88 protein-coding genes, 2 tRNA genes, 1 other RNA gene and 7 pseudogenes (1 of these 98 running past the window's edge) are annotated in these 115343 nt (G+C 65.4%); 59 read left to right on the top strand and 39 right to left on the bottom strand.

Features of this window, described 5'->3' with window-relative positions; genetic code table 11:
• Positions 1 to 1411 carry the 5' portion of an FHIPEP family type III secretion protein gene (locus LL972_RS05620; RefSeq protein WP_212580669.1) on the bottom strand. 512 nt of this gene lie to the left of the window's left edge, so 1411 of the gene's 1923 nt are visible here — the first part of the coding sequence; its start codon is at positions 1409 to 1411; the stop codon falls past the left edge of the window.
• Positions 1412 to 1419: 8 nt separating this feature from the next.
• Positions 1420 to 2493 (bottom strand): type III secretion system export apparatus subunit SctU, encoded by a 1074-nt coding sequence (gene sctU / locus LL972_RS05615; RefSeq protein WP_228326736.1) that lies wholly within the window; start codon positions 2491 to 2493, stop codon positions 1420 to 1422.
• 212 nt (positions 2494 to 2705) lie between these two features.
• Between sctU and LL972_RS05610 the strand changes: the two genes are divergently transcribed.
• The 9 genes from LL972_RS05610 (at position 2706) to sctC (ending at position 10322) form a co-directional block, all read left to right on the top strand.
• Positions 2706 to 3161, top strand: coding sequence for an HrpB1 family type III secretion system apparatus protein (locus tag LL972_RS05610; protein WP_228326735.1), 456 nt, complete (start codon positions 2706 to 2708; stop codon positions 3159 to 3161).
• 31 nt (positions 3162 to 3192) lie between these two features.
• On the top strand, positions 3193 to 3585 hold the full coding sequence (locus LL972_RS05605; RefSeq protein WP_228326734.1) for a type III secretion protein HrpB2: 393 nt from the start codon (positions 3193 to 3195) through the stop codon (positions 3583 to 3585).
• A 1-nt stretch (position 3586) separates the two neighbouring features.
• On the top strand, positions 3587 to 4351 hold the full coding sequence (gene sctJ, locus LL972_RS05600; RefSeq protein ID WP_228326733.1) for a type III secretion system inner membrane ring lipoprotein SctJ: 765 nt from the start codon (positions 3587 to 3589) through the stop codon (positions 4349 to 4351).
• Positions 4352 to 4360: 9 nt separating this feature from the next.
• The gene (locus tag LL972_RS05595) at positions 4361 to 4990 is read left to right on the top strand and encodes a type III secretion protein HrpB4 (protein ID WP_228326732.1); all 630 of its coding nucleotides are present in this window, start codon (positions 4361 to 4363) and stop codon (positions 4988 to 4990) included.
• Complete coding sequence (gene sctL, locus LL972_RS05590) at positions 4975 to 5676, top strand: type III secretion system stator protein SctL (RefSeq protein WP_228326731.1); 702 nt, start codon at positions 4975 to 4977, stop codon at positions 5674 to 5676. Before LL972_RS05595 ends, sctL begins: the two co-directional genes overlap by 16 nt.
• Positions 5666 to 6994 carry a type III secretion system ATPase SctN gene (gene sctN, locus LL972_RS05585; RefSeq protein ID WP_228326730.1) on the top strand — a complete coding sequence of 443 codons (1329 nt, stop codon included), beginning with the start codon at positions 5666 to 5668 and terminating at the stop codon, positions 6992 to 6994. Before sctL ends, sctN begins: the two co-directional genes overlap by 11 nt.
• Positions 6987 to 7496, top strand: coding sequence for a type III secretion protein HrpB7 (locus tag LL972_RS05580; RefSeq protein ID WP_228326729.1), 510 nt, complete (start codon positions 6987 to 6989; stop codon positions 7494 to 7496). The genes sctN and LL972_RS05580 overlap by 8 nt, the downstream gene beginning before the upstream one ends.
• Positions 7493 to 8323 (top strand): type III secretion system export apparatus subunit SctT, encoded by an 831-nt coding sequence (gene sctT, locus LL972_RS05575; RefSeq protein WP_228326728.1) that lies wholly within the window; start codon positions 7493 to 7495, stop codon positions 8321 to 8323. The genes LL972_RS05580 and sctT overlap by 4 nt, the downstream gene beginning before the upstream one ends.
• Positions 8324 to 8498: 175 nt before the next feature.
• On the top strand, positions 8499 to 10322 hold the full coding sequence (sctC, locus tag LL972_RS05570) for a type III secretion system outer membrane ring subunit SctC (RefSeq protein WP_228326727.1): 1824 nt from the start codon (positions 8499 to 8501) through the stop codon (positions 10320 to 10322).
• Between the two features lie 78 nt (positions 10323 to 10400).
• Here the strand turns inward: sctC and xopA are convergent, their stop codons facing one another.
• Positions 10401 to 10793 (bottom strand): XopA/Hpa1 family type III secretion system protein, encoded by a 393-nt coding sequence (gene xopA / locus LL972_RS05565; RefSeq protein ID WP_323134206.1) that lies wholly within the window; start codon positions 10791 to 10793, stop codon positions 10401 to 10403.
• 467 nt (positions 10794 to 11260) lie between these two features.
• Between xopA and LL972_RS05560 the strand changes: the two genes are divergently transcribed.
• Entirely contained in the window at positions 11261 to 11743 is a 483-nt protein-coding gene (locus LL972_RS05560; RefSeq protein ID WP_228326725.1) for a lytic transglycosylase domain-containing protein, read from the top strand.
• 130 nt (positions 11744 to 11873) lie between these two features.
• On the opposite strand, the gene LL972_RS05555 is transcribed toward LL972_RS05560, so the two are convergent.
• Positions 11874 to 13097: a hypothetical protein gene (locus LL972_RS05555; RefSeq protein ID WP_228326724.1), complete on the bottom strand. Its 1224-nt coding sequence runs from the start codon at positions 13095 to 13097 to the stop codon at positions 11874 to 11876.
• Between the two features lie 1173 nt (positions 13098 to 14270).
• Between LL972_RS05555 and LL972_RS05550 the strand changes: the two are divergent.
• Positions 14271 to 16555 (top strand): annotated as a pseudogene (locus LL972_RS05550) (glycoside hydrolase family 3 N-terminal domain-containing protein).
• Between the two features lie 224 nt (positions 16556 to 16779).
• On the opposite strand, the gene LL972_RS05545 reads toward LL972_RS05550, so the two are convergent.
• Together LL972_RS05545 and LL972_RS05540 are read right to left on the bottom strand one after the other, a co-directional pair.
• The gene (locus tag LL972_RS05545; protein WP_228326723.1) at positions 16780 to 18363 is read right to left on the bottom strand and encodes a thioredoxin family protein; all 1584 of its coding nucleotides are present in this window, start codon (positions 18361 to 18363) and stop codon (positions 16780 to 16782) included.
• Positions 18364 to 18877: 514 nt separating this feature from the next.
• Entirely contained in the window at positions 18878 to 21124 is a 2247-nt protein-coding gene (locus LL972_RS05540; protein WP_228326722.1) for a methyl-accepting chemotaxis protein, read from the bottom strand.
• A gap of 188 nt (positions 21125 to 21312) precedes the next feature.
• Here LL972_RS05540 and LL972_RS05535 point away from each other — a divergent pair, with 188 nt between their 5' ends.
• The gene (locus LL972_RS05535) at positions 21313 to 21522 is read left to right on the top strand and encodes a hypothetical protein (protein ID WP_323134205.1); all 210 of its coding nucleotides are present in this window, start codon (positions 21313 to 21315) and stop codon (positions 21520 to 21522) included.
• Between the two features lie 52 nt (positions 21523 to 21574).
• On the opposite strand, the gene LL972_RS05530 is transcribed toward LL972_RS05535, so the two are convergent.
• A complete protein-coding gene (locus LL972_RS05530; RefSeq protein ID WP_228326721.1) occupies positions 21575 to 22492 on the bottom strand; it encodes a LysR family transcriptional regulator in 918 nt (305 codons plus the stop codon).
• Between the two features lie 152 nt (positions 22493 to 22644).
• On the opposite strand from LL972_RS05530, the pseudogene dctA reads away from it, so the two are divergent.
• Together dctA and LL972_RS05520 are read left to right on the top strand one after the other, a co-directional pair.
• A pseudogene (gene dctA / locus LL972_RS05525) lies at positions 22645 to 23962 on the top strand (C4-dicarboxylate transporter DctA).
• Between the two features lie 28 nt (positions 23963 to 23990).
• Positions 23991 to 25154 carry a mandelate racemase/muconate lactonizing enzyme family protein gene (locus tag LL972_RS05520; RefSeq protein ID WP_104583517.1) on the top strand — a complete coding sequence of 388 codons (1164 nt, stop codon included), beginning with the start codon at positions 23991 to 23993 and terminating at the stop codon, positions 25152 to 25154.
• Between the two features lie 96 nt (positions 25155 to 25250).
• Here the strand turns inward: LL972_RS05520 and LL972_RS05515 are convergent, their stop codons facing one another.
• Positions 25251 to 26831 carry a thioredoxin family protein gene (locus LL972_RS05515; RefSeq protein WP_228326719.1) on the bottom strand — a complete coding sequence of 527 codons (1581 nt, stop codon included), beginning with the start codon at positions 26829 to 26831 and terminating at the stop codon, positions 25251 to 25253.
• A 453-nt stretch (positions 26832 to 27284) separates the two neighbouring features.
• Here LL972_RS05515 and LL972_RS05510 point away from each other — a divergent pair, with 453 nt between their 5' ends.
• The 5 genes from LL972_RS05510 to LL972_RS05490 all read left to right on the top strand — a co-directional run bounded on the left by LL972_RS05510 (position 27285) and on the right by LL972_RS05490 (position 31460).
• Complete coding sequence (locus LL972_RS05510; RefSeq protein WP_228326718.1) at positions 27285 to 27863, top strand: anthranilate synthase component II; 579 nt, start codon at positions 27285 to 27287, stop codon at positions 27861 to 27863.
• 175 nt (positions 27864 to 28038) lie between these two features.
• Positions 28039 to 28671: a flavin reductase family protein gene (locus LL972_RS05505; RefSeq protein ID WP_228326717.1), complete on the top strand. Its 633-nt coding sequence runs from the start codon at positions 28039 to 28041 to the stop codon at positions 28669 to 28671.
• 116 nt (positions 28672 to 28787) lie between these two features.
• Complete coding sequence (trpD, locus tag LL972_RS05500; protein ID WP_228326716.1) at positions 28788 to 29825, top strand: anthranilate phosphoribosyltransferase; 1038 nt, start codon at positions 28788 to 28790, stop codon at positions 29823 to 29825.
• Positions 29826 to 29878: 53 nt separating this feature from the next.
• Positions 29879 to 30751 (top strand): indole-3-glycerol phosphate synthase TrpC, encoded by an 873-nt coding sequence (gene trpC / locus LL972_RS05495; protein WP_429002117.1) that lies wholly within the window; start codon positions 29879 to 29881, stop codon positions 30749 to 30751.
• Positions 30744 to 31460, top strand: coding sequence for a haloacid dehalogenase-like hydrolase (locus tag LL972_RS05490; RefSeq protein WP_016902427.1), 717 nt, complete (start codon positions 30744 to 30746; stop codon positions 31458 to 31460). The genes trpC and LL972_RS05490 overlap by 8 nt, the downstream gene beginning before the upstream one ends.
• 293 nt (positions 31461 to 31753) lie before the next feature.
• Here the strand turns inward: LL972_RS05490 and crp are convergent, their stop codons facing one another.
• A complete protein-coding gene (gene crp, locus LL972_RS05485; RefSeq protein WP_024938194.1) occupies positions 31754 to 32446 on the bottom strand; it encodes a cAMP-activated global transcriptional regulator CRP in 693 nt (230 codons plus the stop codon).
• 137 nt (positions 32447 to 32583) lie between these two features.
• On the opposite strand from crp, the gene speD reads away from it, so the two are divergent.
• Entirely contained in the window at positions 32584 to 33378 is a 795-nt protein-coding gene (gene speD, locus LL972_RS05480; RefSeq protein WP_005990692.1) for an adenosylmethionine decarboxylase, read from the top strand.
• A 163-nt stretch (positions 33379 to 33541) separates the two neighbouring features.
• Positions 33542 to 33856, top strand: coding sequence for a DMT family transporter (locus LL972_RS05475; RefSeq protein WP_003483069.1), 315 nt, complete (start codon positions 33542 to 33544; stop codon positions 33854 to 33856).
• A 294-nt stretch (positions 33857 to 34150) separates the two neighbouring features.
• Here the strand turns inward: LL972_RS05475 and coq7 are convergent, their stop codons facing one another.
• Entirely contained in the window at positions 34151 to 34804 is a 654-nt protein-coding gene (gene coq7, locus LL972_RS05470; protein WP_228326714.1) for a 2-polyprenyl-3-methyl-6-methoxy-1,4-benzoquinone monooxygenase, read from the bottom strand.
• A 181-nt stretch (positions 34805 to 34985) separates the two neighbouring features.
• On the opposite strand from coq7, the gene rplM reads away from it, so the two are divergent.
• Both rplM and rpsI read left to right on the top strand, forming a co-directional pair.
• Entirely contained in the window at positions 34986 to 35414 is a 429-nt protein-coding gene (rplM, locus tag LL972_RS05465; protein WP_003483082.1) for a 50S ribosomal protein L13, read from the top strand.
• 2 nt (positions 35415 to 35416) lie between these two features.
• Entirely contained in the window at positions 35417 to 35809 is a 393-nt protein-coding gene (gene rpsI / locus LL972_RS05460) for a 30S ribosomal protein S9 (protein ID WP_016902423.1), read from the top strand.
• A gap of 386 nt (positions 35810 to 36195) precedes the next feature.
• On the opposite strand, the gene LL972_RS05455 is transcribed toward rpsI, so the two are convergent.
• Together LL972_RS05455 and LL972_RS05450 are read right to left on the bottom strand one after the other, a co-directional pair.
• A tRNA-Gln gene (locus tag LL972_RS05455) sits at positions 36196 to 36269 on the bottom strand.
• 52 nt (positions 36270 to 36321) lie between these two features.
• Positions 36322 to 36398 (bottom strand) — tRNA-Met (locus tag LL972_RS05450).
• Between the two features lie 118 nt (positions 36399 to 36516).
• On the opposite strand from LL972_RS05450, the gene LL972_RS05445 reads away from it, so the two are divergent.
• From LL972_RS05445 to LL972_RS05430, 4 genes are all read left to right on the top strand, one after another.
• The gene (locus LL972_RS05445) at positions 36517 to 37134 is read left to right on the top strand and encodes an RNA pyrophosphohydrolase (protein WP_024938192.1); all 618 of its coding nucleotides are present in this window, start codon (positions 36517 to 36519) and stop codon (positions 37132 to 37134) included.
• An 80-nt stretch (positions 37135 to 37214) separates the two neighbouring features.
• On the top strand, positions 37215 to 37424 hold the full coding sequence (locus tag LL972_RS05440; RefSeq protein ID WP_228326713.1) for a bacterioferritin-associated ferredoxin: 210 nt from the start codon (positions 37215 to 37217) through the stop codon (positions 37422 to 37424).
• A 352-nt stretch (positions 37425 to 37776) separates the two neighbouring features.
• Positions 37777 to 38247 (top strand): bacterioferritin, encoded by a 471-nt coding sequence (gene bfr, locus LL972_RS05435; RefSeq protein ID WP_005990707.1) that lies wholly within the window; start codon positions 37777 to 37779, stop codon positions 38245 to 38247.
• A gap of 239 nt (positions 38248 to 38486) precedes the next feature.
• Positions 38487 to 38564, top strand: a non-coding RNA gene (locus tag LL972_RS05430) — sX9 sRNA.
• Between the two features lie 4 nt (positions 38565 to 38568).
• On the opposite strand, the gene LL972_RS05425 is transcribed toward LL972_RS05430, so the two are convergent.
• Genes LL972_RS05425 through LL972_RS05415 form a run of 3 tightly spaced genes read right to left on the bottom strand, consistent with a single transcriptional unit; the run spans position 38569 to position 43499 of the window.
• Positions 38569 to 40836, bottom strand: a complete 2268-nt coding sequence (locus LL972_RS05425; protein WP_228326752.1) for an ATP-binding protein — start codon at positions 40834 to 40836, stop codon at positions 38569 to 38571.
• 39 nt (positions 40837 to 40875) lie between these two features.
• A complete protein-coding gene (locus LL972_RS05420; RefSeq protein WP_228326712.1) occupies positions 40876 to 42834 on the bottom strand; it encodes an EAL domain-containing protein in 1959 nt (652 codons plus the stop codon).
• A 38-nt stretch (positions 42835 to 42872) separates the two neighbouring features.
• Positions 42873 to 43499 carry a DUF4126 domain-containing protein gene (locus LL972_RS05415; protein ID WP_228326711.1) on the bottom strand — a complete coding sequence of 209 codons (627 nt, stop codon included), beginning with the start codon at positions 43497 to 43499 and terminating at the stop codon, positions 42873 to 42875.
• A gap of 142 nt (positions 43500 to 43641) precedes the next feature.
• Between LL972_RS05415 and LL972_RS05410 the strand changes: the two genes are divergently transcribed.
• The 6 genes from LL972_RS05410 to LL972_RS05385 all read left to right on the top strand — a co-directional run bounded on the left by LL972_RS05410 (position 43642) and on the right by LL972_RS05385 (position 49379).
• Positions 43642 to 44379: a DUF6776 family protein gene (locus LL972_RS05410; RefSeq protein ID WP_323134204.1), complete on the top strand. Its 738-nt coding sequence runs from the start codon at positions 43642 to 43644 to the stop codon at positions 44377 to 44379.
• Between the two features lie 3 nt (positions 44380 to 44382).
• A complete protein-coding gene (locus tag LL972_RS05405) occupies positions 44383 to 44832 on the top strand; it encodes a bactofilin family protein (RefSeq protein ID WP_228326709.1) in 450 nt (149 codons plus the stop codon).
• Between the two features lie 82 nt (positions 44833 to 44914).
• On the top strand, positions 44915 to 45301 hold the full coding sequence (erpA, locus tag LL972_RS05400) for an iron-sulfur cluster insertion protein ErpA (RefSeq protein ID WP_024938186.1): 387 nt from the start codon (positions 44915 to 44917) through the stop codon (positions 45299 to 45301).
• 638 nt (positions 45302 to 45939) lie between these two features.
• A complete protein-coding gene (locus tag LL972_RS05395; RefSeq protein ID WP_228326708.1) occupies positions 45940 to 47202 on the top strand; it encodes a lipase family protein in 1263 nt (420 codons plus the stop codon).
• A 313-nt stretch (positions 47203 to 47515) separates the two neighbouring features.
• A complete protein-coding gene (gene nudC, locus LL972_RS05390) occupies positions 47516 to 48406 on the top strand; it encodes an NAD(+) diphosphatase (protein WP_228326707.1) in 891 nt (296 codons plus the stop codon).
• 79 nt (positions 48407 to 48485) lie between these two features.
• Positions 48486 to 49379, top strand: coding sequence for a cobalamin biosynthesis protein (locus LL972_RS05385; protein WP_228326706.1), 894 nt, complete (start codon positions 48486 to 48488; stop codon positions 49377 to 49379).
• A 60-nt stretch (positions 49380 to 49439) separates the two neighbouring features.
• On the opposite strand, the gene LL972_RS05380 is transcribed toward LL972_RS05385, so the two are convergent.
• From LL972_RS05380 to LL972_RS05370, 3 genes are all read right to left on the bottom strand, one after another.
• Positions 49440 to 49850, bottom strand: a complete 411-nt coding sequence (locus LL972_RS05380) for a DUF2752 domain-containing protein (protein ID WP_228326705.1) — start codon at positions 49848 to 49850, stop codon at positions 49440 to 49442.
• On the bottom strand, positions 49850 to 50194 hold the full coding sequence (locus LL972_RS05375; RefSeq protein ID WP_006450995.1) for a CD225/dispanin family protein: 345 nt from the start codon (positions 50192 to 50194) through the stop codon (positions 49850 to 49852). The genes LL972_RS05380 and LL972_RS05375 overlap by 1 nt, the downstream gene beginning before the upstream one ends.
• Positions 50195 to 50452: 258 nt before the next feature.
• Positions 50453 to 52375, bottom strand: a complete 1923-nt coding sequence (locus tag LL972_RS05370; RefSeq protein WP_228326704.1) for an MFS transporter — start codon at positions 52373 to 52375, stop codon at positions 50453 to 50455.
• 128 nt (positions 52376 to 52503) lie between these two features.
• Here LL972_RS05370 and LL972_RS05365 point away from each other — a divergent pair.
• Positions 52504 to 52770 (top strand): annotated as a pseudogene (locus tag LL972_RS05365) (MFS transporter); the annotation flags it as partial.
• A 152-nt stretch (positions 52771 to 52922) separates the two neighbouring features.
• Here the strand turns inward: LL972_RS05365 and LL972_RS05360 are convergent.
• From LL972_RS05360 to LL972_RS05350, 3 genes and pseudogenes are all read right to left on the bottom strand, one after another.
• Complete coding sequence (locus LL972_RS05360; protein ID WP_228326703.1) at positions 52923 to 53513, bottom strand: hypothetical protein; 591 nt, start codon at positions 53511 to 53513, stop codon at positions 52923 to 52925.
• Positions 53514 to 54325: 812 nt separating this feature from the next.
• Positions 54326 to 54922 (bottom strand): annotated as a pseudogene (locus LL972_RS05355) (MFS transporter); the annotation flags it as partial.
• 67 nt (positions 54923 to 54989) lie between these two features.
• On the bottom strand, positions 54990 to 55892 hold the full coding sequence (locus tag LL972_RS05350; RefSeq protein ID WP_228326702.1) for a LysR family transcriptional regulator: 903 nt from the start codon (positions 55890 to 55892) through the stop codon (positions 54990 to 54992).
• Between the two features lie 97 nt (positions 55893 to 55989).
• Here LL972_RS05350 and LL972_RS05345 point away from each other — a divergent pair, with 97 nt between their 5' ends.
• Positions 55990 to 57180, top strand: coding sequence for an MFS transporter (locus tag LL972_RS05345; RefSeq protein WP_228326701.1), 1191 nt, complete (start codon positions 55990 to 55992; stop codon positions 57178 to 57180).
• A gap of 126 nt (positions 57181 to 57306) precedes the next feature.
• Here the strand turns inward: LL972_RS05345 and yccS are convergent, their stop codons facing one another.
• The 3 genes from yccS to purH all read right to left on the bottom strand — a co-directional run bounded on the left by yccS (position 57307) and on the right by purH (position 62650).
• Positions 57307 to 59520, bottom strand: a complete 2214-nt coding sequence (gene yccS, locus LL972_RS05340; RefSeq protein ID WP_228326700.1) for a YccS family putative transporter — start codon at positions 59518 to 59520, stop codon at positions 57307 to 57309.
• 115 nt (positions 59521 to 59635) lie between these two features.
• Complete coding sequence (purD, locus tag LL972_RS05335) at positions 59636 to 60946, bottom strand: phosphoribosylamine--glycine ligase (protein ID WP_228326699.1); 1311 nt, start codon at positions 60944 to 60946, stop codon at positions 59636 to 59638.
• Positions 60947 to 61066: 120 nt separating this feature from the next.
• Positions 61067 to 62650, bottom strand: coding sequence for a bifunctional phosphoribosylaminoimidazolecarboxamide formyltransferase/IMP cyclohydrolase (gene purH / locus LL972_RS05330; protein WP_228326698.1), 1584 nt, complete (start codon positions 62648 to 62650; stop codon positions 61067 to 61069).
• Between the two features lie 74 nt (positions 62651 to 62724).
• Between purH and LL972_RS05325 the strand changes: the two are divergent.
• Positions 62725 to 62868, top strand: a pseudogene (locus LL972_RS05325) (CDP-alcohol phosphatidyltransferase family protein); the annotation flags it as partial.
• Positions 62869 to 63922: 1054 nt separating this feature from the next.
• On the top strand, positions 63923 to 68161 hold the full coding sequence (locus LL972_RS21770) for a beta strand repeat-containing protein (protein WP_429002116.1): 4239 nt from the start codon (positions 63923 to 63925) through the stop codon (positions 68159 to 68161).
• Between the two features lie 323 nt (positions 68162 to 68484).
• Here the strand turns inward: LL972_RS21770 and fis are convergent, their stop codons facing one another.
• The 3 genes from fis to LL972_RS05305 form a co-directional block, all read right to left on the bottom strand.
• A complete protein-coding gene (gene fis / locus LL972_RS05315; RefSeq protein ID WP_104583541.1) occupies positions 68485 to 68757 on the bottom strand; it encodes a DNA-binding transcriptional regulator Fis in 273 nt (90 codons plus the stop codon).
• 116 nt (positions 68758 to 68873) lie between these two features.
• Complete coding sequence (locus tag LL972_RS05310) at positions 68874 to 70019, bottom strand: DUF3426 domain-containing protein (RefSeq protein ID WP_228326697.1); 1146 nt, start codon at positions 70017 to 70019, stop codon at positions 68874 to 68876.
• Positions 70020 to 70521: 502 nt separating this feature from the next.
• Positions 70522 to 70899, bottom strand: coding sequence for a helix-turn-helix transcriptional regulator (locus tag LL972_RS05305; RefSeq protein ID WP_228326696.1), 378 nt, complete (start codon positions 70897 to 70899; stop codon positions 70522 to 70524).
• 140 nt (positions 70900 to 71039) lie between these two features.
• Between LL972_RS05305 and LL972_RS05300 the strand changes: the two genes are divergently transcribed.
• Entirely contained in the window at positions 71040 to 71549 is a 510-nt protein-coding gene (locus tag LL972_RS05300; protein ID WP_429002115.1) for a hypothetical protein, read from the top strand.
• Between the two features lie 13 nt (positions 71550 to 71562).
• Here LL972_RS05300 and prmA read toward each other — a convergent pair whose 3' ends face one another.
• Positions 71563 to 72483, bottom strand: a complete 921-nt coding sequence (prmA, locus tag LL972_RS05295; protein WP_228326694.1) for a 50S ribosomal protein L11 methyltransferase — start codon at positions 72481 to 72483, stop codon at positions 71563 to 71565.
• 367 nt (positions 72484 to 72850) lie between these two features.
• On the opposite strand from prmA, the gene LL972_RS05290 reads away from it, so the two are divergent.
• Positions 72851 to 73777, top strand: coding sequence for a hypothetical protein (locus LL972_RS05290; protein ID WP_228326693.1), 927 nt, complete (start codon positions 72851 to 72853; stop codon positions 73775 to 73777).
• The gene (locus LL972_RS05285; RefSeq protein WP_039531218.1) at positions 73774 to 74136 is read left to right on the top strand and encodes a hypothetical protein; all 363 of its coding nucleotides are present in this window, start codon (positions 73774 to 73776) and stop codon (positions 74134 to 74136) included. Before LL972_RS05290 ends, LL972_RS05285 begins: the two co-directional genes overlap by 4 nt.
• Before the next feature lie 279 nt (positions 74137 to 74415).
• Here LL972_RS05285 and accC read toward each other — a convergent pair whose 3' ends face one another.
• The 7 genes and pseudogenes from accC to LL972_RS05250 form a co-directional block, all read right to left on the bottom strand.
• Positions 74416 to 75783, bottom strand: coding sequence for an acetyl-CoA carboxylase biotin carboxylase subunit (accC, locus tag LL972_RS05280; protein ID WP_228326692.1), 1368 nt, complete (start codon positions 75781 to 75783; stop codon positions 74416 to 74418).
• Entirely contained in the window at positions 75773 to 76150 is a 378-nt protein-coding gene (locus tag LL972_RS05275; protein ID WP_239686939.1) for a four helix bundle protein, read from the bottom strand. The genes accC and LL972_RS05275 overlap by 11 nt, the downstream gene beginning before the upstream one ends.
• Positions 76151 to 76227: 77 nt before the next feature.
• Positions 76228 to 76716: an acetyl-CoA carboxylase biotin carboxyl carrier protein gene (accB, locus tag LL972_RS05270; RefSeq protein WP_228326691.1), complete on the bottom strand. Its 489-nt coding sequence runs from the start codon at positions 76714 to 76716 to the stop codon at positions 76228 to 76230.
• A 91-nt stretch (positions 76717 to 76807) separates the two neighbouring features.
• The gene (gene aroQ, locus LL972_RS05265) at positions 76808 to 77254 is read right to left on the bottom strand and encodes a type II 3-dehydroquinate dehydratase (protein WP_228326690.1); all 447 of its coding nucleotides are present in this window, start codon (positions 77252 to 77254) and stop codon (positions 76808 to 76810) included.
• A gap of 452 nt (positions 77255 to 77706) precedes the next feature.
• Positions 77707 to 80022 carry a protein-disulfide reductase DsbD family protein gene (locus LL972_RS05260; protein ID WP_228326689.1) on the bottom strand — a complete coding sequence of 772 codons (2316 nt, stop codon included), beginning with the start codon at positions 80020 to 80022 and terminating at the stop codon, positions 77707 to 77709.
• A 5-nt stretch (positions 80023 to 80027) separates the two neighbouring features.
• Positions 80028 to 80359 (bottom strand): annotated as a pseudogene (gene cutA, locus LL972_RS05255) (divalent-cation tolerance protein CutA).
• Positions 80360 to 80619: 260 nt separating this feature from the next.
• Positions 80620 to 82431 carry an endonuclease gene (locus LL972_RS05250; protein WP_228326688.1) on the bottom strand — a complete coding sequence of 604 codons (1812 nt, stop codon included), beginning with the start codon at positions 82429 to 82431 and terminating at the stop codon, positions 80620 to 80622.
• A 575-nt stretch (positions 82432 to 83006) separates the two neighbouring features.
• On the opposite strand from LL972_RS05250, the gene LL972_RS05245 reads away from it, so the two are divergent.
• The 3 genes from LL972_RS05245 (at position 83007) to yghX (ending at position 86308) form a co-directional block, all read left to right on the top strand.
• Positions 83007 to 83294, top strand: a complete 288-nt coding sequence (locus LL972_RS05245; RefSeq protein WP_003483210.1) for a co-chaperone GroES — start codon at positions 83007 to 83009, stop codon at positions 83292 to 83294.
• Between the two features lie 136 nt (positions 83295 to 83430).
• Positions 83431 to 85071, top strand: a complete 1641-nt coding sequence (gene groL, locus LL972_RS05240; protein WP_011035771.1) for a chaperonin GroEL — start codon at positions 83431 to 83433, stop codon at positions 85069 to 85071.
• 349 nt (positions 85072 to 85420) lie between these two features.
• Positions 85421 to 86308: a YghX family hydrolase gene (gene yghX, locus LL972_RS05235; RefSeq protein WP_228326687.1), complete on the top strand. Its 888-nt coding sequence runs from the start codon at positions 85421 to 85423 to the stop codon at positions 86306 to 86308.
• Positions 86309 to 86463: 155 nt separating this feature from the next.
• Here the strand turns inward: yghX and xopX are convergent, their stop codons facing one another.
• Complete coding sequence (gene xopX, locus LL972_RS05230; RefSeq protein ID WP_228326686.1) at positions 86464 to 88578, bottom strand: XopX family type III secretion system effector; 2115 nt, start codon at positions 88576 to 88578, stop codon at positions 86464 to 86466.
• 432 nt (positions 88579 to 89010) lie between these two features.
• Between xopX and LL972_RS05225 the strand changes: the two genes are divergently transcribed.
• Positions 89011 to 91899, top strand: a complete 2889-nt coding sequence (locus LL972_RS05225) for a TonB-dependent receptor plug domain-containing protein (RefSeq protein WP_228326685.1) — start codon at positions 89011 to 89013, stop codon at positions 91897 to 91899.
• Positions 91900 to 91971: 72 nt separating this feature from the next.
• Here LL972_RS05225 and yjjJ read toward each other — a convergent pair whose 3' ends face one another.
• Positions 91972 to 93348 carry a type II toxin-antitoxin system HipA family toxin YjjJ gene (gene yjjJ, locus LL972_RS05220; RefSeq protein WP_228326684.1) on the bottom strand — a complete coding sequence of 459 codons (1377 nt, stop codon included), beginning with the start codon at positions 93346 to 93348 and terminating at the stop codon, positions 91972 to 91974.
• 131 nt (positions 93349 to 93479) lie between these two features.
• On the opposite strand from yjjJ, the gene LL972_RS05215 reads away from it, so the two are divergent.
• Together LL972_RS05215 and LL972_RS05210 are read left to right on the top strand one after the other, a co-directional pair.
• Positions 93480 to 93887: a hypothetical protein gene (locus LL972_RS05215; RefSeq protein WP_228326683.1), complete on the top strand. Its 408-nt coding sequence runs from the start codon at positions 93480 to 93482 to the stop codon at positions 93885 to 93887.
• Between the two features lie 187 nt (positions 93888 to 94074).
• Positions 94075 to 95148, top strand: a complete 1074-nt coding sequence (locus LL972_RS05210; RefSeq protein ID WP_228326682.1) for a 3-deoxy-7-phosphoheptulonate synthase — start codon at positions 94075 to 94077, stop codon at positions 95146 to 95148.
• Positions 95149 to 95271: 123 nt separating this feature from the next.
• Here LL972_RS05210 and LL972_RS05205 read toward each other — a convergent pair whose 3' ends face one another.
• Both LL972_RS05205 and LL972_RS05200 read right to left on the bottom strand, forming a co-directional pair.
• The gene (locus LL972_RS05205) at positions 95272 to 95688 is read right to left on the bottom strand and encodes a hypothetical protein (RefSeq protein WP_228326681.1); all 417 of its coding nucleotides are present in this window, start codon (positions 95686 to 95688) and stop codon (positions 95272 to 95274) included.
• A 161-nt stretch (positions 95689 to 95849) separates the two neighbouring features.
• Positions 95850 to 97364, bottom strand: coding sequence for an acetyl-CoA hydrolase/transferase family protein (locus LL972_RS05200; protein WP_228326680.1), 1515 nt, complete (start codon positions 97362 to 97364; stop codon positions 95850 to 95852).
• Between the two features lie 400 nt (positions 97365 to 97764).
• Between LL972_RS05200 and LL972_RS05195 the strand changes: the two genes are divergently transcribed.
• From LL972_RS05195 to LL972_RS05140, 13 genes and pseudogenes are all read left to right on the top strand, one after another.
• On the top strand, positions 97765 to 99942 hold the full coding sequence (locus LL972_RS05195; RefSeq protein WP_228326679.1) for a hypothetical protein: 2178 nt from the start codon (positions 97765 to 97767) through the stop codon (positions 99940 to 99942).
• Between the two features lie 205 nt (positions 99943 to 100147).
• A complete protein-coding gene (locus tag LL972_RS05190; RefSeq protein WP_228326678.1) occupies positions 100148 to 102559 on the top strand; it encodes a hypothetical protein in 2412 nt (803 codons plus the stop codon).
• Between the two features lie 631 nt (positions 102560 to 103190).
• A complete protein-coding gene (locus LL972_RS21765) occupies positions 103191 to 103343 on the top strand; it encodes a hypothetical protein (RefSeq protein ID WP_429002114.1) in 153 nt (50 codons plus the stop codon).
• 195 nt (positions 103344 to 103538) lie between these two features.
• Positions 103539 to 103949, top strand: a complete 411-nt coding sequence (locus tag LL972_RS05180; protein WP_228326677.1) for a winged helix-turn-helix transcriptional regulator — start codon at positions 103539 to 103541, stop codon at positions 103947 to 103949.
• A gap of 566 nt (positions 103950 to 104515) precedes the next feature.
• Positions 104516 to 104668 (top strand): annotated as a pseudogene (locus tag LL972_RS21760) (alkene reductase); the annotation flags it as partial.
• Between the two features lie 804 nt (positions 104669 to 105472).
• On the top strand, positions 105473 to 106900 hold the full coding sequence (locus tag LL972_RS05175) for an aldehyde dehydrogenase family protein (protein WP_228326676.1): 1428 nt from the start codon (positions 105473 to 105475) through the stop codon (positions 106898 to 106900).
• 294 nt (positions 106901 to 107194) lie between these two features.
• Positions 107195 to 107872, top strand: coding sequence for an SDR family NAD(P)-dependent oxidoreductase (locus LL972_RS05170; protein WP_228326675.1), 678 nt, complete (start codon positions 107195 to 107197; stop codon positions 107870 to 107872).
• Positions 107873 to 108466: 594 nt separating this feature from the next.
• The gene (locus LL972_RS05165) at positions 108467 to 108976 is read left to right on the top strand and encodes a sigma-70 family RNA polymerase sigma factor (protein WP_228326674.1); all 510 of its coding nucleotides are present in this window, start codon (positions 108467 to 108469) and stop codon (positions 108974 to 108976) included.
• A 9-nt stretch (positions 108977 to 108985) separates the two neighbouring features.
• Positions 108986 to 110035 carry a FecR domain-containing protein gene (locus LL972_RS05160; RefSeq protein WP_228326673.1) on the top strand — a complete coding sequence of 350 codons (1050 nt, stop codon included), beginning with the start codon at positions 108986 to 108988 and terminating at the stop codon, positions 110033 to 110035.
• 119 nt (positions 110036 to 110154) lie between these two features.
• Positions 110155 to 112686, top strand: a complete 2532-nt coding sequence (locus LL972_RS05155; protein ID WP_266104493.1) for a TonB-dependent siderophore receptor — start codon at positions 110155 to 110157, stop codon at positions 112684 to 112686.
• Positions 112687 to 112726: 40 nt separating this feature from the next.
• Complete coding sequence (locus LL972_RS05150) at positions 112727 to 114349, top strand: PepSY-associated TM helix domain-containing protein (RefSeq protein ID WP_228326671.1); 1623 nt, start codon at positions 112727 to 112729, stop codon at positions 114347 to 114349.
• Positions 114346 to 114669, top strand: coding sequence for a hypothetical protein (locus LL972_RS05145; protein WP_104646867.1), 324 nt, complete (start codon positions 114346 to 114348; stop codon positions 114667 to 114669). The genes LL972_RS05150 and LL972_RS05145 overlap by 4 nt, the downstream gene beginning before the upstream one ends.
• A complete protein-coding gene (locus LL972_RS05140; protein ID WP_228326670.1) occupies positions 114657 to 115007 on the top strand; it encodes a DUF3325 domain-containing protein in 351 nt (116 codons plus the stop codon). The genes LL972_RS05145 and LL972_RS05140 overlap by 13 nt, the downstream gene beginning before the upstream one ends.
• Positions 115008 to 115343: the final 336 nt, after the last annotated feature.

Below are 115343 nucleotides of genomic sequence, written 5' to 3'. Positions count from 1 at the left end.
CCAGCCCGGGATAGTCCGCGCTCACCTGTTCCAGCATCCACTGTGTTTCCTGGATGCCGACGAACAGATGCGCGCGTGCACGCAGCGGCGCGATCGCCTGTTGGGCCAGCGCCTTCTGCAGGTCGGCCGTATCGCTCAAGGTGCTGCGGGTTTCCGGGACGTCGTGGATCAGTACTTCGTATTGCAGGTCCTGCAGGGCGTCGCTTTGCCAGATCGCAATGCCCGGAAACGGCAGGCCCAGCAGTTCCACCAACTGCCGGCGTTCGTTCTCGATCGCCTGGTCCAGCAGTGCCGGGTCGAGCCGCGCAGCCAGTTGCGGCGACAGTCGCATCGACAGGGGCGAGGCAAAATCCGGCGCGCTCTTGCGGATATGCGGTGCATCGCCCTTTGCCCCCTTGCGGCTGGTCGATGGCAGCGTGGGCTGATCGCTGCCGCTGACATCGCGTTGCTTGCGCCAGATCGTATAGCCGCCTGCGCCCACTGCCGCCGCCAGCAGCAGGAACAGCACCGCAGGAAATCCCGGAACGAACGCAAAGCAGGCGAGTAGCACGCTCGCCGCCATCAAGGCGCGCGCATTGCCGGTGAGCTGGCGGCCGATCTCGAGCCCGAGCGAGCTGGTCTTGGCCTCGTTCTCGTTGGCGACGCGGGTGATCATGACGCCGGCCGCCACCGAGATCAGCAGCGAGGCGATCTGCGACACCATCGCATCGCCCACCGACAGGATCGCAAAGCGGTTGGCCGCCTCGCCTGCGCTCATGCCGTGGTAGGTCACGCCCACCACGATGCCGGCCAGGATGTTCACCATGGTGATCACCAGGCCGGCGATGGCATCGCCCTTGACGAATTTCATGGCGCCATCCATGCCACCGTGCAGCTGACTCTCGATCGCCAGCCGCGCGCGTTTGCTGCGTGCTTCGTCTGCGCTCAGGTTGCCGCCGCGCAGGTCGGCATCGATGCTCATCTGCTTGCCGGGCATCGCGTCCAGGGTGAAGCGCGCACCGACTTCCGCCACGCGCTCGGAGCCCTTGGCGATCACGATGAACTGCACCGTGGTGATGATCAGGAACACCACCAGGCCCACCACCAGGTTGCCGCCGACCACCAGCTCGCCAAAGCTCTCGATGATGTGGCCGGCCTCGGCATGCAGCAGGATCGATTTTGTCGACGCGATGTTCAACGACAGCCGCAGCAGCGTGGTGAACAGCAGCAACGAGGGAAACGACGACAGCGAGATCGAGTCGGGCACATACATCGTGACCATCAGCAACACCACGCTCAGGGTGATGTTGATGCCCAGCAGCGTGTCGATGAGCGGGGTGGGCAGCGGCAGGATCATCAAGCCAATGACCGCCACCACCAAGGCGGCGATCGCCACTTCACCGGTGTATGCGAAATACCGTGTCAGGCGCATGCGATCTCCTAGCAGGGCAGCGGACCGCTGCCGTCATCGTTGTCGCGGCCCAGCTCGTCGACCCAGCGCAGCACCACCGCCACCGTTTCGAACAGCGATTCGGGAACCGCCTCGCCCAGTTCGACCTGATGCAGCGCGCGCGCCAATGGCGGGTTCGCCACGATCGGAATGCCCTGCTTGTGCGCATAGGCACGCAGTTCCAGCGCACCGTCGTCCACACCCTTGGCCACCACTTGCGGCAGACCGAAGCCGTCCGGTTCGTAGGCCAGCGCGACGGCGTAATGGGTCGGGTTGACCACCATCACCTTGGCCTTGGCGACGCGCTCGCGCGGGTCGCCGAAGACCAGTTCCTTGGCGAATTCCTTGCGCTTTCCCTTCAGTTCCGGGTCGCCTTCGCTGTCCTTGTGTTCGCGTTTCTGCTCGTCCTTGCTCATGCGTTTGTCGCGAATGAACAGCCAGTGCTGCACGCTCCAGTCCGCCGCGCCGACCAGCACGAATACCAGCACCGCCAGGGCGCACAGGATGCCCAGCGCACGCCAGCCGATCTGGGCGATGTCAGCCGTTGGCTGATAGGCGAGCCCGATGATCGTCGGCATCAGTGCGCGCAGGCCGTACCACAGCACCACGCCGATCACCGCGGCCTTGATGCCCAGTTTCAGCAGGTTGATGAGACTTCGCAACGAAAAGAGTTTTTTGACGCCGTTCACGGGATTGAGCGAATCGAACTTGGGCGTGACCGGTTTGAGCGAGGCATTGAGCCCGGTCTGCAGAAAGCTGCCGATCAATCCGGCAGCCAGGCATGCGACCACGAACGGCAGCGTCAGCAATACGCCCTGGATGCCGATGCGACCGAGTGCACGGTGCAAGGCGGTGGCATCGCGCGTATTGGCGCTGAAATCGAAGCCGATCGACATCAAGGCGCGCAGGTGTTCGACGAAATAGCTGCCTGCCAGTTTCATCACCAACAACGCGGCCAGCAGCACGGCGGCGGCTGTGACGTCCGGGCTGACCGGCACTTCCCCATCCCTGCGCGCATCCTGCAGTTTTTTTTCGGTCGGCTTCTCGGTCTTCTCATCCGACATGGCGATCTCCGGCCGCGGTTGCTGCATGCCGATTCTGGTTGAGCCATCGCCAGGCGATCCGCTTCCAGGGCGAACGTGTGCATGGGTGGACGAAGCACGCTGTGTTTGTTCGCGAGGGTATTCCGATGTTCGCTTCTGAAAAGTCTTGGTTGGCGCCGACGCGTACGTTACGCACGCATGCTGTCCACAGCCATTGAATGACGAGGTGCGGTATGGAAAAGATGGAATGTCCCGGTTCGGTCGTGAGTGGGCTGATCGAACTGATTACGGTGGGGCTGACGCACGAAAAACTCGAAGAGGCCGCAGCGGTACTGGCCGCCGTGCGGGTAATGCGGCCGGAGCTGAAGGCGCTGGATACCTTCGATGCCTGGATCGCGATCAAGCGCGGCAGTTATCTGGAGGGTGCGCGCCTGTTGCGTGAGCTGGAGGCCGATGCCGGCTCCAAGCCCTTGTGCAAAGCCTTGTACGCGTGCTGCCTGTTTGCGGTGGGCGACCCCTCGTGGCATGGCATTGCAGACGGCCTGATCGAAGAGGACGCCGATGCCGACGCCGTTGGCCTGGTCAAGGCGCTGTCAGGACGCTACACGCCGGCACCCATGCAAGCGGAATCGGCGACCGAATCCACCGCGCCGATGGAAGTTCCCAACGCGCAGTATCTGCGCGCCTGACCCGGACGTTACCCAGCCTGCGGAACATGCCATGACGCTCATTCCTCCTGTTGCCCCGATCACTGCCAGTTCTGGCCTGTCCACGCCCGCGATATCGCCGACGGCCGCGCCGAACCAGGCGCTCGTCAACCGCTTCCAGGCGCTGATGCAATCCTCCAGCCCGCTGCCGCCGGCCATGCAGCGCGTGGGAGAGCCCAGCATGGTGAGCCGGATGGTCGACGTGCAGAACGATGGCGTGCGCACCATCGCCGAGCATATCGATGCCTTCAGCCTGCAGGCGCCGACCATGGGCCTGCAGGAGATGGCCTCGCAACAAATGAAGCTGATGCACGAGCTGACCATGGTCGGCTTCAACCTCAATGTCAGCGTCGGCGTGGCGCAGTCGGGCAAGAACGCCGTGCAAACTTTGTTCAAGAACCAATAGCATGCGAACGCTCAGATATCTGGTGGTGTTGCTGCTGGCACTGCTGCTGTCTGGCTGCGACCAGCAGCTGTATTCCGGGCTGACCGAGAACGACGCCAACGAGATGCTCGCCGTGCTGCTGACCGCCGATGTGGATGCGGAAAAGCTCACGCCCGACGACGGCAAGACCTGGGCGATCAACGCGCCGCATGACCAGGTGGCGTACGCGTTGCAGGTGCTGCGCGCGCATGGCATGCCGCACGCGCGGCACGCCAATCTCGGCGAGATGTTCAAGAAGGACGGCCTGATCTCCACCCCCACCGAAGAACGCGTGCGTTTCATCTACGGCGTGTCGCAGCAGCTGTCGCAGACCTTGTCGAATATCGATGGCGTGATCGCGGCCGATGTGGAGATCGTGCTTCCCAACAACGACCCGCTGTCCACCTCGGTCAAACCCTCCAGCGCCGCGGTGTTCATCAAGTTTCGCGTCGGTAGCGATCTGACCAGCCTGGTGCCCAGCATCAAGACGCTGGTGATGCACAGCGTGGAAGGACTGACCTACGAGAACGTCAGCGTCACGCTGGTGCCAGGCGGGGCGGAAAGCGATGCGCAGCTCTCTGCATCGGCGCCGCCACGTGCCTGGGCGTGGCCATGGCTGGCCGGATGCGCGCTGGCGCTGTGCGTGGCGGTCGGTGCGGCAGCGCTGTATTGGTGGCCGAACGCCGATGCACGCCGCTGGGGCGGCTGGCAGCGCCTGCGCGAGTTGTCCAGAAAACCTGCTGGGTGAGGCCGGCCGATGGACAAGGCACGCATCGACAACGCGGCACGGTGGCTTCAACGATGGACGGCGGCGGTGTCCGCCCTGGCGCAATCGCTGGAGGCAGAGCGGGTGGCGCACTGGCTGGGTCCGGTCGCTGCGTTGGGCTGGGAACGCGCGCCTGCGCAGCGCCGTGTGCGCGTGATCCAGGCCTGGTCGGGATGCTCGCGCATGCAGGTCTCTGCGCTGGATTCGCCGGCCAACCGGCTGGTCGTGCTGGCGCCCGACCTGCTCTCCAAGGTATTGATGAGCCGCGCGTTGTTTTCGCGCGCACTGGCGCTGCGCCGCTGCATCGAGCGCGAGCGCCTGAGCTGGTTCGAGCAGCGGGTGGGGCCGGCGGTCCTTGAGCATGTGCGCCATCGCGCAGTCACCGGCATGACAGCGCCACTGTTGCCGCGCGACGCCGACCAGGCGGCATGGGTCGGCGATGGCTGGCGTCGGTTGGCGGCCGATGGCGCCTGGCCCGACCCGTGCATCGCCAAAGTGATCGCGCTGTCCTTGCCGTTGGGCGCTGCCCAGGTGGCGCCCATCGCTACAGATGGCGCGAGCGATGCATTCCTGCAGGCGCTTCCCACCTTGTTGCCGGAGCTGCCATGCGTCTGTGGCTGAGGTCCACACCGGAGGCGGTCGGCCTGGACGGCGAGGTCATCCCCCGTGAGGCATTGGCCCGTGTGCTGGAACTGGACGCCGCGACTGCGCAGGTGCACGCGCGTTGCGCGCAGACGCTGGCGGACGCCCAGGCGCGTGCGCAGGCGCTCATCGACGACGCCCAACAACAGGCCGAGGCGATCCTCAACGATGCCCGGGACAAGGCCGAGCGCAGCGCACGACTGGGCTATGCCGCCGGCCTGCGCCGTCAGCTCGACACGTGGAACGAACGCGGCGTGCGGCATGCCTTCGCGGCCGAGGACGCCGCACGCCGCGCACGCGAGCGTCTGGCCGGAGTCGTCGCGCACGCCTGCGCACAGGTCCTGCACGGGCACGACCCCGCTGCGCTGTACGCGCGCGCCGCCCAGGCGCTGGACGGCGCCCTGGACGAGGCCAAGGCCTTGCGGGTGAGCGTGCATCCGGATGCGCTGGACGACGCCCGGCGCGCCTTCGATGCGGCTGCGGCCGCCGCCGGCTGGCCCATGCCGGTGGAACTGTGCGGCGACGCGGGTCTGGCCCTGGGCGCCTGCGTGTGCGAATGGGATACCGGTGTGTTCGAGGCCGATCTGCGCGATCAGCTACGCAGCATCCAGCGGGTGATCCGCCGCGTCCTGGCCGCGCCACAGGCGGTGCAAGATGACGGCTGAGCTGCCGGTGCTGGAGGCAACGCTCGAGCGCGAACTGGCTGCGCTGGCCTTCGGTCGTCGCTACGGCAAGGTGGTCGAGGTGATCGGCACCATGCTCAAGGTCGCCGGGGTGCAGGTCAGCCTGGGCGAGGTGTGCGAGCTGCGCCAGCGCGACGGCACGCTGCTGCAGCGTGCCGAGGTGGTGGGCTTCAGCCGCCATCTCGCCTTGCTGGCGCCGTTTGGCGAACTGGTGGGCTTGTCGCGCGAGACGCGTGTGATCGGGTCGGGGCACCCACTGGCGGTGCCGGTCGGCTCGGCGTTGCTGGGACGCGTGCTCGATGGCCTGGGCGAGCCGGCGGACGGCCAGGGGCCACTCGCCGGCGACGGCTGGGTCCGGATCCAGGCGCAGGCGCCGGATCCGATGCGCCGGCGCCTGATCGAACAACCGATGCCGACCGGTGTGCGCATCGTCGATGGCCTGATGACGCTGGGCGAAGGCCAGCGCATGGGCATTTTCGCCGCGGCCGGCGTCGGCAAGAGCACCTTGATGGGGATGTTCGCGCGCGGCACGCAGTGCGATGTCAACGTGATCGTGCTGATCGGCGAACGCGGACGCGAAGTGCGTGAATTCATCGAGATGATTCTTGGCCAGGACGGCCTGGCGCGCAGCGTGGTGGTGTGCGCCACCTCCGATCGCTCCTCCATCGAGCGCGCCAAGGCCGCCTATGTCGGCACCGCCATCGCCGAATATTTTCGCGATCAGGGCATGCGCGTTCTGCTGATGATGGACTCGCTGACGCGCTTTGCCCGCGCGCAACGCGAGATCGGTCTGGCCGCTGGCGAGCCGCCCACCCGTCGTGGATTTCCGCCGTCCGTGTTCGCCGAGCTGCCACGCCTGCTCGAACGTGCCGGCATGGGCGAGACGGGCTCGATCACCGCGTTTTACACCGTGCTGGCCGAGGACGACACCGGCAGCGATCCGATCGCCGAAGAAGTGCGCGGCATCCTGGATGGCCATCTGATTCTGTCGCGCGAGATCGCCGCCAGAAACCAGTACCCGGCCATTGATGTGCTGGGAAGCCTGAGCCGGGTGATGAGCCAGATCGTGTCTGCCGAGCAACGCCAGTACGCCGGCCAGCTGCGGCGTCTGCTGGCCAAGTACAACGAGGTGGAAACCTTGCTGCAGGTCGGCGAATACCGCCAGGGCAGCGACGCGGTCGCCGACGAGGCGATCGCCAGGATCGATGCCATTCGCGACTTCCTCAGCCAGCCCACCGATCAGCTCAGCGACTATGACACCACCCTGGAGCAGCTTGCCGGCGTGATCGACGATGCGTGAGCATGCCGGCACCTGGATCACGTTGCAGCAGCTGAAGACGCGCCGTCATGAACGGATGCAGGACCGTCTGAGCGACTGCAGGCGTGCGCTGGAGCAGTGCGACCGCGAATGCGCCAGTTGCAGTCAGGAGGCCAGCGCTTGCTCGGCGCGTCTGGCCGCGTTCGATGCCACGCTGGCCGACAGGGCCGGCGCGGGTGAGTCGATCGGCATCGAGGCGATCCTGCAGTACCAGCGCTTCCGCGCCGTGCTGGAAGAGCGCTGCCGCGCCGCAGAGCAGGCGCTGGTCGCAGCGACGCAGGCGTTGCAGAGCGCACGCGACGAGGCCGCAGCGGTGCAACAGGCCGTGAGCAGGCTGCAGGCACAGGCACAGATGTATGCGGAAAAAGCCGCCAGCGCGCAGCGTGCCTGGCAAGCCCAACGCGAAGCGGCCGAGGAGGAAGACGCGATCGAGGCGTTGGTCGGCCTGCGCCGGCATCGTGCCGCGCGCGGAGTGCGGCAATGAGCGACACCGCCAACGCGCTGCTGGCACTGTCATCCCAGGGGGTGTCGCTGCTGACCCTGCTGGCGTTGTGCGGAGTGCGCGTGTTCGTGATGTTCTTCGTGCTGCCGGCCACGGCGCAGGACAGTCTTCCGGGGATGGCGCGCAACGGCGTGATCTATGTGCTCAGTTCGTTCATCGCCTACGGACAGCCGGCCGATGCGCTGGCCAGGATCGAAGCAGCCGGCCTGGTCGGGCTGGTGTTCAAGGAAGCCTTCATCGGCCTGCTGATCGGGTTTGCCGCATCCATGGTGTTCTGGGTTGCCGAGAGCGTGGGCCTGCTCATCGACGATGTGTCCGGCTACAACAATGTCCAGATGACCAACCCGCTGAGCGGCGAGCAGAGTACGCCGGTGTCCACGGTGTTGATGCAGTTGGCGATCGTGTCCTTCTACGCGCTGGGCGGCATGCTGATGCTGCTCGGTGCGCTGTTCGAATCGTTCCGCTGGTGGCCGCTGAGCCAGCTCACGCCGGACATGGGAGCGGTCGCCGAGTCCTTCGTCATCCAGCAGACCGACGACATGATGACCGCAATCGTCAAGCTGTCCGCGCCGGTGATGTTGGTGCTGGTGCTGGTGGATCTGGCCATCGGCTTTGTGGCCCGCGCCGCCGACAAGCTGGAACCATCGAATCTGAGTCAGCCGATCCGTGGGGTACTGGCATTGCTGCTGCTCGCATTGCTGACCAGCGTGTTCATTACGCAATCCGGTGACGCACTCGGCTTCCTCCACTTCCAGCAGCAGTTGCACGATGCCGCCAACATCGGCGGCAAAGGGGGCGCCGCGAATTGATCATTGTTGAGACATCCACTGCCGTGCGCTGCCTACACTGACCGCACGCGCCACCGATGCACTGCCCGACGCCGTGTCTGCAGCCCGGCTGCACGCGGCACGCAATTCCCGGCCGACGCCTGCCTGCCGGGCGCCACCCCATCGATTCTTTCACTTGCCTCGCAGAGGGAACGCCATGGCATATGCCTGTCCTCCAGTTCACCGCCATCGACGTGCGCCATTGGCCGCCGCGTTGTTGCTCAGCCTGCTGCCGTTGCTGCCGCCGCATGCCAATGCCGCGCAGGTGCCGTGGCATTCGCGCAGCTTCAAATACGTCGCCGACCACAAGGATCTCAAGGAAGTGCTGCGCGACCTGTCCGCCAGCCAATCCATCACCACCTGGATTTCACCGGAAGTGACCGGCACGCTCAGTGGCAAGTTCGAGGCCAGCCCGCAGAAATTCCTCGACGATCTGTCTGCGACGTTCGGCTTCGTCTCGTATTACGACGGTGCCGTGCTCAGGATCTGGGGCGCCAACGAAACCAAGAATGCAACCTTGAATCTGGGCGCTGCGTCGACGAATGCGCTGCGCGATGCGCTTGCGCGCATGCGCCTGGACGATCCGCGCTTTCCGGTCCGTTACGACGAGGCGGCGCACGTGGCGGTGGTGTCCGGCCCGCCGGGGTATGTGGATACCGTCGCCGCGATCGCCAAACAGGTCGAGCAGGGCGCACGCCAACGCGACGCCACCGAGGTGCAGGTGTTCCAGCTGCATTATGCGCAGGCCGCCGATCACAGCACCCGCATCGGTGGGCAGGACGTCCAGGTGCCGGGCATGGCCAGCCTGTTGCGCAGCATGTACGGCGTGCGTGGCGCTCCCACCGCGGTGCTGCCCGGGCCGGGCGCCAATTTCGGGCGGGTGCAACCGATCGGCGGCGGCTCGTCCAATACCTTCGGCAACAGTGCTCAGGGCCAGACTGGCGGCGGCAGTGGTAACAACGGCATTCTCGGTTTGCCTGCGTCGTGGTTCGGCGGTGGCTCGCCGTCCGATCGGGTGCCGGTCAGCCCGCCGTTGCCGGGCACTGGCACCAATGCGCCGGCCAGCGTCTGGCCGGAGATGAGCCAGGCCCGGCGCGACACGCCGCTGGCGGTGGATGCAGGCAGCGGCGGCGAGCTGGCCTCCGACGCGCCGGTGATCGAGGCCGACCCGCGCACCAACGCCATTCTGATTCGCGACCGCCCCGAGCGGATGGCGGCCTATGGCACGTTGATCCAGCAGCTCGACAACCGCCCCAAGCTGCTGCAGATCGATGCCACCATCATCGAGATCCGCGATGGCGCCATGCAGGATCTGGGCGTGGACTGGCGTTTCCACAGCCGGCGTGTCGATGTGCAGACCGGCGACGGGCGTGGCGGTCAGCTTGGCTACGATGGCACCTTGAGCGGTGCGGCGGCAGCAGGTGCCAGCGCTCCGTTGGGTGGCACCTTGACGGCGGTCCTGGGAGATGCAGGACGTTACCTGATGACGCGTGTGTCGGCGCTGGAGCAGACCAACAAGGCCAAGATCGTCTCCACCCCGCAGGTGGCGACGCTGGACAACGTGGAAGCGGTGATGGATCACAAGCAGCAGGCATTCGTGCGTGTCAGCGGCTACGCATCCGCGGACCTCTACAACCTGTCCGCCGGTGTGTCGTTACGCGTCCTGCCGAGTGTGGTGCCGGGCTCGGCCAACGGACAGATGCGCCTGGATGTGCGTATCGAAGACGGACAGTTGGGCGCCAACACCGTCGATGGCATTCCCGTCATCACCTCCAGCGAGATCACCACGCAGGCATTCGTCAACGAGGGTCAGAGCCTGCTGATCGCCGGTTATGCTTCCGATAGCGACCAGACCTATCTGAACAAGGTGCCCGGATTGTCCAAGATTCCACTGGTCGGCAACCTGTTCAAGCATCGCCAGCAGAGCGGATCGCGGCTGCAGCGCTTGTTCCTGCTGACCCCGCATATCGTCTCGCCCTGAGCAGCGCCTCAAGGGGCTGCCGATGCTGTTGGAACGTGCAGGCTGCCGCGTGGACCGGCAGCCTGCACGCATTGCCCATCAGGCCTGGCCGGTGATGCTCGACAGGTTGGCATTGAAACCGCCACCCAGACTGTTGCCGCCCAGGCTGCTGCCAAGCGAACCGCCACCGCCCGTGCCGGCGCCGCCCTGGTTCTGCATCAGCTGCATCACGATCTGCATCAGCATTTGCGTCAACGGACTCAGGCCCTGCTGACCATCCTGCGGCTGGTCGTTTCCGCACTCCTGATTGGCATCGCTACCCTGGCTCTGTTGAAGCATCATCATGATGAACATGGCGAGCAATTGATCCAGCTGCTGCTCGGAGCCAGCCGAGGACGCGTGCTGACCGGAGTTCTGAGTTTGCTGGGGCCCGATGCCCATCGTGTGCACGTTGCTGAAATTCGAAAAGTTGGTTCCGATAGATGAGTCCATGGTGATTCCCGTCTCATGTGGTTGACTGGGGACATCGCGGTTGCCGGAAAGCTGCAACGGCAAGCTCGCAACTGGGACGCTGTGTTGCCCCGTCGGCAAGGTAGAAGAGGCAAGCGCGATGCATCTGCCAGGACGCGAAAGCGCGCTTTTGCTTGCGAACGTGAGGACGGCAAAATCTCGGGAAACCGCTGGAAAACAGCTGCGTTGCACCGCTGTACGCGGTGATTTCGCTTATGTCATAGACGCTTCGTCCAGCATGTGCCGGCGTGTGCACAGCACCGTTATGGTGGCGCGATCGAGCGGGGGACGTTGGATCAACCGGGGATGCGTGTCCACTCCGCCGCGTTGCTGGAATCAACGACGATCAGGTGACAGAGATGACAGAGACCGATACGCCGACCACGTGTGCGTCTGCGCACGGCACGGGTATGTGGCGTCCACAGCATTGGGCCACGCTCTCCAGGAACATGCCCGCAGACGAGCGATGGTGCGCGCTCCAGTCCAGCCGTGCCGCCGCGCCTCGGCGACGCGTGTGGCTTGCGGCGGCATTGCTGTGCGCCGCGCCGCTCGCACGCGCAGACTGTTTTGAAGAAGCCGCCGGTTATCAACACGTCAATCCCTGGGTGTTACGCGCCATTGCGTGGCAGGAATCCCGTGGCCGTGCCGACGCGATCCACCGCAACAACAACGGCACCATCGATTATGGAAAGATGCAGATCAATTCAATCCATCTGCGGCGTCTTTCCAGCTACGGCATCTCCAGGGATGCGTTGATGCAGCCGTGCGTCAGCGTGTATGTGGCGGCCTGGCGGCTGCGCGAGATGACCAATAAATACGGAAATACCTGGGCTGCCGTCGGCGCCTATCATTCCGAAACGCCCGCGGAGCGCGACAAGTATGCGCATGCCATTCACGCGATTCTGAGCAAGCGCGGGGTGGTTGCCGAGTAACGCTACTGCGACCGCAGCGTCTGCGTAATGGGCTGCCGGCTTGCCCGCATCGTGCGCCCGAGTGGCAGTGCCTTGCCGAGCGATAGCCGCGCCCGCCGGGTGGCGAGCGCGGTGGGTTTGATCGCCGTGCTTACCCGGCCTGCGGGCGAGCCGCCTCGGCTGCGCGAACGGCCCCATCGGCCTGCCAGGTGGCGCCGATGGTCTTGTACTGCATGCCGGCGGCCACGCCGGACACCGTATTGGAGAGCAGGGCGCTGCGTGCGGGCGACAGCCCGACCCAGGCGCCAATCATGTTGATGGCGGTACCAAGCGCGATATTGGAATTGATGGCGGCTGTGCGTGCGACCGAGTGATCCATGACCCGCTCGTAATCCTCGCGCTTGCCTTTCCATTCGGGCTCCCAGATCTGCTTTGTCCCGGCCTGGTCGGCTTCGTGCTGGGTGACATTGATCCAGTCCGCCGTTTCCAGGCCGACATTCAAGGCCGCCGTCATCGCCGATTGACGCAAGATGACGCTGGTTGCCTCGCCCTTGGTGAAAGGCGAGTTCAGGCCGGCCCAGCGCTGCCGGGCCGCTGCAAAGTCCGGCGACGCCAGCTCGTTCGACGCCAGGTTGGCCAGCACGTTGGCCATGCCGTAGAACCTGCCGGCGCTGGTGATGTGCGGATCGCTGATGCCACCATTGGAGCGGGCCGGGTGCTGCATTCCCACCATCTTGAAGGTGGCCTGGATGGTGTCGCGGGCTGCGGCGTAGGCGGCGATCTTCAGGTCGCTGGCCAGCAGCCTGGCCGCCATCTCCGGTTGGCCGGATGCCTTGCCGGCCGCACCCACGGCGATGTTGCTCAGGATGCCGCCCAGCGCGAGCCGGGTGACCAGATCCGAGTAATGTTGCTGCTCGGTTCTCTTGTCCTCCTGTTCGTCGCTGGATAATGCATCCCACTGTTCGAGACTGAGATTGTGGAAGCCTCGCGCAGCCGCGTCGGGGTTGCGCTTCTCGCGGTTGCTCCGCAGCGTATGTAGCGCCATCTGCAGCGTGCCGGCAACGGCTTGCATGGCGACCACCGCCTCGGGTGGAAGCTTGCGAAGAGCGGCAAACAATCCCTCGCCCAGCAACTCACGCGCAAATGTGGTCGGTCCCACGGAGCTGGCCTGGTGCACCAGATGCCCCAGCGCAGCACCCAGGTACTGTCCGTCGAATTTGACAGGGAGTATGCCGCGCGCTGCCGCCGCCACGGCGGTAGCTGTCGGTCCAAGGACGGTGCTTGCGCCACGCACTGCACCGGTCCCGATCGATGCAGCCAGCGCACCCAGGCGCTCGGTACGTGTCGTTGCGGCGGTGGCTGCGGGTGTGTGCACCGGCGGATCGCGTGGTGCAGTCTGTTGGTGGGGGATGGAAGACGGGTCTGGTGGTGCAAAGGGGTGGTCGGCGTCGAAGAAGTGCTCGCTGGAACTCTCTTCGCCGTGCAGTACCGATGCGCTAGCGGCATGCAGCAGCGGGCTCTTGCCGGTGTGCTGGGTTCCGTCCGCAGCGCTGCCAGATCCGGTGCTGTGTTGCGGGTTGCTGCGTCGTCCAGACGGCCTGCGAGGCAGGCCCGCCAGTGCAGGGTCTGCCGTCGTTGCTGGCGTCTGGTTGCGCTCTTGCAGCGGCGGCATGTCGATCACAACGTCTTTATGCGTCGATTGCGATGGCTGGGAAGCACTGGCTGAGGGGATATTCATCACGGCATGTCCTCGCTGTGGGGAAAGGGCGGCGCGCTGCCGCCGGGCTTGCTGGGCTGCCGACGTGCGGCGTTGACGGCCAGCACATCATTCGACGGACGCATGGCGGTGCCAGCCTCGATTGCAGCGCAGGGGGTGCCGGTGGCCGGGTGATGCGTCGATCGAGGCGTCGCCTGGCCGACGCGCGGCACGCAGACACGGTCTGGCGCACGTGCCGTCATCAACGATCCGGTCAACGACAGTGCGAACTTTCCAGCGTGCAATCGCAGTGCTTGGACGCGCCCCGGCATCCACGGCCACCTTGTGTGGCATGCGTCATCGTCGTCAGCGACTCGAAAATGCCATCAAGCCGCAGATCCGGGACGCTTCAACTGCGAAATGATCATTCCGCAACGGAATAAAGCATTCCCTGAGCCGATGAAATGTGTCTGCCGTTGGCCGTGTCTTCGCCTACCCGAGCACACCGTCGTGCTCGCAGCGACGACCACCGTCGAATTGAATTCTCCGGGAAAAGGCCGGCGCGATGTGGATCGCCGCTGCTGCAGTGTCACGCATGTTGGTAGGCCGCCAATGATGGGCCTTCGCGCCCGTACCCATCGGTGCGTATGGCTCGGTAGTGCGGCAGATATCTTGAATGCTCACTGCAGTAGTGCGGCGACTGATGGGGTTGCTCTTGCATGTTCTCCAGTTGGTCATTCAAATCAGCAGGATGGAGATATCCCGAAGGGTGCGCCGCAAATGCGAACGTGGGATCTGCGCCCGGGCTTGCCCATCCTGTAGCGTTGGCTGACGCCGCCAAGCACCATCCTTATGTCCGTATGCACCACTCGACGCCAGCTGCTGCGTGGCGCGAGCACACTTGCCTTGCTCGCGCGCATCCCCGCTGGCTGGGCATTGCCGACCGGTCCGGCACGGCCGCCTGGCTTCATCGATGCATTGATCGCACGCATGAGCGTGGAGGAAAAGCGGGCCAGCTCAGCCTGTTCAGTTCGGCGCAGCAGGATGGCAAGGCGATCGTCGCCAATCCACTGACGCGCACCGCCGACGGGAACGCTCAACTGGCTGCCGCCCGCGCCGGGCGGCTGACCGGCGTCTTCAACGGTTCCAACGTGCGCTGGCATCAGCAACTCCAGCAGGCGGCGCTGCAAAGCCGCTTGCGCATTCCGCTGTTGTTCGCGGCCGATGTGATCCACGGCTACACCACCGTGTTCCCGGTGCCGTTGGCCGAAGCAGCCAGCTTCGAGCCAACGCTGGCACAGCGCACTGCGCGTGCCGCGGCGATCGAGGCCAGTGCTGTGGGTCTCGACTGGACCTTCGCGCCCATGGTGGATATCGCCCGCGATGCACGTTGGGGCCGTGGCGTGGAAGGCGCCGGCGAAGACGTGCTGCTGGCGCGGCTGTTTGCGCAGGCAAGGGTGCGCGGCTTTCAGGGCGATGCGGGGCTGGCCCATCCCGAGGCGATGGCCGCCTGCCCCAAGCACTTCGCCGCCTATGGCGCGGCCGAGGGTGGGCTGGATTACAACCGCGTGGATGTGTCCGAACGGACCCTGCGCGAGGTGTACTTCCCGCCGTTCCAGGCGGCGTTTGCCGCCGGCGCGGTCACGACTATGGCCGCCTTCAACGAACTGTCGGGCATTCCCGCCACCGCCAACGCGTGGCTGCTGGATACGCTGTTGCGCCAGGAATGGGGCTATCCCGGCCTGGTCGTGTCCGACTTCAAGGCCGACCAGGAACTGATTGCGCACGGCGTTGCTCTCGACGACCGTGATGCGGCAAGACTGGCCTTCCTGGCTGGGGTGGATATCAGCATGGAAAGCGGCCTGTATCTGCAGCACCTGCCGTCATTGGTTGCCGCAGGCGATGTGCCGATGGCACGGCTGGATGCGTCGGTAAGACGCGTGCTGGCATTCAAGGCGGCGCTGGGGCTGTTCGACGACCCGTTTCGGCGCATCCGGCCCGCACGGGTGCAGTCATCGCAGCGCACCACCGACACGTTGGCACTGGCCCGCGAAGCGGCCTGCAAATCGGTGGTGTTGCTGAAGAACGACGGCGAGCTGCTGCCATTGCGCCGCAGCGGGCAGCGCATTGCCTTGATCGGGCCCATGGCGCGCGACTGGATCAATCACGCCGGGCCATGGAGCCTGTTCGACGAGGAGGACAGGCGCAATACGCTGGCCGCCGCACTGGCGAATGCGCTGCAGGATCCGCAGTCACTGCAGGTGGTGGACGGCTGCGACTTTGACCAGGCACTGCCAGGCGGCGTGCAGGCCGCGGAGGCGGCCGCCAGGCGTGCCGATGTCGCGCTGCTGGCGATCGGTGAACCACTGAGCTATTCGGGCGAAGCGCAGTCGCGCAGTGAGATCTGCATCCCCGAGCCGCAGCGGCAGTTGCTGGCGGCAGTTGTCGCCACCGGCACGCCTGTCGTGGTCCTGCTGAGCACCGGTCGCGCGCTTGCGCTGGAAGGCCCGCTGCTTGGCTGCGCGGCGATCCTGGTGACCTGGTTTCTGGGCTCGGCCGCCAGCGTTGCACTGGCCGACATCCTGTTCGGTGCACAGGCACCGTCCGGCCGTTTGCCGGTGAGTTTTCCGCATGCGCTCGGGCAAGTGCCGTACGCCTATGCCCACCCACCCACCGGCCGTCCCAATCCGCAGCCGGACGACCTGGAGGCTTACACCACGCATTACCGGACGGCGCCCAACGCGGCGCTGTTTCCGTTTGGCCACGGCCTCACCTATGGGCGCATCGACTATGCCGAGCTCAGCCTGAGCGATACGCGCCTGCCAGCCAACGGCAGCCTGCGCATCAGCGCACGCATCCACAACCGTGGCACGCGCGATGCGGACGAAGTGGTGCAACTATATGTACGCGACCGCAGCGCCAGCGTCGCCCGGCCGGTGCGGGAGCTGAAGGATTTCCGCAAGCTCACGGTGGCTGCAGGCGGCAGCGCGCAAGTGGAGTTCGTGCTGCGGCGTGCGGACCTGTTGTTCATCGGTCAGGCGTTGAAACCGACGGTGGAGCCGGGTGTCTTCGATGTGTGGGTGGCGCCGTCGGCCGAGGCTGCAGGTGTGACGGCGAGCTTCGAATTGGTGAATTGAACTGGCGTGCGGTGCTGCCTGCGCACCCAGGCAGACGTGGTTGAGGATCGCAGCCGGAGATAGCTACCGGAGCATGATGTCGCCGGGCCACGTTCCACGGTTGGCGCAGGAGGATCCCTACCGAATCATGGCGCCGGAATCGGGTGCAGGGTGGTGAGGGCGACAGGCATCCGAGACAGCGCCATCGCCGCCCTGCAGCTGCCTGCCTGCCGGTGCGTGCCTGCTCAGCTCAGCCAGCTGCTGCACGTGCTGGTGGCCTTGCTGTCGCAGCTGGCCTGCATCTTCTGCTGCAGCCGCGCCAGCACCGCGCTGCCTTCCTGATGATGCTGCTTGCTCCAGGTCTTGAGCGAGGCACCAAGCGCCTGGATGCCTTGACGGTTACGCCGACCGTATCGATCCGGTTGGCCCGCCACTTCAGCGATTACCTGCGCGCTGGCAGATTCGATAGCAGCGGTGTCCTGCGGAGTGAGCCGGAGCACCCCATCGGCGTAACGCAACGCCGACTCCACGCGCGTTGCAGGGCCTTGGGATCCTTCGTAGGACTTTTTCAGCCACGTCACCGCTGTCTTCGGATCGTTGCGTTCTTCGGCGAGATAGGCCAGGAACTGCATGTAGTGATAAGGCGTCTTGCTACGCGTCAGTTCGCCCAGCAGCAGTTGTTCTGCACCGGCGTTGTCGCCTGTTGCGTCCAGCAGTTCGGCGGCTCCGGCGATGACGGACTCGCGTTCTTCGTCGGTCTTTGCCGCCTGCACAGCCCATTGCACGCGCTGGCGAACGGTGTCGAGCACCGCTGCCGGCAGCGGTGGTTGCGACTTCTGTGGCGCGCTGTCCGATGTTTGACCTTGTGCCAGGCGAGCGAGATCGACCTGTGTGGAGGCCGTGATCATCCTGTCCGCGATCGGAAGGGTGGCGTCGGCGTAGACCTTGTCCAGCGCCTGATTCAGCGCCAGGGAGAGGGCAGCGCGCTCGCCAGGATCGCGGGTGGACGCCACCACCAGGCGCGGCGCAAAGCGGCTCAGCTCACTTCGATTTGCGCGCACTTCCGCCGGGTCGGCCAGCACCGTCTTCAATAATGTGAGATGCGCCGGGCTGGTCACCGGCGGCGTTGTTGCAATGGACAGCGCCAGCAGCGCGAACCTGCGCTGCAATGCAGGCTGCGGCGCGGAGGCGGCCAAATGCTCAAGCACGTCGCTTGCACTGTGCGTTCTTGTCGGCTCGCGCGCCATGCCCCACCACTCGTAGCCGGCCAGCAAGGTCCAGTCGTCTGAGCTCAGTTCCTTCGGCGTCTGCAACGCCCGCTCGAGCAATTGCTCCGAGGTCGTGGTCCGCGTGGCAGCCACCCGCAGCGCGTCGGCCAGGCGGGCATTGTCACTGTAACCGGCAAGGCGCGTGATCTGGCTGCGATCCGGGCGCAGCACGATGATGGTTGGATATGCCTTGACGTTGTAGTGATCTCCCCACTTCTGGGCATCTTCAAGGTCGGCGTTCAGATGCACCACCACGAATTTACGGGTCAATTCGATGAAGGCAGGATCCTTGAACAAGGTGGCCTGCAGCCGGTTGCACGGTGGGCACCAGATGGCGCCCCAATAAAGCATCAGTGGCTTGCCGCTCTCCTTGGCCTCGGCAAAGGCGCCCTCAACGTCACCTTCGCGCCAGGCGATGCTGGCGTTGGCGGCAGGTGGGGCAGCGGTCCGGGTCTGCGCCGGCGGCGCTGGTGTGTCCGGCTTGCCGCAGCCGGTCAGGCTTGCCAGCACCGCCAACAGCGCGATCGATAAGGGCCAAGGGCGTTGCAATGACAGCAGCATGAGAAATCACCAGGTGAAGAGCAGGGAAGGATCGAATGACTGAACGCGCGGCATTGCGCCTGCGCTGGATGACGTCATCACCTATTTAGCGCTGCCGGCAATCCGGCAGCGTCACTGGATGCGAAGTGGCGTTGGCGCCAGCGCAGCGATGCGAGTCAAGGTCTCGATGACGCACGGGGCATGGCGCCCGTGGTGCGCGAAGATCCGATCAACGGAAATGGAACGGATACGATCGCCCGGCATCGCGCGCTCCTTCGCCGGCGGTTGCCGGTGCACATCGCGGCACTCGGCATCGCCTGCGTGGAGGGCCGGCGCTACATCAATCTGCCGGGCGTTGTAGGCGTGTGTTCGTATCCGGATAGCCGGGGTCGGGTTGTCACCATCCAGTCATGGACGGCCAGCGCATCGGCGATGCGCATGGCATTGCCGGCTCGGCAGCAGCGCTTCTTGCTCCAACCCAACAACCCCAGTCGCAAGAGGGCCGGGATCACCGGGCCCTCCGGCTGCCTGAGGCCTAGAATTCCCGCCAGTTGGCTGCGTCCATGGCGGTGGGAGCGGTCGGCTTTTGTGGCGCAACCGCTCGGCGTGTCGGCGTCTTGCCAGGTGCCGGGTTTTTCCCCTGGGCGACGTTAGGGGCTGGTGTTGCCCGCGCCACGGAGCGCGCAGTGCGGACATTGGCCTCTTCTATCTTGAACACCGCAACCGCCTGCGTGAGTTGACCGGCCTGTTCTTCCATCGAACGCGCCGCGGCAGTGGCTTCTTCCACCAGTGCCGCGTTCTGCTGGGTGGTTTCGTCCATCTGGGTCACGGTGAGGTTGACCTGCTCGATGCCTGCGGACTGTTCCTGCGAGGCGGCCGAGATCTCGCCCATGATGTCGGTCACGCGCTGCACGCTGGCCACGATCTCCGCCATCGTGGTGCCTGCGGTATGCACCAGGGCCGACCCTTCGGCAACGCGATGCACCGAGTCGTCGATCAGCCCCTTGATCTCCTTGGCCGCAGCGGTGGAGCGCTGTGCCAGGGTGCGCACTTCAGAGGCGACCACCGCAAAGCCGCGTCCCTGTTCGCCGGCACGCGCCGCTTCCACGGCGGCATTCAGTGCCAGGATATTGGTCTGGAACGAGATGCCGTCGATGACCGAAATGATGTCGGCGATCTTCCTGGACGAGGCTTCGATGCCGGCCATGGTGCCGACGACCTTGTTGACGATCTCCCCGCCCTGCGATGCCACGCTTGCCGCGCCAATCGCCAGTTGATTGGCCTGACGCGCGTGCTCGGCATTCTGCCTGACCGTGGACGTCAGCTCTTCCATCGAGGCGGCGGTTTCTTCCAGGTTGGCCGCCTGCTGTTCGGTGCGCTGCGACAGGTCCTGGTTGCCGGCGGCGATCTCGCTGGCGGCCGAGTTGATGGAGATCGCCGAGTGCTGGATGCGTCCCACAATGTCTGCAAGCTGCGCGGCGGTGGTGTTGGCGTCGTCGCGCATCTGCGCGAACACGCCGTTGAATTCGCCGCGCATGCGCGCGGTCAGATCGCCGGCGGCGATGGATTGCAGCAGCGACGACAGCGACTGCAGATTGCCATCGGCAGTGGCCATCAGCTGGTTCAGGCTGTCGACCATCACGTGGAAATCGTACTGGAAACGGTCGGCGTCGCCGCGCGCGGTGAAATCGCCGTTGGCGGCGGACAGCGCGAGCTGCTTGATCTGGTCATTCATCGCGGTCAGATTGGCCTTCACCTCGTCCATGGTCCGGGTAAGCACGGCTTTTTCGCCCGGCAGGCGGTCCATCTCGTCGGAGAGATCGCCAATCGCGTAGCGTCCGATGATCTGGCTCAGGCGCATCGTCACTGCGATGTGCGAACTCACCAGCGCGTTGGCATCGCGCACCATGTGGCCATACTCTCCGGGAAATGCGCCTTCATCCATGCGGTAGCTCATTTCGCCCGCATCATGTCGACGCGCCATTTCCAGCTGCGCCGCGATGACCCCCTGCAGACGATCGCGGATGCGATAGACCGCGCTGGCAAGCTGCACGGTTTCGTCCTTGCCGCTGACCTTGACGTCGATATCCAGTACGCCGCGCGACAGTTGCTCAACGGCGGCCACCGCCCGCTGAATCGAGGCGGAGATGGCGTTGCCCAGGATCAGTGCGAGGCTGACGCCGGCCAGCGCAATCAAGCCCAGGGCGATCGCCGACAGGGTCATGGCGCGCGTGTTGGTGGCTTGCTGCTGCTGGTAACGCAGCTTGGCGGAGCTGCCCAGCTCATCGCGCAAGGTGGCGAGCCCGGCGAACGTGGCGTTCGCGTTGTCCTTGACCTGGGTGCGGTTGACTTCCGCGCCGCCCGCGATATCTCCTGCCTCGATCAACTCGATCTGGCGCTGCATGCCGGCCTGCATGGCCGCGTAGCTCGTCTTGATCTTCTGCAACTGGGCGGCGTGTTGCTTTTCGTTGTGCAGCATCTGTTCGAGTTCCACGATGCTGGCTGCTACCTGCGTGAATCGCTTCTCGTTCTCCTGTTTCCACTGCGCGATCAACTCAGGCGTGCCGATGGCAATCATGCGCAAGATGTTGATGTCGACGCGTGTCAGCTGGCCGTCGATGCTGCTGGCAAGCGCAGAGCCGATGAAGTCCCGGTTGTAGAGCGTGCCGACATTGTTTTTGGAGGTGTGCAGGCTGTTCAGTAGAAACAGGCAAAGCAGGATGCTCGGGATCAGCGTTCCCAACAATGCCAATAAAAATTTACTCTTGATCGTAGTTAGCATGACGGGCCTGGTGATGCAGCTGAGGGGGGGTGGGGAAACCGATGGGACGGGCGGGACGGCAAGGGAGCCTGACGCGACGCCCTGGCAGCGGACCTGTTCAGATCGGTAGAGATTGCTTGCCCTGTCCTTCCTTAGCGGCGGTCATCACAAAACCTTGATGCAGCGAAAGCCGCAGCAGGCGATGCCTAGTGAGCGCTGCCGCCCAACTGCTGCTGGACGCCAACGAGAAGGCCGGAACGATTCGTTCAGGGATCACCACCGACAAGTTTTTCCTGGCGATCGCAGGGATCTGGCAGATCGACGCCACCGAGAACTGGCAGCCACGCCTGGCCTGGCTCATGGAGACGGTGATGGAAGGATTGTGCGCGGGAGCGCCAGGACGGCCCGCAGGCGGATAGCGGCGGCAAGCGCCCGGATTCCAAGCGCGCAGCAGCGCGCATGCCGCACCCGCTAGGTCTCCAGCTTGCCTTGCTTGAGCTTTTCCCACATGTCTTCGGCTTGCTGGGGTAAGCCGCCGGTGTGACGTAGCAGGCAGATCTCCATGCCGATATCCCAGTGCGTGTCGCCGGGCGCTGCATGGGCCAGCAGCCCTTTGGCGAGGTCCTCTTCCACCAGTGTGCGCGGCAGCCACGCGATCCCGGCACCAGAGCGGCACATGGCCAGCAAGGTCGCTGCAAGATCGGAAGTGAGCGCAGGTGTCAGGCGCGGTTCCACATCCTTGAACGCTGGATGCCCGGCGATGATGCGGCCCAGGCCGGAATCTGCACTGTAGGACAGCAAGGGCATTGCATCGGTTGAGGCAAGCGACCAACGCGGGCTGCCGTCGCCATTTTCCTTCGGTGCACTGAAGGGCTGAAGCACATCGTTGCCGACCACAACCCGCTCGAACTGTTCCGTGTCCAGCCCAAGACGCATCCGCGGATGATGGTGGCAGAGCAGGAATTGCGCTGCCCCTTGCTGCATCAATTTTTCGCACGCCCTGAGCGTGTCCGAGACCAGCTGAAACGCACCGATACCGGTGTTTGATTCGATGCGCCTGACAAATGCCGGAAAGAACGTGAAAGAAAGAACATGGGTGGCGAGGAACGCCAACGCAGGCCGGTGTCGCCCGGCCACTTCCAGTGTTTCCTGCCGCGCAGCGTAAATGCCCGAGACCAACCCGGATGCTTTGCGAACGAACGCTTCGCCCGCCGGCGTCATCAGCACTTCCTTGCGCGAACGCGTAAATAGCGGCGTGCCCAACCATTCCTCAAGGGCGTGAATGCGCCGACTGAAGGCCGGCTGGGTGACAAAGCGACGCTGTGCGGCACGCGAGAAATTGAGGGTTTCCGCCAACGCCAGGCAGTCTTCGAGCCATGTCAGTTCCATGATGCCGATTGTGCATCAAGCGCATAAAAAAGGCATTGGCAGCGCTTGGGAGCTGGCCCTTACGCTCTGAACCGAGCTTGCAACACCACGACACGCAGGTGTCCGGCAAGCGGCAATTCCGTGAATTCGCATGTCGACGGGAGCGGGCGATCATGCAGAAACGAAGTGGCATAAGAGGGGTGCTGAGCCAACTCTATGTGCAGGTGCTGATCGCCATCGTCATTGGCGGCCTGGTGGGCTATGTCTGGCCGCATCTGGGCGTGGTCATGCAACCTGTTGCAGAGGGTTTTCATCAAACTCATCAAGATGTTATTGGCGCCGATCATTTTTGGGACGGTCGTGGTCGGGATCGCCAAGATGGGAAGCATCAGAGAGGTCGGAAAAACCGGCATCAAGGCGCTGGTCTACTTCGAGATCGTGTCGACACTGGCGCTGGCGATCGGTCTTGTCGTGGTGAACATCATCCGGCCGGGGGATGGCATGAACATTGATGCCACATCGATCGACAGCAGCGCGATCGGGCAGTATGTCGATCGCGCAAAAGACGACGCGGGCATGGTGGATTTCGTGCTGAACATCATTCCCACCACGTTGGTGGATGCCTTTGCCAAAGGCAACATGCTGCAGGTCATCCTGGTGTCGGTGTTGTTTGCGGTAGGGCTGTTGCAGCTGGGCGAGCGCGGCAAACCCCTGGTCGATCTCATCGATAACGGGCTGCAGGCGCTGTTCAAGATGATCAACATGGTGATGCGGCTCGCGCCACTGGGCGCCGGTGCGGGCATCGCTTTCACGATCGGCAAATATGGTCTTGCCACCCTGTGGTCGCTCGGGCACTTGATGTTGGCGGTCTACGTGACGTCGGCACTGTTCGTGTTTGTAGTGCTGGGAGCGATCGCACGGTGGTCCGGCTTTCCGTTGCTGCGACTTCTCCGGTTCATCAAGGACGAACTCCTTGTCACGTTCGGAACCTGTTCGACCGAAGCTGTCCTGCCGCGCATGATGATGAAGCTTGAACTGGCCGGCGTGCGCAAGTCGACGGTTGGCCTGGTTCTGCCCACGGGATACACCTTCAATGCGGACGGCACCTGTATCTATCTGACCATGGCAGCCATCTTTGTGGCGCAAGCGACCAACACGCCGCTGCCGGTCTATCAACAGATTGCCTTGCTTGGCGTGTTGCTGCTGACATCGAAAGGTTCCGCCGGCGTCGCTGGCGCGGGTTTTGTTGCGTTGGCTGCGACGCTTTCCACCATCGACACGGTGCCTGTTGCAGGGCTGGTGCTTCTGCTGGGCGTCGACCGCTTCATGAACGAGGCCAGGGCGGTGGTCAACCTGATCGGCAACAGTGTCGCCACGCTTGCCATTGCCAAGTGGGATGGCGCGCTGGATCTGTCCAAGACCCGGGAAATCATGCGTCGTCAACAAGCGGGCGAGCCCATGCCTGTCGCAGCCTCCTCAACCGATCCATAACTCACACCAACCTGCGGGAGACCACCCAATGCGTATCATCGATGTCGTTGAAATCACCAAGCCGATCTCCTCGCCGATCCGTAACGCCTACATCGATTTTTCGAAGATGACCGCCAGTCTGGTGGCGGTGGTCACCGATCAGGTGCGCGACGGTCGCCGGGTCGTCGGCTACGGATTCAACTCCAATGGGCGCTATGGACAGGGAGGGCTGATACGCGAGCGCTTTCGCGATCGCATCCTGGAGGCAGACAGTGCATCGCTGTGCAACGACGCCGGCGACAATCTGGATCCGTCCAGGATCTGGAAGGCGATGATGTCCAACGAAAAGCCGGGTGGTCACGGCGAGCGTTCCGTCGCAGTGGGCACGCTGGATATGGCGATCTGGGATGCGACCGCCAAGATCGCCGGCATGCCGCTGTTCCGCTATCTGGCGCAGATGAAAGGCCGGCAAGCCAATCCCCGCGTCTTCGTTTATGCAGCCGGTGGCTACTATTACCCGGGCAAGGACAACAGTGCCTTGCGCAAAGAGATGCGCGGCTATCTGGACCGTGGTTACACCGTGGTCAAGATGAAGATCGGTGGCGCGTCCATCGAGGAGGATCGCGGCCGGATCGAGTCGGTGCTGGAGGAAATCGGCAGCCAGGCCCGCCTGGCGGTGGATGCAAATGGGCGCTTCGACCTGGAGACTGGCATCGCCTACGCCAAGATGCTGCGCGACTATCCGCTGTTCTGGTATGAGGAAGTCGGCGATCCGCTCGACTACGCGCTGCAAGCCGCCCTGAGCGAATTCTATCCGGGGCCGATGGCAACCGGCGAAAACCTGTTCTCGCACCAGGATGCACGCAACCTGCTGCGCTACGGCGGCATGCGCCCGGACCGCGATTACCTGCAGTTCGACTGCGCGCTGTCGTATGGCCTGGTCGAGTATCTGCGCACGCTGGAGGTGCTGGAGCAGTTCGGCTGGTCGCCCGCACGTTGCATCCCGCACGGTGGTCATCAGATGTCGCTCAACATCGCCGCAGGCCTGGGTCTGGGCGGCAATGAGAGTTACCCGGACCTGTTCCAGCCATATGGCGGGTTTCCGGATGGCGTCAAGGTCCAGGACGGATACATCGTGATGCCGGAGTTGCCGGGTATCGGCTTCGAGGGCAAGTCCGACCTGATCAAGGTCATGCGTGAGCTGGCCGAATAGGACGGGATGGCATTGGCTGGGTTTCTGATGGGCGAACCACCTGCGCGGGGCGTGCCTGTGCCGACCTTCGCAGGCGCATCAGGACTACGCCCCGCCTCACCCCAGCCAGTCGGCGCAGGCGGCCGGCTTGTTCTCGTCGGCGCAACGTGTCTGCGCCTTCTGGCGCAGGCGGGCCAGGACTGCGCTGCCTGCCGGGTTCTGCTTGCTCCACGTCTTCAGTGATGCGCCGACTTCCTCGAAGTGCTGGCGATTATCTTTGAGATAGCCATCGGATTGACGCGCCAGATCGCCGATCACTCGGCTTGCAAGCGTCTCGATACCTGTACCGTCCTCCGGGCTGAGCCGGACCAGCGCATCCAGATAGGTCATGCCCCGCTCAATCACGGTCCCCTGGCTACCATTCGAATCGTAGGCCTTCTTGAACCATGACAGCGCAGCCTTGGTGTCACCGCGCTGTTCGGCCAGGATACCCAGGTAGGGCATGTAGTAGGACGGTGTCTTGCTACGCGTCAACTCGGCCTGCATCAATTGCGCAGATCCCTTGTTATCGCCCACCAGCGCCAACAAGCCGGCAGCACTTGTGATCGTGGACTGACGCTCTTCATCGGTCTTGGCTTCCGTCACCGCCCACTGCACGCGCTGGTGCACGGTCTTGACCACGTCTGCGGGCAGCGGAGGTTGCGGCTTATTCATTTCCGCTCTGGTCGGCTGTCCCTGTGCCAGGCGAGCAAGGTCGATCTCGGCATACCCGGTCCGCAAACGATCAACGATGGGTAAGGTGGGATCGGCATAGGCCTTTGCCAACGCCTGATTGAACTCCCCTGACAATGCGGCACGTTTGCCCGGATCGTCGGTCGCGGAAGCAACCAGCGTGGCAGCACCACGCACCAGCACATCAAGATTGTTGCGCACCTCCGATGGATTGGAAAACACGGTTTGCAGCAACGTGTACGTCGCCGGGCTTGCGACGGGCTTCTGCCTGGTGACAGCTACTGCCAGCAGCTGGAAGCGACGCTGCAAGGCCGGCTGTGGTGCCGCCTTCGCCAGTGCAGCCAGGGTGTCGGGCGCAGCCTTTGCATCGACCAGTTGGTCGTCCTGCAACCAGCTGTAATTGCCGAGAAGAGTCCACTCGTCCGGCTTTAGCGTTTGTGGAGCGTTGAGCGCCCGCTCCAGGATCTGCTTTGTACTCGCGGTGGATTGAGCTGCAACGCGCAGGCTATCGACAAGCTGGGCGGTACTGCTGTCGCCCACCAGCCGGGTGATTTCGCTGCGATCCGGGCGTAGCAGGATGACCGTGGGATACCCCCTGACGCCGAAGCGTTCGGCCCAGGTCTGGGCTTCTTGCAGGTCTGCGTCCAGATGCACTGCCACGAATTGCCGCGTCTGCGCGATGAAACCCGGGTCCTTGAACGTGGTGGCCTTGAGCCGGTTGCACGGTGGGCACCAGATGGCGCCCCAGTACAACAGGAGTGGTTTGCCGGTGTTCCTGGCCTCTTCCAGGGCTTTCTCTACATTTCCCTCATGCCAGTTTATCGCGGGCGCCGTTGCAGGCCGCGTTGCTGCCGCGGGCGGCGCCGATGCCGCCGACGGCGTTGATCTCTCGCAGGCCGTCAGCGCTGCCAGCAACGCGGAAAGAGCGATGAGCATGGGGGACGGCGAACGAAACGACAGAGCCATGGGAAGCCTTTGCGTGATGGAGTTCAGCTGAGCGCGGTTGTCTAGAAACACCTCCACGCCTGCCAATTTCTCGAAGCATCACGTCTTTCAAGTTTGCCCGGAGCGGAGGATGCGAACTGCCGTCACGCCGAACGCATCGTTAGGGCACATGACGGCGCACATTGGATCCAAGCTGGAGACAGCGGGCGTTCCGCGCGAGGGGTGCAAGTTGTCTAGCCGGTCCGGACCTGTCGGAACACTGTGGTTCGTGAGAGGGGCAGAGTGGATCGCGCATCTGCATGGCTGATCGCGGTGATTCGGTACAGGAGCGCTGAGCGAGCCCGTGCGAAGATATGCTTCAGTGTTGCTCGCTCCCCGGCCACTTGGGTATCAGACAGGTTGACAGGTGTCAGAGCGGGTATCGGTAAGTTGTTTTGGGCTATTGCCCTTTAAAAACAAAGAGATAGGCCTGAAATGCTACTGATGCTCGATAACTACGACAGCTTCACCTACAACCTCGTCCAGTACCTGCAGGCCCTGGGTGCCGAGGTCACGGTGGTGCGCAACGACGCGATGAGCGTGGATCAGATCGCCGCGCTCAGGCCCGAGCGCATTGTGATCTCGCCCGGCCCGTGCACCCCGAACGAGGCCGGCATCTCGCTGCAGCTGATCGAGCAGTTGGGTCAGACCACGCCGATCCTGGGCGTGTGTCTTGGGCATCAAAGCATCGGGCAGGTCTACGGCGGCGAGGTGATTCGTGCCGACAACATCATGCATGGCAAGACCTCGCCGATCCGCCACCAGGGCAAGGGCGTGTTCGCCGGCCTGCCGGACAGCTACGAGGCCACCCGCTATCACTCGCTGGTGGTGGACAAGGCCACCTTGCCCGACGCGCTGGAAGTCACCGCCTGGACCGAGAATCCGGATGGCTCGATCGAAGAGATCATGGGCCTGCGCCATCGCCAGTTCCCGGTCGAAGGCGTGCAGTTCCATCCCGAGTCGATCCTGACCCAGCACGGTCACGCCTTGCTGAAAAACTTCCTGCAGCGTTGATTGCAATGCGCACCGCGTGCGTCGCAAGGGCCGCTGCAACCTGCGTCAGTTTCGATGCAGTCGTCAGCACCATTGATACACCGGCGACCCATGCGCGCAGTGCCCGCAATCAGCTGCGCGCCAGCGTGCAGCGGGTTTCCCGCCTCGCTTCGTCCACACCTGCATCCGGATCCCGATGAGCACCGCCAGCGACAGTTTCCACTTCTACGAACCAGGCCAGGGCCACGGACTGCCACATGATCCCTTCAATGCCATCGTCGGTCCGCGACCGATCGGCTGGATCGGCTCGCGCAGCGCCGAGGGCATCGCCAATCTGGCGCCTTACAGCTTCTTCAACGCGTTCAACTACGTGCCGCCGATCGTCGGCTTTGCCAGCATCGGCCGCAAAGACAGCCTGCGCAACATCGAAGCCACCGGCGAATTCACCTGGAACCTGGCCACGCGCCCATTGGCCGAGGCGATGAACGCCAGTGCCGCGATGGTGCCGGCGGAGGTCGACGAGTTCGCATTGGCCGAGCTGCAGATGGCGCCGTCGCGGCTGATCGGTGCCCCGCGCGTGGCGGCCAGCCCGGTCAGTTTCGAATGCCGGCTCAGCCAGCTGTTGCCGCTGCAGAGCGCAGACGGGCAGGCCATCGAAACCTGGCTGGTCCTGGGCGAAGTGGTCGGCGTGCATCTGGCGCACGCGGCATTGCAGGACGGCATCTACGATCCCGCGGCCGTGCAGACGATTCTGCGCGCGGGCGGTGCCGCCGACTATTTCGAAGTGCAGGCGCAGGCGCGCTTCCGCATGCGGCGTCCGGGCCAGTGAGCGACGCGTACCGCGTTGCTGCGTGGCATTGCCGCCAGGCGCGACTGCATCGGCAGGATTGATCGATCACTCTCACTCCCGCACATCTTCCCCACGTTTTGCCACGGTCCTCGTCCATGCCCATCACCCCGCAAGAAGCCCTGCAGCGCACCATCGAACACCGCGAAATCTTCCACGACGAAATGGTCGAGCTGATGCGCCAGATCATGCGTGGCGAGGTCTCGGACATGATGGTCGCGGCCATCCTCACCGGGTTGCGGGTCAAGAAGGAAACCATCGGCGAAATCGCCGGCGCAGCCACGGTGATGCGCGAGTTCTCGCGCCGCGTGGAAGTGAGCGATCGCCGGCACATGGTCGACATCGTCGGCACCGGTGGCGATGGTTCGCATACCTTCAACATCTCCACCTGCGCGATGTTCGTGGCTGCCGCCGGCGGCGCCAAGGTCGCCAAGCACGGCAATCGCAGCGTCTCGTCCAAGTCCGGCAGTGCCGACGCGCTGGAGGCACTGGGCGCGGCGATCGAGCTGCAGCCCGAGCAGGTCGCCGCCTCGCTGGCGCAGACCGGTATCGGCTTCATGTATGCGCCGGTGCATCATCCGGCCATGAAGGTGGTGGCGCCGGTGCGCCGCGAAATGGGCGTGCGCACCATCTTCAACATCCTCGGCCCGCTGACCAACCCGGCCGGCTCGCCCAACATCCTGATGGGCGTATTCCATCCGGATCTAGTCGGCATCCAGGCGCGCGTGCTGCAGGAACTCGGCGCCGAGCGCGCGCTGGTGGTGTGGGGCCGCGATGGCATGGACGAGCTCTCGCTCGGTGCCGGCACCCTGGTCGGCGAGCTGCGCGATGGCCAGGTGCGCGAGTACGAAGTGCATCCGGAGGATTTCGGCATCGCCATGTCGGCCAGCCGCAACCTCAAGGTGGCCGATGCTGCGCAGTCACGTGCGATGTTGCTGCAGGTGCTGGACAACGTGCCCGGCCCGGCGCTGGACATCGTCGCCCTCAACGCTGGTGCGGCCCTGTACGTGGCAGGCGTGTCCGACAGCATCGCCGACGGCGTCGTGCGTGCGCGTGCGGTCCTGGCCGATGGCTCGGCGCGTGCAAAGCTGGACGCCTATGTCGCCTTCACCCGGCAGATTGCCCCGCAGGCCTGACCCTTCCACCGCACCGGCAGGCATGGCCTCGGCATCCTCACAATCCCGCTGGCATGCTGCGCGCTGGCGCGTGGCGGTCAGTTGCGGCCGTCTTGACCGATAATGCCCGCCCGCCAGGACCCGATACGATGAGCGACATCCTCAACACCATCCTTGCCCGCAAGGCCGAAGAAATCGCCGAGCGCAGTGCGCGCGTGCCGCTGGCCGAGCTGATCGCACGCAGTGCCGACCTGCCGCTTACGCGCGGTTTTGCTGCCGCCATGCAGGCCAGCATCGCCGCCGGCGATCCGGCGGTGATCGCCGAAGTGAAAAAGGCCAGCCCGTCCAAGGGCGTGATCCGGCCCGACTTCCACCCGGCCGACATCGCGGTCAGCTACGAATTCGGCGGCGCCAGTTGCCTGTCGGTGCTGACCGATGTGGACTTCTTCCAGGGCGCCGATGCCTATCTGCGCCAGGCGCGCGAGGCCTGCACGCTGCCGGTGCTGCGCAAGGACTTCACCGTCGACCCGTACCAGGTCTACGAAGCGCGCGTGCTCGGCGCCGATTGCATCCTGCTGATCGTCTCGGCACTGGACGATGGGCAACTGGCCGAGCTCTCCGGCCTGGCCATGCAGCTGGGCCTGGACGTGCTGGTGGAAGTGCATGACATCGACGAGCTCGAGCGCGCGGTGCAGGTGCCGGTGCCGCTGGTGGGCATCAACAACCGCAACCTGCGCACCTTCGAAGTGACGCTGCAGACCACCCTGGACATGCGCGCCGCCGTGCCGCGCGACCGCATCCTGGTGACCGAAAGCGGCATCGTCACGCCGGCCGATGTGCAGTTGATGCGCGGCCACGGCGTGAACGCGTTTCTGGTCGGCGAGACCTTCATGCGCGCGCCCGAACCCGGCGAGTCGCTGCGTCAGCTATTCTTCGCGCATGACTGAGGCGTATCCCGTACCGCGCGACGACGCACCGCTGGTGGTCTTCGATTTCGACCACACGCTGTATGACGGTGACTCCGGCAGCCACCTGTTCGCCTGGCTGATCAAGCGCAACCCGTTGCGTCTGCTGGTGGCGCTGTTGGCCTCGCCGATCCTCGGCCCGATGGTGGCGATGCTGCCGACCCGCCGCCGCGGCGTGTCCGGGTATGTGTGGATCGCCACCTTCGGCCTGCACCGCACGCGCGAATTCAACCGCTTCATCGATGCGTACGTGCTCAAGCATGAAGCGCAGATCCGGCAGCGCTTGTTGCCGCACGCCTTGAAGGTGTTCACCGACCACCGCGCCGCCGGCGACCGTGTGGTGGTGGCCACCGGCGCGCCGCCGGAACTGGCCCGCGCGATTCTCGGCTTTGTCGCGCATCAGGACGTGCCGGTGATCGGCAGCCTGGTCGGTCCACGCCTGGGCGCGGTCACCGCGCGACGTCACTGCCACAACGAAGAGAAGATGCGCATGCTGCGCGAGCGCGGCTACGCCGACATCGCCATCGCCTATTCGGACAGCACTGCGGATCTGCCGCTGTTGAAGGCCGCGCGCGCGCCGGTGGTGGTCAATCCGAAGGCCAATCGCGAAGCGCTGTTCCGGCAGGTGTTGCCGGCCGGCACGCCGATCCTCAACTGGGGGTGTCGCGATCGCGGTGGCAAGGCGCTGTAGCGCCTGGCGCCAGTAGCGGCGCGCAGCCTGGCGGGCACGGCAGGTATTCGAACTCGGCAGCTACCGCGCAGACACACGGCTTGATTCGCGTGCATCCGGCGGCTGTTCGCGGAGATTTACTGGTCACGCCAAGCCCGCCGAAGCAGCAGGGGAAGGGTAAGCAGCTAGTAATGCACAGCACGCACGCAGCACGCGGCGGCGGAGCGCGCCCGACTGCAGCAGTCCGCATACCGTGCGGCATGCGGTTCAATGTGCGGCTGGTGCAGTGCTGCACCAGCCGCGACCATAACCGCTTAGCGGGTGCCGTAGAGCACGACGGTCTTGCCGCGTGCATGCAGCAGGCCGTCGGCCTGCAGCTTCTTGAGCACGCGCCCGGCCATTTCGCGCGAACAGCCCACCAGCCGTGCCAGTTCCTGTCGCGACACGCGCAGCTGGGTGCCCTGCGGGTGACTCATCGCTTCCGGCTCCTTGGACAAATCGTGCAGGGTGCGCACGATGCGGTCGGTCACGTCCAGGAACGCCAGGCGGCTGGCTTTCCTTGTGGTGTCGAGCAACCGCTTGGACAGCTGGACGCCAATCGCGTACAGGATGCGGGGCGCATCCGGTGACAGACTGGTCTGGAACAGCTGCTGCAGCCGCTCGTAGCTGATCTCGGCCAGCTCGCACTGGGTGCGGGTGCGCAAGATCACCTCGCGGGTATCGGATTCGATGAACAACCCCATCTCGCCGACGAACTCGCCGCTACCGAAGTAGCCCAGCACCAACTCACGATCGTCATCTTCCTCGGCAATGATGCTCACCGAGCCACTGATCACGTAGTAGAGGGTGCCAGCCGGGTCTCCTGGCCGGAATACATCGGTCCGGGTCGGATAGCGCCTGCGATGGCTGTGCGCCAGGAAACGCTCGATCGTGCCCGCGTCCAGCGCCAGAGAAGGGGTAGCGTTACGTACCGTCGTAGTCACAACCGTCGTGTTTCCTGGGCTCATGGTAGTTCCGCGTGTAATTCCTGAAGCTTAACGGCATGAGTCATGCAAGGTAAACCATTCTTAACATCGGCATTTCGTTGCTGGGATCTTTGGCTCATAATTGTTTCCTTTCCCGCCTTCCATAAGGACAGACCGACGTGGTCAAGCCGTTGCCTCGCCTGAGGCTACAGGGGTTCAACAACCTCACCAAGGCGTTGAGCTTCAACATCTACGACGTCTGTTACGCGCGTACCGAAGAGGAGCGTCAGCGCTACATCGAATATATCGATGAGCAGTACGACGCCGATCGTCTGACGCAGATCCTGACCGATGTTGCCGAGATCATTGGCGCCAACATCCTCAATATCGCACGTCAGGACTACGATCCGCAGGGCGCATCGGTCACGATCCTGATCTCGGAAGAGCCCGTCATCGACAAGAAGCAGGCTGGTAAGGAGCTGATTTCCGATGCCGTGGTTGCTCATATGGACAAAAGTCATATCACTGTCCATACATACCCCGAGACGCACCCGCAGGAAGGTATCGCCACGTTCCGCGCCGATATCGACGTCGCCACCTGCGGCGTGATCTCGCCGTTGAAGGCGCTGAACTACCTGATCGAGAGTCTGGAGTCGGACATCGTGATCATGGACTATCGCGTCCGTGGCTTCACCCGCGATGTGAAGGGCAAGAAGCACTACATCGACCACAAGATCAACTCGATCCAGCACTTTCTCGCCAAGAACGTGAAGTCGCGCTACGAGATGTTCGACGTGAACGTCTATCAGGAAAACATCTTCCACACCAAGATGCACCTGAAGGACTTCGACCTCGACCAGTACCTGTTCGAAGAGCGCGCCAAGAACCTCTCGTTCAAGGAGCGCATGAAGATCGAGACGCTGCTCAAGCGCGAGATCGAAGAACTGTTCCACGGACGCAACCTGAGCGAGTAAGCGCAGCGAGCGAGCTGTTGCGCGGCTGCCTGCAGGCGCGCGAAAGAACCAAGGCGGGACGGCCCGCCACGCGATGACCTCGCGTTCCACAGCCGACGGCGGCCCAGTGTGCAAACACTGGGTCGCTTTTTTTTTGTGCGTTTTTCAAGTGAGGAGTACTGCGATGCCCTGGATCTATCTGCTGCTGGCCGGCCTGTTCGAAATCGGTTTTGCCATGGGCCTGAAGTACAGCGACGGCTTCACCCGCCTGTGGCCGACGGTGCTGACCATCGGTCTGGCGGGCATCAGCCTGTGGTTTCTGACGCAGGCGCTGAAGACCATCCCGGTAGGCACCGGTTACGCGATATGGACCGGGATCGGCGCGCTGGGCGTGACCATCGCCGGCATCGCGCTGTTCGGCGACAGCGCGTCGTGGTCGCGTCTGGCCTGCATCGGCCTGATCGTGGCCGGGGTGATCGGGCTGAAGCTGGTGGGGTAGTCGTGGTCAGTCCTGCGTGGTCAGCCCCACTGCGTGGGCCTGACCCCCAAAGTTTGCTACGCAAACCTTGGGCCCCACGCGTAGTCAGTCCCACTGCGTGGGCCTGCCTCCCAAGATTTGCTATGCAAACCTTGGGCCCCACTCCGTAGCATCCTATCCCCGCGCCTTCGGCGCGCCCCCTTAACAAAGGGGGCTCTAACAAAGGGGGCTCTGCTCCAGGTGGGTATTGCGAGGGTGGGGCCTGGTTTGCTCGGGTGCCGCCAATCCCCAATCCCCAATCCCCAATCCCGCCGGCTATAGCCGGTAGGCCACCGCTTTCATCAGCTTGGAGGCCAGGGCCATGGCGCTGGGGATCGGGGGCGGGAGGATGCGCGCGCCGGCCTGTTCGGCCTGGTCGGCGTGGCGGGCCTCGTCGATCTTCATCACGCGCAGGATCGCGCGGCTGCGCTGGTCGACCTCGGGGAGGGTCTCCAGGTGTTCGTCCAGATGGGCTTCGACCTGGCGCTCGGTCTCGACCACGAAGCCCAGGCTCCAGTCGTCGCCGCGCAATCCGGCCAGGGCGCCGAGCGCGTAGCTGCCGGCGTACCAGAGCGGGTTGAACAGGCTGGGGCGGCTGTCCAGCTCGTGCAGGCGGTCGGCGCACCAGGCCAGATGGTCGGTTTCTTCCTGCGCCGCCTCCAGCAGATGCTGCTGGGTGTGGGCATCGCGGGCGACCGCGGCCTGGCCGAAATACAGGCCTTGCGCGCAGACTTCGCCGACGTGGTTGATCCGCATCAAGCCGGCGGCGTGGCGACGCTGGTCAGGTTCCAGTGCGACGTCGGGGGTGTCGGCGGCCGGGTTGGGCCGCTCGGCGGGCGGATTGCCGAATACCGTGTCCAGCGCGCGCTGGGCTTCGACCAGCAGCCGGTCGAGCGGGCCATGCAGTCGGAAAGAGGAGATCTGGGTCATGCGCCGATTCTGGCCCCGGACCGAGCCGCTGCCAACCGCCAGCGCTCCGGCCAGCCGGCGACTTGCGTGGCCTTGTATCGTCCCGTACAATCCCGCCTCTTCTGTTTCGCCTTCACAACGCGTGGCAAAGTTCCAGCGGTCATTGCCGCTGCAATCCGCCCGACCACTCAAGAGTTTTCTCATGACTACGTTCACCGCCAAGTCCGAGACCGTCCAGCGCGACTGGTATCTCGTTGACGCCGCCGGCAAGACGCTCGGCCGTCTGTCCACCGAACTGGCCCGCCGTCTGCGCGGCAAGCACAAGCCGGTTTATACCCCTCACGTCGATACCGGCGATTACCTTGTGGTGATCAATGCCGAAAAGATCGTGGTCACGGGCAACAAGCTGAAAGACAAGAAATATCACCGCTTCACCGGCTACATCGGTAACCTGAAGACCGAGAGCCTGGAGCAGGCGCTGCAGCGCCACCCGGAGCGCGTGATCGAAATCGCCGTCAAGGGCATGCTGCCGAAGGGCCCCCTGGGCCGCACCATGTACCGCAAGCTCAAGGTCTATTCGGGTGCCGAGCATCCGCACGCCGCCCAGCAGCCGCAAGTTCTGGATATCTAATCATGGCTATCACGCAAAACTACGGCACTGGCCGCCGCAAGTCCTCCACCGCTCGCGTGTTCCTGCGCAAGGGTACCGGCAACATCACCGTCAACGACCGTCCGCTGGATGAGTTCTTTGGCCGTGAGACTGCACGCATGATCGTGCGTCAGCCGCTGGAACTCACCAAGAACACCGAAAGCTTCGACATCCTGGTCACCGCCTCCGGCGGCGGCACCACCGGTCAGGCCGGTGCGATCCGTCTGGGCATCGCCCGTGCACTGGTCGAGTACGACGAAACCCTGAAGTCCGAGCTGCGCAAGGCCGGCTTCATGACCCGTGACGCCCGCGAAGTCGAGCGTAAGAAGGTCGGTCTGCACAAGGCCCGTCGCGCGACCCAGTTCTCCAAGCGCTGATCCATCGCGTTTGTTGCGTCCCGGTTCGCCGGGGCGCCTGCTTCAAAAGCCCGGCCATGCCGGGCTTTTGTCGTTTTGGGAGCTGCGCAGTGGGCGCCTGCAGTCGGTGGCCTGCGATGTGCTGTGTTGCGAGGCAGATTTCCTTTGGCCGGGCCTGGCGGCTTCCGCAAACGCTGGATGGCCATCTCGTACCAAGTGCCATCGGTGGCGGCGCCTGCGCGCGGCGGCCGGGGTGCTGCCTGCGAGTGGCCAGTTCTACGGTGGCGCTTCTGCTTGGCGCCTGGCTAACGCAGCATCCCTTCCGGACGAGGGCGGGGTGGGGCGTCGCCTGCGGCGATCGCTATGCAACAAAAAAGGCCCGATCGTAAGATCGGACCTTCTGTGTTTGGCTGCCCCGGATGGATTCGAACCACCGATGCCTGAGTCAGAGTCAGGTGCCTTACCGCTTGGCGACGGGGCAATAAAACGTGTTGGGCCAAGATTATTGCATGCCCGTGAGCGCATGAACACCTTGGTGGCTATGGGTGGACTCGAACCACCGACCCCAGCATTATGAGTGCTGTGCTCTAACCGGCTGAGCTACATAGCCTAGGGAGCCGGCAATTCTTACCAAGCGCTTGCGTGTTGTCAAGCATTTCGTTTTCAGCTTGTGAGCCGGCCGTCGCCGTGGCAGAGTCGGTGACAGTAGATTTTCAGGAGTCCGCATCGTGATCGATCCGGACGGTTTCCGGCCAAACGTCGGCATCGTGCTGATGCGAGAGGATGGTCAGGTGTTCTGGGCACGACGTGTGCGCAGGGACGGCTGGCAGTTCCCGCAAGGTGGCATGAATACCGACGAGACACCCGTGGAAGCCATGTACCGCGAGTTGCGCGAAGAAACCGGGTTGTTGCCCGAGCATGTCGAATTGCTCGGTGCCACCCCTGGATGGCTGCGCTATCGCCTGCCGAGCCGGGCAGTGCGGCGCAATGAGCGTCAGGTCTGCATTGGCCAGAAGCAGGTGTGGTTCCTGCTGCAGTTCACCGGCCACGAATCCCATCTCAAGCTCGACCACACCGACACGCCCGAGTTCGATCACTGGCGCTGGGTGGATTTCTGGTACCCGGTCGAGCATGTAGTGATGTTCAAGCGCGGGGTCTATGCGCGCGCGCTGCGTCATCTGGCTCCACTGGCGCAGACCATCGCTGGCTCGGCGGCGGTCGGGGTGATGCCCGAGCGTGCGCTGGAGGCCTGGTTGCCGGGCAGCAGCGCGGCCGGGCATGACAGCCCGCGCAAGCGTCCACGCAAGCGGGGCGGGCCTCGTGCGGTGCGGATTAATAATGATTAACGTTTGGAATTGACACCTATTCTCGTTTGCGGTGCAATCAGCGCCGGTCCTCTCCGGATCGCCAGCACCCGACCGATACCGTGTACGTCTGCATCTGCAATGGGGTCACCGACCACCAGATCCGCGAAGCGGCCGAGAATGGCTGCGCCAGCCTGGCCGAACTGACCATGCGCACCGGCTGTGGTTCGAACTGTGGTTCGTGCCTGGAGATGGCGGGCGACGTGTTGAACCAGGTCCATGCGAGCCGCGCCCTGCCGCTCCCCATGCTGGGGCTTGCCAGCGCTGCCTGAGCGCCTTCCAGCGTGCTCGCGCGCTGTCGATAACAGATTGCCGCAGCCGGGTTGCCGGATTGCTGGCTCCCACTGCCGTTTTCCCCTCGCGCCACCAAGACGCAATTGATGGGACGCCTCCCTGGCTGCCGGTCACGCGGTCGGTTCGGGGCCGGCTGCAGTCATGGTTCGATCGACAGTCTGTAAGCGATCGTTTGGCAAATGGTGGATGGGCGCTCCGCTGTTGCGACAGGCCGGATGACGGCCCACCCGGGATCGGGCAGGCGTCGCGCAACTGATCACGATTCGCGTTCCTTCATGCGCCGCGGCAACGCGCTACAGTGCGGCCGGCTCACTGTCTCGGAGACATCGCATGAAGGGCGATACCAAGGTCATCGAGTACCTCAACAAGGTGCTCTACAACGAACTCACTGCGATCAACCAGTACTTTCTGCACGCCAAGATGCTGAAGAACTGGGGCCTGAAAGAACTGGCCGAGCATGAGTACAAGGAATCCATCGACGAGATGAAGCATGCGGACAAGCTGTCCGACCGCATCCTGTTTCTCGAAGGACTTCCGAATTTCCAGGCGCTGGGCAAGCTGCGCATCGGCGAGAACCCCACCGAGATGTTCCGCTGCGATCTGGCGCTGGAGCGCGAGGCGGTTGCGGTGCTGCGCGAGGCCGTGGCCTATGCGGAGACCGTCAACGACTACGTGAGCCGCCAGCTGCTGGTGGACATCCTGGAGTCGGAAGAAGAGCACATCGACTGGCTGGAAACACAGCTGGATCTGGTGGCGCGCATCGGCGAGCCGAACTACCTGCTGACCAAGCTGGACGACTGAGGGCCGCTGACCGGGCTGCAGCGCTGCCGGCAGGCGGCGCGTTGATTGGTGGCTTCGGCTCACTGCATCCTGGCTCTTTCTCTGGTCGGGTCCTCGGCCTCTTCCATCGCAAGAAGAACGCCAGCGCGCATGAGGTCATGCGAGCGGTCAGCGTGGCTGCCGCCGCCGTGACGCTTGGAGCGGTTTGCAAAAACTGCTGCGCAGCCTTCGGGCGGGCGCGGCCGCTGCTCGGAAGCTGCATGTACCACGCGCACACTCCTGTTCCGAGCGCGTCCTCCGCATCTACCTGACGATCGCTCGCTACGTTTTTGTTGGCCGTTCTCAGTTGGCGGCGCGGGCCTTGGTCTGCAGGCGGGCGACCTGGCCAAGCAGTGCCAGGCGGGCGCGTGCGTATTCTGCGATGACCAGCGCCACCATCACCGAAGGGCGTTCGATGGTGCCGGTACGCGCGGCCAGTTCGATCCGGCGTGCGGCATTGGCGAGCGCCTGGGCACCGACATTGGCGCTGGAAGATTTGAGCGTATGCGCCAGATCGCGCAGCCGCATGCTGTCGCGGTCGGTGGCTGCGGTTTCCAGTTGTTCGATGATGCCCGGCGCATCTTCCAGGAACAGCTGCAGGATGGTGATGGTGTCCGCGCCCGCCACCTCGTACAACTCATCGATCACGCTGTTGTCCAGGATCGGCAAGGCGCGCGCCTGTGCGGCGCTGCTGGCGCTTTCGGGGTCGACTGCGACCTGGCTGCCAGTGGTCGAGCCAGCTGGCAGCGGTTGGCGCGGCAGCCAGCGTTGCAGGCAGGCGTCGAGCTGTTCGCGGGCCACCGGTTTGGACAGATAGTCGTCCATGCCGGCAGCCAGGCAGCGTTCGCGGTCGCCGGCCATGGCGTTGGCGGTCATCGCCACGATCGGGACCGGGCGGCCGCCGCTCTCGGTCTCCATCGCGCGCCAGCGGCGGGTGGCGGCATAGCCGTCCAGCACCGGCATCTGGCAATCCATGAAGACCATGTCGTAGCGGGTGGACTCCATGCTGCTCAGCGCGGCTTCGCCATCGGTGGCGGCGTCGGCGTCGAAGCCGAGCACGGCCAGCAGCTTCTGCGCGACCAGCAGGTTCACCGGGTTGTCTTCCACCAGCAGGATGCGCGCTTCGCGCGCATTGGCCAGCGCTGGTGCCATCGGCTCGGGAATCATCGCCGCGGCCAGCGTGGCCGCGTGGGCCGGCTTCGGATCGGGCGGCAGCACCAGCGAACGCAGGGTCTCGTCCGGGCTCTGGCGCGGCACCAGGGTGGCATTGTCGTGCAGCTCGGGAGGCACCGGCTCGTCGCCATACAACCAGATCAGGCGCGCGCCGCTGAGGTCGTCCGGGCGCGCAAGTGCGCGATGCAGGGCGCGCGCGCTGTAGCGCAGCGTGTCGTGGTCGGCGATGACACAGCGGAAGCCTTCGCCGTCGCTGTGGCGACGCACCCGTTCCAGCGCTTCCTGGGTGGTTTCCATCAGCACGTGCGACACGCCCCAGCTGTCGAGCAGGCGCTTGAGGCGTTGCGACAGGCGGGTGTCGGAGCTGATCACCATGACTCGCGCGGCATCGGCGCCGGTGGTCTGTTGCAGGTCGCCGATCACCTTGAGCAGCGGAATCTCGAACCAGAACGTGGCGCCGCGTCCGGGCTCGGACTCCACGCCGATACGGCCGCCCATCAGATCGATGATGCGCTTGCAGATCGCCAGTCCCAGGCCGGTGCCGCCGTACAGGCGCGTGGTGGAGGCATCGGCCTGGGCGAAGGAGCGGAACAGGCGCGCCTGCTGATCCGGGGCGATGCCGATGCCGGTATCGCGCACCTGGAAGCGCAGCAGGTGCTGGGCGCGGGTTTCGCCCAGGCGACGCAGCTGGATATCGACGCTGCCGCGCTCGGTGAACTTGATCGCATTGCCGATCAGGTTGCCCAGCACCTGACGCAGGCGGATCGGGTCGCCGCGCACCAGCAGGCGCACCGACGGCTCGATATCCAGCGCCAGGCGCAGCTGCTTGCCTTCGGCGGTACGCTGCAACAGCTGCACGACGCCGTCGAGCAGCTCGCGCAGGTTGAAGGTGGTGATCTCCAGCTCGAGCTTGTTGGCTTCGAGCTTGGAGTAGTCGAGGATGTCGTCGACGATGCGCAGCAACTGCAGCGAGCTGCCGGTGGCGGTCTGCAGCATGTCGCGCTGGTCCAGGCTGAGCTGGCCGCTGGAAATGAGCTCCAGCATCGGGATGATGCCGTTGAGCGGGGTGCGGATCTCGTGGCTCATGGTGGCCAGGAATTCGCCCTTGGCCAGCGTGGCGGCCTCGGCGGCCTGCTTGGCGCGCAACAGTTCCTGTTCGAGCTCACCGTGGCGCTGTAGCTCCTGCTGCAGCCGCTCACGTGCGACGTCGGCTTCTTCCAGGCGTTGCGACAGGGCGTGCTGCGCGCGCGCGCTGCGATAGGCGGCAACTGCGGCGCATAGACCAAACACCACTGCCAGTGCTGCAGATGCCGCCGTCACCGTGCGCCACGGCCCGCCGATGGCCGACCACTGCAGGCCCGCACCCAGCGCTGCGACCAGCGCGGTCAACACGGCCAGGCTGCTCCAGGCGCGAAGGCCTCCTGCCCGCGCTGTCACTCAGAGCACCGCGTTCGTGAAGTCGAAGTCCAGCTCCTTGCCGACCGTCTGCACCAGGTTGCCCTGGATGAAGTCCACGCCGCTCATCCACATCGCCGCGGCGGCCTGCGGATCCTCGATGCGTTGGCCGATGATCAGCAAGCCACGCTGATGGGCGATATCGATCACGCTGCGCAGTTCATCGCGGACTGCCGCGTTGCCATGGGCATCGGCGAAGCGGTTGGCCATGCGCACGAAGCTCAGCGGCAGCTGGCTCAGCAGCGCGTTGGCTTCGTCGCCGGGCTCGAACTGGCTCAGGCAGAACTGCACGCCGGCCTGCATCAATTTAGCGCAGAACTGCTGCACGGTGACCGCATGGATCAGGGCATCGTCCAGGCGCAGGTCGACAATCAGCGATTGCCCGGCCACGCCACGCTCGACCAGCGCCTTGAGCAGCCAGTCGGCGAAGGCATCGCGTGCCAGCGTGCGCGGCGACTGCGACACGAACAACCGCAGTGGCGGGTGGGCGTGCTGGTACAGATGCAGCAGGCCGAGCGCGTGGTCCATGACCTGCTGGTCGAGATCGGCGATGCGTCCGGCCGCTTCGGCGGCGGGAATCACCTGGCCGGCCGACAGCAGCGTGCCGTCGGCCTGGCGCAGCCGCAGCAGCACCTGGTATTGCGCAGTGTCGCCGCCGGCCACCGCCACGATCGGTTGATACGCCAGTTCCAGCTGGCCTTCGACCAGGCGCAGTTGCTCCTGTTGTTCGGCCTGGCTGGGTGCCAGATAGGCCTGCACGCCGTCGCTGCGCAGGCGCGCCTGCAGCGCGGTGCGCTCGACCGCTTCCAGCGCGCTGCCGGTGTCGTCGAAGCCCAGGCCCAGCGGTGCCACGCCGATGGCGCAGCGCACGTGCACGGATTCTTCCTCGCGCACCGGGAAGGCATGCGCCGACAGCCGTTGGCGGATTTCCAGCGCGTGCTGTTCCAGGCTGGCTTCGGGCATGTCCACGCCCAGCAGCAGGAAGCTGTTGTCGTTCAGGCGCGCCAGCGGATACGGGTGCGCGGCACTGGCCAGGCGATGCCCGGCCTGCGTCATCAGGCGCTCATAGGCGGCATAGCCATACCGCTCACGCAAGCCGAGCGCGCTGGCGATTTCGATGAAGAACAGGCCGCCGGCCTGCTTGCGCGCCAGCGCGTCGGCGAGCAGTTCCATCACATGACTGCGCGTCGGCAGGCCGGTTTCCGGATTGCTGCGCACGCTGATCTGTTCGCCGGCCTGTTGCAGCGCCTGCTGGCGTGCGCGTCGGATGCGGTTGGACACCGCCGCGATCAGGTGACGTGGGCGGATCGGCTTGGTCAGGAAATCGTCGGCGCCGCTGTCGAGTACTTCGAACTGACGCTCCGGATCCGGGTCGCCGGTCAAGAACACGATCGGCAGCAGCTGCTGGCCCGGCTGCTGACGGATCAGGGTGGTCAGGCGGATGCCGTCCAGCTCGGGCATGTGCAGGTCCATCAGGATCAGATCCGGGTGGTAGTCCTGGATCGCCTGCGGCACGCTGGCGGCGGCCATTTCCACCTGCGCATGCATGCCGGCACCATGCAGCACGCTCTGCGCAAACAGCGCCTGCGAGCGGTCATCCTCGACGATCAGCACGCGGTACGGCGCATCGGCAGCCACGTTGTCATCGCCCTCGCGCAGCGTCGAGACACTTGCCGGCGTCGGCGCTGCGGCAGTGGCGCGCGCGCTGCTGCCTGGCGCGACCGCCTGCGCTGGCGCCATCGGCACGATTGGTGCGGGAACGGCAGCGAGCGCTGGCGCCGGAATGATGACTGCACTCACCGGCTCAGCCGCGTTGGATGCCGCTGCGGCCTCGTCGGCCCAGCGGCGCCAATAGTCGGCCGGCGGCGTCTCGGCGCGCAGTGGACGATTGCGCGTGGCGGTGTCGTCACGGGTGAAAGGAACCGGATCTCGGGCGGCCATCGATACTCCCTGCAGTCGCGATGATTATGCGATGAACTTCACGATAGCGGGGAGTGACGTGCAGCCGGCGTGGTGGTGGAACGCATCGGCGCGACCAGCCGGCGCATGCCCCGCCACAGCAGTCGCCAGACCCACCACACCACCAGCGTGGCCAGCACGCTGGAGCCCACCGCAACACTGAGTGCCAGCCACGGGTGCGCCAGTGCGAGCGCCAGTGCGGTGGTGGTGATGGTGTCTTCGGCTAGCGAGGCGACCCAGTTGCTGGCCGGTTCCGGCGAGGTGTTGAGCAAGGCGCGGGTGCCGGCCTTGAGGGTATGGCTGGTCAGCGCCACGCCGGCGCCTGCGGCCAGCACGCCCGTGCTCAGGTCACCGTCCGGCGACAGCGTGGCCGCGGCCAGGAAGGCGCCGGCGGGCACCCGTGCCAGCGTCTGCAGCAGGTCCCAGCCCGAATCCACACCGGGGATCTTGTCGGCGAAGAACTCGGCCACCGCCAGTGCACCGGAGGTGCCCAGCACCCACCACGACTGTGCCGGGTGCAGGGCGGGCGGCAGCTCGATCCAGCCGAGCAGGCCGGCCAGGCCGACACCGAACACGGTGAGATAGACACGGATGCCGGCCAGCCAGGCCAGCAGGATGCCGATCACGAACAGATGGGCTTCGCTCATGGCGTTGTCGATCCTGCAAACAATTGCAGAACTATCGCAGAACTTTGGGATAACCGCCGGTCCAGCGCCAGCACGACGGTCAGTGGCGCTCTGGCACACTACGCCGCCCATGACTGCGCCGGCCCGTCCGGACCCGATGCCCATGCGACCAGCCGCACGCGTTCAGATCGTCAAACGTGACTCCGGCGGTGGCCGTTCCAGCGGCCGCTGGCTGTGGCTGGTGATCGCGCTGGTGTGGCTGGCATCGCTGGGCGGGGCGTGGTGGATGGCCAGCCGCACCGCCGCGCCGCGTCTGGTCCAGGCCGAGGCGGCGCTGCAGCAGGCGCAGCGCAACCAGGCCCAGCAGCGTCGGCAGATCGCGCAGTTGCAGCAGCGCCAGGTCAACCTGGCGATGTCCGACAAGATCAGCCGCGCCGCCAATACCGAGGTGCAGGCCTCGCTGGCCGAGCGCGACGAGCAGATCGCCGCACTGCGCGCGGATGTGGCGTTCTACGAGCGCCTGGTGGGCTCCACCGCGCAGCGCAAGGGGCTCAACGCGCACTCGGTGCAATTCACCGCAGAGGCCGGCGGTACCTGGAACTACAGCGTGGTGCTGACCCAGAACCTCAACCGCGGCGCGATCAGCCAGGGCCAGCTGCGCTTTGCGGTGGAAGGCGTGCGCGCCGGCAAGCTGGTCACGGTGAGCTGGAACGAGCTGCACCAGAAGCCGGACGCGGCCGGGCAGCCGTACTCGTTTCGCTATTTCCAGCAATTGGACGGCAGCGTGATCCTGCCGAAGGATTTCACTCCGCAACGTGTCAAAATCTCCCTGAGCGGCGATGGGGCGCCGGTCAATCAGACATTCGACTGGAAAGTCGCCGGGAATGGCGCGGGGGAGTAGCTGATGTTCGGAAACAAATCCAACCGTGGTGCGCAGACCGTGGTCGACACCTTGATCGGGCCGCAGGTGGTCATCCGCGGCGACCTGATGTTCAGCGGCGGGCTGTATGTGGAAGGCCGCATCCTGGGCAAGGTGATTGCCGAAGACGGCGCCAGCGCCACCTTGACGGTGGCCGAGCAGGGCAGCATCGAGGGCGAGGTGCGCGCGCCGGTGGTGATCATCAATGGCCAGCTGACCGGCGACGTGCATGCTGCCGAGCGGGTCGAACTGGCCGCCAACGCACGGGTGCAGGGCAATGTGCATTACCAGGTGGTGGAGATGAGCGCCGGCGCGCAGCTCACCGGCCGCCTGATCCATGCCACCACCGCCGGCGCGACCGCCGCGTTGCCGGCGCCGGAGGCCGGCCGCGCCGAGCCGGTCAAGGCCTTGCAGGCTGAGACTGCCGACGCCTGAGCGCGTGGCCTGCGGCTGAAGCGGGATGTCGGGTTGGCAAGCAACGCTTGAAGTGGGGCCGCCTGGCCCCCATGCTGACGCCATGAGTACGCTCGTTTCGCTTCCCACCGCCGCCCCGGCCCCGGACTATCAGTCCATCGACCGGCCGCTGAACTTTTCCGTGGCCGCCGCCAGCAAGGTGCGCGAGCTGATCCAGGAAGAAGGCAACGCCGAGCTGGCGTTGCGCGTCTATATCCAGGGTGGCGGCTGTTCCGGCTTTCAGTACGGTTTCGAGTTTGACGAGAACCGCGCCGAGGACGACCTGGCCGTGGCCACCGACGGGGTGACGCTGCTGGTCGACCCGCTGAGCCTGCAATACCTGATGGGCGCGGAAGTGGACTACACCGAAAGCCTGACCGGGGCGCAGTTCGTGATCCGCAATCCGAACGCCAAGACCACCTGTGGGTGCGGCAGCAGCTTCAGCGTCTGAGTCAATGCGGTTCCGGTAGTTGGATGCTTGTGTCTGATGCTGCGGTCGAGCCACGGGCGATCTGCTGCTTGCAGCGTTCTCATGTTTAACGCGGTGTGGTGACTGCGGCAGTGGCGTGAGTGTGGCCACAGAGCCTTACGCTGTAATTCGCTCGCATGCGCTGTGTCTTTTGGATGCGATGTGTGCGTCCCCGACACCGTCAGCCGGGCGAAGTTAAAACGCGATCAATGTGCTCCATGCACTGCGCAGATGATCGCCAAGGGGTTGGTATAGCGCTACGCGCTATCGATGTGCACGTCTAACGCGCTGTAAACATTTCCGTGCTGCGGGTTTCGCCATGCGCGCGCAAGCTTCGTGCGCGCGAGCTGGGCCGCGTGCGGCGACGGCGATACTGCACGCATGCCCAGCGCTGGTGCCAGGACATGCTTGTGAGATTCATGCATCGTGTCTTGTCTTACGTTACGGATGCGGGTGGTCGCCGCTGCGCTGACCGAGCATGCCCCGCGCAACGCCGATTCCACACCATGGCGCAAAAACCGCATCGCCAAGCTTGCGTGCGTGGATCGGACAACCGCTCTCGATCCTTCGTCGCGCCAGTCCCCCGTCCGTTGCATCCATCTACGAGAGAGCGTCTCACCATGTTGCAGATAAGATCCCGATCGATGTTGGGCCTGCTGGCCATGCTTGGTATCGCCAGCGCAGTGCTTGCACCCAGCGCGCAGGCATCGCCCGCACGCGGCAGCTTGCTCAGCAGCAATTTCCTGACCAGCTACACCCGTGATGCGATTGCCGCATTGCTCACCTCCGAGCCGCAGGCCGAACAGCCCAGATGCAACGTGCGCGTGGCCGAGTTCACCTATGCCACCGTCGGTGTCGATGGCGAACCGGCCACGGCGTCGGGCGTGGTGCTGATTCCAGGTGGCGAGCGTTGCGCCGGTCCGTATCCGTTGCTGGGCTGGGGGCGGTCGACAGCGACGATCCGCAACGAGGAACAGGCCAAGGACATCCGTGACGCCAAGGGCGACGACCCGCTGGTGACCCGTCTGGCCAGCCAGGGCTATGTGGTGGTCAGCAGCGATTACCTGGGGCTGGGCAAATCCAGTTACGGTTTCCATCCCTACCTGCATAGCGCATCCGAGGCCAGTGCGACGATCGATGCGCTACGCGCGGCACGCAGCGTGCTGCAGCGATTGAACACGCCGTTATCCGGCAAGGTCATGCTGTCGGGGTATTCGCAAGGCGGCCATACCGCACTGGCAACCCAGCGGGAAATCGAGGCGCATCTGTCCAGGGAATTCCACTTGGTGGCCAGCGCGCCGATCTCCGGGCCTTACGCGCTGGAGCAGACCTTCGTGGACAGCTGGAGCGGGAGCAACGCGGTCGGCGAAAGTAGCTTCGGCATCATCCTGGGCAGCTACGCGATCGTCGCGATGCAGCACACGTATCGCAATCTCTATCTGGCGGCCGGGCAGGTGTTTCAGGATCCGTGGGCGGCCAGGGTCGAGGGGCTGTTCCCCGGCAAGCTGGGCCTGACCGATCTGGTGCTGGGCGATACGCTGCCCGGGATCGATCAGCTCAAGGCGTATTTCCAGCCCGGGTTCTATCGTGACTTCGCCAGCAACCCCAACAATCCGTTCCGCAGGGATCTGGCGCGCAACGACGTGCTGGACTGGGCGCCGCAGACGCCGACGCTGCTATGCGGTTCGTCCAACGACGCGACCATCCCGCTGAAGAATGCGGCGACCGCGATTGCCGGCTTCAAGCGTCGCGGCAGCACCCAGGCAGCGCTGGTGGACATCGGCAGTGGCGATCCCAACGACAACTCGGCCTTCGTGCATCTGACAACCAATGAACCGTGCATCGTCGCAGTACGGCATCAGCTGCTGGACAAGCAGCGCTGAGGCCGGATGGCGGGTCGCTGACCGCGCTGGATGATGGTCGCGTCCGGGGTCAACCTGGACGCGTCACTATCCGATTGACGCCTTGTCGCTGTTGCAGGCGACAAGGCTGAGGGATGCCGGGATTCGACCTGGTTGCCGCAACCCCGTGCCGATCGCGCGTGGCCTGCCGTGGGGCGCAGCGCGCAATGTGACGCAGTCAGCACCGCCCGGCGAGCGCCGGCCCGTGGCAACGTCTGAACGCGCGCCGCCGGCCGGGCCTGCATCCCTGGTGCGCCGGTTGCAGGCGATGCCGATTATCGGCAGGCTTGCGCCGATGTCAGAGTCTTCCTTTTCCACCTCCGGTTTTGCTTTTACCCATGTGCCGCTGGATCGCGGCGATCTGCTGCGTGACGATGCCGATGCGCTGGCGCGTCTGTGGCCGCAAGGCCGCGTGCTGCTGCTCGATCCCAAGGGCACCGCGCTGGCCGATGCCGATGGCCAGCCGCTGCTGATGGACGGTGCCGCGCTTGGCGAAGCGCCGGACGGAGCGATCTTTCTGGGGCTGCGCGATGAGGTCGGCTGGTTCTGCCTGCCGTCCGATGTGCCGGGTGTGGAAGCGCCGCAGCGCATCGACCTGCGCCAGGCCGCCGCGGACTGGCCGGCAGACATCTCCACCGCGTTCGCTTACGCGCGCGCGATGCTGCACTGGCAGTCGCGCACGCGCTTTTGCGGTGTCTGCGGCGGGACGATCGCGTTCCGCCGGGCCGGCTTCATCGCCCAGTGCACGCAATGTCAGACCGAGCATTACCCGCGCGTGGACCCGGCGATCATCGTGGCGGTCAGCGATGGCGCGCGCTTGCTGCTGGGGCGCCAGGCGAGTTGGGCGCCGGGGCGCTACTCGGTGATTGCCGGCTTTGTCGAACCTGGCGAGTCGCTGGAGCAGACCGTGGCGCGCGAGGTGTTCGAGGAAACCCGCGTGCAGGTGCAGGACTGCCGCTACCTGGGCGCGCAACCATGGCCGTTCCCTGGCGCGTTGATGCTGGGCTTCAGCGCGCGCGCTGCGGCAAGCGAAGTGCCGCAGGTCACCGGTGAACTGGAAGACGCGCGCTGGGTCAGCCATGCCGAGGTCACCGCGGCGTTGGCCGGCGACGGCGAGATCGGGCTGCCGCCGCGCATTTCCATTGCACGTGCGCTGATCGAGCATTGGCATCGCGTCCATGGCTGAGCCGGGGCGAGCGGCGCAGCGCAGGCAGATCGGGTGCGCGTGCAGCGGCTCGGCTAGACTCGGCTGAGGAGGCCCACCCATGTTCACCACCCTGGTTGCTGTCGTCGTCGCACTTGCGCTGGGCCATCTGGTGCCCGCCCAGGTGGCGCGGCTGCGGCGTTTCGAATGGTTCGGCCAGTGGCTACGCCGGCTGGACAGCCATGCGGCCGGGCGCGGTGCGTGGCAGGGGCGCTATGGCGTGCTGCTGGCACTGTTGCCTGCCCTGCTGGCAGTAGTGCTGCTGCAATGGCTGCTGGACGATGTGTGGCGCGACTTCTGGGCCTTGCTGTTTGGCGTGGCGGTGCTGGCCTGGACCTGGGGGCCGCGCGATCTGGACCGCGATGTGGAAGCGGTGATCGACGCCGACGAGCCTGCGTTGCGGCGTGAAGCCATCTCGCACCTGCAGGCCGCCGGCGGCAGCGTGCACGAAGATGCGCCGTCGCTGGTGGAAGCGGTGGTGGTCAACGGGCTGCGGCGCTGGTTCGCGGTGCTGTGGTGGTTCCTGCTGCTGGGGCCGTTCGGTGCGGTGCTGTATCGGCTGACGGCGCTGGCGGTGGAAAGCCCGCTGTCGGTACTGTTGCCGCCACGCAACCTGGCCGGCGCGCGCTGGCTGCTGGCCGCGCTGGAATGGCCGGTGGCGCAGTTGATCACGGTGTCGATGGCGCTGGTGGGCAATTTCGACACGGTGTTTCGCGCCTGGCGCCAGGCGCATGGCAACCGCTGGTCGCTGGAGCCGCATTTTCTCGGTGCGGTGGCGCGTGCCAGCGTCAGCGCCGAGCTGCGCGAGGAAGCGCACAACTATACCGATGCGGGGCTGGTGCCGATCTGGCGCCGCCTGCCGGAAGTGCGCGATGCGATGAGCCTGGTCTGGCGCGTGCTGCTGCTGTGGATGGTGGTACTGGCGTTGCTGGTGATTGCAGGCTGGGTGCGGTAGGCCCGATGTAGGCGCGCCGCCGCGAGTTGCAATATCACCGCATCAATCGGCGGTTTGCGGCTAACCCGGGGCCAGCAGGGTGAAGGGATACCACGGCAAATTCCGTGCAATCCAGTACAGCGGCAACGCCCACAACCAGAACTTCGGCTCGGACATGACGGCCACCACGGGTGCGAACCAGCGCGCGCGCCAGCCGGCTTTCCAGGCGATCAGGCCGGGCAGGGTGCACAGGCCGAGCACGGCGGCCGGGTTCATGGCGAAGGCGCCGGGGAGATCGAAGTGCACCAGTGCATACAGCGCGCGGGTCATGCCGCAACCGGGGCAATAGCAGCCGGTCACGGCACGGAACACGCAGGGCGGGAACGGGCTGTTGCTCGCGTTCGGATCGAAGCGATACAGCAACGATACGCCGAAGGCGGCCACGCTGGTGGCCGCCCCGAGTCCAAGCCAGTGGCGTGGACGCAATTCCATTACTGCATGTGCTGCAACTGCTGCATGTAGTCCATGTAGCCCTGCATGCCGCCGGTGGCGACCATGCCGATGTTGATCAGCAGGCCGATCACGGCCAGCACGCTGGTCACGATGCACCAGGTCTTGGCGGTGTTGGAGGCACGCCGTGCGCCGTCGATGTCGCCCTGGTTGAGCAGGCCGTTGACCTTGCTGGAGAACACGATCGCCACGATGCCGCTGATCAGGGCCGGGCAGCACAGGCAGAAACCGAGCACAGTGGAGACGATCGCCCAGATCAGGTGATTGGGGACCGGGCCGGGTGCGGCGCTGGACGAGGGATGGATCGGCGGTGGGATGGCACTCATGGTGAAGCTCCTTGGGTGGTAAACAACAGCAAGTGGTAAACAACAGCGAGATGTTGCAGCGCGTGGGGAAGGCAGCGATGGGCCGCGCAGGCAGCGTCCACCGGTCATGGCGAACGCGTCTGACACGGTGATGTGGCGTACGGCGACTTCCCCCGGTCCTTCTTGTCGCGCCCGCTAGGCGAGCGCGGCGGCAATACGTGCAATGGCGCACAGGCTACTCGCGGCACGCGGCGGACGCAAAGCCCGCGCCTGCCGCGCCTACGGCTGATCCTGGCGCAGTGCACGAACCTGCTGTTCGAGCAACGCGGCGGTCGCGGCGTTGCCGGGAACCGCTGCCGCGGCGGCCACTTCGATGTGCGCGCGCATCCGGCGCGGCACGCGCATGCGGCCCAGGCGAGTGTCGCGGCGGCTCCACATGCTCGACCACATGCCACGCAGCGCCATCGGAATCACCTGCACCTGGCGGCGTTGCAGGATCTTTTCCACGCCCGACTTGAACGGCGCGATCTCGCCATCCTTGGTCAATGCGCCCTCGGGGAAGATGCACACCAGCTCGCCGTCGGCCAGCGCCGCGTCGATGCGGTCGAAGGCTTGCTGCATCAGCGCGGGATCTTCGCGCGCGCCGGCGATCGGGATCGCCTTGGCGGTGCGGAAGATCCAGCGCATCACCGGGATGCGGAAGATCTTGTAGTACATGACAAAGCGCACCGGGCGCGGGATCACCGCCGACAGGATCAGCGCGTCCATGTAGCTGACGTGGTTGCAGACCAGCAGCGCGGCGCCTTCGTCAGGAACATGGCGGTCGATGTCGTGCGCGCGCAGCCGGTACAACACGCTCACCAGCACCCAGCTGAGAAAGCGCATCAGGAACTCGGGCACCAGGGTGAATATCCACAGTGCCACCAGCGTATTGGCCAGCGCCAACGCCAGGAACACCTGCGGAATGCTCAGGCCGGGCAGCGGAATGCGCACGCCGAACAGCACCAGCTGCGGCAACTGCAGCGCGATGCCGATGATGGCGGCGGTGACGATGAACAGCGAGTTCTGGATGTTGAGCCCGGCGATCACGCGCGAGAGTTCGGCCTTGGGCGTGCGGCTCTGGATCAGCGCAAACAACGGCACCACGAACAGACCGGTGAACAGGCCGATGCCGACCAGGTCCACGATCAGGCGCACGCTGCCGGCCTGCTGCACGAACTGGCCGATCGACAGATCGGTGGCCGGTGCATCACCGGGACGCGCGAAGTACAGGTCCAGCAGGAAGGCGCTGATGCCGAACGCGCCCAGCGGCACCAGGCCGATTTCCACGGTGCGCCCGGACAGCCGCTCGCACAGCAGCGAGCCGACACCGGTGCCGATCGAAAACAGCGCCAGCGCGAACACGTACAGATCCTGCTGCCCGCCAAGATTGACCTGCGCGTAGGTGGGCAACTGCGCGGTCAGCACGGTGCCGACGAACCAGAACCACGACACCCCGAGCACGGCGTTGCGCACCGCCGGCGTGCGCCGGGTCAGGCGCATGATGGCGCGCGATTCGGGGATGGGGTTCCAGTTGATCTTCAGCTCGGGCGCGCCGGCATCGACCTTGGGCACCAGTCGCGCGACCAGGTTGCCGGTGACGGCAATCGCGATCACCGCGGTGGCTGCGGCGACCGGCCCGTGGCTGCCGGCGATCTGGAAGATCAGCCCGCCGAAGATCATGCCGCACAGGATGGAGATCGAGGTGCCCATCTCGACCAGGCCGTTGCCGCCGGTGAGTTCCTCGGGCTTGAGCACCGAAGGCAGGATGGAATACTTCACCGGCCCGAACAGCGTGGACTGCAGGCCGGTGCAGAACAGCGCGACCAGCAGGATCACCATGTTCTCGGTGACAAACCCCACCGCCGCCAGCGACATGATCGCAATCTCTATCGTGGTGGTGATCACGATGAGTTTCTGCTTTTCCAGCTTCTCGGCAATCTGCCCGGCCAGCGCGGAGAACAGGAAGTACGGCAGGATGAACAGTGCCGGCGCCAGATTGGTGTACAGCGTGCGCTGCGCCGCATCGATGCCCAGGTAGAACAACAGGCCGATGATGGCCTGCCGATAGACGTTGTCGTTGAACGCGCCCAACGCCTGCACGGCGAAGAACGGCAAGAAGCGGCGCTGCCTGAGCAGGGCGAACTGACTGTGACCGGACATGCAGTTTCCTTTGCGAACGCGCGCAGCCTAGCAGGCTTCCACGGTGGGTTGGTGGATGCTGCTAGGCGCGCTTGGAACATGCCGCGTCACTGCCCACACTGCGGGTCTCTCCCAACCATACTCCTGTCATGGCCGTCCAATCGGCTGCGCATCCACCATTGCCGCGCCGGCTGGTGCTGCAGATGGGGGCGGCCAAAGGACTGGCGGCGGCGAGCAAACATTGCGCGCCGCCGTTGCCGGAGACGTTGGCGCAGGCACTCGGGACCCAGGTGCGCAGTGACGGGGAAATGGTAACTGCCGCGCAGCTGGCCTACGCGGCGGGGCTGCTGTTGCTGGTGCCGCCGGGCGACCGGTTGGAGCGGCCCGGGCTGATTGTCGGACTGTTTATGCAGTCCGGAGGTTTCTAACGAACTGGCTCTTTTCCGCATGAATCCCAACAAATCCTCTTACATGGCCTTGCTCGTCTGCTCTGGCGGGGGCGCCGGTATCGTCATCGATACCGGCGCCCCGTGATCCAGCGGAGGGAAGACTGGATCCTCTCGATAGTTCAGTGCTCCGGCGGCACGACAGGAGGCCGGGGCAGTGAGTCCAGCTGGGTTGCTGCTGCCAGAACGGATTCCACTGCGGACTGGTGCGCGGAAGTATCGGTATCCATTCCGTAAGTTTCCTGAATCATCCGTGATGCGATTTTCCGTCGTTGCTCTTCAGGACAACGGGACAATACCTCGCGTACTCGGCTAGCGAATTCGGGTGAGATAACTTGTGGTTCTCCATATTTTATCCATGACGTGGGTTCCTTCTGCTTCTCCCTCAGATTCGCGGCAGTGGACTGGCTCCTGTCCGGATGCAGTAACGGAATCCAGTGCTCAAGGCTTTCTTTCAAGGACTCAGCGCCGCCCTTGTCCATTGACCAAGGATTTTTCTGAATCGTCGCTCCGCTCCATGCGCTGTCTTTCAACCGAACAGCTGGACCGTTGGCCCAGGCATCCATGACCACGGTCGAACTAGGGTCGCGACCTCCTCGCCGTAGTTCGTTCCAAGCGTGCCCTGCTTGGACCGTGATCTCATGACCTTCGTTGGTCACCTGCTTCATTGGCACGTAAGCGCCAACGGTCTCACTCAACTCGTCGGCAGCCATGTGTGGAGCGTGGACGATGGCGCAGAGGGGAGCGGACTGATCGCAGAGCGCCGCTCCCATCACTACAGCCGTTGCAACGTTAACGGCTTCGTCGGGTGCCATCCTTGCGACCGACGATCCGATCCCGTTGTGGCTGTGCGAGGGAATGTCGTCCGCCTTCACATTTCCCCGGCCATGCTTGAGCAGCAGGCGGACGTCGTGAACGGTTTGCCCGGCTGCCGCGAATCTTGTCGGACTCGTGACCTCGTCACCTACGACATACGCCCCCATATGGTAGGCGGCCTGTTGAATCTGATGTTGCTCCAGAGCCGCATCTCCGCCTGTCCGCAACCTCTCGGGTCGCGTACCCAAGGCGACCCTCAGCGCTGACACCTGCGGCGATTGCGGTAGCGAGTTGCTTTCAACGACGGGCGCAGTGGATGCTCGCGAAGACCCTTCGCTATCATATGAGGAATGCGTGCCATATGAGGGGCTTGCATTCAATGTGGGGGATTTGGATGCGCAAAGTCCCATTATCTGTTCACCTGTAGTCGAGTGATTGATCGCCGCATGACGGTATGCGTAGGAAAGTTGCCTGACCGCCGGGGCGGAATACTTGGATTGGAAAAATTAAAGTGTGGGAGGTATTCGCTCGCCTGATGGGTGCAATGCAGTCACGTTGAGCTGCTCCAATATCTTTCGGCTGCGCACGTGCGCGGTGCACTGCAATTGCGAGCATTTTGCCGAGGAAGCGAAGCCACGCAGCAGCCACCGGGGCTTGAGGGTCGACAGGGACTCACGCGGAATGCAGCCATTTGTTTTCGTAGCACATTCTTGGGAACCAGGCGTGCCACCAGGTTGCCGGTGACGGCGATGACGATCACCGCAGTGGCCGCAGCAATCGGACCGTGGCTGCCGGCGATCTGGACGATCAACCCGCCGAAGATCATGCCGCACAGGATCGAGATCGAGGTGCCCATCTCGACCAGGCCGTTGCCGCCGGTGAGTTCCTCGGGCTTGAGCACCGAAGGCAGGATCGAATATTTCACCGGCCCGAACAGCGTGGACTGCAGGCCGGTGCAGAACAGCGCAATCAGCAGGATCACCATGTTCTCGGTGATGAAGCCCACCGCCGCCAGCGACATGATCGCGATTTCCATCGTGGTGGTGATCACGATGAGCTTGTGCTTCTCCAGCTTCTCGGCGATCTGCCCGGCCAGCGCGGAGAACAGGAAGTACGGCAGGATGAACAGTGCCGGCGCCAGATTGGTGTACAGCGTGCGCTGCGCCGCATCGATGCCCAGGTAGAACAACAGGCCGATGATGGCCTGCCGATAGACGTTGTCGTTGAATGCGCCCAACGCCTGCACGGCGAAGAACGGCAAGAAGCGGCGCTGCCTGAGCAGGGCGAACTGACTGTGACCGGACATGCAGTTTCCTTTGCGAACGCGCGCAGCCTAGCAGGCTTCCCCGGTGGGCTGGTGCATGCCGCTACGCTCAGCGCGGCGCGCGTGCCGATGACGCGCGCCGCGCAGCCTGGACGCGCAGCAGCGCCACGAAGGCGCGTGCGGCCGGGGTGGGATCGGGCCGCCACACCGCATAGGTCAGAAAGCCGAAGCGCTCCTTCAGCGCAACCGTCACCACCCCGCGCATGGCCGTGGCCATGGTCTGCGGCACGATGCCCACGCCCAGGTCGGCGGCGACCAGTTCGCGCATTAGATCGGCATGGGTGACCTCGTACTGCTGGCGCTGCCGCAGGCCGGCCTGCGCGAAGGCCGCATCGACGATGCCGCGCACGCCGGCGCCGGCGATCAGCCCGGCCATCGGTTCGTCGTCCAGCTCGGCCAGCGCCACCCGCTTGCGCGTGGCAAAGCGATGGCCGGGCGCCACGATCAAGGACAGGGCTTCCTCGTGCAGCAGCAGCCGCTGTTCCGGCACCGCGACCTGCGGCCCGACGCCGACCAGGGCCACATCCAGCCTGCCTTCGCTCAGGTCGTGCAGCAGGGCCTCGCTCATGGCGGTGCGCAGGTGCACGTCCACCCGCGCATGCGCGCTACGAAACGCGCGCAGCAGTGTCGGCAGTTGCACGGTGGTGAGCGAGGAGATCTGCCCCAGCGTGAGCCGGCCGCGCACCGTGCCCAGGGCCTGGGCCATTTCCTCGTGCAGGCGCTCGGCCGCGCGCAAGGTTGCGCGGGCGTTGTGCAGGAATACCTCGCCGGCGGCGGTGGGCCGCACTCGACGGGTGCCGCGCTCGAACAGGCGCGCACCGAGGGTTTCCTCGATCTTGGCGACCTGGTGGCTGAGCGCCGATTGCACGGTGTTGCACCGGCGCGCGGCGGCGGTGAAGCCGCCTTCCTCGGCCACGGCCACGGCGAACTCCAGTTGGCGCAGGGTCAGCATGCGATCTCAAAACGCGATGGACACGGTGAAAACAATACATTGGAAAGATGCCGCGTCGCTGCCCACACTGCGCCCATTCCTACAGCAGGCACCTGCCATGACCGTCGAACCGATTGCCCCCCCGCCATTGCCGCGCCGGCTGGTGCTGCTGATGGCCGCCGCCACCGGGCTGGCGGTGGCGAGCAACTATTACGCGCAGCCCTTGCTGGAGACGTTGGCGCAGGCGTTCGGGATCCAAGTGCGCAGTGCCGGCGCGGTGGTGACCGCTGCGCAACTGGCATACGCCGCCGGCTTGCTGTTGCTGGTGCCGCTGGGCGACCGGCTGGAGCGGCGCGGGCTGATCGTCGGCCTGTTCGTGCTCAGTGCGCTGGGCCTGCTGGTGAGCGCCGCCTCGCACAGCTTCGGCATGTTGCTGGCCGGCACGATCGTCACCGGTGCCAGTTCGGTGGCGGCGCAGATCCTGGTGCCGTTCGCCGCGACCCTGGCGGCCCCGCACGAGCGCGGGCGGGTGATCGGCACGGTGATGAGCGGCCTGTTGCTGGGCATCCTGCTGGCGCGCACCGCGGCCGGGGTGCTGGCCGGCGTCGGTGGCTGGCATACGGTGTACTGGATCGCCTCCGGCCTGTTGCTGGTCACCGCCTGGCTGCTGTGGCGCGGGCTGCCGCGGCACCCGGGCAATGCGCAGCTGTCGTATCTGCAGCTGGTGGGCTCGGTGCTGACGCTGCTGCGCGACGATGCGGTGCTGCGCTCGCGCGCGGTGCTGGGCGGGCTGATCTTTGCCGGCTTCAGCATGTTCTGGACCACGCTGGCGTTCCTGTTGTCCGGGCCTGGGTATGGCTATGGCACGGCGGTGATCGGGCTGTTCGGCCTGATCGGTGCGGCCGGCGCGCTGGCGGCCAACCGTTCCGGCCACTGGTCCGATCACGGCCATGGCGACCGCGTCAGCTGGGGCGGGCTGGTGATGCTGCTGCTGTCATGGGGATTGCTGGCGTTTGCACCGCAGTCGCTCGCGCTGCTGATCGTCGGCGTGCTGCTGCTGGATATCGCGGTGCAAGGCGTGCATATCGCCAACCAGAGCGTGATCTACCAGCGCAATCCGAACGCACGCAATCGCATCACCTCGGCCTACATCACCTGCTATTTCATCGGTGGTGCGGTGGGTTCCACACTGGGCACGGCCGCGTATGCGCAGGCCGGCTGGAACGGTGTGGTGATCGGTGGGGCGGTGCTGGCGGTGGCAGCGTTGGGCTGGGTGGGGCTGAGCGTGGCGCGGAAGCAGTGGAAGTAGGCGCGGCGGACGGAACGACACCGTAGCCACCGGTTCGCTATGGCGTGTGCCCGCACCGTAGGTTTCGGCACCGCTGGTCTGCGTAGATGCGGCAGTGGCTGCGCGTCGCGCACCGACGACGACGCACTAGGCCTTGCTGGTCGCCAGGCGTGGTGCGCCCTCTGCCGGCGCGGTGGTGACCGCCAGGGCGGCGGCACGCAGTTTGGGCAACAGCCGCAGGGTCAACGCCAACTGGTCGCGCACCAGGCGCTGCTTGGGCGGCAATTGCACGGCGTGCTGTTCCAGTGCTTCGGCAGTGGTGATTTCCTGGCTTTCGTCGTGCACCGGCAGCGGCTGGCGTTCGCGCAAGGCGGTGGCGATTTCGCCCAGCGCGCGCTGCAGGTAGTCGCCGGCCTGCGCAATGGCGGGATCGTGTTCGCCATCGAGCGCGGCGCGATGCGCACCGAGCGCGGACAGATAGCCGAGCAAGGTGTTGGACAGCGCCAGGAAGCGGAAGCCCGCATCCAGGTTGCGCCGATAGCGGCCCGGTTCGCGCAGCATGTTGGACAAGGCCACCGACAATGCGGCATCGGCGTTGTGCATGTCGCGCCGGGCGATGCGGTAGGGCAGGTCGTCGCGCATGCCGCTGGCGTATTGCTCCAGCACCTGGGCCAGGTAGCGCGCGCAGCTGGCCAGCACCGTGGCCATCACCTGGTTGAGGCGGCGGCCCTGCCAGTCCGGCAGGATCAGGAACGAAGCGGCCGCGGCGATTGCGCAACCGATCAGCGTGTCGATCAGGCGTGGCCAGATCAGCACGAAACCATCGCCAAGCAGGTTGAAGCAGAACAGCGCCATCACGGTGATGCCGGCGGTGGCCAGCATGTAGCGATCGGTACGGGTGATGAAGAAGATCAGCGCAGCGGCCAGCGCCAGCAGCAGCTGCACTTCGGTGCCTGGGAACAGCTGCATCAGTGCCCAGGTGGCGACCAGGCCGATCAGGGTGCCGGCGATGCGCTGCACCAGCCGCAGGCGGGTGGCGCCGTAATTGGGCCGACACACGAAGGCAGTGGTGAGCAGGATCCAGTAGCCGTTGTCGGCATGGATGGACTGCATGATGGCGTAGCCGACCACCAACGCGATGGCCATGCGCAGGCCGTGGCGGAACAGCACCGAGCCGGGCGTGAGTTGCTGCAGCAGACGCGCGCCCATTTCGCGCAAGGTGTGCGGCGATGAGTCGCGCAGGCGGGTGTCGAGGTTATCGCTGGTTGAATCGGATTGCGCCGCTTCCGACAGCTTGCGCTCGATGCTCTGCAGGTTGGTCACCAGCAATTCCAGCGCGCCGAGCAGACGCGCCAGTGCGGGGTCGGCACGCGCGTGCAGATAGTCCAGCGATTGGCGCAGGTCTTCGGTGGCCAGGCGGCTGTTGTCGCCGTAATCGAACGGATGGCGCAGGCGGATCGCCTCGCCCAAGGCGGCGCAGGCCTTGCCTTGCAGCGCGAGCAGGCGCTGGCAGCGGTACAGCACATCGCTGTGGAAGAACGCGTCGGTCAGCGCTTCGTAGGGATAGTGCGAGGAGCTGGCGCGCTCGTGGAATTCTTGCGCCATGTAGTACAGCCGGAAATACAGGCCCGATTGCACGCCCGGCCGCCCCGAGCGGCCAAAGCGGCTCATGATCGCGGTCTTGGCGGCGTTGAGCGCGCCGACCACCTTGGCGTTCTGCTCGGCCAGCGCCAGCCGGCGTGCATGCAGGTCGCTCTGCCGCACCGGTTCGAACAGGTCGGCCTTGAGCTTGAGATAACGCCCCAGCTCGAAGAACAGCCGCGACAGCCGCTCGCGCACCGGGCGGTTGGCAAACAGCAGGGTCCACAGGATCGACAGCACGCCGTACCAGGTGGCGCCGATCAGCAGCAGTGCGGCGCCATGCCAGGCGATCAACGGATCGTGGCTGCCGTGCTGGTCCATGCCGATCATGGCGTAGATCGACAAGGCCACGGTGGCCTGCGCGATCGAGGCGTAGCGCTCGCCCAGTGCGCCGAGCAGGGTCAGCGAAAACGTCGCCACCGCCATGCCGGTCACGAACGCCAGCGGATACGGAAACAGCAGCACCACCGACGCCGCAGCGGCGGCGAAACACAGCAGCGACAGCAGCACCGACTTGATGCGGCCCAGCCAGTTGTCGTCGGTCTCGGCGATGGCGCTGGCGATCGCGCCCAGGAACAGCGCCGGCACCGCGGTGAGCTGCTGCCAGTGCCAGCACACCCCCATCGCCACCGCCAGCGCGATGAACACGCGCAGGCCATAGCTGGCTTTTTCATGGGCCCACAGGCGGCTCAGGCGGGTTTCGAAGGAGGGAGTGGCCACAGTCTCTGCAAGGCAAGGTGCCCGGGCATTATTGCCGCAGGCACGCGCCATTGGGGTGGAGGGCGGCTAGTGCTTTGTCAGTAGCCGCGTGATGCCGGTTGCCGGAGCACGGGGCTCAGGCCTGTGCGTCCTGCTCGCGGGCGATCGCACGCCAGCCGATGTCGCTGCGCTGGAAGGCGCTGGCCCAGTGGATCGGCTGCAGGCCGGCATAGGCGTTGCGCTGCGCATCACGCACCGTGTGGCCCAGTGCGGCAACGCACAGCACGCGGCCACCGGCGCTGATCACCTGCCCGTCGGCATTCAACGCGGTGCCGGCGTGGAAGACTTTGGCGCTGGTCGGCACCTGGTCCAGGCCGGTGATGACCTCGCCGGTGATCGGGGCTTCGGGATACGGCTTGGCGGCGATGACCACGCCCAGCGATGGGCGCGGGTCCCACTGCGCCTGCGTCTTGTCGAGTTCGCCGTCGAGGGCCGCTTCCAGCAGATCCACCAAATCCGATTGCAGGCGCAGCATCACCGGCTGGGTCTCCGGGTCGCCGAAGCGCACGTTGAACTCGATCACCTTGGGCGCGCCGTGCGCGTCGATCATCAGCCCGGCGTACAGGAAACCGGTGAACGGCACGCCGTCGGCGATCATGCCCTGCACGGTCGGCTCGACCACCTCGCGCATCACCCGCGCGTGCACCTCGGGCGTGACCACTGGAGCTGGCGAGTACGCGCCCATGCCGCCGGTATTGGGGCCGGTGTCGCCATCGCCGACGCGCTTGTGGTCCTGGCTGGTGGCCATCGGCAAGGCGTGTTTGCCGTCGACCATCGAAATGAAGCTGGCTTCTTCGCCATCGAGGAATTCCTCGATCACCACGCGCGCGCCGGCATCGCCGAACGCATTGCCCGAGAGCATGTCGCGCACCGCGTCTTCGGCCTCGCTCAGCGTCATCGCCACGATCACGCCCTTGCCGGCGGCCAGGCCATCGGCCTTGACCACGATCGGCGCGCCACCGCTTTCAACAGACTTGCTGCGCACGTAGGCCAGCGCCGCGTCCACCTCGGTATGTACCGCGTAATACGCGGTGGGGATGCCATGACGGGCGAGAAAATCCTTGGCGAAGGCCTTGCTGCCTTCCAGCTGCGCGGCCTTGGCGGTGGGCCCGAAGATGCGCAGGCCGGCGGCGTGGAAACGGTCGACCACGCCCAGCACCAGCGGCACTTCCGGGCCGACCACCGTGAGCGCCACGGCTTCGCGCTGCGCCAGGGCGAGCAGGCCATCCAGGTCGTCGACCTTGATCGCCACGTTGCGGCACTTGGCTTCGGTCGCAGTGCCGGCATTGCCGGGTGCCACCAGCACTTCGCTCACCTGCGCGGACTGCGCGATCTTCCAGGCCAGGGCATGTTCACGGCCGCCGGAGCCGATGACGAGGATTTTCATGTAAGTGCCGAGATTGGGGAGTCGTGATTTGGGATTGGTTGAAGCAAGGCAGAGACCGGAAACAGGAGAGACCAGAGCGACGTTGCCACTCCCGAATCCCCAATCCCCATTCCCGGCACGTCAGTGCCGGAAATGCCGTACGCCGGTGAACACCATTGCGATGCCGTGTTCGTCGGCGGCGGCGATCACTTCGCCATCGCGCATCGAGCCGCCGGGCTGGATCACCGCCTTGATGCCGGCCGCAGCGGCGGCATCGATGCCGTCGCGGAACGGGAAGAACGCGTCCGATGCCATCACCGAGCCGGCCACCGTGAGCTTGGCTTCCTCGGCCTTGAGCGCGGCGATCTTGGCGCTGACCACGCGGCTCATCTGCCCGGCGCCCACGCCAATGGTGCGGCTGTCCTTCGCATACACGATCGCGTTGGATTTGACGTACTTGGCCACGCGCCAGGCGAACAGCAGATCGCCCAGCTCAGCCTCACTGGGCGCGCGCTGGGTGACCACGCTCAGCTCGCCCAGCGACATGCCGCGGTTGTCGGACGACTGCATCAGCAGGCCCGAGCCGATCCGCTTGGTGTCGTAGTTGTTGAGGCCGTTGCCGTGCGGGATCTTGAGCACGCGCACGTTGGCCTTCTTGGTCGCGTAGTCGAGCGCGCCGGGCTCGTAGTCCGGTGCGATCAGCACTTCGACGAACTGGCGGTCCAGGATGGCTTTCGCCGTCGCCGCATCGAGGGTCTTGTTGAAGGCCAGGATGCCGCCGAAGGCGCTGGTCGGGTCGGCCGCATAGGCCAGCTCGTAGGCATCGCCGCAGGCCGCGCCCACCGCCACGCCGCAGGGGTTGGCATGCTTGACGATCACGCAGGCCGGCGCATCGAACTGACGCACGCATTCCCACGCCGCGTCGGCGTCGGCCAGGTTGTTGTAGCTCAGCTCCTTGCCCTGTAACTGCTGGAAGGTGGCCAGCGTGCCCGGCACCGGATACAGGTCGCGGTAGAACGCGCCGGCCTGGTGCGGGTTCTCGCCGTAGCGCAGGTCCATCACCTTGACGAAGTTGGAATTGATCTGCGCCGGGAACGGGCTGCGCGTGGGCACCGCTTCGGCGCTGTCGGCCACGGCCGACAAGTAGTTGCTGATCGCCGCGTCGTACTGCGCCACGCGGTTGAACGCGGCCACCGACAGCGCAAAGCGCTTGGCCGCCGACAGCTGGCCGTCGTTGGCATCGAGTTCGGCCAGCAGCTCGGCGTACTGCGCCGGGTCGGTGGCCACCGCCACGCGGGCGAAGTTCTTCGCCGCGCTGCGCAGCATCGCCGGGCCGCCGATATCGATGTTTTCCACCGCATCGGCCAGTGTGCAATCGGCCCTGGCGGTCACCGACTCGAACGGATACAGGTTCATTACCAGCAGGTCGATCGGCACGATGCCGTGTTCGGCCATCACCGCTTCGTCGATGCCGGCGCGGCCGAGCAGGCCGCCGTGCACCAGCGGGTGCAGGGTCTTGACGCGGCCGTCAATCATCTCCGGGAAACCGGTCAGCTCGGCGACGTCGGTGACCGGCAGGCCCGCCTCGCGGATCGCCTTGGCGGTGCCGCCGGTGGACAGCAGCGCGACGTTGCGCGCTGCCAGCGCGCGGGCCAGATCGACCAGGCCGGTCTTGTCGGAAACGGAGAGCAGGGCCCGGCGCACGGGCAGGAAATCAGAGGCCATCGGTGGGGGATATCTAGGCGGGGCAGCCCATATTGTAGGCCGCGCCGGCGCTCGAATGGACCCGAGTCCCCGCGCTGACGTCGATCCATGCCCTGAAAGGACGCTCCCAGGCGCTGCCGCGGCCGATGCTGGGCACGCACGGCATCACCGCCAATCAGGTGACGCTCGCTGCGGCTGCGGTGTCGTTGCTGGTGGCCGCGCTGGTCTATCGCGCTGGGCATGGTGGCGTGCGCGATCGCCTGGCCTCGGTGTGCGTCGCCGCTCCGGTGTTGTTCCTTCCGATCCGCTACGGCTGGGCGTGAGTGCATGACGCACTTCGGTGCACGGCTTGCAGCGATGCCGTGCACCCGATGACGAAGACGACGCACTCCGGCCAGAGCAGTGCCCGGGTTTCGATCGTCATGCGATGCGTCGCAACGATCGACACGTTCGGCGCTGCGATGTATCGGCCAGGCAGCCCGTCGCAACGGGTTGCTGCTGCTTGCGCGTTGCTGCGCGTGTTGCCCGGTGCCAGTTACTGCTCCGGGCCGTCATCGCCAGGATGAAACTGCCAACGGTGCATCGTCTGAAGGCGACGATAGATCACGCACATTGAATAACGTGCTTCTCATTTTAAAGCCTCGCACGACATTGCCACAATGCATGGTGTGCATGGCGAGGGCGTTCCACTTCATTCCGGCATGCTGCCGCGACGGGATTCGATGGCTGCGCGAAACTCTTTTTGTGTCTGGTCGTGCACTGACGAACACAATCCGAAGCCGGTCGCAGATTGATCAAAAAAACCGGTTTCCGGGCGTGGGGCAGCCACCTGTTCTTCGGTAATGCGAACCTTTCTTCTGCTGTGGCGACAGTGGCCACGCGGGGCTGACCGACGATCTGTGCTCGCTGATCGATTCACTCAACCGGTTCACCAGCAACGACGCTTTCGGCGAGGCGTCCCGTCGCTAATTGCTGCAATGGCTGTCGCGCAGGAGCCAGCCTTGCCGTCACTCCCCGCTGCGTCTTGCCGTCACGGCCGTCCATGACCCTGCGATTCAAGCAAGACACCGCAGCGCACGTGCGCCTGGTGGCGTTCGTCGATGACCAACCGTCGCAGTACCGCGACTGCCCTCGCCAAGGGGCGGATCCGTCTCGCCATGGCGGCGGGATGATCCGCATCCCTCGATTGGCCAGGGCATGCACGCCGGTTTGCGCCGCTGCTCGGAACATCCCTATGAGATCAAGTCTATAAATCGCGAAAAAGTCCTGGCCTTACGCACTTGCACGAACAACATGTCCGATCATTGCGGCCTGATCTGGCCGCAGTCAGGCAGTGTCGAATGCCGGCATTGGCAACCCACCATCAAGCAGGAAAACGGTTTGACCGGCCTGTTGTGGGGACAGGGAGCCAATGCGCATCTGAACATGCATGCCGATGCGCATTGGGTGGTCTGCATGGTGGATACCGCCGACATCATCTGGTTGGGCGAGGAGGGAATGATCAAGTTTCCCCGTGCCGAGGTGGTCTACGCAGGCAATCGTGCCGGCGCCATGCAATGCATTGCTGCGGGTATTGCGCAGCACACCCCGCCCCAGCCGGAGCTGCCTGTAGTCGTTGCCGCGGACTTCATTCCCAAGGCAGCGCAGGCGCAGTTCACTGCGCCGGCCGTTGAAAGCGGCGCGCCGTCCACCGCGCCACATCCAGCAGCCGAAAGCGGTGCGCATTCCACCGCGCCACGTCCAGCAGCGGCCAGCGGCATCAACCCACAGGCCGCACAGCCTTCGAATGCGATCTTGCGCACGCGCGAAATCGCCACCTATGGCAGCACGCTCACTGGTGCCGATCAGAGTCAGCTGATCGCAGGCTATGGAAGTACCGAGACCGCCGGTAACGGCAGCGAGTTGATCGCCGGCTACGGCAGCACCGGCGTGGCCGGATCCGACAGCACCATCGTCGCCGGCTATGGCAGTTCCCAGACCGCAGGCGGGGGCAGCACGCTGACTGCCGGCTATGGCAGCACCCAGACCGCGCGGCATGGCAGCGAGCTGACCGCAGGTTACGGAAGCACGGAAACTGCGGGTGCAGACAGCTCGCTGATCGCCGGCTATGGCAGCACGCAAACCTCCGGCGGCGACAGCTCGTTGACGGCTGGCTACGGCAGCACCCAGACCGCGCAGAACGGCAGCGACCTCACCGCCGGCTACGGCAGTACCAGCACGGCGGGCACCGACAGCTCGCTGATCGCCGGTTACGGCAGCACCCAGACCTCCGGCGGAGAAAGCTCGCTGACGGCCGGCTATGGCAGCACGCAGACCGCGCAGGACGGCAGTGACCTCACCGCCGGCTATGGCAGCACCGGTACCGCAGGTGCCGACAGCTCGCTGATTGCCGGTTATGGCAGTACGCAGACATCGGGCAACGACAGCTCGCTGACGGCGGGCTACGGCAGCACGCAAACCGCCCGCACCGGCAGCGACCTCACTGCCGGTTACGGCAGTACCTCCACGGCCGGCGCGGACAGCACCTTGATCGCCGGCTATGGCAGCACGCAGACCTCCGGCGGTGACAGTTCGCTCACCGCCGGCTACGGCAGCACCCAGACCGCGCGCAAAGGCAGCGATCTGACCGCCGGCTATGGCAGCACCGCAACCGCCGGTGCAGACAGCACCTTGATCGCCGGTTATGGCAGCACCCAGACCTCCGGTGGCGAAAGCTCGCTGACCGCCGGCTACGGCAGTACGCAAACCGCGCGCAAAGGCAGCGACCTGACTGCCGGCTACGGCAGCACCTCGACGGCCGGTGGCGACAGCACCCTGATCGCAGGGTACGGCAGCACGCAAACCTCTGGCGGTGACAGTTCGCTCACTGCCGGCTACGGCAGTACGCAAACGGCGCGCAGCGGCAGCGACCTGACCACCGGCTACGGCAGTACCTCCACCGCCGGTGCCGACAGCACCTTGATCGCCGGGTATGGCAGCACGCAGACCTCCGGTGGCGACAGTTCGCTGACCGCCGGCTACGGCAGCACGCAAACGGCGCGCAAAGGCAGCGATCTCACCACCGGCTATGGCAGCACCTCCACGGCCGGCGCCGACAGCACCTTGATCGCCGGCTACGGCAGCACGCAGACGTCCGGTGGTGCAAGTTCGCTCACTGCCGGCTACGGCAGCACGCAGACCGCACGCAGCGGCAGCGACCTGACCACCGGCTATGGCAGCACCTCCACCGCCGGCGCCGACAGCACGCTGATCGCCGGCTACGGCAGTACGCAGACCTCCGGCGGCGACAGTTCGCTGACCGCGGGTTACGGCAGCACGCAAACGGCGCGCAAGGGCAGCGACCTCACCACCGGCTACGGCAGTACCTCCACCGCCGGTGCCGACAGCACCTTGATCGCCGGTTACGGCAGCACCCAGACCTCCGGTGGGGAAAGTTCGCTGACCGCCGGCTACGGCAGCACGCAAACGGCGCGCAAGGGCAGCGACCTCACCACCGGCTACGGCAGTACCTCCACGGCCGGCGCGGACAGTACCTTGATCGCCGGTTACGGCAGCACGCAGACCTCCGGCGGGGAAAGTTCGCTCACTGCCGGCTACGGCAGTACGCAAACGGCGCGCAGCGGCAGCGACCTGACCGCCGGCTACGGCAGTACCTCCACCGCCGGTGCGGACAGCACCTTGATCGCCGGGTACGGCAGCACCCAGACCTCCGGCGGCGACAGCTCGCTCACCGCGGGCTACGGCAGCACGCAGACCGCACGCAAGGGCAGCGACCTCACCACCGGCTATGGAAGTACCTCGACGGCTGGTGCCGACAGCACGCTGATTGCCGGTTATGGCAGTACTCAGACCTCCGGGGGCGACAGCTCGCTCACTGCGGGCTATGGCAGTACGCAAACCGCACGCAAGGGCAGTGACCTCACCGCCGGTTACGGGAGCACTTCCACCGCCGGTTCGGACAGTTCACTGATCGCCGGCTATGGCAGCACGCAGACCGCCGGCTTCAAAAGCATCCTGACCACCGGCTACGGCAGCACCCAGACCGCGCAAGAGGGCAGCATGCTCACTGCCGGCTATGGCAGTTCTTCCACCGCGGGCTCGGACAGCTCGCTGATCGCCGGCTATGGCAGCACGCAGACGGCCGGTTTCAAGAGCATCCTCACCGCCGGCTACGGCAGCACGCAAACCGCGCAGGAGAGCAGCACGCTCACCACCGGTTACGGCAGCACATCGACGGCAGGGCATGACAGTACGCTGATTGCCGGCTATGGCAGTACGCAGACGGCCGGCTACAAAAGCATTCTCACCACCGGCTATGGCAGTACCCAGACCGCGCAGGAAAGCAGTTCGCTGATTGCTGGCTACGGCAGTTCCTCCATGGCCGGCCCGGACAGCTCGCTGATCGCTGGCTATGGCAGTACCCAGACCGCCGGCTACGACAGCTTCCTGACGGCCGGTTACGGCAGTACCCAGACCGCGCAGAGCAGCAGCTGGTTGATCACCGGTTACGGAAGCACGTCCACCGCCAGCTTCCAGAGCTCGTTGATTGCCGGCTATGGCAGCACGCAGACGGCCGGCTACGAAAGTACCTTGACCGCCGGCTACGGCAGCACCCAGACCGCACAGGAAATCAGCTGGCTCACCACCGGCTACGGCAGCACGCAAACGGCGGGCCATGGCAGCATCCTGACCGCCGGTTACGGCAGCAATTCCACGGCAGGTTACGAAAGTACCCTGATCGCCGGCTACGGCAGCACGTTGATCGCGCAGGACAACAGCTCGTTGACCGCCGGTTACGGCAGCACCGAGACCGCAGGGCAGGACAGTTCGCTGATTGCCGGCTATGGCAGCAGCTTGACCAGCGGCGTGCGCAGCTATCTGACGGCCGGCTACGGCAGCAACCAGATCGCCAGCTATGGCAGCTCGTTGATCGCAGGCCACGAAAGTACCCAGATTGCCGGCCATCGCAGCATGCTGATTGCCGGCAAGCTGAGTTCGCAGACGGCCGGTTCGCGCAGCACGCTGATCGCCGGCATGGGCAGCGTGCAGACGGCGGGCGACCGCAGCAAGCTGATCGCGGGCGCCGACAGCACCCAGATCGCCGGCGATCGCAGCAAGTTGCTGGCCGGCAGCAACAGCTTCCTCACTGCCGGGGACCGCAGCAGGCTCACCGCAGGCGATGACTGCACGCTGATGGCGGGCGACCGCAGCAAGTTGACCGCCGGAAAGAACAGCATCCTGACGGCCGGCGCCAACAGCAGATTGATCGGCAGCCTGGGCTCCACCCTGACCGGTGGCGAAGACTCGGTCCTGATCTTCCGCTGCTGGGACGGCAAGCGCTATACCAGCATCATCGCCAAGACCGGAGAAGAGGGCGTCGAGGCCGACACTGCCTATCAGATCGACGACGACAAGAACGTGGTGGAGAAGTTCGACGATCCGTTCGACACGCTCGCCACCATCGTGCTGGACCATGGCAGTGGGCCGGCGTCCGCAGGCGACCATGCAGCGGTGACGCAATTGCCGAACTGAGCAATCCACTCGCCCAGGCGATCGGCATTGCCGATCCAGCACTGCAGCCAACCGCCGGAGACGCGGCGGTTGGCCCAATCAGATGAAGAGGGCGCGCCATGCGCGGCACGCTGGGCGCGACGGAAGTCCTGCGCCGAGGCGCGGGATCAAGAGCGAACACTTTGGGCAGCCCGACCCGACATCAACACGCTGCGCATTCCACAACACGCAACGAAATCGGCCACCGGCCGCTTCATCACCAAGCGTGCCAGCCAGCGCACTGTTAGCCTGCAGCGCACCCCCAACGCTCCAACGATTCCCCAATCCCGATTCCCGATTCCCGCCTACGTCAGCCCGTACTCTTTGAGCTTCTTGCGCAGCGTGGCACGGTGAATGCCCAGCATTGCCGCCGCGCGGCTCTGGTTGCCTTCGCAGTGGTTGAGCACTTCCACAAACAACGGGATCTCCATCTCGCGCAGCACGATCTCGTACACATCGTCGGCGTCGCTGCCGTCCAGGTCACGCAGATAACGGCGGACGGACTGGGCCACGTGTTCGCGCAGCGGCGACTTCGGGGCGCCACGACCGGGGTCAGGGCGAGAGGGGGCTGCGTTCAAAGGAGGTTTCCCAGTGTCACGAAGCCGGGACGCGTGGCCGGCGAGGGGGAGTGAGTCTAGCGCGTGACCTCATCGCTCGCCACGCCCGTGTGGCCATCGGTGCAGGTCGCGTTCGCTCAGCGGAAGTCGAAACTGAAGGCGGCCGTGCTCGCGGCCGGTTCGCGCACGGCAAACGCCACCTGCACCGCCTGGCCTGGCGCCAGCGTGTCCTGCGCGGCCGGCGGCTGGCCCAGATATTCCTGCGGCGCCAGCACGCGCGTGCCGATCACCCGCCCGTCGGCATCGGACAATGACAGCTGCAGCCACGGCCAGGCCTGCGCCCAGCGCGCCTCGTTGCGGAAGCTGGCCTGGACCTGCAGCACGCCCGGCACCCCGGGCAGCGGGCGCACATCGCGATGGAGCAAGGTCAGCGCGGCCGGCTCGCGCCAGGCCGGCAGCGTGCAGCGCGCCACCGCGCAGGCCGCGCTGGCCAGCGGACGCCAGCGCGCATCGGCGGCCAGCTGCGCGCGGTCGGCGATGACGATCTGTAACGCCAGCAGGCCGACCAACCCGACCAGCAAGGCCCACTGACGGCCGCTGGCGCGCAGCCGTGGCCGGTTCAGCCCGCGGCGTGCGAAGGCGGGCGCGGCCTGGGCCGGCAGTGGCTGGAACCGGGCAGGCGCCGCTGCTTTGGCAGCGTCTGCGTCGCTGCCGCTTGGCTCGGCGTCCGTGTAAGGATCGGGACCAGGTGCTGGCGTGGCCGCCAGGCCGGATGTGGAGCCGGGCGCAATGCCGTGCTCGCGCTGCTGGTCTACGCCTGCAATGCCGCCGGCCGCCACGCCACGTGGATCTGCAGCAGTCGGATCTGCAGTGGGAGCACCGGTGATCGCGGCGCGGGTGTCGCTGGGGCCGGCCGCGGAGCCTTCGGCAGGATTGCCGGGCAAATGCCGCGTTGTCGCTGTGGTCCACGCCGGCCGATCCGGCTCGGCGGCGTCCGCGGCGCTCTGGCCGGCATCGCCGTGTGGCAGGGGGATGCCGACCGGTGCAGTGTCGCTGCGCGGTGCGGTCACCAGCGGCTCGAAGGGCGGCGACACGCTCGGCACCGCCGGTGCGGCCACCGGCTCGGTTGACGGCGCCGGTGCCAGTTCGCTGGCCGGCAGCGGCGGCGCGGGCAGCGGCGGTTCGGCAGCAGGCACCACCGGGGTCGGCATCAGCGAGGGAGCCGCCGGCGTCGCACGCAGGAACGTGGCCAGGGGGCGGCGCGGTGGCGGAGTCTCGGACATCGGCAGGCGTGCAGCGGGAAGAGCTCTATTCAACCACGCGCACGCCAAGGGGGCGAACCCGGGTGCGTCATGCGTGTGCGCGACACGCAACTGCAGGCGCCGATGCCGCTTCCATCGACTGCGGGCACGCATCCATGGGTGGCCGACCGTCGCGCCGCTGTTGCCGCCCTGTCTCAGCCAAGGGCAGCATTCCAGCAAAGGCCGCAGTCCTGGCAACGTGCAAACGGAATCGCCGGCGCCCCGTCATCCGAATCCGATTGGATTAGCTGGCAACTCTGAGCGTGCCCACGAAGTTGCGGCCAAGGGCGGCATTCCTGCCAGCAAAAAGGCGGAAGTCCCGGCACCGCATCATCCACATCCGGCTGGGCGACCAGTCAGCACGGAGCTTGCCGTGCGAATGACACCCCGAGCAGCCTGCTTCCGATTCCCGATTCCCGATTCCCGATTCCCGATTCCCGATTCCCGAATCCCGAATCCCGAATCCCGAATCCCGAATCCCGAATCAACGCCTGCGCCGCGTCTTGCCCTCGGCCAGCAGCAGATCGAGCAGGCCGCTGCGCTGGCGCGGCGCCAACGTGTCGAAGCGGTTCAGCAGCACGCGTTGCTGCTCGTCCAGATGGCGGTACTGCGCGGGTTCTTCGGCGATCGTCGGTACCGGTGGGCCGAAGGTGCGCTCGCCGCGGCCGGTGGCCAGGTACTCGAACGCCATGCCGCTGCGCCTGGCCAAGCCGATCAGGTTGTCCACCGAGGGTGCGGTGCCTTCGGCCATCTCCCACTGCGCCACCGCGCTGCGGGTCACGCCCAGCTCGCCGGCCAGGGCTTCCTGGGTCAGCTTGGTCAGCGCGCGGGCTTCGCGGACTCGTTCGTACAACTTGCTCACACGGCACCGTGAGGGGGAACGGGCCGGGAGATATAGCCCTAGCAGCAAGCAGGGATAGTTCGTATGCCTTTCATATGTCGATATGTTTGCGATACTGTCGGCACGTCAATGATGACGGGGTCACAGCGAACTCAAGGAGGATGTCCATGGTCGAGCCAGCCGCTCCCAAATCCGCCCGCGCCGCCGCGCCGGCAACCCCGCCGGACGCTCCCCCTAATGCCGCATGGCCGGCACATTCGCCGCTGGATCCGGCGATCAGCCGCTTTCGTGGCGCGCCGTGTTACCAGGTCTGGCGGCGCCAGGATGCGTGGACCGCCGTGGTCGACGGCACGCAGTGGTCGGCCGGGCTGGCGCCGCGGTGGTGGGCGCTGCGCCAGCGGCACTGGCGGCTGCTGGCACTCAGTGTGGGTTTGCTGGCGTTGGCCGGCGGCCTGGCCAGCCTGGGCCTGCGGACGTGGTCGCTGCCGGCCTGGGCAGCGTTGCTGCTGGCCGAGCTGGGCCTGCGTGTCCATGTGGCCCGGCAGGCCGGGCCATGGCGCAGCGCGGCGCTGCGGCGTGCCGGCTGGCAGACGGTGACCCGGCTGCGTGCCATCAGCGTGGCCGATGCGGTGACCACCGCGCAGATCCGCGCCGGCCGGCCACCGCGCTGACGCGGGGCTTGCGTCAGTGGCGGCGCACGCCGTCGATGCGCATCCAGTCTTCGTCGCGTTCGCAGCGCAGTTGCTCGAACCAGGGCACGTAGCGTTGCAGCAACTCCTCTTCCTGGCCGTGCAGGATGCCCGACAAGGCGATCCGCCCGCCCGGCGCCACGCGTGCGGACAAGGTGTCGGCCAGCGCATCCAGCGCCGACGCCAGGATGTTGGCAACCACCACCGGATAGGTCTGCACCGGCTCGTCCTGCGGCAGGTACACCGCCAGCTGCGCCTGCAAGGCGTTGCGCTCGGCATTGTCGGCAGTGGCCAGCAACGCCTGCGGGTCGTTGTCCACGCCCACCGCGCTGGCGGCACCCAGCTTCAGCGCGGCGACGGCGAGAATGCCCGAGCCGCAGCCGAAGTCGAGCACGCTGCGGCCCTGCAGCTCGCCGCTGCCTGCCAGGCTGTCCAGCCAGCGCAGGCACAGCGCCGTGGTCTGGTGCGTGCCGGATCCGAACGCCAGGCCCGGATCCAGACGGATCACCGCCGCGTCAGGCGCTTGCGCGGCCTCGGGCAGCGCGTGATTCCACGGCACGATGAAGGTGCGCGCGCCGAACTGCATCGGCTTGAACTGATCCATCCAGGCGCGTTCCCAGTCGTTGTCCTCGACCGTGCGGAATGCGACCTGGCTCCAGTCCAGCCCGGGATCGAACGCCTCCAGCGCAGCGAGCAGCACCAGCGCATCGCTGTCGCCGTCGAACAGCGCATTCAGCACCATCGTGTTCCACAGCGGCGTTTCGCCAACGCCGGGTTCGAGAATGGCGCGCTCGTTGCTGGTGTCGGCATTGGCGTCGAGCAGCGTCACCGCCAGTGCGCCGATGTCGTCCAGCGCATTCTGGTAACGGGGCTGGGTGGCGTCGGAGCAGGGCAGGGTCAGTTCAAGAAACGGCATCGTGGCAGTCAGGCAATTCGAAAGGGTGCATCGTAGACCATTCATGCAGGCGGACTCCTGCGCGACGGGGGCTGAATAAGCAGACGCATCGCGTGCGTGATACGGCGGATGCCGTCGCCTGAGCGGTGCAATGAGCGCAGGCAGCGCGGTGGCGCCGGCCGCTGCCGGCGCAGCACGCGGGCGCGCCGGCAACCAAACGCTCGCTGCGCGCCACTCACGCCACACCCGTGCAGATCACCGTCCTCATGCAATGCACCGTCCGCCGTTTGCATCGGCAGCGTCCGCTTGCGCGCCAGCGTGCGCGGATGCGGGTGCTAGACTCCGCGCCGTCGCTGCGGGGCTTTCCGCAGCAGGGTCGCCGCTGTCCATGCCGCTTGCTCGTACCCGCCATCTCTGGCTGTTGCTGGCTCCCGTCGCGCTCGCGGCGGCGGCCTGGTGGCATGTGCGCGCGCAACCGCGCGATTCGCCCACCGCCGCGCTGCCGGCGGTGGCAAGCAATGCCCGTGCCGGCGCGCCGGCAGCGGTGGCGCACGCGCCCGCCGAACGCGGCACTGCCCTGCAGCTGCCTTACCGCGATGCGGTGGACGCGCAGCCGGACCTGTACCGCTATGCGCAGCAATTGCAGCAGCAGGTGCGCGCCGGCGATGCGCAGGCGGGCTGGCGCCTGAGCCGCGTCTACGATTACTGCGCGCCGTATGCGTCCAGCCCGGCCGGTTACGCCGCCGACAGCGCCTGGATCGCCGCGCAACACACGCCCGGCGTGGTGGCGATGCACGCGGCGCGCACGCGCGTGGCGCAACGCTGCGCCGGCTTTGCGCCCAGCGATGGCCTGAGCCCGCGGCTGGTGGCGCAGCAACGGCAGGCGGCCGCGCGTGCAGGCAATCTGGCTGCCGAGGCGGCGTTGCTGGCGCTGGGCGAGCCGCTGCAGCGCTCGCCCAGCTACAAGCGCGCGCTGGTGCAACGCGTGCTGGCCTCGCGCGACCCGGAGGCCTACCTGGCGCTGGCGCCGGCGATGGGTGCGCGCGCCAGTGGCGATGACAGCCTCGACGGCTACGTGGCTGGCGATCAGTTCGCCGAGCTGGCCTGGCAGGTGGCTGCATGCCGGCTGGGGCTGGATTGCAGCGCAGACAGCACCCTGGTCACCAGTTATTGCGCCAACGCGGGCATCTGCTCGCGCAACAGCGCACAGGATTTCGTGTCGTTCGTATTCGATGCCGCGGTGCCGCGGCAGGGGGCAGACAGAGTGGATGAGATGGTCGATAGCTTGGTCTCCGAGCCGGGAGCGCAGTCATGAATTACCGTCGCCTGGCGCATGGCGCCAAGTTCTGGTTCTGGGTCGCGTTGTTCGTGGCGTATTCGGCCGCGGCCGTGGGCATCGTGATGATCGACACTGCCGATCACCGCTACCAGCCGCTGTCTGTCAAGTCGACCACGGTCGCCGCCGACGAACAGCAGCGACGGCATGGCGCCAGCCAGGTGGCCGCGGTCTACCGCGCCAGCAGCGCGATGCCGTTTTCGACATTGCCGGCCGGCTCCACCTTCCAGGTGGTATGGCCGGATGGCTCCACCGAAACCATGACCGTGGTCGACCCGGCCTCCTCCAGCGGCATCGTGCCGGTGCCGGGCAGCCAGCAGCCGGCGCCGCAGCGCTGAGGGACGCAGCGCATCGCGCTCCGATGCGGGCGCGATGCGCATCCGCGCGGACGACTGAAGATCTGCGCAGCGGATCCGGTAGCACCCAGGATCCCGTAGGAGCGCACCTTGGCGCGACGAGGTTCCACCGATAAGGCGCGGTCGCGCCCGGGTGCGCTCCTACGCACGGGTCGGCTGGGCGCGTGCCTGGCCTGCGTGAGGTACTACCGGCGCGATGCACCGCAAAACAATGCAAAAAAGCCCGGTTTCCCGGGCTTTTTTGTGCTTTGCCTGCTGCGATCAGACCAGCGCGATCGACTTGTTCTTGCGCTCGGCCAGGCGCTTTTCCAGATAGTGGATGTTCTGCCCACCGGCCTGGAAGCCCTTGTCGCGCATGATGCGCTGCTGCAGCGGGATGTTGGTCTTGATGCCGTCCACCACCATTTCGCTCAGCGCCACGCGCATGCGCGCGATCGCGGTCTCGCGATCGGGACCATGCACGATCAGCTTGCCGATCATCGAGTCGTAGTTCGGCGGCACCTTGTAGCCGGCGTAGATGTGCGTATCCACACGCACGCCCGGGCCACCGGGCGGATGGAAGGCGGTGATCAGGCCCGGGTTGGGCATGAAGGTTTCCGGGTCCTCGGCATTGATACGGCACTCGATCGCATGCCCGCGCAGCACGATGTCGCTCTGCTTGATGGTCAGCTTGCGGCCGGCGGCGATGCGTAGCTGCTCGCAGACCAGGTCGATGCCGGTGATGCGCTCGGTGACCGGATGCTCGACCTGGATCCGCGTGTTCATTTCGATGAAGTAGAAACGCCCGTCTTCGAACAGGAACTCGAAGGTGCCTGCGCCGCGGTAGCCGATGCGGATGCAGGCATCCACGCACACCTTGCCGATCTCGTTGCGCAGCTCTTCGGTGATGCCTGGCGCCGGCGCTTCTTCCACCACCTTCTGGTGGCGGCGCTGCATCGAGCAATCGCGTTCGCCCAGATGGATCGCACCACCCTGGCCGTCGGCCAGCACCTGGATCTCCACGTGACGCGGATTCTCCAGGAACTTCTCCATGTAGACCTGGTCGTTGCTGAAAGCGGCCTTGGCTTCGGATTTGGTGGTTTCGATGGCAGCCTTCAGCGCGGCCTCCGAATGCACCACACGCATGCCGCGCCCACCGCCGCCGCCGGCAGCCTTGATGATCACCGGGTAGCCGATTTCGCGCGCCACCTTGGTGTTGGCGACGATGTCATCGCCCAGCGGGCCGCCCGAACCGGGCACGCACGGCACGCCGGCGGCCTTCATCGCGCGGATCGCCTCGACCTTGTCGCCCATCAGGCGGATGGTGTCGGCCCTGGGACCGATGAAGATGAAGCCCGATTCCTCCACGCGCTCGGCAAAGTCGGCGTTTTCCGACAAAAAGCCGTAGCCGGGATGGATGGCCTGCGCATCGGTCACCTCGGCCGCGGCGATCAACGCCGGGATGTTGAGGTAACTGTCGCTGGAGGCGGCCGGGCCGATACACACCGACTCGTCGGCCATGGCCACGTGCTTGAGGTTGCGGTCGACCGTGGAATGCACCGCGACCGTGCGGATGCCGAGCGTGTGGCACGCGCGCAGGATGCGCAGCGCGATTTCACCTCGGTTGGCGATGACGACTTTATCGAGCATGGGATTCGGGATTCGGGATTGGGGAGTCGTACAGGGCGCTGGATTCGCGCAGATGGCGCGATTGTTCCAGCGTGCGGATCAATGCATTGAGCCTGGCAAACGTGCGATTCAGCAGATCGACAGTTGCCGCACCGGGCGATGCGAACTGCAGGCGTGTTGCAATCTGCAGTTGCGTGTCCAGCTCCGCCAGCGAGCCTCGCGCCATCGAGAGATAACGCAGGTATTCGGCGGTGGAGCGCCGTGCAGCACCTTCGGCGATGTTGGACGGTACGCTGATTGCCGCACGCCGCATCTGTGCTGTCAGTCCAAAACGTTCGGAATCGGGAAAATCGTGGCTCAGGCGGTAGATCGCTTCGACAAGCGACATCGCATCGCGCCACACCGTCAGGCGCTCATGCGGTCGCTCTTGCGAATCCCGAATCACGATTCCCGAATCCCGGCGCTTCAGCCAATCACAAACAGCGGCTGATCGAATTCCACTGGCTGGCCGGTTTCGCCGAGGATGGCCACGATGGTGCCGGAGACGTCGGCTTCGATCGGGTTGAACATCTTCATCGCCTCGATGATCGCCAGCGTCTCGCCGGCCTTGACCTGCTGGCCGACGGTGACGAAGGCCGGCTTGTCCGGCGAGGGCGAGGTGTAGAAGGTGCCGACCATCGGCGCGCGCAGCACGTGGCCTTCCGGCAGGGCGGCAGCCTGCTTGGCGCCGCCGGTGGAGGCCTCGGTGGGCGACTGCATCGGCATGCTGGCCGCAGCCGCAGGGGCCTGCGCGAGCGGGGCAGGTGCGTACTGCTGCACCGGCGCGCTCATCACGGTCGTGCCCTTGGGCACGCGCGCCAGACGCACGCTTTCCTCGCCTTCCTTGATCTCGATTTCGGCGAGATTGGATTCTTCGAGCAGGTCGATCAGTTTCTTGATTTTGCGGAGATCCATACGGGCCTCATGAGGTGAATCGGTGGAGGTTGCCGGCGACTGCCGGCGGAATGGGGTCAGGCGGTCGGCGCCGGCGTCGGCAAGACGGGTGTCATGCGTCGCGCTCCAGCCGCGCGATCACCGCTTCGAGCGCCAGCCGGTAGCTGTCGGCGCCAAAGCCGCAGATCACGCCCTCGGCCTTGTCGCTGAGATGGCTGTGGTGGCGGAACGGCTCGCGCGCATGCGGATTGGACAGGTGGATTTCCACGAACGGCAACCCCACGCCCAGCAGCGCGTCGCGCAGCGCCACCGAGGTGTGGGTGAAGGCGGCCGGGTTGATCAGGATGTAGACGGTGCCGTCCTCGCGCGCGGCGTGGATGTGCTCCACCAGCACGTGTTCGGCATTGGACTGCAGGCAGGCCAGCGTATGCCCGGCCGCCTGCGCACGGTCCACCAGGGCCGCATCGATCTGCGCCAGCGTGGTGCGCCCGTAGACCTCCGGCTCGCGGGCACCGAGCAGGTTGAGGTTGGGGCCATGCAACAGCAGCAGGTGGGCCATGACATCCGGGAGAGCGGAAAGGCCGGAAGTCTGCGCGATGTGGCCGATGCTGTCCAGATAGGCGAAGTTAGGTCTGTTTTAAACGATCGTTTTAATTTTATGGTGGCACGCTGCCGCGTTGGTGCGCCAGGCCCTGCGGGGCTGCGGTTTCGCGGCAGGCACCCAGCCTTGCCGGTCGGTCGATCGCATGCCGACCATCTGCTGAATCACCATGGGGCGTAGTGCAGCGCATCCATTCGCGAAAGTGGTGCGTTCGCTGCCGTGCGTCCTGGCCCCTGCTGCTATCTGTCGTGCTGTCGCGTGGCATGCTCGGCAACGCCGGCCGGTGTTCGCCGGCATCCAGTCACTTCAGCGCCGATCGGCGCTCGCTCCCTTCATCATCGACCCATGCCGTCCATGCATCAGGCGGCCGTTCGAGCCGGCGTGCCGGCCCGCGGGTCTGACCGACCGGCTCATCTAGCCGCGCGCAGCAATGCATCCTCGGTGATCGCGTTGGTCAGCACGGTCGGCAGCACCGCCGGCGGTGCGCCGGGGCCGTAGACCACGTACAGCGGCACGCCGACGGCCTGGTGCTGGTCGAGGAAGGCGCTGATCCTGGGGTCGACGTTGGTCCAGTCGCCTTTCATGTAGACCGCGTCGACGCGGCGCAGCGCGTCGCGGAAGTCGGCGCTGCTCAGCACGTTCTTCTCGTTGGCCTTGCACGTCACGCACCAGTCGGCGGTCATGTTGACGAACACCACGCGGTTGTCGGCGCGCAGGCGGTCCAGCAGCTGCGGCGAGAACGCCACCACGCCTTCGGCGGCGGTGGCGGCCGGCAGGCGCAGGCGGGTGACCCCGACCACCGGCACGATCGCCAGCACCAGCATCACCGCGGCCAGGCCCATGCCGATGCGGTGGCTCTTCCAGCGGCTGCGCTCGAAGCAGAACAGGCCCAGCGCCAGCAGGGTGGCACCGACCAGCATCAGCGCCAGCGCGTCCACGCCGCGCTGCTTGCCCAGCACCCACAACAGCCAGATCGCGGTGAGATACATCGGGAACGCCAGCACCTGCTTGAGCGTTTCCATCCACGCGCCGGGCGTGGGCAGGCGCCGCGCCAGCGAGGGAATGAAGCCGATCAGCAGGAACGGCAGCGCCAGGCCCAGGCCCAGCGCCAGGAACACCAGCATCGCCAGCAGCGCCGGGGCGGTGAAGGCATACGCCAGTGCGGTGCCCATGAACGGGGCGATGCACGGGCTGGCGACCACGCAGGCCAGCACGCCGGTGAAGAAATCACCCAGCGGGCCATTGCGCGACGCCAGCGACTGGCCGATGCCACCCAGGTTGCTGCCCAGCGTGAACACGCCCGATAGGCTCAGGCCCACCGCAAACATCAGATAGGCCAGCGCCGCGACGAACCACGGCTGCTGCAGCTGGAAGCCCCAGCCGGCTGCCTGCCCGGCCGCACGCAGGCCGATCACCAGCGCGCCGATCGCCGCAAACGACACCAGCACGCCCAGCGAATACCAGATTGCATGGCTGCGCGCGTGGCTGCGGCTTTCGCCGCTGTGGGCCAGGCCCAGCACCTTCAGCGACAGGATCGGCAGCACGCAGGGCATCAGGTTCAGCACCAGCCCGCCGAGCAGGGCCAGCACCAGCATCGCCAGCAGGCCCTTGTCGGTATGCGGTGGCTGGGTGCGTTGCGGATTGTCGGCCGAGGCATCTGCGGCCGGCGCTGCAGTCGCCGCGGGCGTCGGAGCCGGCTCCGCAGGCAGCTGCCCGGCGGGCAGCGGCGAAATCATCAGCGGTGCCGCCTGCGCCTGGTTCTGCGGCGACACCGTGCCGGCAGGTAGCTCCAGCGCCACGCGGCGGGTCATCGGCGGGTAGCAGATGCCGTCGGTCTGGCAGCCCTGGAAGGTCGCCACCAGGGTCGCCTTGACCGGGTCGGCGTGCTCGCGCAGCAGCGGCAAGGTGACTTCGGCCTGGTCGAAATACACCACCACATCGCCGAAATGCTCATCGCGGTGCGCCTTGCCCTGCGGCCAGCGCGGCAGCCCCGGACGCACGCCGCCGGCGCCTTCCAGGGCCAATGAGGTGCGGTCGCGATAGATGTAGTAGCCGGGCGCGGGGGTGAAGCGCAGCAGCAGGCTGTTGCCATCGCCGACGATCGCTTCGAAGCTGAAGGCCTGCTCGGCCGGCAGCGGCAGCGCGTCCACGCCGGCGGCCTGGCCGGGGCTGCCGAACAGGCGCGGAGACGCCGGTGCGCGCGGCACCAGCGAGCCCAGGTTTTCGCGCTGTGCGGCCGGTGCGGCGGCGACGGGCGAGGCCGAGACAGCGGAAGCATCGGGCAGGGTCACGCGCAATTCGCGGTGCTGCGGCGGGTAGCACACGCCGGCATCGGCACAGCCCTGGTACTGCACCTGCAACACGGCAGTCTGCAGCGTGGGCTCGGCCTTGCCGGCCAGCCTGGCCTGCAGTTGCTTGCGGTAGGTCTGCACCTGGCCGAAGAACTCGTCGTGCTTGCTTTCGCCTTCCGGCAGCGCCAGCTCGCCGGCGGCGAACCCCTGCCCGGATTTGACGCTGATGCGGTGGCGATACAGGTAGTAGCCCGGCGCGATCTTCCAGCGCAGCGCGATGCTGTCGCGGCTGTCGGCGGTGGCGCTCAGGGTGAAGGCCTGATCCACCGGCAGCAGGTCGGCTTCGGTGACGGCGGCCTGCGCGGGCAGGGGCGCCAGCGCCAGCGGCGCGGCCAGCAGTGCGCAGCGGGCGATCCAGCGGGACAGAGACTTCATGGACGTCAGGTTTCCTTGCGGGTTTCGGCCCGGACCCATCGAGATATGCCGGCAGCCCGGCGCTGGCTTGGACCGCGATCGCCTCCGGCAGTTCATACGGATGCAGTGCCTGCAGCCGCGCGATGGCGTCCGGCAGGCGGTCTTCCCAGGTCTTGATCAACAGCTGCACTTCCTGGCTGCGCTCGATCGCCCCGTTCCAGCGGTACAGCGACTGCACGCCGGGCAACTGGGTGACGCAGGCGGCCAGGCGTTCGTCCAGCAGCGCGCACGCAATGCGCTCGGCGCTGACGGCATCCGGGCAGGTGCTGAACAACAGATGGAGGGAAGCGGCGCTCATGTGACCGCGCAGTGTAATCCCCTGTCTGCGGGGGATCGACCGCGGATTCCGGAACGGGGCGTTAACTTCGCCAAGCCTGGCGATGCCCGCGACTCGGCGGCCCGACCGTGCAAGGACGCGATGGCGATGTGCCGGATGAAGGGTACAACGTCGGACGTCGCGGGCCGGCGGCCGCGCGCGTTCGCCGCGTGGGCGATGGTGTGGGTTGCCGCCGCAGGCCGACGACCGGCCCGACGCCTTGCGCGCCGGGCCGGGCTGGATCAATTGGCCAGCTGGCAGCTGGCCGGCTTGGCCGAGGTGAACAGGCTCGACGTCGCCCACTCGGGGTGGTCCACGAACGGATTGCGGTTGCCCTGGAAGCTGAAGATCACCTGGTTGCGGGCGCGCTCGGCATCGTCCGGCGGGTCGGCCTGGTGCCAGGCCAGCAGCGTGGACAGCAGGCCCATGTAGGCCGGCGAGGCCGAGGTCTGCACGATCTTGCTGCGGTCGTCGGTGAGCTCCAGGTCCGGCTCGGACTGCCCGGTGGCCGCGTCGGTGCCGCCTTCATAGCGGATCGCCATGTACATCACCGCACGCGCCATGTCGCCCTTGCGCTTGCCCCACACCTCAAAGGTGCCGCCGTTGCCGTCGGGAGTGCGCACCCAGTTGGAATTGCCCGGATAGCGCCCGCTGCCGCCGCCACTGCCGTCGTTGACCTCGGTGACCCGCTCGCCGCAGCTGCTGGTGCAGGCCGCGTAAGGCTTGTTGCCGCGGTCGGCGTTGAAGGCGGTGTCGGTCAGATACAGCATGTGGGTGTCGGTGTAGGGCGCATACGGCAAGCCCTTGTCGCCGCTGGCGCTGCCAAAGCCCAGTGAGTTGGGCCAGGTGTGCTCGCGGTTGTAGGTCAGCCCGCTGCCGGTGCCGGCGCGGTCACTGCCCTTGGCGTAGCTGCGGTTGCGGTAGGCGTCCAGGATCCGGCCACTGTTGTTGGGATCCTCGTCGGCCATTTCCAGGATGGTCCAGGTGCTGGTGCCCGAGCCGCTGTACGGATAGACCGTGTGGCCCTTGATCACGGTGTGCAGCGAGCAGCGCAACTGGCTGGCATTGGCGGTGTTGACCCGCGCGTAATAGCCGGTACCGCCGCCGCTGGCGGTGGCTACGGTGAAGGCGATGGACTGGTTGGCGGCCGGGCTCAGCCCGTTGGCATCGCGGATGGCGCTGGCGGTGATCGCCAGGGTGCAGCGCTCGCCACCCACCAGCGCGGTATTGGTGGACAGGCTGAAGCGGGTGCCGCTGGTCGGGTAGCTCAGTGCCACCGTGCCGGAGCTGGCGCAGCTGAGCGCGAAGGCGCCGCTGCCCAGCGTCACCGCCTCGCTGAAGCCCACGCTCAGGTCGCCCGCGGCGGGGAAGCCGGTCGCGCCCTGGGTCGGGGTGGTGCTGGTGATCGTCGGTGCGGCGCCGGGCTCGCCGCCACCGCCGCTGCCGTTGAAGCTCTGGCCGCGGTTGCACGCGCCGAAGGTCTGCGCCGACGAGCCGGCCCAGCTGAAGTTGGCCGCGCTGCTGCCGGTGCCGGTCAGTTGCAGCGAACTGCCGACCGCGCTGCTGTTGCTCTCGCTGACCGGCAGGTTCTGGCTGGTCACGCCGGCGGCGGGGCCGCCGCTGCCGGTGATGGCGCCTTCGTAGCTGAGGAACTGCACCAGCTGCCCGTTGGGGTCGACCAGCGCCACGCCGTCGTTGGGCCCGTTCTGCACGCCGTTGCTGGCATAGCTGACCGTGGCCACGCGCACCTGGCTGCCGCAGTTGACCAGGCTGCCGGCCGGCACCGCGGTGTTGGCATAGACCGTCGCCGCATTCGGCGCGCTGCCGTTGTACAGATAGATGCGGTAGCCGCTCAGCGATTCGCCGGCGGTGGCCACCACTTCCACGGCTTCGCCGCTGTCGCCGGAGGCGCCCGCGTCGTCGTAATGCAGTTCGTTGATGAACACCGCCGCGTGGGCAGCAGGGGCGGCCAGCGCGAAGGCACAGGCCAGGGGAAGCGCGCAGCGCAGGGACCAGCTCAGGGGGGAAACACGGGCATGGGACGGCAACCTCATCGACAGCTCCTTGTGATCGGGGAATGCGTTGCCGACTGTAAGACGTGCGCATGACAATCGGTGGAACCTGGTTCCATTTTTAGTGCGGCTGACCCGGCGACTGCTTTTGCTGCCCAGTGCTCACAGACCACAGCCCAGTGCCCAGTGCCCACAACCCACAACCCACAACCCACAACCCACAACCCACAACCCACAACCCACAACCCACAACCCACAACCCACAACCCACAGCCCACAGCCCACAGCCACAGCCACAGCCACAGCCACAGCCACAGCCACAGCCCACAGCCCACAGCCCACAGCGCCAGGCGCAGTCCGTTCCAAACCCGCTCTGTCCGCAGCAACCTGGCGACCGCTCGCCAACTCTTGTCAGCTGCTCTGCCGCTCTTGGACTGGACTGCCCGGCGAAAAAATTTTTGCCCCCAGCCCTTGAAAGCTGGCCACACAGCACAATCTCTGGCCCGCACCCGCTCTGTCGGGTTTTTTCCGCGCGCTGTGCTGGCAGTCGTCACATACGAGTGCTAACATCGCCGATAATTTCCAGACCAATCAATCACTTAAGAGGGTCTTTCTCTATGAGCATCAAGCCGCTTCACGACCGCGTTGTAGTCAAGCCGATCGAAGCCGACGAAGTTTCCGCCGGCGGCATCGTGATCCCGGACTCCGCCAAGGAAAAGTCCACCAAGGGTGAAGTCGTCGCCATCGGCGCCGGCAAGCCCCTGGACAACGGCAGCCTGCGCGCGCCGGTGGTCAAGGTCGGCGACAAGGTCATCTACGGCCAGTACGCCGGCAGCAGCTACAAGTCCGAAGGCGTCGAGTACAAGGTGCTGCGCGAAGACGACATCCTGGCGGTCATCGGCTGATAGCCGTTGCCGGCGGGATTCGGGAGTGGGGATTCGGGATTGGCCACTGCGCTTTGCGCAGCTGATCCCGCATCTCCCCCGAACCCCGCTCTAGCCAATCCCCAATCCCCAATCCCAAATTCCGGAGTTACAACCAATGGCTGCTAAAGACATTCGTTTCGGTGAAGACGCACGTACCCGCATGGTTCGTGGCGTCAACGTGCTTGCCAATGCCGTCAAGGCCACCCTGGGCCCGAAGGGCCGCAACGTCGTGCTCGAGAAGAGCTTCGGCGCGCCGACCATCACCAAGGACGGCGTTTCCGTCGCCAAGGAAATCGAACTGGCTGACAAGTTCGAGAACATGGGCGCGCAGATGGTCAAGGAAGTCGCTTCCAAGACCAACGACAACGCCGGCGACGGCACCACCACCGCCACCGTGCTGGCCCAGGCCCTGATCCGCGAAGGCGCCAAGGCCGTGGCCGCCGGCATGAACCCGATGGACCTCAAGCGCGGTATCGACCAGGCCGTCAAGGCCGCCGTCATCGAGCTGAAGAACATCTCCAAGCCCACCACCGACGACAAGGCGATTGCCCAGGTCGGCACCATCTCGGCCAACTCGGACGAATCGATCGGCAACATCATTGCCGAAGCGATGCAGAAGGTCGGCAAGGAAGGCGTGATCACCGTTGAAGAAGGCTCGGGCCTGGAAAACGAGCTGGACGTGGTCGAGGGCATGCAGTTCGATCGCGGCTACCTGTCCCCGTACTTCATCAACAACCAGCAGAGCCAGTCGGCCGACCTGGACGACCCGTTCATCCTGCTGCACGACAAGAAGATCTCCAACGTGCGCGACCTGCTGCCCGTGCTGGAAGGCGTGGCCAAGGCCGGCAAGCCGCTGCTGATCGTCGCTGAGGAAGTCGAAGGCGAAGCGCTGGCGACTCTGGTGGTCAACACCATCCGTGGCATCGTCAAGGTCGTGGCCGTCAAGGCACCGGGCTTCGGCGACCGTCGCAAGGCGATGCTGGAAGACATGGCCGTGCTGACCGGCGGCACCGTGATCTCCGAGGAAGTGGGTCTGGCGCTGGAGAAGGCCACGATCAAGGACCTGGGCCGCGCGAAGAAGGTGCAGGTCTCCAAGGAGAACACCACCATCATCGACGGCGCCGGCGACTCGGCCACGATCGAAGCCCGCGTTGGCCAGATCAAGACCCAGATCGAGGACACCTCGTCCGATTACGACCGCGAGAAGCTGCAGGAGCGCGTGGCCAAGCTGGCCGGTGGCGTTGCAGTGATCAAGGTCGGCGCCTCGACCGAAATCGAAATGAAGGAAAAGAAGGCCCGCGTTGAAGACGCCCTGCACGCTACCCGTGCAGCCGTCGAAGAAGGCGTGGTCCCGGGCGGCGGTGTGGCCCTGGTGCGTGCGCTGGTGGCCGTCGGTAACCTGACCGGTGCCAACGAAGACCAGACCCACGGCATCCAGATCGCCCTGCGCGCGATGGAAGCCCCGCTGCGCGAGATCGTGGCCAATGCCGGCGAAGAGCCGTCCGTGATCCTGAACAAGGTCAAGGAAGGCACCGGCAACTACGGCTACAACGCGGCCAACGGCGAGTTCGGCGACATGGTCGAGTTCGGCATCCTGGATCCGACCAAGGTCACCCGTTCGGCGCTGCAGAACGCAGCCTCGATCGCCGGCCTGATGATCACCACCGAAGCCATGGTGGCCGATGCACCGAAGAAGGACGAGCCGGCGATGCCGGCCGGCGGTGGCATGGGCGGCATGGGCGGCATGGATTTCTGATCCACGCCACTTGGCTGTTGCATCACAAAGGACCCCGCCGAAAGGCGGGGTTTTTTATGGGCGTCGACATGTGGGGAGGCCGATGTGTCGCTGAAATCACGACATGGGCTGCGCGCGCTGTTTGTAGTAGTCCGCTTGCGCCGGCGAGGCCTAGCCGATCGCGTTGGGCGTGCCGTGGTGGTCTTCCGGGTTGTCGCCCCATTGCGAACTACGCTTGCTTGCGTCGCTGCAGGCGCATCGGCATGCTCGGCTGGATGCGGTGTTGTGTCGTAAGACTGATGCCGCTTGCTGCGCTGCGTATGTGCGCGCACTTGCGCACGCAGTCCAGCCATCCCTCAGGAGAACGCCGATGCGCCGTCTGACTGCTCAGGATTTCCACCCCGATCTGCTCGCGCTGTACGACGGCTATGTGCACGGCAAACTCAGTCGGCGCGATTTTCTCGACCGCGCCGCCGCGTTCGCGGTGGCCGGGTTGAGTGCGGCGGCGATCCTGGAATCGCTGAGCCCCGACTACGCGCTCGCCACGCAAGTGGAGTTCACCGACCCGGACATCGTGGCCGAGTACATCACCTATCCCTCGCCCAACGGCCATGGTCAGGTGCGCGGCTATCTGGTGCGGCCGGCCAAGGTCACCGGCGCGGTGCCGGGCGTGGTGGTGGCGCACGAGAACCGCGGTTTGAACCCGTATATCGAAGATGTCGCGCGGCGGGTGGCCAAAGCCGGCTTTGTTGCACTGGCACCGGATGGCCTGAGTTCGGTGGGCGGGTATCCCGGCAACGACGAAAAGGGCCGTGCGCTGCAGGCGCAGGTTGATCCGACCAAGCTGATGAACGACTTCTTCGCCGCAGTGGAATTCTTGATGAGCCGCGAACGCACCACCGGCAAGGTCGGTATCACCGGCTTCTGCTATGGCGGCGGTGTGGCCAATGCGGCGGCGGTGGCGTATCCCGAGTTGGCGGCGGCGGTGCCGTTCTATGGCCGTCAGCCCACCGATGCCGAGGTTGCCCGCATCCGTGCGCCACTGCTGCTGCATTACGCCGCGGAAGACGAACGCGTCAATGCCGGCTGGCCGGCGTACGAGGCCGCGCTCAAGGCGCAGCACAAGGTCTATCAGGCCTACGTGTATCCGGGCACCAACCACGGCTTCCACAACGATTCCACCCCGCGTTACGACAAGGCGGCGGCAACGCTGGCCTGGGATCGCACCATCGCGTGGTTCCGGCGATACCTGGTGTGAGTGGGCCGGTGCGGTAGTCGGGGTGATCGCGCGTGGCAAAGCCCTCGCGTTGGCTGTTGCATCACACAAGAGACCCCGCCGAAAGGCGGAGCCTCCTGTGTGCGCCCACTGCTGCGCAGGTGGGTGCTGGCAGCCCATTGCCGTTGCTTGGAATGTCAGGGCGAACGCGCTGTGGGTGTTGTTGCGCGATCGCTGCGTGGGTGCGGTTGCGCAATCGCTTCCGGTTCCGGGGAGGCGGTCTGCACCGCGACTCCGGCGGCCTCGTCCATCTCGGCGACTTCGGAGATTTCGGTGATCGTCACGCTGCTGCCGGGCCTGGTCTGCGCAGCCGCACCCGCGTCCTCGATCACTTGCAGCGCGATATCTCCGACCATCTGCTGGTACTGCTGCGCCTGTTCCTGCTTCAGACTTGCCACGTAACTCTCCGTGTCTTGTAAGTTCTGGACCAGCTCTTCGGGCGAGGACGGCATGCGGGTTGCGAGCGGAGTGCCATCGGGTCCCTCGAACACCCGCATGACCTGACGTCCGCCCCAGTTCATCGCCAGTTCCGCGCCACGCGCCATTGGGCCAGGCATCGTCATCGACATCAGCGACATGATTGCGCCTGCGTAGTAGGGCGATGCGGACGATGCTTCGATCAGACTCTTGTCTGCGAATGTCTTGGACAGCTTCTCCACACCCAGCGCCAGCGCCATGACCATGCTCCCGGAGCACATGGCCTTGAAGCGCTCCATCGTGTCCTGGCGGGTCGCGTGCTTGTTCAATGCCGACTGCATCATCACGGTCGTCACCACCGCGGAGTCGGCTAGCAGGTCCACCGTGCCGATCCGATCCGGTTGGATCAGGTAGACGGTCAGCCCGGTCACGCCGGCACCCAGCAATGCCAATGCCAATTTGGAAGAGAAATCCTGGTTGGTCGGTTGGCGCGGGATGGTGGTTGGCTGGTCCTGGTCGACTTGCAGCGCAGTGCTCAGGCGCTTGCTGCACTGATCGAGCGTCTCCAGCAGATGCGTGCATTGAGCATTCAGCGTGCGGGTGAGTTCGTGTCCTGTGCCGGGTTCGGTGAAGTTTCGGCGCGCTTGTTGAAAAGCGTCGCGGCCGTTCTCCAGAGCGGCACAGATCTCGTTAAGGCGCGCGCGCAGTTGATCGCTGATCTGTCCGGGCGTCAGGCGCGCGCGCAGCCGCTGAGCTTGCGTCTGAAGGCCGACACGGTCCGCGATACTCGCGCCCAGGTGGGAGACGCCATGCTGCATTCGATTGCCGAGTGCGTTGAGGCTGTTCCAGAGGAAAGGCGTCAGCACCATCGCTGTGCAGGCCGTCGATGCGGCTGCGGCAAATCCCAGGTTGTTTTCCACCGCTTCGGCCTGCTGTCGCATGGACGGGTTGCCGAATTTCTTGGGGAGCTCGGTGGTGAGGAACAGCCCGTTGAGCAGGATGGCGTAAAAATGCATTTCATTGGCTTCGCGCCCCAGCTGCCCGCCCATCAGCGGGAACGGAAGCCCGTCGGCGGTGGGGCGCAGCGCCGATGCCGATAGACTCATCACGCCCTTGGTTGCTGCGGCAATGGAATAGGCGAAGGTCTTGGCCTGGTTGGCAAGCAGCGGACTGGGCACTATGAGGGGCCAGAGATTGACCAGATTGGCCAGCGACTTCAGCGCCCGCCCGGGCGCAGGTGTTCCGTGTTCCAGCGGTTGCAGCGCGTCTTCCACGGCTTTGATGTCGCCGAGCAATTGCTGACGGAAGCGTGCTTCCAGACGGGGCGCCGCTTTGATGGCGTCGCGCAGCTGCGTGATCTGCTGGCGGCACGCGGCCAGGCTGTGGGGCGCGACCTGTTCCGGATCGGTGTGGCGCACCATCTGCAGAAATGCCGGATCGTCTGCATGGATCTGCAGCATGGTGCGCAGATCTGCCAGCGACCAGAGGTTGGAAGCGGCCTTGGACACTGCAGCGGAGGCGTGTTGCGCGCCGGTCGCCAGCGCGGAGTTTGCGCGCGCGGTAAGCGTTGCGGCAGTGGACAGGGCAGTCGGCCGTGCCGCGTGCGACGCCTGCGGTGTTGGCGATGATGGTTTTACGGGCGATGTCGGCGCGGAATTGTCAGACGAGGTGCCTGACCGGCTGCGAGGGGCAAGCGCCGATAACGCCGGGTTGACCGGGGTTGGTGAAGGTGATGTCGCAGGCTGCAGCTCCACGGTAACTTCATCGCACTCTTGAGCGTTCTGCAACTCGGCTGGCGAGGACGGGCCTGCCGACTGAGCTTTCTTGATCTCCATCGGATATCTCCGTTAGGTGGGGGACACCAAATCGCGGTATTTGGTGTTCTTTCATGATCCGCACGAGAGCACCTGGCTCAAACGGATCTGCGAACTGGCGCGCGGCCACCGGAAGTGCCCGACCAGGCGGTGACAACGGTAGCGAAGCTCTAACGTATCGATTCCGGTGCAGCCGGCTGCGCATGGATGGGCACGCTGTGATCCGATCAGACGTCTGCAGCACAACAGCGATGGATTGTTTTGAGGCGGCTATCACATATTTATTTCATCGTATTGACACCGATGTCATCACAACCCTAGCGTCGCTGGGCAGGCGCTTGCGCCGAACGGTCGGGGGGCCATCGGACAGGGGGCGGCGATGCGGTGCATCGCTCGCAGGCGTCGTTGCAGTGGAACGCCACGCCGGCCATGCCGGCCTCTCCCGGGGATCTTATGAACTGCCGCAGTCATCGCCTTGCCTTGTCGATTTCCTTGTCGCTTGCCCTGTCTACCGCCGCGCAATCGGCCGCTGCCCAGCAGGCCGAGCCGGATCAATCACGCGCCCCATCCACCCTGGACGCAGTCAGCGTCACCGGCTCGCGCATCAAGCGCGCGCAGGTCGAAGGCACGCAGCCGGTGGTCACCATCTCCGCACAGCAGATCCAGCACGAGGGCTTTGCCACCGTCTACGACGTGCTCAACAGCATGAACCAGCAGGGCTCGGTGGAGGCCGATACGCAATGGGGCTCGCACACGCCCAATGCCTCGCCGATCAACCTGCGCGATCTGGGGCCGGGCCGCACGCTGCTGCTGGTCAACGGCCACCGCGTGGCCGATTACCCGCTGCCGTACGGCGGCGAAAGCAACTTTTCCAACTACAGCAACATCCCCTCCGCGGCGGTGGAGCGCATCGACATCCTGACCGGCGGCGCCTCGGCGATCTACGGCTCGGACGCGGTGGCCGGCGTGGTCAACGTGATCCTCAAGCGCGACTACCAGGGTGACCAGGTGCGCCTGCGCGGCGGCACCGCCACTGAAGGCGGCCGCGACAGTTTCGACGTGTCATGGGCAGGCGGGCGCACCGGCGAAAACTGGAGCCTGACCTACGCGCTGCAGGCCACCCGGCGCGATCCGCTGAGCGGGCGCGATCGCCCGCAGATGGACGACTCCGACGACATGTCCTATTCCAACTGGACCGGCCAGAACCGCCGCTACGGCTTCAACCCGTTCACCGGCCTGAGCCTGGTCGATGCCAACACCAGCGAACGCCTGGCGCCACCTGCCGGCACCTGCGCGCGCTTCGGCGGCGAGTTCATCGACGGGCAACGGCTGAGCTACGACCAGAACACCGGGGTGGTCACCAATGCCGGCGATTACTGCGGCGTGGCGCGCGACTACGGCGACTGGGGGCTGGTCACCGGCAGCGAGGATTATTCGGCCTATCTCTACGGCACCTGGAAATTCGGCGAGCACACCGAAGCCTGGGCCACGCTGTCGGCCAACCGCAGCATCGGGCGCTGGACCTACGACCCGCCGTACGCGTATCTGGGCCCGTTCCAGGATGCGGCCACCGGGCGATCGTTGAACCTGATCCGTCAGCTGACCCGGCGCGAGGCCGGTGGCTGGGATCGGCTGGCCAACTACAACAAGGAGCAGTCCTGGGACCTGAGCGCCGGCTTGCGCGGGGCGTGGGCGGACCGCTTTGACTGGGAGTTGAGCGTGGGCCGCTCGCGCTACACGGTGGACGAATACGTGCGCACCGTGGATACCGCGCGCGCCACCGATTATTTCCTCGGCAGCCCCATCGGCACCGCCTCCGATGGCACGCCGATCCATGCGATCAACCAGGCGCGCCTGTATGCGCCGCTGTCCTCGAGCGAGTACGACGACCTGGTGGCCAAATCGCACAACTCGGCCTATTCGTGGGTGAACCAGGCCAGTTTCAGCCTCAGCGGCGATCTGGTGCAGGGCTGGGCCGGGCCGATCCGCTTCGCCACCGTGGCCGAAGTCGCCAAGCAGGGCTACCAGCTGTCGCCCGACCCCTGCGCCAACGAATGCTACCCGGTCGATGTGGTGGACAGTGGTGGTGGCGAGCGCCTGCGCAGTTCGGCCGGGCTGGAATTCCAGATCCCGCTGCTATCGACGTTGAGCGCCAACATCGCCGGTCGCTACGATCGCTATGGCAGTTACCGTTCCTCGGCCGCGATTGCGACCGATGTCGGCACCCAAAGCGACACCACCTGGAGCGCAGGCCTGGAGTGGCGGCCGGTCGAGAGCCTGTTGTTGCGCAGCACGCTGGCCACCAGCTTCCGCGCGCCTGACATGCACTACGTGCTCGGCGAACCCAGCTCCACCAACCAGACCGTGATCGACCAGTACCGCTGCATCACCTCTGGCGCGTATCAGACCGGCGGCTGCAACGACGAGAACAGCAACATCTACTACACCGTGGATGTGAACCGTCGCGGCACCCCGGATCTGCGCTCGGAAACCGGCCGCTCGTTCACCGGCGGGGTGGTGTGGGACATCGTGCAGGGCCTGTCGCTGAGCGTGGATTACTACCGCATCGAGCTGGAGGAAATGATCAAGGATCTGGACCGCGACGAGATTCTCTCGGCCGAAGCCGGCTGCCGCACCGGCACCACCATCAGCGGCGGCGCCTGGAACAATCCCGGCGGTGCCGGCTATTGCGACACCATCACCTCGCGCGTGCTGCGCAATGCCGATGGCACCATCGCCAGCATCGAGCGAGGCCCGATCAACCTGGCGCAGATGGAAACCTCCGGCATCGACGCCGCGCTGAAATACCGGCTTGTCACCGCGGGTTGGGGCAACTTCCAGCTGTCGCTGGACTACAACAGCCTGCTGGCCTATCGCGAGCAGATCTACCGCACCGACAGCGATGAAAACCGCCGCGACGAACGCGTGCGCAGCCGTGTGCGGGGCAGCGTGCATTGGGACAACGGCGGCGCCTGGGACTGGACGGTGTACTTCCGCCGGCTCGGCTCCATGCGCGCGGTCAACTGGGGCACCTGCGCGCGTTTCGATGATGGCTACCAACCCAGTGCCGCCGACGAATGCGTGGTCACCGATACCGCCAACGTGCATCTGGGCGAGAGCAGCAAGCGCTACTTCGGCCGCGTCGGCCCGGCGATCTACTGGAACCTCAGCACCGGCTACAAGATCACCGACCACGCCAAGGTCAACTTTTACGTCAACAACGTGTTCAACGAAGTGGGCTACGAGAACAAGGAGCGCTTTTACGGCTATGGCTTCTACAACACCACGCTGTTCAACCCGATCGGCCGCGAAGTGGCGGCGGAATACGTGTTTACGTTCTGATTGACGTGGCAGCCGCATCGCACGTCACGGTGTTGTTGCCGTGGCGTGTGCTGCGCTGTTGAAGCGACATGGTCAGGCAAGGCGTGACGCGGTCCGACGCAGGCTTGCCAAGGCGCGTGTGGCGATACCGCGCATCTGTTCACTCACGTTGTCGTTGTCAATGGCCTGCTGCCAGAACTGCTCGGCCATCGCGGCGGCGCGTCGCCACTGTGCAAATTGGCTGACACCGGGTGGTGGAATCTCGATGTCTCTGTGCACCACTTCGCCGCTGGATGCTGGGCGCAGCGCCATTGGTAACATGTCGTACACCGGGGCAAGCTTCAGGGGCAGGGTGTCGGCAAGCACAAGCGCGGCATTGCCCAAGTGCATGTCGGTGTTGCCGATAAGGGTGCCGAACCAACTGATCACTTCCAGGCGCTCGGTATCTTCCGTACCTAGCCATCCATCGCGCTTGAGCAGTGGGGCGAGTGTTCGCCAGCTGCTGACATCCAGGTCGCCGTAAAAAGCGGCAAAGAGCGACATTAGCGGAACGAATCCGCGTCTGCCCAATGCAGGCGTCCGATCAAAGCGTGTTGATTCGAGAAAGACGCGCCCACCGGCCTGCACGATCTGTGTCGCCGCCGCGGGGATTCCGCCGGCAACCAGAACCTGGCTCGCCAAAGATTCCAGGTACAACAGATCGGCCCAACGTCTGCCGGTCGGATGATCGGTCCGGTCGGAGAACTTGACGATCACGGCGCGGTACGCCCCATGTTCTTGCAGCACTGCAGTGAACTTCGGCTGCTCGCCAGCGGCTGAGGAGCCGACGGCCTCGCCACGTAATGCAGCTTCTGCGCAGCTGAGATATTCCTCCGGGCGAGCTTGTAGGTCGATGTACCCAGGCTGTTCGATCGCTTCCAAGGCGAGAGCCAACGCGCGCTCGCCGATCAGCAGGTCACCAAGCTGGTCGTGCCCATCCGACAGCATGGCCACCAGGTTGTCGCTGGGCGACCATTGCGCCAGGTTGTCCGGCAGCCGCAACGGCCCGGCGACACGGTGCGCCAGGTTGCGCCCGAGAAATCCTTGGGGCCGTTGGTCATCGATAAACCACGGCAGCGATTCAAATATGCCGGTGTCCAATGGCGGATGCAGCAGGACGGGGTTGCCCTGCAGGAGCTCCACAAAGAAATGGTCGTTGTGGAGCGCGAGCAGTTGGCCAAGCGGTACGACGCGGGCTTCTGCGTCGATTCGATAGAGCGGCCACGCGCGCTCGCCCCGTATCGCACTGGTGGCCACGTAGCCGGTGGCGCGCGCCTTGCCATAACGCAGCACCGCAGTGCCTGCGCTTGCGACCAGGCGAGACAAGGTTGGCCGGCTCACGTCCAGACGCGCCGCGAGATCGGCCCCACGCATGGGTCCGTTGACGCGCAGCGTACTGATCAGGCGCCCGACCGCGTCGGGAGGAGGCATGAGAGACTCGCAATGAAACGATACTTGAAGCGGTACTAAAGCATAAATCAATCCTTAAGCCAATGATCAAGTTCGATTTATTCGTCTTCAGGATGCCGCTCGATGTTGATCGATGAAACGATATTTCTGGCATGGAACTGGCTTTGCGGCAGCCAGTCGAGGCAAAGGGTAGGTGCGCAGGCCGCAGCTTGTTCAGCGTCTTCATGCGCGGGACCGTTCGACATCACGAGGCTGTCGGTGCAGTGAGTGATGCGCTGCGCAAGAGCGTCCGGCGCAGTCGGATCCAACCCGCATCCGGCAATGCTGGGCGCGTGATCGCACGCACCGTGCAGGCATTACGGGCCCGCAACGTCAAAATCATGCAGGCCAACGATCATGCGATGTGTGAGGTAATGCGCAGCCCATGCGGCGTGGAGTGGCAGCGATGCACCCGCGACCGCAGTTGCGTTGATGCATCGCCGATCGCAGCGCTGCAACGTTCCGTTGCCGATGAAACAGTGGCAACGGCCAAACGTGCGTGGTATCAATGCACCCAATGAACGCACCCCGCAGCCAGTTTTATTTTTGGTACTACGGTTTTCCGATGCCGCTGGCGGAGGACGGATTGCGCTCACCCTGAAGAAATCTTCAGCAGCATTCCCGAAAAGCCGCCAGCGCACACTGGCGGCTTTTTTGTTGCCGCCGCGCCTGGCTCCCTGATGCAACACCGCCCACCGAGACACTGTTATGCCGCCTGTGACCGATGACCTGCGTATCCGCAAGATCGAAGCCCTTGCCCCGCCCTCGCAGCTGCTGTCGCTGCTGCCCTGCGACGAGCGTGCTTCGGAGACCGTGACCAATTCGCGCGCCGCCCTGCACGCCATCCTGCATGGCCGCGACGACCGCCTGGCGGTGGTGATCGGGCCCTGTTCGATCCACGACCCGGTCGCGGCGATGGACTACGCGCACCGCCTGCGCCCATTGCGCGAGCAGTTCGGTGATGCGCTGGAGATCGTGATGCGGGTGTACTTCGAAAAGCCACGCACCACCATCGGCTGGAAGGGCCTGATCAACGATCCGGACCTGGATGGCAGCTTCCAGATCAACAAGGGCCTGCGGGTGGCGCGCGGTCTGCTGCGCGACATCAACAATCTCGGTCTGCCGGCCGGCGTGGAATTTCTCGACATCATCTCGCCGCAGTACATCGCCGACCTGGTGGCCTGGGGCGCGATCGGCGCGCGCACCACCGAAAGCCAGGTGCATCGCGAAATGGCCTCGGGCTTGTCGTGCCCGGTGGGCTTCAAGAACGGCACCGGCGGCGACGTCAAGATTGCGGTGGATGCAGTCGGTGCGGCCTCGCACCCGCATCATTTCCTGGCCGTCACCAAGGACGGCCACACCGCGGTGGCCGCGACGGCGGGCAATCCGGATTGCCATGTGATCCTGCGCGGCGGCAAGCAGCCCAACTTCGACGCGGCCAATGTGGAGGCGGCCAGCCAGGTGCTCACTAAATCCGGCTTGCCGGCGCGCCTGATGATCGATGCCAGCCATGCCAACAGCGGCAAGAATCCCGAGAACCAGCCCAAGGTCATCGACGACATCGCCAGGCAGCTGGAAGGCGGCGAGACGCGCATCGTCGGCGTCATGGTGGAGAGCCACCTGGTCGGCGGACGCCAGGAGCTGGTGCCCGGCTGCGCACTGACCTACGGCCAGAGCATCACCGACGGCTGCCTGGGCTGGGACGCTTCGGTGCAGGTGCTGGAGCGCCTGGCGACGGCCGTACGTGCACGTCGTGCAAGGCGGGTTGCCGAAGCTGCGTGATCGGCGAGGCAGTGGGGTGAGACTACGCGGCTTCGCGCGTACCCTCATCCGGCGCTATGCGCCACCTTCTCCCGCAGGGAGAAGGGAGAAGCCCCTCTCCGTTCGGGGCGAATGGCGATAGATTCAAAGCGCATTCCAACCGAACTGCAGCACCTCAACGCGCAGCATACTCAACGCTCCGCACGTTCCATTCAATGCTCCGTATATGCCAAGCGCAATGCGTCCAGAACGTAGTGCATCCAGAACAGCGCTTGCTTGCGGCGACAAGCGGCTAACAAAACTGTCGAGCAGCCTGGCGATGAACACAGTTGTGTTGATGGCCGCTTCGAAACAAGAACGCCGGGCCGGCGCAGGGAGCCGGCCCGACGGATTGGACACCACCCAGTGATGACCCGTCGCGCCCAGCGACAGGAGGGGGAGAGAGCCGTCCTGCCGCCGAATGCGAGCGGGCAGGAACGTTATCCGCCACATGCGTGACATCCCGATGTCGCAGCATGCCGGCGCCAGCAATGAAGTTCGCGAAGCGTTAAACGCCAGCATGACAACCGCGCTCTGACCTCTGCAACGGCGGCCAAAGCACCGTCCAGCATCGAAGTTCTTCCAAGCCACCTATCGCGCCGTGGCGATGGGGCTACAACTGCCGATTCCCGATTCCCGATTCCCGATTCCCGATTCCCGATTCCCGATTCCCCAATCCCCGCTCATCCCAACATATCCCCGGTCTCCAACCAGCGCTGATGCCACGACAGCGCCTCGGTCAGCAGATGCGGGGTGTGCTTGCCATAGCTGTCGCGATTGGCGCGCGCCACATACTCTTCCAGCGCATCGCGGTAGCGCGGATGTACGCAGTGATCGAGCAACTGGCGTGCGCGTTGCTTGGGTGTGAGGCCGCGCAGATCGGCCAGGCCTTGTTCGGTGACGATCACCGAGACATCGTGTTCGGTGTGGTCGACATGGCTGACCATCGGCACGATCGACGAGATGCTGCCGGCCTTGGCGATGCTGGGGCTCAGGAAGATCGACAGGAAGCCGTTGCGGGCAAAGTCGCCGGAGCCGCCGATGCCGTTCATGATGCGGCTGCCCATCACGTGGGTGGAATTGACGTTGCCGTACAGGTCGGCCTCGATCATGCCGTTCATGCCGATGCAGCCGAGCCGGCGCACCAGCTCCGGATGATTGGAAATCTCCTGCGTGCGCATGATGATGCGCTGCCGGTAGAAATCGATATTGCGCTTGAACTCCTCGTTGCCCTCCGGGCTGAGCGCAAAACCGGTGCACGAGGCATAGCGCAGCACGCCATCGCGCAGCAGCGCGAGCATGCCGTCCTGGATCACTTCGGTGAACGCTTCCAGGTCGCGGAAGCCGCTGCGTGCAAGCCCCGCCAGCACCGCATTGGGAATATTGCCCACGCCCGATTGCAGCGGCAGCAGGCTGGCCGGCAACCGGCCCTTGCCCACTTCATGACGCAGGAACGCGATCAGGTGCTCGGCGATGCGTTCGCTGCTGTCGTCGGCAGCAGCGAACGGACTGTTGCGGTCCGGGCCATGCGTGCGCACCACTGCCACGATCTTGTCCGGATCGCAGCGCAGGCCGGGCTCGCCGATGCGGTCGTCGCCATGCACCAACGGGATCGGCTTGCGCTGCGGCGGCAGCGCAGTGCCGTAGTACACGTCGTGCATGCCATCCAGGCCGGCCGGCTGCCAGTCGTTGACTTCGATGATCACCTTGCTGGCCAGGTCCAGCCAGGTCTTGTTGTTGCCGATCGAGGTGGACGGCACCAGACTGCCGTCGGCGCGGATCGCCGAGACTTCCACCACGGCAGTATCGATCTGCCCGTAGAAACCGAACCACACGTGTTGGGCGACGTGGCTGAGATGGATGTCGATATAGTCCAGCGTGCCGGCGTTGATGCGTTGGCGCGCGTCGGGGTCGGACTGGAACGGCATGCGCATGGCGATGCCGTCGGCCTTGGCCAGTGCGCCGTCCAGTTCCGGCGCGGTGGACGCGCCGGTCATCAACTTGATCTGGAACGGCTGGCCCTGCAGATGCGCCGCTTCGATGCGCTGCGCCAACGCCATCGGCACCGCCTTGGGGTAACCGGAGCCGGTGAAGCCGCTCATCGCCACGGTCTCGCCGGGCTGGATCAATGCGGCAGCGGCCTCGGCAGAAACCAGGCGCTCGCGCAGCGGCGCGTACAGGATGCGTTCGTCGGACATGGGCGGCACAGCGGGACAGGGGACTGCCATTATCGCCGCTGCATGCGTCGGCCGCGCTGCGACCTTGGTGCAATGCAACTGTGCGGACAGCATCCGACGCGTGCGAAGCGACCTGTTGCGTGGCAGGCCGGGGCGCAACACCTCTGCTGCACTGTCCCGTCTTCGCTACTGCATCCGGGCACTTGCGTATGCGGACTGTCCTTGCCTGCGGCAGGCATGCGGTTGCCTGGTGTGCCCGTGCTGGCCAGCCCTGTCGCGCAGCACCTGCGCTGCGGTGCTGATTGTCAGTGCATCCCCAGTTGCCATGCAGCTTGTCCAGCACTCTGCCAGCCGCCACGTTCACGCCTCGCCGCCAGCGCAACCGCGATAGTGGCGACAGACTCGACTTCTGCCTGCGCCCGTGTCCTCTCTTCGCGACCGCTTCCAGCGCTGGCCCCGGCCATGGCGTATCGCAGTGGTCGTGCTGGTGGCGCTGTATGCGCTGTATCTGCTGGCCGGCAACCTGTTTCTGAACACGCCGCTGTTCGATGCCGTCACCAATCGGCAGCCGCATAAATTCACCATGCAGACCGGCCCGGCACTGACCGTGTTTCCGGGGCAGGTAATGGCCTGGAACGTGCGCATGCGCGGGCAGGCCAACCGCACCGTGTACGTGTTTCACGCCGATCGTGCCAATGCGCGCGTGGCCTTGCTGCCGCTGTTGCGGCGCGAGGTGCGCTTGCCGTGGCTGCACGCCACCGGCCTGAGCGCGGAAGTGGAAACCTCAGACACCCCCATTCCGCCACCGCCGCGCGGCGATCAGGGCTGGACGCTGCGCTTTGATGCGATCACCAGCAACAGCATCCGCAGTGCGCGCCTGGGCAAATTGCTGATTGCCGGGCAGGGCCATGGCAGCGTCGGCTTCCTCAAGCAGCTCAAGGGTGGCCCGTCGGAGCTGTTTCCCTCCGATGCAGGCTTCCGCGATGCGGTGGTCAGCTACGACGGGGTGCAGGTATTCAACGGCGCGCAGCTGGATGCGCAATTCCAGTTTCCGCGCCACTACCGCGACCAGGCGCCGGGCCTGCGCAAGCTCGGCATCACCCATGCGCGCCTGCAGCTGAAGGCCGCTACGGTGGCGTTGAAGATCGACACCGGCGCACCGCATGTGGACATCCGCAGCGGGCCGTCGGCGGCGCGGGTGGAGACCGACATCACGCTGGACCGCGGCACCCTGCAGGAAGGCAGTCATGCGGTCTGGCGCCTGCCGTTGATGGCAGGCGTCGGCGCGACCGATCGCGGCATGCTGGCGCTGCAGCTGGACGTGGCGCGCGACATCCGCGTGCAGGCACGCCTGCCGCGCGACGAGAAGACGGGCAGCGAGCTGCACGCCGATCTGCGCGTTGCCGGGCGCAGCATTCCGTTCCAGGATCCTGCGCAGGTGCTGCCGCGCCTGTCCGGGCAGGTGCGTGGGCGCTGGCAGTTCGAATCGCTGAACTGGATTGCCGAGCTGTTCGTGCGCAAGCCCTGGTTCCAGCTCGCAGGCGGTGGCCTGGTCGAGGCCGATCTGCGGCTGGCGCAAGGCCGGCTAGCCAGCGGCAGCAGCCTGGAGATTCCGCGGGTGGAGGCAGTGGCGCAGGTGTTCGACACGCGGTTGGCCGGTGTCGCCAAGGCGCATGGACGCATCGACGATGCCGCCACGCCGCAGGCGCATCTGGACGTGAGCATCCCCGTCTTCAAGGCCGCGCCGCGCGCTGCGCCCAAACAGATCCTGCTGGATGGCCGCGATCTGCAGCTGGCCATGCATGGCGATGCCGAACTGGCGCGTCTGCGCGACACGCTCAAGGCGCAGCTGCGTTTCAGCGATGCACGCGTGCCCGATCTCACCGTCTACAACCGTTACCTGCCGGGCAAGAACCTGCGCCTGCTCGGCGGCAGCGGCAGCCTGACCGGCGATGTGGCGCTCAATGCCTCCGGCGATGTGGGCAGCGGCCACGCCAACCTGCGCGGGCAGGGCGCGCATCTGGCGCTGGCCGGCGTGCAGATGCGCGGCGATGCCGAATTGCAGGCGCAGCTGCAGCGTGCCGATTTCAAGAACAAGTTCTTCGACCTCAGCGGCACGCGCGTGCGCCTGCGCAATATGCGGGTGGGCGACGACAGCACGGATGCCAACTGGTGGGGGCAGATGCAGGTCGGTGCCGGCACCATCCAGGCCAGCGCACCATTCCAGGTGGATGCCGACGCGGCGATCCGCATGCGCGATATCGCGCCGCTGCTGTCGGTGTTTGCGCAACGCGCCGACTACCCGCGTTGGGTATTGGGCTTGCTGGATTCGGGCGAACTCGACGCCACCGGCAGGGTGCGTTGGCGCAAGCAGCAACTGCTGATCGACGACCTGCATGCGGAGAATGCACGCCTGTCGCTGCGTGCGCGGCTGGCCTTGAATGACGAGCAGCGGCGCGGCGACCTGTATCTGCGCTGGGGCGTGCTGGGCGCCGGGATCGAACTCGATGGCAAGCAACGCCAATGGCACCTGGCCGGTGCACGCGAGTGGTACGACGCGCAGCCGGGATTGCTGCCGGCGGTGTCGAAGGCGAAGTAAGCGGTTCCTTGTTTGAGGCTTGCGTAACGCGGCCAGATTTGCCGTCTTCGAAGAGGTAGTGCGCGCATTGCCGCGCGTGTAGAACATCGACTGCACACCGGGCAGCCTGCCGGTGCCCAGCCGCACTCGCCGCTGCGCACCGCGCTCACGGTTTCCTTGGCACACTGCGTCATGCCGCGTGCGCGGTCTTCAGGAGCCTGCCGTCATGACGATGCCTGTTCGCGCCCGCTGGCAAAGATTGCCCCGCCTGGTGCGTTGGCCATTGCTGGCGTTACTGGTGGTGTACGCAAGCTATCTGCTGCTCGGCAACCTGTTGCTCAACACGCCACTCGGGTCGTCAGCGCTCAATCGCAAGCCGGACAGGTTCACCATGCACTGGGGGCCGGCAATGACCTGGTGGCCAGGCCGTCTGGTGTTGTGGAAGGTGGAGTTGCAAGGCCGCTCGGCACGCACCCGCTGGAACGTCAGCGCGCAGCGCATGAGCGGGCAGGTGCGGTTGTTGCCGTTGTTGCACCGGCAGTTGCTGGTGCCGGAGCTGCATGCGCAAGGTGTGCGTGGTGGCATGCAGGCGGCTGTGCCCACGCCCGGTACCGCAACGCCGCAAGCGCCGGCGCCAGGACCGAATACGCAGGCTGCCGCTCCGCTGACTGGCGCAGCCGGCACGACGACGCCAGCGACCGCAGAAAGCAAGATGTCAACAGGCAAAACAGACATCTCGGCAAGCACGCAGCCGTCCACACGGATGGCTGGTGCAGCCACCAGCACGCCGCCATCGCCTCAGGCTGCCAACATCGCCGGCGGACCGGCGAGTCCGCCATCGGCCGCTCCGGCCTGGACCCTGCAATTCGACCGCATCGTCGCCGATCAGGTCCAGGCAGTGACGCTGCGTCAGCTGCGGATCGAAGGTGATGGTCAGTTGGAGCTGGGCCTGTTCAAGCAATTGCGCGGCGGGCCGATGGAACTGTTTCCCTCGCGGGCGCGCTTCGACAATGCACGGATGCGCTGGGGTGGTAGCGAGGTGCTGCGCAACGGCCAGCTGCGGATCGACGCCAGCATCGCGCGCCATGTACCGGAGCAGGCGCGCGGGCTGGCAGTGCTGCAGCTTGCCGATGCGCAGCTGACCGTGCATGGCGACACCGCGGCACTGGATGTCACACGCAATGCGCAAGGACGCCACACGCTCGCCACACGCGCCGGCAAGGGGCGTGCGGATGGACAGTTGCGCTGGACGCGTGGCAGCTTGCAGCCCGGCAGCCAACTGCAATGGCGCGCACCGCTGCACGATGACACGCGCACGCCGGCTACCCTGCTGGGCGAGCTTGCAGCGCAACTGCAGGTGGATCAGGACATGCATCTGCAAGTCAGCATGCCCGAGCCGGCCGATGCCGGGCTGACGCTGGATGCGGATCTGCGCGTGCAAGGCCGGCAATTGCCGCTGCAATCGATGCGCAACCTGCTGCCGCGCACCTCCGGGCACGCGCGCCTGCACTGGCAGCTGTCCTCGCTGAGCTGGATTCCGGCGCTGTTTCCCGATGTGGACTGGCTGACGCTGGAAGGCGACGGCTTGGTGGATGCGGATCTGCGCATTGATCGCGGCCAGCTCGGTGCCGGCAGTCGCCTGCAGGTGCCGCACGTGCGTGCGCATGTCGGCGTGATGGGGCATGCGATCGATGGGCAGGCCAGCGCCGACCTGCGTGTCGATGCCGATGCCAACGGGCAATTGCTGCCTGCACTCGCGTTGCAGATGCAGCAGTTCTCCATTGCGCACAACGATGCGCCCACGCGCCCGTTCGTGCAGGGCCGCGACCTGCGTCTGGATCTGCAGACGCGCGCCGACGCACGCAACCTGGCCACGCTGCGCGACGCCACGCGCGCGCACCTGCGGTTCGCCAATGCGCGCGTGCCGGATCTGCGTGCCTACAACCGCTATCTGCCGCAGCAGCAGTTGCGCTTCGATGGCGGCAACGGTGTATTGAGCGGCGATCTGCAGATCGAACCCGGCGGCCGCATCGGCAAGGGCGGCCTGCGCATCGGCGCACGTGCGGCGCGGCTGCAGTTTGCCGGCTTGGCACTGCGTGGCGACGTGGATGCGGACCTGCGCCTGCAGCGCGGCGATCTGCGTGCAGAAAACTTCCGCCTCGATGCCAGCACCATCCAGCTGCGCAATGTCGGATTCACCGGGCCCGATGGTCAGCGCCGCGATGGCTGGTGGGCACGCATCGTGCTGGAAGACACCCGCATGCAGTGGCGGCAGCCTGTCGGCGTGGATGGACGCGTGCGCATCCAGGTGCGTGACCTGGCGTTCCTGATGGCGCTGTACGCGCGCGATCGTTCGATTCCGAACTGGATGCTGCGCCTGGTGGATGCAGGCCAGGCGCAGGTGACCGGGCGTGTGCATTGGCAGGGCGACACCGTCATCGTCGATCGGTTGCAGGCGCGCAACGAACGCTTTCAGGTGGATGCACGACTGCGGTTGCAAGGCAGCCAACGCAGCGGCAGCCTGCTTGCGCGCTGGGGTGTGTTGAGCGCGGCCGTAGGCTTGCGCGGCAATACCCCGCAATGGCATCTGCTGCGTGCACCGGAGTGGTATCAGGCCCAGCCCGATCTGCTGCGCTGAGGCTGCCGCGCGCCAACGTGATGTGAAGGAAAAAGCGCCAGTTCTGTACTGCCTGGTGTTGTTTTGCAGTGCAGCGTGCAACTGGCGTTTGGGGCGCGCACTATGCTCCTGCATCCCGACGTGGGGGAGGGAGCAAAGCCCGCTGGCAGTTCGCTGCAAGCGGGCTTTTTTATTTCACGATGACTCCAGCACCGAAAAATCGCTGGACTACGCCAAAGCCAGATACAGCACGTTTATCAATAGCTTAGGCGAGTTCAACATAGGCCAGTGCTTTCCGAAACCTGACCTGACTTCCGACCGCCTGACTCCTATCCGGGCCTTGGACTCCGGGTCTTTCCGAGGAGTCATCTGGCGAACATCAAACTCACCAAGTTCGCTTTCGATGCGGTGCAACCCTAGGCACAGGCCGTCGAACTCCGGAACACGCTGGTGCCCGGCTCCCTATGCAAATACGCCGGTGGGGCGCAAGGGCGTACAGGACAGCATCAATCAGGCCGACTAGTAGATGACCCGGCCCAACATGAACATCCAGCCGACGCTGACCGAGCGGCTGGGGGGCGCATCATCGCCAGTCGCGATCTGGTGCTGCGGCCCTACTGCCAGGCGTTGGTGTTCAATCGGGGACTTCACGATGAGCGCGACCAAGAAGCTGCGGCTGGGGCCGCTGCCCAAGACCGAAAGCATCAAGCTGGCTTTCGCGTGCCCTTCCGATCTGCCGACCTTGATCGTTACGCCGTGCTGCATGCGCAGGCCTATGGCAAGGCGGCCGATGCAACGGCGCTGATTCCGCACACGCTCGAGGTCTCATTGCCGGGGATCGGGGATTCAGAAAAAGAGGTTGGGGCAAGGTTGCGCCTCAAACGCAGGACTGAAGGCGTGGACACGATGAGTGGTAGCGTCAGGTATCATCGGGATATATCTTATATACTTGGCGTCAATCGGGAACTTTCAGTCGCCCAGGCATCTAGAGGAAGCTGTCATGCTTGACATTGAACCACTCTGTTTCTCGTCCGACTGCCCCAGCCGCGCCTTGTTTGACCAGATCGCCGACAAGTGGTCGATGATGGTGCTAGCCGTGCTTGATGACGGACCGCACCGCTTCAATGCGATCCGTCGTCGCCTGGAAGGCGTCACCCAAAAAGCGCTCACGCAATGCCTGCGCCGACTGGAGCGCAACGGCCTGGTATCGCGAGAGGTGATTTCTCTTTCGCCGGTTGCGGTGCAGTATCAAATCACCCCGCTGGGTCGCACTTTACAGCAGCCTTTTCGGGCGCTGCACGAATGGACGCTAGCGAAGCTACCGGAGGTCGATTCCGCCCGCCGGTCGTTCGACGCCGCTGCAAGCGGAACGGCAAGTGTGCAGGGTAGGCTGCTCCACTCGATGGCATGAACGCGGCGTCGGCCGATCGTGCATCAGCAATCCGATGTCCGAGTGCCAACGGACACATGCGCTGTGAAACAGAGTAGCCGGGTACGCCGACAGAAACGCAGCCAGCATTTTGGTCCGGGGTGGTACGCGGCCGCAGGCAGTCAATTTCAATGACTGCCTCGACCAGATCTACACATTGATTGCTCAAGCTCGTTCGATCAGGAAGACAGGGTGCCGCCGCTGCTCTTACGGGCGAGGCTGTTACCGATGGCGCGGCAGCCAAGTGCCAGCGCCTGTTTTCGGCCATTAGGTTTCCTCAAACCTACTAGGATTACGACAAGTGCCTGATTGACGCTAGGTTATTTTCGATGCCTTGTCAGTTGTCGTCAATTTGAGGCACGCGGTCCGAGTCGTCATCCTCGTTCGTCACTCTTGCCGGCGCGCTGCAACCCGCCAATCGTCCAGTCGACAGGAAACATTTATTTGGTCAAGCCGCGCCTGACTAATCGTCGAGCGCAGGCGGGTACCTATTCAATCAATGTCTGAGGAAAATATGGAAAACTTGAAACTTCTAAGATTACGTAAAAGCCGCACAGGCTCTGAAAGACGCGGGCTTTGACGGTGTCGAGGTGCACGGCGCCAATGGCTACCTGCCCGCACAGTTGCTGGAAGACGGTTCGAACAAGCGAACCGATGAGTATGGCGGCACCGTTGAGAAACGAGCGCGGTTTCTGCTGTAGGCCACCGATGCCGCGATAAAGTCTTCCGACCGGCCGTGTCTCGGTGAGGCTGTCGCCGCGCAATCCATACTGATGACATGGGCAACTCCAACCTGGAGCAGACCTACATGTTGGCGGTGGAAGCGCTGGAAAAGAAAAAACGTTGGCATTCTGCATTTCATGGAGCTGGCGGTCCTGGCGGAAGGCGTTAAGCCTCTTGTGCCTGGGGCTCGCAAGCAGTTTTCCGGGATTTTCGTGTTGAATGTTGGCTAGGACCGGAAGTCTGCGGGACAAGCGCTGCAAATCGGCCTGGCAGATGCAGTGACATTTGGCACACTGTTTATCAGTAATCCTGACCTGCCCGAGCGCTTCCGCCAGGACGCTCCGCTGGCAGCCCCGGATGCTTCCAGATACTGCAGCGGTTCCGAAGAGGGCTACACAGGCTACCCGTCACTGGCCTAGTCAATCCTGGTTGAAGCGGAATAGCGAGAGCTACAAGTCTTGATCTGAGTTGTCTCGTTCCGTCACGCACTGTGTCCGCTGGGCACGGCGTTTTTATTTGAATGGATTCCGATGCGACGACGCATGTGGGTGTGCAACAGCCAACAATTCATCGAATTGATATCACCAACCTGCACGGCAAAACTGCGCGAGCGAGACGATACCGCCCCTCGTTGACAACACGTTGGGCTGGTCGAACGATCACCCGGACAACGGCGCGCGCATGCCCAGTATCCCTCGGCCTACCAGCGATACCTAAAGTGCCTAATTGACGCCAAGTGTACGAAATATACTATTGCTCCTCACCCGAGGACGAGCTTTTTCATGCGAAACAATCTTCAGTTTTATATCGATGGATCCTGGGTACAGCCCGCCAGCGACGCTGTACTCGATGTCATCAACCCTGCGGACGAGTCCGTCGTTGGCCAGGTCTCACTTGGCGACGCCAGCGACGTGGACAAGGCCGTCTCAGCGGCGCGGAAAGCGTTCGAGACATACTCGCAGACGTCGGTCGCGGAACGCATCGCGCTTTTTGACCGCATCATCGCAGTGTATGAAAAGAGAATGGGCGACGTGGCTCTCGCGATCACCCAAGAAATGGGCGCGCCGCAGTGGCTGGCCGAACAGTTGCAGGCGACGGTCGGTGTCGCTCATTTTCAAATCGCACGTGCCGCTCTGGCCGACTACCGTTTCGACGAGACACTGGGTACTACAAAAGTCGTGCGCGAGGCTGTCGGCGTTTGCGCCCTGATCACGCCGTGGAACTGGCCGTTGATGCAGATCGTCGCGAAGGTTGCTCCGGCGCTCGCTGCGGGGTGCACCATGATCCTCAAGCCATCCGAAATTGCGCCATTTTCCGCGACTGTCTTCGCCGAGATCCTGGACGAGGCCGGTGTCCCTAGGGGGGTATTCAACCTTGTTCACGGTAATGGCCCAGGTGTCGGCAATGCGTTGACGAGCCATCCCAACGTCGACCTCGTGTCCTTCACCGGTTCGACGGCCGCGGGTGTCCAGGTCGCGCGCAGCGCTGCTGGTACGGTCAAGCGGGTGCATCAGGAACTGGGAGGCAAATCGCCAAATATCATCCTGCCCAGCGCTGATCTGGCTTCGGCTGTCGAAGGCGGTGTGGCGCAGATGATGCTGAATTGTGGCCAGTCGTGCAACGCGCCATCGCGGATGCTGGTCCACGTCGATCAGGTCACAGAAGCGATCGGTTACGCCCAGGCAGCCGCCGAGACCTGGTCAGTCGGTCATCCTTCATCCAATGCAAAGATGGGGCCAGTGGCTTCCGAAGTGCAGTGGAACAAGATCCAGGGTCTGATCCAGACCGGCATTGATGAAGGGGCCACGCTCGTGACCGGAGGACTCGGCCGCCCGGACGGACTTGAAACGGGCTTCTACCTCCGGCCGACTGTCTTCGCCGACGTGCGCAACGACATGACCATTGCCCGGGAAGAAATCTTCGGCCCTGTTCTGGTCATCATTGCTTATTCGGATGAGGAGGAAGCGGTGCGGCTTGCCAATGACACGGTCTATGGTCTTGCTGCCTACGTACAGGGCGAACGACGCGCGGCTGAGGCGACGGCACGACGCCTGCGTGCCGGTCAGGTGCTCTTGAACAATGCCAATCTCGATCTTGCCGCGCCTTTCGGCGGGTACAAGCAGTCTGGCAACGGCCGCGAGTGGGGGCCGATGGCCATTGCTGACTTCCTTGAAACCAAAGCCATTGTAGGCCTCGACGAGGCTGCCTGATATGTGACATCAGCTTGACGTGATTGCCCCTGGACCGGGTCACCCTGTTTTGGGCAAGCCTTTGGTCGGACTTCTGAACGCTCGAATATCAAAGCTTCTGAAACGCCGGAATGCGGCTTCCATGGCGGCGACGTACTGCGATCCTCCACGTGTGAAAGGGAAGATAACGAATTCTGGTCTTGTAATTGAGCGGTTGTTTCCAGTCTCGCCTGAGGTTATTTCTAACGCATTCGAACAAAGAGCTTTTGCACAGTTGGTTCCACCACACAGATCAAAGCAAAGGATGTCATTTCCATGTCACTCAGCAAAACCGCCGTCATCTTTGGCGTGGGCCCCGGCATCGGCATAGCTGCCGCCCGCGAGTTCGCAGCACTTGGCTACCGGCTCGCCCTTGTCGCGCGCACCAGGTCGAAGCTTGAGCGGCTTGTCGCGCAGTTCGAGGCAGCCGGGGCGACCGCGAAGGGGTTTGTGGCCGATGGCGGAGACGGTGAGTCGATCGACGCCGTCGTCCCCGAGATCCGCAAGTGGGCGGAGGGAGACCCGAGTGTCGTGTTGTTCAACGCATTCACGTCTCAGCCCGCGGGCCCGACACACAAAGTTTCCCCGGCGGGATTCGCGCGAAGCCTGCTGGTGAACGCTGCTGCGGCGCAGCACTTGGCCTATCACTTCGCACCCGCGCTGGTGGCGGCAGGCGAAGGCTCGTTGCTCTTCACCGGCAATTCGATGCCGCTGCATCCAATGGGCAACGGCTTCGGCACGTTAAGCGCCGGCAAGTCTGCGATGCGATCGATAGCTCTGACTTTGGCCGAGGATCTTGCCGGGAGCGGCGTGCGGGTCGGCCTCCTCACTATAGACGGCCCAACGGCCCGGGGCAGCGCCCTTGATCCCGACGTGATCGCGGCCGAGTTCGTGAAGCTGCTCGAAGGCACCGTAACGGAGATCATCTACAGTGGGCCACCCGCTACGGCCTGAATGTCGACCTCGCTCCGTGCGCGCAGTCATCGGAACCTGGGCAGCCTGTGGTGTTTGATTTTGGCGGTGAGGCCAGCGACAAGGTATAGGTGCGAGTGCAGCTCAAAGCTGCACATTCTCAGCTCGGGATAGGTTGCGAGGGAATGGCTCTAGCACTCTGACATGTTGGCAACTTCTAGGCGACTCGTCCCGCCACAGCGCGACCCTGCATGCTTTCTCCGGATTCTTACGTAGCTCCCAGCTTGTACACCGCAATACATGCGAGACACGAGACAGAGCTGACTTATATCCTTGTATAAGGTTTCAAGTTCTGCACAATTGCACGGCGGGCTTGATATCGGTCATTTTTATTTTCCGAATATTGGCGAATCAAGCCATTGCACCGCCGCTCACCGCCAAACGCCCGGCGGTCAAGGGGTTGGCCAAGCCACTGTTGGCTCGGCCGGGGGCCAACGGCCCGCAAGTCGCCTACCCGCGTGACAGATCGACCGGTGGCTGCGCCTGCAGGCTCGGCCGGCTTCCGCTAGAATGAGATCAATTCTCATTTGTCGCCGGACGCTTTGCCTTCCGGACCCAGCCGTTCAGGAGGTCATCGTGTCGGTCACACAAGGCGCGCTTCATCAACAGGTGGAGCGCCTGTACACCGACCACCACGGCTGGCTGCAGGGATGGCTGCGGCGCAAGCTGGGCGATGCGTTCGTGGCTGCCGACCTGGCACAGGACACCTTCATCAGCGTGATCAGCGCCGGGGCGGCCGAGCAGATCCGCGAGCCGCGCCCGTTCCTGGCCACCATCGCGCGCCGCTTGCTGGCGCACCGGCAGCGGCGCAAGTTGCTGGAAACCAGCTACCTGGAACTGCTGGCTGCGCTGCCGGAAGAACTGGCGCCGTCGCCGGAGCTGCAATTGCTGGCGCTGGAAGCGGTGCAGCAGGTGGACCAGGCGCTGGATGGCCTGCCGCCCAAGGTGAAGGAAGCCTTTCTGCTGGCGCATCTGCAGGAGCTGAGCTACGCGCAGATCGCGCAGCGGCTGGGCGTGTCCAGCAGCTCGGTCAAGCAATATCTCACGCGTGCCAACCGGCATTGCCTGTTCGCCCTCTCGGCGTGAGCCGCACGGATGGCTGATGCCGCCTCACGTCGCGCGCGCGCCGCCGGTGACCAGCGAGCACCGCTGGCCGGCGGGCAACCGATCAGTGCGCAGGTCGCCGATCAGGCTGCCGAGTGGCTGACGGTGCTGATGTCCGGCACCGCGAGCCAGGCGCAGCTGCAGCGCTGGCAACAGTGGCGCGATGCGCATCCGGACCATGCGCGGGCATGGGCGCATATCGAGGCGGTGACCGGGCGGCTGAAGACGCTGGCCCCGCAGGCGGCCTATCGCAGCCTGTCGCCGTATGCCGGCAGCAACGGCCAGGCATCGCCGGGCCGGCGCAAGGCGTTGAACCTGCTGCTGTGGGGAGGGGTGGCCGGGGCCACCGGCGTGCTGGCCTCGCGCACAGAACGCTGGCAGCGCGCCACCGCCGATTACGCCACCGCGACGGGGCAGCGCCGCGAACTGCAGCTGCAGGATGGCAGCCGCATCACCCTCAATACGCGCAGCGCCATCGATGTGCGGTTCGACGCGCAACGGCGGCTGCTGCGGTTGCTGTCCGGCGAGATCATGGTGACCACCGCGCAGGCGCTGGGCGCGGGCCACGATGCGCGGCCCTTGCTGGTGCGCACCGCGCAGGGCGATATCCGCGCATTGGGCACGCGCTTTTGCGTGCGCCAGGACGAGCACGACACCCGGCTGAGCGTGCTGGAAAGCGCGGTGGAGGTGCGCCCGCGTGCGGCCGCGCAGGCCGTCGGGCGCGTGCAGGCGGGGGAGCAGTGCCGTTTTACCGCTGACGCGCTCGGCGCCATCGCGCCGGTCGATGTACAGGGCTCCGCCTGGGTGCGCGGGCAGCTGATCGCCGACGAGTGGCGCCTGGATGCCTTTGTCGTCGAACTGGGCCGTTATCGCTCCGGGTTGTTGCGCTGCGACCCGCGGGTGGGCGGCCTGCGCGTCTCCGGCGTGTTCCCGCTGGACGACACCGACCGCATCCTGGCGATGCTGCCCAGTGTGCTGCCGGTGCGGGTGAGCCGGCGCAGCCGTTACTGGGTGACGGTGCAGGCGGCCGGGCAGGCCTGAGGCGCTGCCAGCCGGCACGTCGCCGAAAAAAATGTGCACCCGGGCTGCCCGATCGCCGCAGTTGTGGCACCTCCCCAATGACGGTGTCAGTGCGACACCAAACCTTTTGTGGGAACAGCATGTCGATCACTGCCCGCCGCCGCGGCCAACTTTCTTCTTTCTCGTCTCAGCGCAACGCCGTGGTGCAAGCCGTGCAGCGGCCGCTCGGCACGGCCGTGGCGGTTGCGCTGTGCAGCCTGGCACTGTGCGCCGGCATGCCCGATGCCATCGCCCAGACCGCGACTGCCACGCAGGATGCCCGCCAGAGCTATCGCATCCCCGCCGGCCCGTTGGCGCCGGCGCTGCGTGAACTGGCCGGTTCGGCCAATCTGTTGCTGAGCTTCACCGCCACGCAGACCGACGGCAAGACCACTGCCGGGCTGGAGGGCAGCTATACCGCACCGGCCGCCCTGGCTGCGCTGCTGGCCGGCAGCGGCTTGCAGGCCGTGCCGTTGCAGACCGGCGGCTACGTGCTGCGCGCCGCACCGCAGCCCAGCGCGACCAGGGGCGAAGTGGATGCGTGGCTGCTGCCCACCATCAAGGTGACCGCGCAGGCCAACCGCAGTGCGACCACCAGCGGCACCGGCAGCTATACCGCGCGGGCGGTCAGCATCGGCCGCGGCGAGCAGTCACTCAAGGACATTCCGCAGTCGATCAGCGTGGTCACCCGCCAGTTGATGGACGAGCAGAACATCACCTCGGTCTACGACGCGCTGGCCAGCACCACCGGCATCACCATCGTGCAGAGCCCGCAGGGCGGCAAGTACATCTATTCGCGCGGGTTCGACATCACCACCGTGCAGTACGACGGCGTGCCGCTCAATCGCGGCATGTACGGCCGGGCGAGCAACTACAGCGCCAACATGGGCATCTACGATCGCGCCGAAGTGCTGCGCGGTGCGGCCGGCCTGCTGCAGGGCGCGGGCAATCCCGGTGGCGCGGTGAACCTGGTGCGCAAGCGCCCGCTGGATGTGCCGGGCGTGAGCGTGATGGCGCAGGGCGGCAGCTGGGATCGCTACGGTGCGTTGATTGATGGCAGCGCCAACCTCACTGCCGATGGCGCATTGCGCGCGCGCGGGGTGATCGATTACCAGGACCAGCGCGCGTTCGTGGATGGGGTCACGCGCCGCACGCCCACCTACTACGGTACGCTCGATTACACGTTCTCGCCGCAGACCCAGCTCAGCCTGGGCGTGAGCTACGAACAGGTGGAAGGCCGGCCGTTCTTCGGCGGTTTGCCCAGTTTCAGCGATGGCCGCGATATCGGCCTGCCACGCGCGACCAATCTGGGTGCGTCCTGGAACCGGCAGTCCTCGTCCAATCGCGGGCTGTATCTGGACCTGGACCATCGCTTCACTGCCGATTGGGTGTTCAAGCTCAGTGCGGTGCAGGTGCGCGAGCTGCACGATCTGAAATACGCCAGCTCCAGCCGCGCGATCAATCCGGCCAACGGCACCGGCGCCTTGTTGGCGGCGCGCACCATTTCCGATGCGGATGCGTTCGGCTTCGATGCCAATGTGATCGGGCACTTCAACGCGCTGGGCCGCCGGCATGAGTTGGTACTGGGCAGCAATTTCGCCGAGAACACGGTCGATACCGTCTATGGCAACAAGAACAACTTCCAGACCTTCAATGTGTTCGATCTGCAGCGCAATGTGCGGGCGATCAGCGACGAAGAAATCTTCGCCAATGCGCGCGAGGCCCGGCATGGCACTTCGCGCGAATTCGGCTTGTACGGCGCGTTGCGTTGGCAGTTGAGCGACCCGTTGAGAGCCATCGTCGGCACCCGCGTGAGCTGGCACGATACCCGCTGGAACACCACCACCACCGGCTTGTCGCCATCGCAATCGATCGAGCACACCCGCGAGACCGGGCAGGTCACGCCGTACGCCGGCCTGTTGTACGCCTTGAGCCCGACCTGGTCGGCCTATGCCAGTTACGCGGACATCTTCCAGCCGCAGAACGCACAGACCGAAGCCGGCGAGATGCTCAAGCCGATGACCGGTGCCAACTACGAGCTGGGCCTCAAGGGCGAGTGGCTGGACGGGCGCATCAACAGCGCGTTCGCGCTGTTCCAGATCGAGCAGAAAAACCGCGCCCAGGCCGACCTGAGCACCAGCCCCACCTGCCGCAACAACGATTTCTGCTACATCGACAGCGGCAAGGTGCGCAGCCGCGGGTTCGATGCCGAAGTCAGCGGCGAGGTGCTGCGCGACTGGAACGTGTTTGCCGGTTACACGTTCAACCGCACCACCTACCTGCAGGATGTCAGCAGCCAGGGCCAGACCTTCAACAGCTATACGCCCAAGCACTTGCTGCGGGTATGGACCACGTACCGGCTGCCGGGCGTGCTGCAGGACGTCACCGTCGGCGGCGGCGTCAGCGCGCAGAGCGCGGCGTACCGGCAGATCGGCACCGCCACCGCGCCGATCCAGGGGCGTGCGGTCTGGAATGCGTTGGCGCGGTATCAGGTCAACCGGCAATGGTCGGTGGCGGTCAATCTCAACAACGTGTTCGACAAGCACTACTACACCACCTTGTCGAGCTTCGTTAACGGGCGCTATTACGGTGAGCCGCGCAATGTGATGGTGACCCTGCGCGGCGCGTTGTGATGCGGGCACTCGTGCGGCGGCGGCGCATGGCGCGTGCCGGATGAAAGAAGGCTTTCGCCAAAGCATGGCCTGGCTGCACACCTGGTGCGGCCTGAGCTGCGGCTGGCTGCTGTGCGCGATCTTCCTGACCGGCACGCTCAGCGTGTTTCGTGATCCGATCACCAGCTGGATGCAGGCCGCACCGGCCCTGCCGAGCGCGCGCATGCACACTGTCCTGTCGGAAGACGCGCTGGTGCCGCGTGCACTGGCGCAGCTGCGCCAGCTTGCGCCGCAGGCGCGCATGTGGCGGATCAGCCTGCCCACGCATCCGGGCGAGGCGCTCACGCTGGTCTGGCGGACATCCGATGGCCAGGATCAGGCAGCGCTGGATCCTGGGAGCGGCGAGCTGCTGCCATCGCCGTGGGGCCGGCAGACCGAAGGCGGCCGGCATTTCATGAGCTTCCACTACACCTTGCACGGCGGCATTCCCGGCTATTGGCTGGTGGGTTGGGTGTCGCTGTGCGGGCTGATCGCGCTGGTGTCCGGGGTGATCGTGCACAAGCGGATCTTTCTGGATTTCTTCACCTTCCGCCCGGGCAAGGGCCAGCGCTCGTGGCTGGACGCGCACAACGCCACCGCGGTGCTGACGCTGCCGTTTTTGCTGATGATCGTCTACACCGGCCTGGCGTATTTCTACACCAGCTACATGCCCGCGCCGTTGCACGCACTATATGGCAGCGACGAGGACGCCTACACGCGTTACGCCGATGATCTGTCGCCGGCAATGCCTGCGACCAGCGCAGACGAAGCAGCAGTCAACAACGTGCCCGCCTATCTGCCGGAACTGGTGCAGCGAGCAGACTCGCTCAACGCTGCGCCCGCGCAAACGCTGGTGATCGAGCGGCCCGATCAACCCGGCAGCAAGCTGCGTGTGATCGCGCGCGTGGCCGCAACCAGCAGCTCGCGGCGCCTGCTCAACCCAGCCAACAGCGTGGTATTCGACGCGAACAGCGGCGCGCTGCTGGAGCGGCATGCGGATGCCGCACGCACGGACCTGCACGCGCAGGATGTGGAAGAAGTCATCAAGACCCTGCACGTGGCCGGGTTCGGCGGCTGGACCAGCAAATGGCTGTATTTCATCTGCGGCCTGGCCGGCACCTTGATGATGGCCACCGGCACGGTGCTGTTTTCGATCAAGCGGCGTCGGCGTAGCGAGCAGGAGTTCGGCGCGGCCACTGCCGGCATCTATCGAGTGTTGGAAGCGCTCAATGCCGCAGCGCTCGCGGGAACTTCATTGGCCAGCATTGCGTATTTCTACGCAAACCGCCTGGTGCCGATCGCGCAGGCCGAGCGCAGCCAGATCGAGATCCACGCATTCCTGTGGGTATGGGCAGCCACGCTGTTGCATGCGCTGCTGCGCCCGCCCGCGCGTGCATGGGTGGAGCAACTGGCGATGACCGCGCTGCTATGTGTCGGCTTGCCCCTGCTCAATGCGGTCACCACCGGGCAACATCTGGGCGTGTACCTGGCTGCGGGCGACCTGCAGCGCACCGGGGTCGAGCTGGTCTCGCTCGTCTTCGGCGTTGCATTTGCTTACGCGGCGTATCGGTCGCACCGCAGCGCGGTGCGACCGGTGCCGACACGCGCCAGGCGTGGTGCCGCTGCCGCGATGGATGTGTTGTGAAGCCTGCTTCGAGCACCGCGTCGGTGACGCGCTACCGCTGGTCGGTTGCCGGTCGCGTGCTCGCTGCCAGCGTCGGCGGCTATGCGCTGACCTCCACCGGCTGCAGCGTGCTGGCGCAGCTGCTGTCGCGGTTTGCCGGCGTGTCGCCTGCGGTCTCGGTGCTGAGCATGACCTTGCTGAGCTTCGCCATCTACACCGTCGTCGTGCTGTGGATGTTTCGTGCGCGTAGTGCATTGCGCATGTGGGGCTGGCTGGGCGTGGGCATCGCCGTGCTGGGCGGTGCGAGCTGGTTGCTGGGACATCCACCATGGATGGGCTGATCACCGCGCTGCTGGACACCGCGCTCTGCCATGCCGCGATGATGGCGTTGGCCGTGGCAATGCATCGCCATTACGAGCAGCTCACCGGTTGCCGCACTGCGTCGGTCACACAGCGATGGTGGCTGCGTTCGGTGGGTGTCTGTCTGTTGATCGCCGCGCTGGTGCTGTGCGTGTTCGCGTGGGGCGGCACGGTGGGGACCTTGTTGTGGTTGGGATTTCTCAGCGTTGCCGCGCTGTGGGTGGCGCTGGGCATGGCCTACGCGCCGCGCTGGAGTGCGGGGCTGGCAGTGCTGCTAGGCGGCGTCGCATGCGGAGTGGTGGGTTGGCACGTGCTGTAGTTTGAAGGCCACCACACACCGACCATCTCGACGGGTCCTTGCCCACCCACCGTCGCAAGACCCTAAGAACAACGCGCGCCATGCCCTGCTTGTAACCGCGCACACCGACCATCTCGATAGGTCCTTGCCCGCTCACCGTCGCGGGACCTTGAGCGGCATGGATGCCGCGCTAGAGCCTGCAAGGACGTACTTGCGGCGTGTCCCGCGAGGGTGAGCGGGCAAGGGCCGCGCAGCAAACTCGCAGCGTCGAGGGCGCGGCGCCCTCACCGCTTGCGGGACACGCCGTGAACCCGTCCCTGGGGGCTCGGTGGCGGCATCCATGCCGCCACACGGTCC

The sequence above is a fragment of the Xanthomonas campestris pv. asclepiadis genome (assembly GCF_020784175.1).
Lineage (GTDB): Bacteria > Pseudomonadota > Gammaproteobacteria > Xanthomonadales > Xanthomonadaceae > Xanthomonas > Xanthomonas campestris_D.
Note: the sequence above shows the minus strand (reverse complement) of the source record. Positions and strands in the feature narration are given on the sequence as shown.

Coding starts and splice junctions, on each gene's coding strand:
- sctU (WP_228326736.1), bottom strand. CDS start 2,493: ATGTCGGATGAGAAGACCGAGAAGCCGACCGAAAAAAAACTGCAGGAT.
- LL972_RS05610 (WP_228326735.1), top strand. CDS start 2,706: ATGGAAAAGATGGAATGTCCCGGTTCGGTCGTGAGTGGGCTGATCGAA.
- LL972_RS05605 (WP_228326734.1), top strand. CDS start 3,193: ATGACGCTCATTCCTCCTGTTGCCCCGATCACTGCCAGTTCTGGCCTG.
- sctJ (WP_228326733.1), top strand. CDS start 3,587: ATGCGAACGCTCAGATATCTGGTGGTGTTGCTGCTGGCACTGCTGCTG.
- LL972_RS05595 (WP_228326732.1), top strand. CDS start 4,361: ATGGACAAGGCACGCATCGACAACGCGGCACGGTGGCTTCAACGATGG.
- sctL (WP_228326731.1), top strand. CDS start 4,975: ATGCGTCTGTGGCTGAGGTCCACACCGGAGGCGGTCGGCCTGGACGGC.
- sctN (WP_228326730.1), top strand. CDS start 5,666: ATGACGGCTGAGCTGCCGGTGCTGGAGGCAACGCTCGAGCGCGAACTG.
- LL972_RS05580 (WP_228326729.1), top strand. CDS start 6,987: ATGCGTGAGCATGCCGGCACCTGGATCACGTTGCAGCAGCTGAAGACG.
- sctT (WP_228326728.1), top strand. CDS start 7,493: ATGAGCGACACCGCCAACGCGCTGCTGGCACTGTCATCCCAGGGGGTG.
- sctC (WP_228326727.1), top strand. CDS start 8,499: ATGGCATATGCCTGTCCTCCAGTTCACCGCCATCGACGTGCGCCATTG.
- xopA (WP_323134206.1), bottom strand. CDS start 10,793: ATGGACTCATCTATCGGAACCAACTTTTCGAATTTCAGCAACGTGCAC.
- LL972_RS05560 (WP_228326725.1), top strand. CDS start 11,261: ATGCCCGCAGACGAGCGATGGTGCGCGCTCCAGTCCAGCCGTGCCGCC.
- LL972_RS05545 (WP_228326723.1), bottom strand. CDS start 18,363: ATGCTGCTGTCATTGCAACGCCCTTGGCCCTTATCGATCGCGCTGTTG.
- LL972_RS05540 (WP_228326722.1), bottom strand. CDS start 21,124: ATGCTAACTACGATCAAGAGTAAATTTTTATTGGCATTGTTGGGAACG.
- LL972_RS05530 (WP_228326721.1), bottom strand. CDS start 22,492: ATGGAACTGACATGGCTCGAAGACTGCCTGGCGTTGGCGGAAACCCTC.
- LL972_RS05520 (WP_104583517.1), top strand. CDS start 23,991: ATGCGTATCATCGATGTCGTTGAAATCACCAAGCCGATCTCCTCGCCG.
- LL972_RS05515 (WP_228326719.1), bottom strand. CDS start 26,831: ATGGCTCTGTCGTTTCGTTCGCCGTCCCCCATGCTCATCGCTCTTTCC.
- LL972_RS05510 (WP_228326718.1), top strand. CDS start 27,285: ATGCTACTGATGCTCGATAACTACGACAGCTTCACCTACAACCTCGTC.
- LL972_RS05505 (WP_228326717.1), top strand. CDS start 28,039: ATGAGCACCGCCAGCGACAGTTTCCACTTCTACGAACCAGGCCAGGGC.
- trpD (WP_228326716.1), top strand. CDS start 28,788: ATGCCCATCACCCCGCAAGAAGCCCTGCAGCGCACCATCGAACACCGC.
- trpC (WP_429002117.1), top strand. CDS start 29,879: ATGCTGCGCGCTGGCGCGTGGCGGTCAGTTGCGGCCGTCTTGACCGAT.
- LL972_RS05490 (WP_016902427.1), top strand. CDS start 30,744: ATGACTGAGGCGTATCCCGTACCGCGCGACGACGCACCGCTGGTGGTC.
- crp (WP_024938194.1), bottom strand. CDS start 32,446: ATGAGCCCAGGAAACACGACGGTTGTGACTACGACGGTACGTAACGCT.
- LL972_RS05475 (WP_003483069.1), top strand. CDS start 33,542: ATGCCCTGGATCTATCTGCTGCTGGCCGGCCTGTTCGAAATCGGTTTT.
- coq7 (WP_228326714.1), bottom strand. CDS start 34,804: ATGACCCAGATCTCCTCTTTCCGACTGCATGGCCCGCTCGACCGGCTG.
- rplM (WP_003483082.1), top strand. CDS start 34,986: ATGACTACGTTCACCGCCAAGTCCGAGACCGTCCAGCGCGACTGGTAT.
- rpsI (WP_016902423.1), top strand. CDS start 35,417: ATGGCTATCACGCAAAACTACGGCACTGGCCGCCGCAAGTCCTCCACC.
- bfr (WP_005990707.1), top strand. CDS start 37,777: ATGAAGGGCGATACCAAGGTCATCGAGTACCTCAACAAGGTGCTCTAC.
- LL972_RS05420 (WP_228326712.1), bottom strand. CDS start 42,834: ATGGCCGCCCGAGATCCGGTTCCTTTCACCCGTGACGACACCGCCACG.
- LL972_RS05415 (WP_228326711.1), bottom strand. CDS start 43,499: ATGAGCGAAGCCCATCTGTTCGTGATCGGCATCCTGCTGGCCTGGCTG.
- LL972_RS05410 (WP_323134204.1), top strand. CDS start 43,642: ATGCGACCAGCCGCACGCGTTCAGATCGTCAAACGTGACTCCGGCGGT.
- LL972_RS05405 (WP_228326709.1), top strand. CDS start 44,383: ATGTTCGGAAACAAATCCAACCGTGGTGCGCAGACCGTGGTCGACACC.
- erpA (WP_024938186.1), top strand. CDS start 44,915: ATGAGTACGCTCGTTTCGCTTCCCACCGCCGCCCCGGCCCCGGACTAT.
- LL972_RS05395 (WP_228326708.1), top strand. CDS start 45,940: ATGTTGCAGATAAGATCCCGATCGATGTTGGGCCTGCTGGCCATGCTT.
- nudC (WP_228326707.1), top strand. CDS start 47,516: ATGTCAGAGTCTTCCTTTTCCACCTCCGGTTTTGCTTTTACCCATGTG.
- LL972_RS05385 (WP_228326706.1), top strand. CDS start 48,486: ATGTTCACCACCCTGGTTGCTGTCGTCGTCGCACTTGCGCTGGGCCAT.
- LL972_RS05380 (WP_228326705.1), bottom strand. CDS start 49,850: ATGGAATTGCGTCCACGCCACTGGCTTGGACTCGGGGCGGCCACCAGC.
- LL972_RS05375 (WP_006450995.1), bottom strand. CDS start 50,194: ATGAGTGCCATCCCACCGCCGATCCATCCCTCGTCCAGCGCCGCACCC.
- LL972_RS05370 (WP_228326704.1), bottom strand. CDS start 52,375: ATGTCCGGTCACAGTCAGTTCGCCCTGCTCAGGCAGCGCCGCTTCTTG.
- LL972_RS05360 (WP_228326703.1), bottom strand. CDS start 53,513: ATGGCTGCCGACGAGTTGAGTGAGACCGTTGGCGCTTACGTGCCAATG.
- LL972_RS05350 (WP_228326702.1), bottom strand. CDS start 55,892: ATGCTGACCCTGCGCCAACTGGAGTTCGCCGTGGCCGTGGCCGAGGAA.
- LL972_RS05345 (WP_228326701.1), top strand. CDS start 55,990: ATGACCGTCGAACCGATTGCCCCCCCGCCATTGCCGCGCCGGCTGGTG.
- purD (WP_228326699.1), bottom strand. CDS start 60,946: ATGAAAATCCTCGTCATCGGCTCCGGCGGCCGTGAACATGCCCTGGCC.
- purH (WP_228326698.1), bottom strand. CDS start 62,650: ATGGCCTCTGATTTCCTGCCCGTGCGCCGGGCCCTGCTCTCCGTTTCC.
- LL972_RS21770 (WP_429002116.1), top strand. CDS start 63,923: ATGTCCGATCATTGCGGCCTGATCTGGCCGCAGTCAGGCAGTGTCGAA.
- LL972_RS05310 (WP_228326697.1), bottom strand. CDS start 70,019: ATGTCCGAGACTCCGCCACCGCGCCGCCCCCTGGCCACGTTCCTGCGT.
- LL972_RS05300 (WP_429002115.1), top strand. CDS start 71,040: ATGTCCATGGTCGAGCCAGCCGCTCCCAAATCCGCCCGCGCCGCCGCG.
- prmA (WP_228326694.1), bottom strand. CDS start 72,483: ATGCCGTTTCTTGAACTGACCCTGCCCTGCTCCGACGCCACCCAGCCC.
- LL972_RS05290 (WP_228326693.1), top strand. CDS start 72,851: ATGCCGCTTGCTCGTACCCGCCATCTCTGGCTGTTGCTGGCTCCCGTC.
- LL972_RS05285 (WP_039531218.1), top strand. CDS start 73,774: ATGAATTACCGTCGCCTGGCGCATGGCGCCAAGTTCTGGTTCTGGGTC.
- accC (WP_228326692.1), bottom strand. CDS start 75,783: ATGCTCGATAAAGTCGTCATCGCCAACCGAGGTGAAATCGCGCTGCGC.
- LL972_RS05275 (WP_239686939.1), bottom strand. CDS start 76,150: ATGTCGCTTGTCGAAGCGATCTACCGCCTGAGCCACGATTTTCCCGAT.
- accB (WP_228326691.1), bottom strand. CDS start 76,716: ATGGATCTCCGCAAAATCAAGAAACTGATCGACCTGCTCGAAGAATCC.
- aroQ (WP_228326690.1), bottom strand. CDS start 77,254: ATGGCCCACCTGCTGCTGTTGCATGGCCCCAACCTCAACCTGCTCGGT.
- LL972_RS05260 (WP_228326689.1), bottom strand. CDS start 80,022: ATGAAGTCTCTGTCCCGCTGGATCGCCCGCTGCGCACTGCTGGCCGCG.
- LL972_RS05250 (WP_228326688.1), bottom strand. CDS start 82,431: ATGAGGTTGCCGTCCCATGCCCGTGTTTCCCCCCTGAGCTGGTCCCTG.
- LL972_RS05245 (WP_003483210.1), top strand. CDS start 83,007: ATGAGCATCAAGCCGCTTCACGACCGCGTTGTAGTCAAGCCGATCGAA.
- groL (WP_011035771.1), top strand. CDS start 83,431: ATGGCTGCTAAAGACATTCGTTTCGGTGAAGACGCACGTACCCGCATG.
- yghX (WP_228326687.1), top strand. CDS start 85,421: ATGCGCCGTCTGACTGCTCAGGATTTCCACCCCGATCTGCTCGCGCTG.
- xopX (WP_228326686.1), bottom strand. CDS start 88,578: ATGGAGATCAAGAAAGCTCAGTCGGCAGGCCCGTCCTCGCCAGCCGAG.
- LL972_RS05225 (WP_228326685.1), top strand. CDS start 89,011: ATGAACTGCCGCAGTCATCGCCTTGCCTTGTCGATTTCCTTGTCGCTT.
- yjjJ (WP_228326684.1), bottom strand. CDS start 93,348: ATGCCTCCTCCCGACGCGGTCGGGCGCCTGATCAGTACGCTGCGCGTC.
- LL972_RS05215 (WP_228326683.1), top strand. CDS start 93,480: ATGGAACTGGCTTTGCGGCAGCCAGTCGAGGCAAAGGGTAGGTGCGCA.
- LL972_RS05210 (WP_228326682.1), top strand. CDS start 94,075: ATGCCGCCTGTGACCGATGACCTGCGTATCCGCAAGATCGAAGCCCTT.
- LL972_RS05205 (WP_228326681.1), bottom strand. CDS start 95,688: ATGCTGGCGTTTAACGCTTCGCGAACTTCATTGCTGGCGCCGGCATGC.
- LL972_RS05200 (WP_228326680.1), bottom strand. CDS start 97,364: ATGTCCGACGAACGCATCCTGTACGCGCCGCTGCGCGAGCGCCTGGTT.
- LL972_RS05190 (WP_228326678.1), top strand. CDS start 100,148: ATGACGATGCCTGTTCGCGCCCGCTGGCAAAGATTGCCCCGCCTGGTG.
- LL972_RS21765 (WP_429002114.1), top strand. CDS start 103,191: ATGAGCGCGACCAAGAAGCTGCGGCTGGGGCCGCTGCCCAAGACCGAA.
- LL972_RS05180 (WP_228326677.1), top strand. CDS start 103,539: ATGCTTGACATTGAACCACTCTGTTTCTCGTCCGACTGCCCCAGCCGC.
- LL972_RS05175 (WP_228326676.1), top strand. CDS start 105,473: ATGCGAAACAATCTTCAGTTTTATATCGATGGATCCTGGGTACAGCCC.
- LL972_RS05170 (WP_228326675.1), top strand. CDS start 107,195: ATGTCACTCAGCAAAACCGCCGTCATCTTTGGCGTGGGCCCCGGCATC.
- LL972_RS05160 (WP_228326673.1), top strand. CDS start 108,986: ATGGCTGATGCCGCCTCACGTCGCGCGCGCGCCGCCGGTGACCAGCGA.
- LL972_RS05155 (WP_266104493.1), top strand. CDS start 110,155: ATGTCGATCACTGCCCGCCGCCGCGGCCAACTTTCTTCTTTCTCGTCT.
- LL972_RS05150 (WP_228326671.1), top strand. CDS start 112,727: ATGAAAGAAGGCTTTCGCCAAAGCATGGCCTGGCTGCACACCTGGTGC.
- LL972_RS05140 (WP_228326670.1), top strand. CDS start 114,657: ATGGATGGGCTGATCACCGCGCTGCTGGACACCGCGCTCTGCCATGCC.